The sequence below is a fragment of the Salipiger marinus genome (genome assembly GCF_035481585.1).
Classification (GTDB): domain Bacteria; phylum Pseudomonadota; class Alphaproteobacteria; order Rhodobacterales; family Rhodobacteraceae; genus Salipiger; species Salipiger marinus.
In genome coordinates this window covers 50,502-159,759 of the sequence record NZ_JAYKSL010000011.1, presented here as the reverse complement: position 1 = coordinate 159,759, position 109,258 = coordinate 50,502, and the positions used below count along the sequence as shown (strand labels likewise).

115 protein-coding genes, 3 tRNA genes and 1 other RNA gene (2 of these 119 only partly in view) are annotated in these 109,258 nt (G+C 66.4%); 72 read left to right on the top strand and 47 right to left on the bottom strand.

Annotated elements, in window-relative coordinates; translation table 11 throughout:
* The 3 genes in view from VK682_RS15955 to VK682_RS15945 are tightly spaced (at most 55 nt apart) and all read right to left on the bottom strand, a layout consistent with a single transcriptional unit that may run on beyond the window.
* Positions 1–473: the 5' portion of a phosphoadenylyl-sulfate reductase gene (locus VK682_RS15955; RefSeq protein WP_230794505.1), read on the bottom strand. 319 nt of this gene lie to the left of the window's left edge; the window shows 473 of its 792 coding nt (coding positions 1–473); the start codon lies at positions 471–473; its stop codon lies beyond the left edge, outside the window.
* Positions 474–477: 4 nt separating this feature from the next.
* Positions 478–2,148: a nitrite/sulfite reductase gene (locus VK682_RS15950; RefSeq protein WP_230794506.1), complete on the bottom strand. Its 1,671-nt coding sequence runs from the start codon at positions 2,146–2,148 to the stop codon at positions 478–480.
* 55 nt (positions 2,149–2,203) lie between these two features.
* Positions 2,204–2,503: a DUF2849 domain-containing protein gene (locus tag VK682_RS15945; RefSeq protein ID WP_230794507.1), complete on the bottom strand. Its 300-nt coding sequence runs from the start codon at positions 2,501–2,503 to the stop codon at positions 2,204–2,206.
* Positions 2,504–2,656: 153 nt separating this feature from the next.
* Here VK682_RS15945 and VK682_RS15940 point away from each other — a divergent pair, with 153 nt between their 5' ends.
* The 3 genes from VK682_RS15940 (at position 2,657) to VK682_RS15930 (ending at position 3,917) form a co-directional block, all read left to right on the top strand.
* Complete coding sequence (locus VK682_RS15940) at positions 2,657–3,112, top strand: Lrp/AsnC family transcriptional regulator (protein WP_089847937.1); 456 nt, start codon at positions 2,657–2,659, stop codon at positions 3,110–3,112.
* 10 nt (positions 3,113–3,122) lie between these two features.
* Positions 3,123–3,410 (top strand): Rdx family protein, encoded by a 288-nt coding sequence (locus VK682_RS15935; protein ID WP_230794508.1) that lies wholly within the window; start codon positions 3,123–3,125, stop codon positions 3,408–3,410.
* A gap of 81 nt (positions 3,411–3,491) precedes the next feature.
* Positions 3,492–3,917: an OsmC family protein gene (locus VK682_RS15930; protein WP_230794509.1), complete on the top strand. Its 426-nt coding sequence runs from the start codon at positions 3,492–3,494 to the stop codon at positions 3,915–3,917.
* 120 nt (positions 3,918–4,037) lie between these two features.
* On the opposite strand, the gene VK682_RS15925 is transcribed toward VK682_RS15930, so the two are convergent.
* Entirely contained in the window at positions 4,038–5,519 is a 1,482-nt protein-coding gene (locus VK682_RS15925) for a DEAD/DEAH box helicase (protein WP_230794510.1), read from the bottom strand.
* Between the two features lie 319 nt (positions 5,520–5,838).
* The gene (locus VK682_RS15920) at positions 5,839–6,678 is read right to left on the bottom strand and encodes an AAA family ATPase (protein ID WP_230794511.1); all 840 of its coding nucleotides are present in this window, start codon (positions 6,676–6,678) and stop codon (positions 5,839–5,841) included.
* A 284-nt stretch (positions 6,679–6,962) separates the two neighbouring features.
* Here VK682_RS15920 and dksA point away from each other — a divergent pair, with 284 nt between their 5' ends.
* Both dksA and VK682_RS15910 read left to right on the top strand, forming a co-directional pair.
* A complete protein-coding gene (dksA, locus tag VK682_RS15915; RefSeq protein WP_089847927.1) occupies positions 6,963–7,385 on the top strand; it encodes an RNA polymerase-binding protein DksA in 423 nt (140 codons plus the stop codon).
* 102 nt (positions 7,386–7,487) lie between these two features.
* The gene (locus tag VK682_RS15910) at positions 7,488–8,660 is read left to right on the top strand and encodes an FAD-dependent monooxygenase (RefSeq protein ID WP_230794512.1); all 1,173 of its coding nucleotides are present in this window, start codon (positions 7,488–7,490) and stop codon (positions 8,658–8,660) included.
* 6 nt (positions 8,661–8,666) lie between these two features.
* Here the strand turns inward: VK682_RS15910 and VK682_RS15905 are convergent, their stop codons facing one another.
* Both VK682_RS15905 and VK682_RS15900 read right to left on the bottom strand, forming a co-directional pair.
* A complete protein-coding gene (locus VK682_RS15905) occupies positions 8,667–9,128 on the bottom strand; it encodes a CreA family protein (RefSeq protein WP_230794513.1) in 462 nt (153 codons plus the stop codon).
* Between the two features lie 30 nt (positions 9,129–9,158).
* Positions 9,159–9,629: a pyridoxamine 5'-phosphate oxidase family protein gene (locus VK682_RS15900; protein WP_089847921.1), complete on the bottom strand. Its 471-nt coding sequence runs from the start codon at positions 9,627–9,629 to the stop codon at positions 9,159–9,161.
* 131 nt (positions 9,630–9,760) lie between these two features.
* Here VK682_RS15900 and VK682_RS15895 point away from each other — a divergent pair, with 131 nt between their 5' ends.
* A complete protein-coding gene (locus VK682_RS15895; RefSeq protein WP_324782208.1) occupies positions 9,761–10,924 on the top strand; it encodes an isovaleryl-CoA dehydrogenase in 1,164 nt (387 codons plus the stop codon).
* An 81-nt stretch (positions 10,925–11,005) separates the two neighbouring features.
* On the opposite strand, the gene VK682_RS15890 is transcribed toward VK682_RS15895, so the two are convergent.
* Positions 11,006–11,605, bottom strand: coding sequence for an OmpW/AlkL family protein (locus VK682_RS15890; protein ID WP_230794515.1), 600 nt, complete (start codon positions 11,603–11,605; stop codon positions 11,006–11,008).
* Between the two features lie 118 nt (positions 11,606–11,723).
* On the opposite strand from VK682_RS15890, the gene VK682_RS15885 reads away from it, so the two are divergent.
* From VK682_RS15885 to VK682_RS15740, 30 genes are all read left to right on the top strand, one after another.
* Positions 11,724–12,044 carry a hypothetical protein gene (locus VK682_RS15885; RefSeq protein WP_131821818.1) on the top strand — a complete coding sequence of 107 codons (321 nt, stop codon included), beginning with the start codon at positions 11,724–11,726 and terminating at the stop codon, positions 12,042–12,044.
* Between the two features lie 31 nt (positions 12,045–12,075).
* Positions 12,076–13,680, top strand: a complete 1,605-nt coding sequence (locus VK682_RS15880) for a carboxyl transferase domain-containing protein (protein WP_324782207.1) — start codon at positions 12,076–12,078, stop codon at positions 13,678–13,680.
* Between the two features lie 40 nt (positions 13,681–13,720).
* Positions 13,721–14,146 (top strand): ASCH domain-containing protein, encoded by a 426-nt coding sequence (locus VK682_RS15875; RefSeq protein ID WP_230794517.1) that lies wholly within the window; start codon positions 13,721–13,723, stop codon positions 14,144–14,146.
* 37 nt (positions 14,147–14,183) lie between these two features.
* Positions 14,184–16,124, top strand: coding sequence for an acetyl/propionyl/methylcrotonyl-CoA carboxylase subunit alpha (locus tag VK682_RS15870; protein ID WP_230794518.1), 1,941 nt, complete (start codon positions 14,184–14,186; stop codon positions 16,122–16,124).
* Positions 16,121–16,783, top strand: a complete 663-nt coding sequence (locus VK682_RS15865; protein ID WP_230794519.1) for a glutathione S-transferase family protein — start codon at positions 16,121–16,123, stop codon at positions 16,781–16,783. The genes VK682_RS15870 and VK682_RS15865 overlap by 4 nt, the downstream gene beginning before the upstream one ends.
* Positions 16,780–17,646 carry a hydroxymethylglutaryl-CoA lyase gene (locus VK682_RS15860; RefSeq protein WP_230794520.1) on the top strand — a complete coding sequence of 289 codons (867 nt, stop codon included), beginning with the start codon at positions 16,780–16,782 and terminating at the stop codon, positions 17,644–17,646. The genes VK682_RS15865 and VK682_RS15860 overlap by 4 nt, the downstream gene beginning before the upstream one ends.
* Positions 17,643–18,440, top strand: coding sequence for a crotonase/enoyl-CoA hydratase family protein (locus VK682_RS15855; protein ID WP_230794521.1), 798 nt, complete (start codon positions 17,643–17,645; stop codon positions 18,438–18,440). The genes VK682_RS15860 and VK682_RS15855 overlap by 4 nt, the downstream gene beginning before the upstream one ends.
* 486 nt (positions 18,441–18,926) lie before the next feature.
* Positions 18,927–19,292, top strand: a complete 366-nt coding sequence (locus VK682_RS15850) for an NADH-quinone oxidoreductase subunit A (protein ID WP_089847901.1) — start codon at positions 18,927–18,929, stop codon at positions 19,290–19,292.
* Entirely contained in the window at positions 19,283–19,900 is a 618-nt protein-coding gene (locus VK682_RS15845) for a NuoB/complex I 20 kDa subunit family protein (RefSeq protein ID WP_230794522.1), read from the top strand. Before VK682_RS15850 ends, VK682_RS15845 begins: the two co-directional genes overlap by 10 nt.
* Positions 19,901–19,922: 22 nt before the next feature.
* Positions 19,923–20,528: an NADH-quinone oxidoreductase subunit C gene (locus VK682_RS15840; RefSeq protein ID WP_230794523.1), complete on the top strand. Its 606-nt coding sequence runs from the start codon at positions 19,923–19,925 to the stop codon at positions 20,526–20,528.
* Positions 20,529–20,646: 118 nt separating this feature from the next.
* Positions 20,647–21,867, top strand: a complete 1,221-nt coding sequence (locus VK682_RS15835) for an NADH-quinone oxidoreductase subunit D (RefSeq protein WP_207543630.1) — start codon at positions 20,647–20,649, stop codon at positions 21,865–21,867.
* An 18-nt stretch (positions 21,868–21,885) separates the two neighbouring features.
* The gene (locus VK682_RS15830; protein ID WP_230794524.1) at positions 21,886–22,200 is read left to right on the top strand and encodes a hypothetical protein; all 315 of its coding nucleotides are present in this window, start codon (positions 21,886–21,888) and stop codon (positions 22,198–22,200) included.
* Positions 22,201–22,289: 89 nt separating this feature from the next.
* Complete coding sequence (locus VK682_RS15825) at positions 22,290–23,441, top strand: NADH-quinone oxidoreductase subunit E (protein ID WP_230794525.1); 1,152 nt, start codon at positions 22,290–22,292, stop codon at positions 23,439–23,441.
* Positions 23,442–23,594: 153 nt separating this feature from the next.
* Positions 23,595–23,813, top strand: coding sequence for a DUF5337 domain-containing protein (locus VK682_RS15820; protein ID WP_089847891.1), 219 nt, complete (start codon positions 23,595–23,597; stop codon positions 23,811–23,813).
* A gap of 4 nt (positions 23,814–23,817) precedes the next feature.
* Positions 23,818–25,116 carry an NADH-quinone oxidoreductase subunit NuoF gene (gene nuoF, locus VK682_RS15815; RefSeq protein WP_089847889.1) on the top strand — a complete coding sequence of 433 codons (1,299 nt, stop codon included), beginning with the start codon at positions 23,818–23,820 and terminating at the stop codon, positions 25,114–25,116.
* Complete coding sequence (locus VK682_RS15810; protein ID WP_230794526.1) at positions 25,113–25,460, top strand: hypothetical protein; 348 nt, start codon at positions 25,113–25,115, stop codon at positions 25,458–25,460. The genes nuoF and VK682_RS15810 overlap by 4 nt, the downstream gene beginning before the upstream one ends.
* A 128-nt stretch (positions 25,461–25,588) precedes the next feature.
* Positions 25,589–26,008: a DUF5333 domain-containing protein gene (locus tag VK682_RS15805; RefSeq protein ID WP_089847885.1), complete on the top strand. Its 420-nt coding sequence runs from the start codon at positions 25,589–25,591 to the stop codon at positions 26,006–26,008.
* Positions 26,009–26,096: 88 nt separating this feature from the next.
* On the top strand, positions 26,097–28,085 hold the full coding sequence (gene nuoG / locus VK682_RS15800; RefSeq protein WP_230794527.1) for an NADH-quinone oxidoreductase subunit NuoG: 1,989 nt from the start codon (positions 26,097–26,099) through the stop codon (positions 28,083–28,085).
* A gap of 3 nt (positions 28,086–28,088) precedes the next feature.
* Positions 28,089–28,481 carry a YNQ4 family lipoprotein gene (locus VK682_RS15795; RefSeq protein ID WP_230794528.1) on the top strand — a complete coding sequence of 131 codons (393 nt, stop codon included), beginning with the start codon at positions 28,089–28,091 and terminating at the stop codon, positions 28,479–28,481.
* Between the two features lie 10 nt (positions 28,482–28,491).
* Positions 28,492–29,529, top strand: coding sequence for an NADH-quinone oxidoreductase subunit NuoH (nuoH, locus tag VK682_RS15790; protein WP_089847879.1), 1,038 nt, complete (start codon positions 28,492–28,494; stop codon positions 29,527–29,529).
* 6 nt (positions 29,530–29,535) lie between these two features.
* On the top strand, positions 29,536–30,030 hold the full coding sequence (nuoI, locus tag VK682_RS15785) for an NADH-quinone oxidoreductase subunit NuoI (protein WP_089847877.1): 495 nt from the start codon (positions 29,536–29,538) through the stop codon (positions 30,028–30,030).
* On the top strand, positions 30,027–30,434 hold the full coding sequence (locus VK682_RS15780; protein WP_089847876.1) for a carboxymuconolactone decarboxylase family protein: 408 nt from the start codon (positions 30,027–30,029) through the stop codon (positions 30,432–30,434). The genes nuoI and VK682_RS15780 overlap by 4 nt, the downstream gene beginning before the upstream one ends.
* Positions 30,431–31,033, top strand: coding sequence for an NADH-quinone oxidoreductase subunit J (locus VK682_RS15775; protein WP_230794529.1), 603 nt, complete (start codon positions 30,431–30,433; stop codon positions 31,031–31,033). Before VK682_RS15780 ends, VK682_RS15775 begins: the two co-directional genes overlap by 4 nt.
* 103 nt (positions 31,034–31,136) lie before the next feature.
* On the top strand, positions 31,137–31,442 hold the full coding sequence (gene nuoK, locus VK682_RS15770; RefSeq protein WP_020038696.1) for an NADH-quinone oxidoreductase subunit NuoK: 306 nt from the start codon (positions 31,137–31,139) through the stop codon (positions 31,440–31,442).
* Positions 31,443–31,448: 6 nt separating this feature from the next.
* Complete coding sequence (gene nuoL, locus VK682_RS15765; RefSeq protein ID WP_230794530.1) at positions 31,449–33,563, top strand: NADH-quinone oxidoreductase subunit L; 2,115 nt, start codon at positions 31,449–31,451, stop codon at positions 33,561–33,563.
* Positions 33,563–35,113 carry an NADH-quinone oxidoreductase subunit M gene (locus VK682_RS15760; RefSeq protein WP_230794531.1) on the top strand — a complete coding sequence of 517 codons (1,551 nt, stop codon included), beginning with the start codon at positions 33,563–33,565 and terminating at the stop codon, positions 35,111–35,113. The genes nuoL and VK682_RS15760 overlap by 1 nt, the downstream gene beginning before the upstream one ends.
* A gap of 11 nt (positions 35,114–35,124) precedes the next feature.
* Positions 35,125–36,567: an NADH-quinone oxidoreductase subunit NuoN gene (nuoN, locus tag VK682_RS15755; RefSeq protein WP_089847868.1), complete on the top strand. Its 1,443-nt coding sequence runs from the start codon at positions 35,125–35,127 to the stop codon at positions 36,565–36,567.
* A 122-nt stretch (positions 36,568–36,689) separates the two neighbouring features.
* Positions 36,690–37,433: a biotin--[acetyl-CoA-carboxylase] ligase gene (locus VK682_RS15750; protein WP_324782206.1), complete on the top strand. Its 744-nt coding sequence runs from the start codon at positions 36,690–36,692 to the stop codon at positions 37,431–37,433.
* An 11-nt stretch (positions 37,434–37,444) separates the two neighbouring features.
* Positions 37,445–38,227, top strand: a complete 783-nt coding sequence (locus tag VK682_RS15745) for a type III pantothenate kinase (protein WP_230794533.1) — start codon at positions 37,445–37,447, stop codon at positions 38,225–38,227.
* A complete protein-coding gene (locus VK682_RS15740) occupies positions 38,224–39,891 on the top strand; it encodes a ribonuclease J (RefSeq protein WP_230794534.1) in 1,668 nt (555 codons plus the stop codon). The genes VK682_RS15745 and VK682_RS15740 overlap by 4 nt, the downstream gene beginning before the upstream one ends.
* A gap of 85 nt (positions 39,892–39,976) precedes the next feature.
* On the opposite strand, the gene tpiA is transcribed toward VK682_RS15740, so the two are convergent.
* From tpiA to VK682_RS15720, 4 genes are all read right to left on the bottom strand, one after another.
* A complete protein-coding gene (gene tpiA / locus VK682_RS15735) occupies positions 39,977–40,723 on the bottom strand; it encodes a triose-phosphate isomerase (protein WP_230794535.1) in 747 nt (248 codons plus the stop codon).
* Between the two features lie 84 nt (positions 40,724–40,807).
* The gene (locus VK682_RS15730; RefSeq protein ID WP_089847858.1) at positions 40,808–41,188 is read right to left on the bottom strand and encodes a HesB/IscA family protein; all 381 of its coding nucleotides are present in this window, start codon (positions 41,186–41,188) and stop codon (positions 40,808–40,810) included.
* Between the two features lie 68 nt (positions 41,189–41,256).
* The gene (locus tag VK682_RS15725) at positions 41,257–41,613 is read right to left on the bottom strand and encodes an SUF system Fe-S cluster assembly protein (protein WP_089847856.1); all 357 of its coding nucleotides are present in this window, start codon (positions 41,611–41,613) and stop codon (positions 41,257–41,259) included.
* A gap of 69 nt (positions 41,614–41,682) precedes the next feature.
* Positions 41,683–42,591 carry a LytTR family DNA-binding domain-containing protein gene (locus VK682_RS15720; protein WP_324782205.1) on the bottom strand — a complete coding sequence of 303 codons (909 nt, stop codon included), beginning with the start codon at positions 42,589–42,591 and terminating at the stop codon, positions 41,683–41,685.
* Positions 42,592–43,026: 435 nt separating this feature from the next.
* Between VK682_RS15720 and VK682_RS15715 the strand changes: the two genes are divergently transcribed.
* The 7 genes from VK682_RS15715 (at position 43,027) to VK682_RS15685 (ending at position 47,475) form a co-directional block, all read left to right on the top strand.
* A complete protein-coding gene (locus VK682_RS15715) occupies positions 43,027–43,302 on the top strand; it encodes a DNA primase (protein WP_324782204.1) in 276 nt (91 codons plus the stop codon).
* A gap of 257 nt (positions 43,303–43,559) precedes the next feature.
* Positions 43,560–43,636, top strand: a tRNA-Asp gene (locus VK682_RS15710).
* A 34-nt stretch (positions 43,637–43,670) separates the two neighbouring features.
* Positions 43,671–43,747, top strand: a tRNA-Asp gene (locus tag VK682_RS15705).
* A gap of 34 nt (positions 43,748–43,781) precedes the next feature.
* Positions 43,782–43,858, top strand: a tRNA-Asp gene (locus VK682_RS15700).
* Between the two features lie 168 nt (positions 43,859–44,026).
* A complete protein-coding gene (gene obgE, locus VK682_RS15695) occupies positions 44,027–45,058 on the top strand; it encodes a GTPase ObgE (protein WP_089847850.1) in 1,032 nt (343 codons plus the stop codon).
* Positions 45,046–46,152, top strand: a complete 1,107-nt coding sequence (gene proB, locus VK682_RS15690) for a glutamate 5-kinase (protein ID WP_324782203.1) — start codon at positions 45,046–45,048, stop codon at positions 46,150–46,152. The genes obgE and proB overlap by 13 nt, the downstream gene beginning before the upstream one ends.
* 57 nt (positions 46,153–46,209) lie before the next feature.
* Complete coding sequence (locus tag VK682_RS15685; RefSeq protein ID WP_230794538.1) at positions 46,210–47,475, top strand: glutamate-5-semialdehyde dehydrogenase; 1,266 nt, start codon at positions 46,210–46,212, stop codon at positions 47,473–47,475.
* A 6-nt stretch (positions 47,476–47,481) separates the two neighbouring features.
* On the opposite strand, the gene VK682_RS15680 is transcribed toward VK682_RS15685, so the two are convergent.
* Positions 47,482–48,087 (bottom strand): histidine phosphotransferase family protein, encoded by a 606-nt coding sequence (locus VK682_RS15680; protein WP_230794539.1) that lies wholly within the window; start codon positions 48,085–48,087, stop codon positions 47,482–47,484.
* Positions 48,088–48,120: 33 nt separating this feature from the next.
* On the opposite strand from VK682_RS15680, the gene VK682_RS15675 reads away from it, so the two are divergent.
* The 3 genes from VK682_RS15675 to olsA all read left to right on the top strand — a co-directional run bounded on the left by VK682_RS15675 (position 48,121) and on the right by olsA (position 50,021).
* Positions 48,121–48,303: a DUF3553 domain-containing protein gene (locus tag VK682_RS15675; RefSeq protein ID WP_089847844.1), complete on the top strand. Its 183-nt coding sequence runs from the start codon at positions 48,121–48,123 to the stop codon at positions 48,301–48,303.
* Positions 48,304–48,426: 123 nt separating this feature from the next.
* A complete protein-coding gene (olsB, locus tag VK682_RS15670) occupies positions 48,427–49,185 on the top strand; it encodes an L-ornithine N(alpha)-acyltransferase (protein WP_230794540.1) in 759 nt (252 codons plus the stop codon).
* Positions 49,182–50,021: a lyso-ornithine lipid O-acyltransferase gene (olsA, locus tag VK682_RS15665; RefSeq protein WP_230794541.1), complete on the top strand. Its 840-nt coding sequence runs from the start codon at positions 49,182–49,184 to the stop codon at positions 50,019–50,021. Before olsB ends, olsA begins: the two co-directional genes overlap by 4 nt.
* 36 nt (positions 50,022–50,057) lie before the next feature.
* Here olsA and VK682_RS15660 read toward each other — a convergent pair whose 3' ends face one another.
* Positions 50,058–50,678, bottom strand: a complete 621-nt coding sequence (locus VK682_RS15660; protein ID WP_089851454.1) for a thiamine phosphate synthase — start codon at positions 50,676–50,678, stop codon at positions 50,058–50,060.
* A gap of 205 nt (positions 50,679–50,883) precedes the next feature.
* Between VK682_RS15660 and VK682_RS15655 the strand changes: the two genes are divergently transcribed.
* The 3 genes from VK682_RS15655 to VK682_RS15645 are packed head-to-tail and all read left to right on the top strand — an operon-like array spanning position 50,884 to position 54,296.
* Positions 50,884–51,627 (top strand): RNA methyltransferase, encoded by a 744-nt coding sequence (locus VK682_RS15655; RefSeq protein ID WP_089851451.1) that lies wholly within the window; start codon positions 50,884–50,886, stop codon positions 51,625–51,627.
* 54 nt (positions 51,628–51,681) lie between these two features.
* Positions 51,682–52,827: a heme A synthase gene (ctaA, locus tag VK682_RS15650; protein WP_230794543.1), complete on the top strand. Its 1,146-nt coding sequence runs from the start codon at positions 51,682–51,684 to the stop codon at positions 52,825–52,827.
* Positions 52,824–54,296, top strand: coding sequence for a carboxypeptidase M32 (locus tag VK682_RS15645; RefSeq protein ID WP_230794544.1), 1,473 nt, complete (start codon positions 52,824–52,826; stop codon positions 54,294–54,296). The genes ctaA and VK682_RS15645 overlap by 4 nt, the downstream gene beginning before the upstream one ends.
* A gap of 174 nt (positions 54,297–54,470) precedes the next feature.
* Here VK682_RS15645 and VK682_RS15640 read toward each other — a convergent pair whose 3' ends face one another.
* The 3 genes from VK682_RS15640 to VK682_RS15630 form a co-directional block, all read right to left on the bottom strand.
* Positions 54,471–55,337, bottom strand: a complete 867-nt coding sequence (locus VK682_RS15640) for a LysR family transcriptional regulator (RefSeq protein WP_269061874.1) — start codon at positions 55,335–55,337, stop codon at positions 54,471–54,473.
* Positions 55,338–55,658: 321 nt separating this feature from the next.
* Complete coding sequence (purL, locus tag VK682_RS15635; RefSeq protein WP_230794546.1) at positions 55,659–57,818, bottom strand: phosphoribosylformylglycinamidine synthase subunit PurL; 2,160 nt, start codon at positions 57,816–57,818, stop codon at positions 55,659–55,661.
* A 299-nt stretch (positions 57,819–58,117) separates the two neighbouring features.
* Positions 58,118–59,023, bottom strand: a complete 906-nt coding sequence (locus tag VK682_RS15630) for a LysR family transcriptional regulator (protein WP_089851441.1) — start codon at positions 59,021–59,023, stop codon at positions 58,118–58,120.
* A gap of 165 nt (positions 59,024–59,188) precedes the next feature.
* Between VK682_RS15630 and VK682_RS15625 the strand changes: the two genes are divergently transcribed.
* The 3 genes from VK682_RS15625 to ccmE all read left to right on the top strand — a co-directional run bounded on the left by VK682_RS15625 (position 59,189) and on the right by ccmE (position 64,181).
* Complete coding sequence (locus VK682_RS15625; protein WP_230794547.1) at positions 59,189–62,608, top strand: indolepyruvate ferredoxin oxidoreductase family protein; 3,420 nt, start codon at positions 59,189–59,191, stop codon at positions 62,606–62,608.
* A 110-nt stretch (positions 62,609–62,718) separates the two neighbouring features.
* Entirely contained in the window at positions 62,719–63,531 is an 813-nt protein-coding gene (gene murI, locus VK682_RS15620) for a glutamate racemase (RefSeq protein WP_230794548.1), read from the top strand.
* A 191-nt stretch (positions 63,532–63,722) separates the two neighbouring features.
* A complete protein-coding gene (ccmE, locus tag VK682_RS15615) occupies positions 63,723–64,181 on the top strand; it encodes a cytochrome c maturation protein CcmE (RefSeq protein WP_230794549.1) in 459 nt (152 codons plus the stop codon).
* 4 nt (positions 64,182–64,185) lie between these two features.
* Here the strand turns inward: ccmE and VK682_RS15610 are convergent, their stop codons facing one another.
* The 4 genes from VK682_RS15610 to xth all read right to left on the bottom strand — a co-directional run bounded on the left by VK682_RS15610 (position 64,186) and on the right by xth (position 66,316).
* Positions 64,186–64,572 (bottom strand): GNAT family N-acetyltransferase, encoded by a 387-nt coding sequence (locus VK682_RS15610; RefSeq protein ID WP_230794550.1) that lies wholly within the window; start codon positions 64,570–64,572, stop codon positions 64,186–64,188.
* Positions 64,573–64,682: 110 nt separating this feature from the next.
* Positions 64,683–65,045 (bottom strand): Grx4 family monothiol glutaredoxin, encoded by a 363-nt coding sequence (gene grxD / locus VK682_RS15605; protein WP_089851467.1) that lies wholly within the window; start codon positions 65,043–65,045, stop codon positions 64,683–64,685.
* 142 nt (positions 65,046–65,187) lie between these two features.
* Positions 65,188–65,430 (bottom strand): BolA/IbaG family iron-sulfur metabolism protein, encoded by a 243-nt coding sequence (locus tag VK682_RS15600; protein ID WP_230794551.1) that lies wholly within the window; start codon positions 65,428–65,430, stop codon positions 65,188–65,190.
* A 76-nt stretch (positions 65,431–65,506) separates the two neighbouring features.
* Positions 65,507–66,316, bottom strand: coding sequence for an exodeoxyribonuclease III (gene xth, locus VK682_RS15595; RefSeq protein WP_230794552.1), 810 nt, complete (start codon positions 66,314–66,316; stop codon positions 65,507–65,509).
* Between the two features lie 311 nt (positions 66,317–66,627).
* Here xth and VK682_RS15590 point away from each other — a divergent pair, with 311 nt between their 5' ends.
* From VK682_RS15590 to VK682_RS15560, 7 genes are all read left to right on the top strand, one after another.
* Positions 66,628–67,095, top strand: coding sequence for a hypothetical protein (locus VK682_RS15590; RefSeq protein WP_324782202.1), 468 nt, complete (start codon positions 66,628–66,630; stop codon positions 67,093–67,095).
* Positions 67,096–67,167: 72 nt separating this feature from the next.
* Positions 67,168–68,232, top strand: a complete 1,065-nt coding sequence (locus tag VK682_RS15585) for a DUF6902 family protein (protein ID WP_230794554.1) — start codon at positions 67,168–67,170, stop codon at positions 68,230–68,232.
* Positions 68,229–69,113, top strand: a complete 885-nt coding sequence (locus VK682_RS15580; RefSeq protein WP_230794555.1) for a DMT family transporter — start codon at positions 68,229–68,231, stop codon at positions 69,111–69,113. The genes VK682_RS15585 and VK682_RS15580 overlap by 4 nt, the downstream gene beginning before the upstream one ends.
* A gap of 112 nt (positions 69,114–69,225) precedes the next feature.
* The gene (alaS, locus tag VK682_RS15575) at positions 69,226–71,898 is read left to right on the top strand and encodes an alanine--tRNA ligase (RefSeq protein ID WP_230794556.1); all 2,673 of its coding nucleotides are present in this window, start codon (positions 69,226–69,228) and stop codon (positions 71,896–71,898) included.
* Positions 71,899–71,901: 3 nt separating this feature from the next.
* A complete protein-coding gene (locus tag VK682_RS15570) occupies positions 71,902–72,186 on the top strand; it encodes a DUF1330 domain-containing protein (RefSeq protein ID WP_089851421.1) in 285 nt (94 codons plus the stop codon).
* Positions 72,186–72,473, top strand: coding sequence for a DUF1330 domain-containing protein (locus tag VK682_RS15565; RefSeq protein WP_089851419.1), 288 nt, complete (start codon positions 72,186–72,188; stop codon positions 72,471–72,473). The genes VK682_RS15570 and VK682_RS15565 overlap by 1 nt, the downstream gene beginning before the upstream one ends.
* A 7-nt stretch (positions 72,474–72,480) precedes the next feature.
* Positions 72,481–72,828, top strand: coding sequence for a DMT family protein (locus tag VK682_RS15560; protein WP_089851417.1), 348 nt, complete (start codon positions 72,481–72,483; stop codon positions 72,826–72,828).
* 167 nt (positions 72,829–72,995) lie between these two features.
* On the opposite strand, the gene VK682_RS15555 is transcribed toward VK682_RS15560, so the two are convergent.
* The 3 genes from VK682_RS15555 to VK682_RS15545 form a co-directional block, all read right to left on the bottom strand.
* Complete coding sequence (locus VK682_RS15555; RefSeq protein WP_089851415.1) at positions 72,996–73,346, bottom strand: cupin domain-containing protein; 351 nt, start codon at positions 73,344–73,346, stop codon at positions 72,996–72,998.
* A 42-nt stretch (positions 73,347–73,388) separates the two neighbouring features.
* Positions 73,389–75,206, bottom strand: coding sequence for a translational GTPase TypA (gene typA / locus VK682_RS15550; protein ID WP_230794557.1), 1,818 nt, complete (start codon positions 75,204–75,206; stop codon positions 73,389–73,391).
* Between the two features lie 64 nt (positions 75,207–75,270).
* Positions 75,271–75,600, bottom strand: coding sequence for an SMR family transporter (locus tag VK682_RS15545; RefSeq protein WP_089851411.1), 330 nt, complete (start codon positions 75,598–75,600; stop codon positions 75,271–75,273).
* A gap of 147 nt (positions 75,601–75,747) precedes the next feature.
* Here VK682_RS15545 and VK682_RS15540 point away from each other — a divergent pair, with 147 nt between their 5' ends.
* From VK682_RS15540 to VK682_RS15525, 4 genes are all read left to right on the top strand, one after another.
* Positions 75,748–76,536, top strand: coding sequence for a hypothetical protein (locus tag VK682_RS15540; protein ID WP_230794558.1), 789 nt, complete (start codon positions 75,748–75,750; stop codon positions 76,534–76,536).
* Positions 76,537–76,607: 71 nt separating this feature from the next.
* Entirely contained in the window at positions 76,608–77,171 is a 564-nt protein-coding gene (locus VK682_RS15535) for a hypothetical protein (protein WP_230794559.1), read from the top strand.
* Between the two features lie 19 nt (positions 77,172–77,190).
* The gene (locus VK682_RS15530) at positions 77,191–78,933 is read left to right on the top strand and encodes a methyl-accepting chemotaxis protein (protein WP_230794560.1); all 1,743 of its coding nucleotides are present in this window, start codon (positions 77,191–77,193) and stop codon (positions 78,931–78,933) included.
* 1,896 nt (positions 78,934–80,829) lie between these two features.
* Positions 80,830–81,918 carry an alpha/beta hydrolase gene (locus tag VK682_RS15525; RefSeq protein WP_230794561.1) on the top strand — a complete coding sequence of 363 codons (1,089 nt, stop codon included), beginning with the start codon at positions 80,830–80,832 and terminating at the stop codon, positions 81,916–81,918.
* A 4-nt stretch (positions 81,919–81,922) separates the two neighbouring features.
* Here VK682_RS15525 and VK682_RS15520 read toward each other — a convergent pair whose 3' ends face one another.
* The 3 genes from VK682_RS15520 to VK682_RS15510 form a co-directional block, all read right to left on the bottom strand.
* On the bottom strand, positions 81,923–83,056 hold the full coding sequence (locus VK682_RS15520; protein ID WP_089851403.1) for a mandelate racemase/muconate lactonizing enzyme family protein: 1,134 nt from the start codon (positions 83,054–83,056) through the stop codon (positions 81,923–81,925).
* A complete protein-coding gene (gene kdgD, locus VK682_RS15515; protein WP_089851401.1) occupies positions 83,053–83,961 on the bottom strand; it encodes a 5-dehydro-4-deoxyglucarate dehydratase in 909 nt (302 codons plus the stop codon). Before kdgD ends, VK682_RS15520 begins: the two co-directional genes overlap by 4 nt.
* 78 nt (positions 83,962–84,039) lie before the next feature.
* Positions 84,040–84,756 (bottom strand): FadR/GntR family transcriptional regulator, encoded by a 717-nt coding sequence (locus VK682_RS15510; RefSeq protein ID WP_230794562.1) that lies wholly within the window; start codon positions 84,754–84,756, stop codon positions 84,040–84,042.
* Positions 84,757–84,874: 118 nt separating this feature from the next.
* Here VK682_RS15510 and VK682_RS15505 point away from each other — a divergent pair, with 118 nt between their 5' ends.
* Positions 84,875–85,669 carry an NAD-dependent epimerase/dehydratase family protein gene (locus VK682_RS15505; RefSeq protein WP_230794563.1) on the top strand — a complete coding sequence of 265 codons (795 nt, stop codon included), beginning with the start codon at positions 84,875–84,877 and terminating at the stop codon, positions 85,667–85,669.
* A gap of 3 nt (positions 85,670–85,672) precedes the next feature.
* Here the strand turns inward: VK682_RS15505 and VK682_RS15500 are convergent, their stop codons facing one another.
* The 7 genes from VK682_RS15500 to VK682_RS15470 form a co-directional block, all read right to left on the bottom strand.
* Positions 85,673–86,233, bottom strand: coding sequence for a cysteine hydrolase family protein (locus VK682_RS15500; RefSeq protein ID WP_230794564.1), 561 nt, complete (start codon positions 86,231–86,233; stop codon positions 85,673–85,675).
* A gap of 183 nt (positions 86,234–86,416) precedes the next feature.
* Positions 86,417–86,653 (bottom strand): hypothetical protein, encoded by a 237-nt coding sequence (locus tag VK682_RS15495; RefSeq protein ID WP_230794565.1) that lies wholly within the window; start codon positions 86,651–86,653, stop codon positions 86,417–86,419.
* Positions 86,654–86,757: 104 nt separating this feature from the next.
* Positions 86,758–87,615: an ATPase gene (locus VK682_RS15490; protein ID WP_089851393.1), complete on the bottom strand. Its 858-nt coding sequence runs from the start codon at positions 87,613–87,615 to the stop codon at positions 86,758–86,760.
* Between the two features lie 76 nt (positions 87,616–87,691).
* Positions 87,692–88,594 carry a DMT family transporter gene (locus VK682_RS15485; protein ID WP_089851391.1) on the bottom strand — a complete coding sequence of 301 codons (903 nt, stop codon included), beginning with the start codon at positions 88,592–88,594 and terminating at the stop codon, positions 87,692–87,694.
* 194 nt (positions 88,595–88,788) lie between these two features.
* Positions 88,789–89,280: a hypothetical protein gene (locus tag VK682_RS15480; RefSeq protein WP_230794566.1), complete on the bottom strand. Its 492-nt coding sequence runs from the start codon at positions 89,278–89,280 to the stop codon at positions 88,789–88,791.
* 86 nt (positions 89,281–89,366) lie between these two features.
* Positions 89,367–90,929 carry a glutamine-hydrolyzing GMP synthase gene (guaA, locus tag VK682_RS15475; protein WP_230794567.1) on the bottom strand — a complete coding sequence of 521 codons (1,563 nt, stop codon included), beginning with the start codon at positions 90,927–90,929 and terminating at the stop codon, positions 89,367–89,369.
* 78 nt (positions 90,930–91,007) lie between these two features.
* A complete protein-coding gene (locus VK682_RS15470; RefSeq protein ID WP_230794568.1) occupies positions 91,008–91,865 on the bottom strand; it encodes a delta-class carbonic anhydrase in 858 nt (285 codons plus the stop codon).
* A 222-nt stretch (positions 91,866–92,087) separates the two neighbouring features.
* Between VK682_RS15470 and VK682_RS15465 the strand changes: the two genes are divergently transcribed.
* On the top strand, positions 92,088–93,497 hold the full coding sequence (locus VK682_RS15465; RefSeq protein ID WP_230794569.1) for a trimethylamine methyltransferase family protein: 1,410 nt from the start codon (positions 92,088–92,090) through the stop codon (positions 93,495–93,497).
* A 3-nt stretch (positions 93,498–93,500) separates the two neighbouring features.
* Here VK682_RS15465 and VK682_RS15460 read toward each other — a convergent pair whose 3' ends face one another.
* Positions 93,501–93,800 carry a DUF6477 family protein gene (locus tag VK682_RS15460; protein ID WP_230794570.1) on the bottom strand — a complete coding sequence of 100 codons (300 nt, stop codon included), beginning with the start codon at positions 93,798–93,800 and terminating at the stop codon, positions 93,501–93,503.
* A gap of 200 nt (positions 93,801–94,000) precedes the next feature.
* Between VK682_RS15460 and VK682_RS15455 the strand changes: the two genes are divergently transcribed.
* Complete coding sequence (locus tag VK682_RS15455) at positions 94,001–95,143, top strand: DUF6456 domain-containing protein (RefSeq protein WP_230794571.1); 1,143 nt, start codon at positions 94,001–94,003, stop codon at positions 95,141–95,143.
* A 65-nt stretch (positions 95,144–95,208) separates the two neighbouring features.
* Here the strand turns inward: VK682_RS15455 and VK682_RS15450 are convergent, their stop codons facing one another.
* The gene (locus VK682_RS15450) at positions 95,209–96,723 is read right to left on the bottom strand and encodes a catalase (RefSeq protein WP_230794572.1); all 1,515 of its coding nucleotides are present in this window, start codon (positions 96,721–96,723) and stop codon (positions 95,209–95,211) included.
* A gap of 107 nt (positions 96,724–96,830) precedes the next feature.
* On the opposite strand from VK682_RS15450, the gene VK682_RS15445 reads away from it, so the two are divergent.
* The 3 genes from VK682_RS15445 (at position 96,831) to lipA (ending at position 99,268) form a co-directional block, all read left to right on the top strand.
* Positions 96,831–97,760, top strand: coding sequence for a LysR substrate-binding domain-containing protein (locus VK682_RS15445; RefSeq protein WP_230794573.1), 930 nt, complete (start codon positions 96,831–96,833; stop codon positions 97,758–97,760).
* Between the two features lie 92 nt (positions 97,761–97,852).
* A complete protein-coding gene (locus tag VK682_RS15440) occupies positions 97,853–98,167 on the top strand; it encodes a DMT family transporter (RefSeq protein WP_089851373.1) in 315 nt (104 codons plus the stop codon).
* A 150-nt stretch (positions 98,168–98,317) separates the two neighbouring features.
* Complete coding sequence (gene lipA, locus VK682_RS15435) at positions 98,318–99,268, top strand: lipoyl synthase (protein ID WP_089851371.1); 951 nt, start codon at positions 98,318–98,320, stop codon at positions 99,266–99,268.
* Between the two features lie 24 nt (positions 99,269–99,292).
* On the opposite strand, the gene VK682_RS15430 is transcribed toward lipA, so the two are convergent.
* From VK682_RS15430 to VK682_RS15380, 11 genes are all read right to left on the bottom strand, one after another.
* A complete protein-coding gene (locus VK682_RS15430) occupies positions 99,293–99,517 on the bottom strand; it encodes a ribbon-helix-helix domain-containing protein (RefSeq protein ID WP_230794574.1) in 225 nt (74 codons plus the stop codon).
* The gene (locus tag VK682_RS15425; RefSeq protein WP_089851367.1) at positions 99,514–99,690 is read right to left on the bottom strand and encodes a DUF4169 family protein; all 177 of its coding nucleotides are present in this window, start codon (positions 99,688–99,690) and stop codon (positions 99,514–99,516) included. Before VK682_RS15425 ends, VK682_RS15430 begins: the two co-directional genes overlap by 4 nt.
* A gap of 118 nt (positions 99,691–99,808) precedes the next feature.
* Positions 99,809–101,203 carry a class II fumarate hydratase gene (fumC, locus tag VK682_RS15420; RefSeq protein ID WP_089851365.1) on the bottom strand — a complete coding sequence of 465 codons (1,395 nt, stop codon included), beginning with the start codon at positions 101,201–101,203 and terminating at the stop codon, positions 99,809–99,811.
* A gap of 100 nt (positions 101,204–101,303) precedes the next feature.
* Positions 101,304–101,870, bottom strand: coding sequence for a class I SAM-dependent methyltransferase (locus tag VK682_RS15415; RefSeq protein ID WP_089851363.1), 567 nt, complete (start codon positions 101,868–101,870; stop codon positions 101,304–101,306).
* Positions 101,871–101,956: 86 nt separating this feature from the next.
* Positions 101,957–102,424, bottom strand: a complete 468-nt coding sequence (locus VK682_RS15410; RefSeq protein ID WP_089851361.1) for an SspB family protein — start codon at positions 102,422–102,424, stop codon at positions 101,957–101,959.
* Positions 102,425–102,519: 95 nt separating this feature from the next.
* Positions 102,520–103,785, bottom strand: a complete 1,266-nt coding sequence (chrA, locus tag VK682_RS15405) for a chromate efflux transporter (RefSeq protein ID WP_324782200.1) — start codon at positions 103,783–103,785, stop codon at positions 102,520–102,522.
* 40 nt (positions 103,786–103,825) lie between these two features.
* The gene (locus tag VK682_RS15400) at positions 103,826–104,476 is read right to left on the bottom strand and encodes a DUF1194 domain-containing protein (RefSeq protein ID WP_089851357.1); all 651 of its coding nucleotides are present in this window, start codon (positions 104,474–104,476) and stop codon (positions 103,826–103,828) included.
* A gap of 58 nt (positions 104,477–104,534) precedes the next feature.
* Positions 104,535–104,887: a transfer-messenger RNA gene (ssrA, locus tag VK682_RS15395) on the bottom strand.
* Between the two features lie 13 nt (positions 104,888–104,900).
* Positions 104,901–105,320 carry a hypothetical protein gene (locus VK682_RS15390; RefSeq protein ID WP_324782199.1) on the bottom strand — a complete coding sequence of 140 codons (420 nt, stop codon included), beginning with the start codon at positions 105,318–105,320 and terminating at the stop codon, positions 104,901–104,903.
* Between the two features lie 88 nt (positions 105,321–105,408).
* Positions 105,409–105,828, bottom strand: a complete 420-nt coding sequence (locus VK682_RS15385; RefSeq protein WP_324782198.1) for a hypothetical protein — start codon at positions 105,826–105,828, stop codon at positions 105,409–105,411.
* A gap of 98 nt (positions 105,829–105,926) precedes the next feature.
* The gene (locus VK682_RS15380; protein ID WP_089851351.1) at positions 105,927–107,426 is read right to left on the bottom strand and encodes a CoA-acylating methylmalonate-semialdehyde dehydrogenase; all 1,500 of its coding nucleotides are present in this window, start codon (positions 107,424–107,426) and stop codon (positions 105,927–105,929) included.
* A gap of 100 nt (positions 107,427–107,526) precedes the next feature.
* On the opposite strand from VK682_RS15380, the gene VK682_RS15375 reads away from it, so the two are divergent.
* The 3 genes from VK682_RS15375 to coaD form a co-directional block, all read left to right on the top strand.
* Entirely contained in the window at positions 107,527–108,423 is an 897-nt protein-coding gene (locus VK682_RS15375; RefSeq protein WP_089851349.1) for a LysR family transcriptional regulator, read from the top strand.
* Between the two features lie 58 nt (positions 108,424–108,481).
* On the top strand, positions 108,482–108,916 hold the full coding sequence (locus tag VK682_RS15370; protein WP_089851347.1) for a CBS domain-containing protein: 435 nt from the start codon (positions 108,482–108,484) through the stop codon (positions 108,914–108,916).
* Between the two features lie 88 nt (positions 108,917–109,004).
* Positions 109,005–109,258, top strand: the 5' portion of a protein-coding gene (gene coaD / locus VK682_RS15365) for a pantetheine-phosphate adenylyltransferase (RefSeq protein ID WP_089851346.1). The gene runs 244 nt beyond the window's last position; only the first 254 of its 498 coding nucleotides appear in the window; the start codon lies at positions 109,005–109,007; the stop codon falls past the right edge of the window.

Genomic DNA, 109,258 nt, shown 5'->3' with positions numbered 1-109,258 from the left:
ATCCAGCCGTCGAACCCGTCCAGCGCCTGTTCCAGCGGCAGCGTCTTGCGCAGCGCGCAGCAGGCATCGGTGTCGGAAAAGCGCAGCGCGCCGTAAGGGTCGCGCGCCTGCATGGTGGCGTCATCGGTGCGCAGCACGCGCACGTCCGACAGCCGCAGCCGCTCCGCCACCTCCTGCTGATAGGCCAGCGTTTCGGCAAAAAGCAGCCGCGTGTCGATGAACAGCACCGGCGTGCTGCGGTCGACCATCGCCACCAGATGCAGCAGCGCCACGGATTCCGCGCCAAAGGACGACACCATGGCGATGCTCCCGGCCTCGGGGTCGCTCAGCGCGCCCTGCAGCACCGCCGTGGCGCCGTGATGGCGATAGCGCGCGTTCAGCGCCGCCACCCGCGCCCGGCGGTCCGCCAGAAGCTCGGGGCCCGGGGCAGGGGTGCTGCCATGGGGCGTGTCTGGAGCCAGATGCAGGGTCATCGCCTCAGGCCGCCTCTGACTGTGCGTCGGCGGTGTCGTAAAGGGCGGCCTTGAACGGCGCCATGCCAAGGCGGCGATAGGCCTGCAGGAAGGTCTCCTCGGGGCTTTCGCGCTGCTCCAGATAGGCGCCGACGATGCGTTCGATCGCGGGCACGATGTCTTCGTAGGAAAAGCCGGGGCCGGTGCGGTCGCCAAGCGCCGCATCCTGCGTGGCATCGCCCCCCAGCGTGATCTGGTAGGTTTCCACCCCGCCGCGATCCAGCCCGAGAATGCCGATATGGCCGACATGGTGGTGGCCGCAGGCATTGATGCAGCCCGAGATCTTGATCTTCAGCTCGCCGATATCGGCCTCGGTCTTCAGCTCGTCGAAGCGGGTGGCGATCTTCTGCGCGATGGGGATCGACCGGGCCGTGGCCAGCGCGCAGTAATCCATGCCGGGGCAGGCGATGATGTCGGAGATGCGCCCGATATTGGCGGTGGCAAGCCCGTGCGCCTTGAGGATCTTGTGCATCTTCGGCAGGTCGGACCTGTGCACATGCGGCAGCACCACGTTCTGCTCGTGGCTGATGCGCAGCTCGTCATGGCCGAAGCGTTCGGCAAGATCGGCAAGCACGCGCATCTGTTCGGCGCTGGCATCCCCCGGGGTTTCGCCATGCGCCTTCAGCGAGATCTGCGCGATGGCGTAGCCCGGCACCTTGTGCGCGGTCAGGTTGGTATCGGCCCAGGCGCGGAACACCGGATCGGCGGCATAGGCGGCGTCATAGACGTCATCCGGCGCATTGCGGAAGGCGGGCGGGGCGAACTGTGCGCGGATATGGTCGAAGATCTCCAGATCGGTGCCGTTGAAGGCGGCGCGGGTCTCGGCGAAGCGGTCCTCGACCAGACGACGGATCTCGTCGATGCCATGCTCGTGCACGGTGATCTTGATGCGCGCCTTGTATTTGTTGTCGCGCCGTCCCAGCAGGTTCCAGACGGAGACCACGGCTTCGACATAGGGCAGCAGGTCGGCCTGCGGCACGAAGGCGGCGATTTCCTTGCCGATCATCGGCGTGCGGCCCAGACCGCCGCCCACAAGGATGCGATAGCCGATCTCGTCGCCGCGCCGCACCACTTCGATGCCGATGTCATGCGCCTTGATGACGGCGCGGTCATTGGGCGCGCCGGTGACGGCGATCTTGAACTTGCGCGGCAGGAACTGGAATTCCGGATGGTCGGTGGACCACTGCCGCAGCAGCTCGGCCACCGGGCGCGGATCGGCCACCTCGTCGGCGGCGGCCCCGGCGAAGTGGTCGGCGGTCACGTTGCGGATGGTGTTGCCGCTGGTCTGGATCGCGTGCAGGCCCACTTCGGCCAGCGCATCCAGCATGTCCGGCACATCAGTCAGTTTCGGCCAGTTATACTGGATGTTCTGCCGCGTGGTGAAATGGCCATAACCCTTGTCCCATTTCTCGGCGAGCAGGGCGAGCTGGCGCATCTGCGCCGAGGACAGCGTGCCATAGGGGATGGCCACGCGCAGCATGTAGGCGTGCAGCTGCAGATAAAGCCCGTTCATCAGGCGCAGCGGCTTGAATTCGTCTTCGGTCAGCGCGCCCGAGATGCGGCGTTCCACCTGTGCGCGGAACTGGCGGTTGCGCTCGGCAAGGAACGCGGTGTCAAAGTCGGTGTAGCGATACATGCGGAGTCTCCTGCGGCTGGCTGGCGGGTCGGCGGGCGGACGGGCGAGGGGATGCCTAGCGGCTGGCCTGCTTGCCGTGGTAATAGTTGGACGGGCCGCGGCGGCGGAAATCCTCGCGGAAATGCGTGGGCTGCGGACCTGTCGCCCCGGGCGCCACATCGGCCAGATAGACGCCGACCGCCTCATGGGCGCGGGCGCTGGCCTCCAGCAGACGCACCTGCGCCACCGCCTCGTCGGTCAGGATTTCGGCCTGCGCCAGATCCCGCACCCAGGCATCGTCGGCGGCGAGGTATACGACGTCTCCCTCGATCAGCGCATTGGCGGTCACGACCTTGGGGGCAAAAGGCTTGGGCATCGGGGACGCTCCTGATCTGGTGGCGTTGGTCCCCTCTATATAGAATTTTGTCCTTGCCGCAGGCCAGTAGCTGATGGATATAAGGACATTCGTTTGCAGCACCTGCGCCTCTGCGGTCAGGTGTTCCGCGACGGTGCAGAAGAAGGAACAGTCATGCAGTTCGATGCCATGGACCGGAAAATCCTTCTGGAACTGCAGCAGGATGCGGGCCGTTCGCTGGACGAGATCGCCCGTGCGGTGGGGTCGTCCAAGACCCCGGTCTGGACCCGGATCCGCAAGCTGCGCGAGGCCGGGGTGATCGGGCCGCAGGTGGTGATCGCCGATCCCGAAAAGCTGGGCTTCGAGGCGTGTTTCTTCGTGCTGATCCGCACCTCCGAACACGAGGCCGACTGGCAGCGCCGCTTTCTGTCGGCCCTGCGCGACCGCCCCGAGGTGATGGAGGCGCATCGCCTTGCCGGCGAGATCGACTATATCCTGAAGGTGCGGGTGAAGAATGCCCGCGCCTATGACGTGTTCTATCAGGCGCTGATCTCCGAGGTGAAGGTGCATAACGTCACGGCGCTGCTGTCCATGGAAGAGATCAAGAACACCACCGCGCTGCCGCTCTGAGGATCAGACCATGACCGAGATCGCAAAACCGCAGGTCAGCATCCGCTATTGCACCGGCTGCAACTGGCTGCTGCGCGCAGGCTGGATGGCGCAGGAACTGCTGTCGACCTTTGGCGAGGATCTGGGCGGGGTCACGCTGATCCCCGGCCATGGCGGCATCTACGAGGTGCACGTCGACGGCCATCTGCTGTGGGAGCGCAAGCGCGATGGCGGCTTTCCCGAGGCCCGGGTGCTGAAACAGCGGCTGCGCGACGCCATCGCGCCGGAGCGGGATCTGGGTCATCTGGACCGCAGCTGAACTCTTTGCCCGCTCGCGGCGTTGATCCTTTGGAAGGCCCCGCGCAGGCGGGCGCCGCGACGTGACAGAAGGAGAGACCCGATGATCCGCAAGCGTGGTTCCGCAAACTGGCAAGGTGGCCTCAAGGACGGCACGGGCACCGTGTCGACCCAGTCCGGCGTGCTGGACAAGGCCAATTACGGCTTCAACAAACGTTTTGGCGACGAGCCGGGCACCAATCCCGAAGAGCTGATCGGCGCCGCCCATGCCAGCTGTTTTTCCATGGCTCTCAGCAAGATACTGGGCGAACATGATCTTGTGGCTGAAGACATCAGCACCGAGGCGACCGTGACGCTGGAAGAAAAGGATGGCGGGTTCGCCGTGACCAAAAGCCACCTGAAGCTGGTGGCGCGCATCCCCGGCGCCTCGCAGGAGGTGTTCGACAAGGTCACCAAGATGGCCAAGGATGGCTGCCCGATCTCCAAGCTGCTGAATGCCGAGATCACGCTGGAGGCGACGCTCGCCTGAGGCGCGGCTCGGCCTAGGGCGCCCTGCGCCCAGACCCTGCACACCCGACAGCAGAACGGCGCGCCCTTGCGGGTGCGCCGTTTTTTCATGATCTTTTGGGGGGCGCGGGAGGCGCCGGGATCAGCCGGTGCGGCGTTCGTCAAAGCTCAGTGCGATGAACTCGGGCATGTGATCGCCCATGCCCACCACCACCGAGTCGCGGTCCGACCGGCGGTCGCCGCCACGGCTGCGGTTTGCCGACCGCTCTTCCCGGGCGGGACGCTCCTCGCGCGCCGGCCGCTCTTCCCGTGCAGGACGTTCGTCCCGTGCCGGGCGCTCTGCCCGGGCCACCGGCGCTTCGGCCACTTCGGTCTGTTCCACCTGTTCCACCTTTTCCGGCTTGTCGGACTTGCGGCTGCGCGACCGGCTGGGCCGCTTTTCGGTCCGGTCTTCCTCGACCGCGGGCGTGCCCAGATCGATGGGGCAGTCCACCCGCGGGATCTGTTTCTGGATCAGCGCCTCGACCGCGTCGAGGTTTTTCTCATCCTTGGGCACCACGATGGTGAAGGCGCGGCCATCGCGGCCCGCGCGCCCGGTGCGGCCAATGCGGTGGACATAATCCTCCGGATGGCTGGGCACGTCGAAGTTGAACACATGGCTGACCGAAGGCACGTCCAGCCCGCGCGCCGCCACGTCCGACGCGATCAGCAGCCGGATCGACCCGTCGCGGAACCCGTCCAGCGTGCGGGTGCGCTGGCTCTGGTCCAGATCGCCATGGATCGGCTCGGCATTGTAGCCATGCTGCTTCAGCGACTTGGCGACGATGTCCACATCGACCTTGCGGTTGCAGAAGATGATGGCGTTGGAACAGGCCTCGCCTTCCTTGTCGATCAGCGCCCGCAGCACGGCGCGCTTTTCGCTGGCCTCGCGGTCGCGGCGCGACGGCTTGACCATGACCGCGCCCTGCGTGATCGTTTCCGATGCGCTGGCCTGACGGGCCACTTCGATCCGCGCCGGGGCGGACAGGAAGGTGTTGGTGATCCGCTCGATCTCGGGCGCCATGGTGGCCGAGAAGAACAGCGTCTGACGGGTAAAGGGCGTGAGCGAGAAGATGCGTTCGATATCGGGGATGAACCCCATGTCGAGCATCCGGTCAGCCTCGTCCACCACCATGATCTGCACGCCGGTCAGCAGCAGCTTGCCGCGCTCGAAATGGTCCAGAAGCCGGCCCGGCGTCGCGATCAGGACGTCGACACCCTTGTCGATCAGCTGGTCCTGCTCCTTGAAGCTGACGCCGCCGATCAGCAGCGCCTTGGTCAGCTTCATGTGCTTGGTATAGGTGTCGAAGTTTTCCGCCACCTGCGCCGCCAGTTCGCGGGTCGGGCACAGCACGAGGCTGCGCGGCATGCGCGCCCGGGCGCGGCCCCGGGCAAGCAGGGTGATCATCGGCAGCACGAACCCGGCGGTCTTGCCGGTGCCGGTCTGGGCAATCCCCAGCACGTCGCGGCCTTCGAGCGCGGGCGGAATGGCCCCCGCCTGAATGGGCGTCGGCGTCTGGTATCCCGCATCCTCGATGGCCTGCAGGACTTTGGGATTGAGGTTGAGATCAGAAAATTTGGTCATGAGTGTCCGATTTGGGTGCGGACACTGAAACTCGGCCCGCGCATCTGTGAGGAGGGCCCGGATGGCCCGACAGCCCGCCGGAATGCGGTGCCGTTGCGGGCTTGTAACGGAAACAGGCAGGAAACGTCAACTTGAACAGGAATTTGGACACAAATCAGGCCGATTTTTCCGCGAAATGCCCGCCAATCGGCGCCTTCGGGGGCAGATCCGGCCCCCCAACCGCACGCGCGGGCCGGTGCCGCGACTCACTTGGTCCTTCTTCTGACCGCAAATATCCCGGGGTCCGGGGCAGAGCCCCGGTCCGCCTGTGCCGCCCGCGCTACCGCTGCCGCCGCGCCATGAAGGCCAGCCGTTCAAACAGATGCACGTCCTGTTCGGTCTTGAGCAGCGCGCCATGCAGCCGTGGCAGCAGGCTGGCGCTGTCGCGGCGCAGATCCTCGGGGCCCAGATCCTCGGCCAGCAGCAGCTTCAGCCAGTCCAGCACCTCCGAGGTGGAGGGCTTCTTCTTCAGCCCCGGCTGGTCGCGCAGCTCGTAGAACTGCGTCAGCGCGGCGCTCAGCAGCGCGGGTTTGATGCCGGGATGGTGCACTTCGATGATGCGGGCCAGTACCTCGGGTTCGGGAAAGCGGATGTAATGGAAGAAGCAGCGGCGCAGAAAGGCGTCGGGCAGTTCCTTTTCGTTGTTCGAGGTGATGATGACGATGGGGCGCTGGCGGGCGCGCACCGTCTCGCCGGTCTCGTAGACATGGAACTCCATCCTGTCGAGTTCCTGCAGCAGGTCATTGGGGAATTCGATATCGGCCTTGTCGACCTCGTCGATCAGCAGCACCACCCGGCCCGGCGCGTCAAAAGCCTGCCACAGCTTGCCGCGGCGGATGTAATGGCCGACGTCGCTGACCCGCGGATCGCCCAGCTGGCTGTCGCGCAGGCGGCTGACCGCATCATATTCATAAAGCCCCTGCTGCGCGCGGGTGGTGGATTTGACGCTCCATTCGATCATCGGCAGATCCAGCGCCCGGGCCACCTGCCGGGCCAGCTCGGTCTTGCCGGTGCCGGGTTCGCCCTTGACCAGCAGCGGCCGCTCCAGCGTGATGGCGGCATTGACCGCCATGGTCAGATCGTCGGTGGCGACATAGCTTTCGGTGCCGTCAAAGCGCATGGGACTCTCCGTTCAGGGTCACCTTCCGGGGATAAGCGCGCGCCGCCCCCACTGCAAGCGGCGGGGCAGGGCGCGCGCCCCGGATTGCCGTAGCTGTCACCCCATCGGGCAGGATCTGCGCCCGCGCGCGCGGCGCTGCCGCGACCCTGCCGGGCAAATCCCCGAAAGCCCGCTTATTCAGTAGTGACAACCCCATGGCCTTGGGGTAGACGCAGCCACGCAAGGGGTGCCGGCACCGCAAGGCGCAGCCTGAGGCTCAGGCCGGCTTTGAAGAGGGAGCAGAAATGAAGCCCGAATCCTTTCTGCCAGACGAATATCGTCCGGCCGAAGACGAGCCTTTCATGAATGACCGGCAGCTGGAATATTTCCGCCGCAAGCTGGTTGCCTGGAAAAACGATATTCTTGCCGAAAGCCGCGACACCATCGAGGCATTGCAGGACAGCACCCGCAACATTCCCGACGTGACCGACCGCGCCAGCGAGGAGACCGACCGTGCCATCGAACTGCGCACGCGGGACCGCCAGCGCAAGCTGGTGTCGAAGATCGACTCGGCACTGCGCCGGATCGAGAACGGGGAATACGGCTATTGCGAGGTGACGGGCGAGCCCATCAGCCTCAAACGGCTGGACGCGCGCCCCATCGCCACCATGAGCCTTGAGGCACAGGAACGGCACGAACGCCGCGAGAAGGTGCATCGCGACGACTGATCCGCCGCCGCTGCCGGGGCGCGATCCCGGTATCGGCAGGACAAGACGGGCGCCGGGGCGGCAAGCTCCGGCGTTTGCATTAGGTCTCTGGTGAGGGGTCATATGAGGCTCGAAGGCAGGCGCGTTGTGGTGGTGGGCGGCGGCATCGGCGGTCTGGCCGTGGCCTTGGCCTGTCGCCAGCGCGGCGCCGAGGTGCTGGTGCTGGAGCAGGCGCAGGCCATCGAGGAGGTCGGCGCCGGGATCCAGATCAGCCCCAACGGCCTGCGGGTGCTGGATGCGCTGGGTCTGGGGCAGGGGCTGCGCGACCGGGCCTGCATCGCCAGCGCCGTCAGCCTGCGCGATCACAGCGGCGGCGCCGAGGTGCTGCGGCTGGATCTGTCCCGTCTTGCCGAAGCGGGCACCTATCATTTTGTCCATCGCGCCGATCTGATCGACCTGCTGGTCGAGGCGGTGCGCGCCTCTGGCGCGCAGATCCGGCTGCTGCAGCGCGTGGTGGCGGTGCGGCCCGGCGCGCCCGCGCAGATCGACCTTGCCAATGGCGACAGATGCGGCGGCGATCTGGTGATCGGCGCCGACGGCCTGCATTCGGCGGTGCGCGGCGCGCTCAACGGGGCGGTGGCGCCGGTCTTCACGCGGCAGGTGGCGTGGCGCGCGGTGGTGCCCAACCTTGCGGGCCATCCGCCGGAGGCGCGGGTGCATATGGGGCCGGGGCGCCATCTGGTCAGCTATCCGCTGCGTGGCGGCGCGCAGGTCAATCTGGTGGCGGTGGAAGAACGCTCCGACTGGGTGGCGGAAAGCTGGTCGCATCTGGATGCGCCCGAACCGATGCGCAGCGCGTTTCAGGATTTCGCCCCCGACGTGCAGGCCCTGCTGGGCGCGGTGGAGCGGCCCGGCCTCTGGGGTCTGTTCCGGCATCCGGTGGCGCGGGTCTGGCAGGGGGAGGGCGTGGCGCTCTTGGGGGATGCCGCGCATCCCACGCTGCCCTTCATGGCGCAGGGCGCCAATATGGCGCTGGAGGATGCATGGGCGCTCGCCGCCTGTCTGGAGCGCGATCCCCAGCCGCAGGCGCTGGCGCGCTATCAGCATCTGCGCCGCGACCGCTGCGCGCGGATCGTGGCCACGGCGGATGGCAATGCGTGGAAATATCACCTGAAAAACCCGCTGATCCGCAGCGCCGCCCATCTGGCCATGGGCGTGCTGGGACGGGTGGCGCCCGCACGGATGCTGGCGCAGTTCGACTGGATCTACCGCTACGACGTCACCGCCGAGGCGTGATCCGCCTCAGCGCGCGGCTTCGGTGCCGTAAAGCGGCACGGTGGAAATCGCGAGCTTCGCCGAACCTTCGGTCAGTTCCGCCGCATGGGCCAGATAGATCAGCGTCTGGTTCTTTTCATCGAATATCCGCTTCACCCGCAGCGATTTCAGGATGATGGAGCGCGAGGTGCGGAACACGTCCTCGCCGCCCTCGCTGCGGTCAATGTCGCCGATCACGATGGGCCCGGTCTGGCGGCAGGCGATGGAGGCGTTGGACGGATCCTCGAACCAGTTGCCTTGGCTCAGCCGGTCCAGCAGGCCCCGGTCGAAATAGGCCAGATGGCAGGTCACGCCCTGCACCTCGGGGTCGGCCACGGCTTCGATGATGACATCGTTGCCGACCCAGTCCACGCCCACCTCGCCCACCTGTTCGGCGGCGGTCCAAGTGGGGATCAGGCAAAGCAGCGCAAGGCGGGCGTGGGTCAGCATCTGGCAGGTCTCCGGTCAGCGGTCTGGGGATCAGAACGTGACGTGACCATGCTCGCCCACGTCGGGCGTGTCACCTGTCATGTTGGCCTTGGCGATCTCATACAGGAAGCTGACGCCGCCATCGCCGGACCAGACCTCGGCATCCTTGGGGGTCATGCGGATCAGCTGCACCGCATTGTCGTCGCGCCCGTCCTTGAACCACGCGGCGGCCATCGCGCTCCAGATCTCGTCCAGCTTTGCGGCATCGTCCGAGCGGGTCAGCGTGCCTTCGACCGTGGCGTAAAGATGCGATTTGGCATCGGCGACGTAGAACTGCGCGGGGCCGCTATCCAGTGCGGCGCGGTCGGCGGCGGATCCCTTGGCGGTGATGAACCAGATCGCGTTCTCGTCCTTGTCGGCATGGGGGGCCATCGGCACCGGGCGTTCGTTCGAAGCCCCCAGCAGCCCCGCCCGCACATCGTCCAGTCGGTGCCAGAAATCAGCCTTGAGGTCTTTGGTCATGGGAGTCTCCTTCGTGTCCATTGTGTCTCCAACGCCGGGAGAGGCACGCCCGTTCCTTTGCTGTTGACGGAGCGCGATTTGCGGCGTTAGATATGAACAAGCGTTCATTAATCGTCGGGGAGGACGAGACCATGTTCAGCGCGGCCATGAGCTTTGATCTGGGGGAGGATGTGTCCGCGCTGCGCGACATGGTGCATCGCTGGGCGCAGGAGCGGGTGCGGCCCATGGCCGCCGCCATCGACCGCGACAACGTCTTTCCTGCGGACCTCTGGCCCGAAATGGGCGATCTCGGCCTGCTGGGCATCACCGTGCCCGAAGCCTATGGCGGCGCGGGCATGGGCTATCTGGCGCATGTCGTGGCGGTGGAGGAGATCGCGCGCGCCTCTGCCTCGGTCTCGCTCAGCTACGGCGCGCATTCCAACCTCTGCGTGAACCAGATCAAGCTCAACGGCACCGAGGCGCAGAAACAGCGCTACCTGCCCGGGCTGGTCAGCGGGCGGCAGGTGGGGGCGCTGGCCATGTCCGAGGCGGGCGCGGGATCCGATGTGGTCAGCATGACGCTGCGGGCGGAGAAGAAGAACGACCGCTATGTGCTGAACGGCAGCAAATACTGGATCACCAACGGCCCCGATGCCGATACGCTGGTGGTCTATGCCAAGACCGATCCGGAGGCGGGCAGCCGGGGCATCACCGCCTTTCTGGTGGAAAAGACCATGACGGGGTTCAGCACCTCGCGCCATTTCGACAAGCTGGGGATGCGCGGCTCCAACACCGCCGAACTGGTGTTCGAGGATGTCGAGGTGCCGTTCGACAACGTGCTGGGCGAAGAGGGGCGCGGCGTGCGCGTGCTGATGTCGGGGCTGGATTACGAACGGGTGGTGCTGGCGGGCATCGGCACCGGCATCATGGCGGCCTGTCTGGACGAAATCATGCCCTATATGGTGGAGCGGCGGCAGTTCGGCCAGCCGATCGGCAGCTTTCAACTGATGCAGGGCAAGATCGCGGATATGTATACGGCGCTCAATTCCGCCCGGGCCTATGTCTATGAGGTGGCCCGCGCCTGCGACCGGGGCGATGTCACCCGGCAGGATGCGGCGGCCTGCTGTCTTTATGCCAGCGAACAGGCGATGGTGCAGGCGCATCAGGCGGTGCAGGCCATGGGCGGCGCGGGGTTTCTGGCCGATGCCCCGGTGGCGCGGCTGTTCCGCGATGCCAAGCTGACGGAGATCGGCGCGGGCACTTCGGAGATCCGGCGGATGCTGATCGGGCGCGAACTGACCGCGGCGATGGGCTGAGCCATGGCGGGGGCGCTGCGCGACAGATTTGGGGCAGGGCGATGCCGCCCCGCCCCCGCTCTGGTGCCAGACCTTCTGGCCTCAGAACTTCATGATGTAAGAGATGCCGAACACCATCGGATCGACCTCGGCGGTGCCGATATCGGTGCCGTTCAGTTCGGCGTCCATGTCGATGTCCATCCAGCGCAGATCGGCGCGCAGCGCGCCGCGGTCGCTGATCGCGTAATCCACCCCCAGATGCAGCGCCGCACCCCAGGAGTCGTCAAGCTCCAGATCTCCGAGCGGCGAGTCGACGTCCAGCGCCGTGGTGTAGTTGACCCCGATCCCGGCAAAGGGCGTGAACGCGGTCTTGGTCTGGAAATGGTAATTGATCGACACGGTGGGCGGCAGGTGCTTGACCTCGCCGATATCGGCGCCGCCCAGATCCAGATCATGGGTAAAGGGCGTGGCCGCCAGCACCTCGATGCCCAGATTGTCGGCGATGAAATATTCGAAGGTCAGCGTGACCTGAGTGTTCTTGTCGATCTCCAGCTTGGCGCCCGCGACGGTGCCGTTGTCCTCCTTGGGCGACACCGTGCCAAGCCCGAGGCCCAGCGTCCAGTCACCCTGCGACTGCGCCATGGCACCGGAGGCCGAAGTGGCAAGCAGCGCCGCGGCGCAAAGGGTCGTGATCCTGTTCATTTTTGTCTTGGTCCTTATCCAGATCGCGCGTGGGATCATGTCGCGCCTCTGCGCCGCGCGCGGGTTGATCTGGGTCAAGCGCCGACCGGCATTCGGAAGACTGTTGTAGATTTATCATATGGTTAGTCTGCGTCGCACCTTTGGCCCCCGCGCCTTTATGCTGCTGCCGCTGGCCGTGCTGCTGGCGCTGCTGCTGCTGGCCGGGCTGCGCGCGGGCCAGCACGCGGCGCAGCTTAGCGAAAGCGACGCCATGGCGCCTTATGTGGCGCGCCATGTGCAGGAGGGTGGCGCGCGCACCGATTGCAGCGGGCGTCCGGGGCAGGGTCCGGTCTGGATCGTGCTGCGCTGCGAGGGGGCGGCGGGGGGTGCCGTCTATGACATTGATCGCCGCGGCGGGCTGCTGGCCCGGCAGCAGATCCGGCCAAGGCCGCGCACATGACGCGGTGGTCATCACGACAGGGAGGGCGCGCATGAAACTGCAATCGCAGGTGGTGACCGGATCGGAGAGCTTCCGCGCCAACCGGGAGGCGCATCTGGCAGCGCTGGCCGAGATCCGCGCGGCGGCGGACCGGGCGGCGGCAGGTGGCGGAGAGACGGCGCGCGCCCGCCATGTGGCGCGGGGCAAGATGCTGCCGCGCGACCGGGTGGCGGGGCTGCTGGATCCGGGCTCGGCCTTTCTGGAAATCGGCGCAGTGGCGGCGCATGGGCTTTATGACGGCGCTGCCCCCGGCGCGGGGCTGATCGCGGGCATCGGGCAGGTCATGGGGCATCAGGTCATGGTGCTGGCCAATGACGCGACGGTGAAGGGCGGCACCTATTACCCGATGACGGTGAAAAAGCACCTGCGCGCGCAGGAGATCGCCGAACAGAACCGTCTGCCCTGCGTCTATCTGGTCGACAGCGGCGGCGCCAACCTGCCCAATCAGGACGAGGTCTTTCCCGACCGCGATCATTTCGGGCGCATCTTCTACAATCAGGCACGGATGAGCGCGCAGAACATCGCGCAGATTGCCGTGGTCATGGGCAGCTGCACCGCAGGCGGCGCCTATGTGCCCGCCATGTCCGATGTGGCGATCATCGTGAAAGAGCAGGGCACGATCTTTCTGGCCGGTCCGCCGCTGGTGCGGGCCGCGACAGGCGAGGTGGTGACGGCAGAGGATCTGGGCGGCGGCGACGTCCACACGAGGCTGTCGGGGGTGGCGGATTATCTGGCCGAGGATGATGCCCATGCGCTGGCGCTGGCGCGGCGCGCGGTGGCGGGGCTGAACCTTGTGGCTCCGGCCTTGGGGGCGATGCAGCCGCCCGAGCCGCCCGCCTATGATCCGGAGGAGATTCTGGGCGTGGTGCCCGCCGGGCTGCGCACGCCTTATGACATCCGCGAGGTGATCGCGCGGCTGGTGGACGGCTCGCGGTTTGACGAGTTCAAGGCGCGGTTCGGCGACACGCTGGTGACGGGCTTTGCCCATGTCGAAGGCCTGCCGCTGGGGATCGTCGCCAATAACGGCGTGCTGTTTTCGGAGGCCGCGCAGAAGGGCGCGCATTTCATCGAGCTGTGCGCGCAGCGGCGCATCCCCTTGGTGTTCCTGCAGAACATCACCGGCTTCATGGTGGGCCGCAAATATGAAAACGACGGCATCGCCCGCCATGGCGCCAAGATGGTGACGGCGGTGGCGACCACCGAGGTGCCCAAGATCACGCTGCTCGTGGGCGGCAGTTTCGGCGCGGGCAATTACGGCATGGCGGGCCGCGCCTATGGCCCGCGCTTCCTGTGGAGCTGGCCCAATGCCCGGATCGGGGTGATGGGCGGCGAACAGGCGGCGGGGGTGCTGGCGCAGGTGCGGCGCGAGGGTATCGAACGGGCGGGCGGCGCATGGAGCGCGGAGGAGGAAGAGGCCTTCAAACGCCCCACCATCGAGATGTTCGAAACCCAGTCGCATCCGCTTTATGCCAGCGCGCGGCTGTGGGATGACGGTGTCATCGACCCGCGCAGATCGCGCGACGTGCTGGCCCTGTCGCTGCGCGCCGCGCTGAATGCCCCGGTGGCGGAGACACGCTTTGGCGTGTTCCGCATGTGACCCTCTGCGGATGCCGCATAACCCAACAGGAGCCAGAGCCATGCCGAGCCTGCAGCAGATCATCGACGCGAACCCAGAGGCGGAGACCTTCCGCTTTGGCGACAGCAAGGCGCTGTGCGACCGGATCCTCGCGCTGGTGCGCGCCGGGACCAAGACCGCGACCTGCGAGGCGGCGCGGCATTACGGCCCCGGCGGCGACGCATGGCCCGAGGTGGGGCGCCGCGATGTCGCCTTGGAATGGGACGGGCGCCCGGCGGTGATGATCGAGACGGTGTCGGTCGAGACCCGGCGCTGGTCCGAGATGGACGCGGATCTGGTGGCGGCGCAGGGGGAATTCCGCGATCTTGCGCAGTGGCAGCAGGAGTATCGCGCCTATTTCGAACGCAATGGCGGCTGGTCCGAGGACATGAAGATCATGTGCGAACGGTTCCGCGTCGTCGAGGATTACGCCGGGGGGCGGCGATGACCGGGTTTTCGCGCCTGCGCCATGGACGGGGGGAGCCATGTTCCACACGCTGCTGATCGCCAACCGCGGCGAGATCGCCTGCCGCATCGCGCGCACCGCCCGCGCCTTGGGCTGCCGGGTGGTCGCGGTCTATTCAGAGGCGGATGCCGGGGCGGCGCATGTCGCGCTCGCCGATGTCGCGGTGCCGATCGGCGGCGCCTCCCCCGCTGACAGCTATCTGCGCGGGGACCGCATCATCGCGGCGGCGCAGGCCACGGGCGCGCAGGCGATCCATCCCGGCTATGGCTTTTTGTCCGAGAACCCCGAGTTTGTGGAGGCGGTGACGGCAGCGGGGCTAGTCTTTGTCGGACCTTCGGCTCCGGCGATCCGCGCCATGGGGCTGAAGGATGCGGCCAAGCGGCTGATGGCCGAGGCGGGCGTGCCGGTGGTGCCGGGCTATCACGGCCCCGAACAGGATCCCGCATTTCTTGCAGCACAGGCAGAGGCGCTTGGCTATCCGGTGCTGATCAAGGCGGTGGCGGGTGGTGGCGGCAAGGGCATGCGGCAGGTGGCGCGGGCGGCGGATTTCGCCACGGCGCTGGAAGGCGCGCGGGCCGAGGCACGCGGCGCCTTCGGCAATGACGCGGTGCTGATCGAGAAATTCGTGGCAAGCCCCCGCCATATCGAGGTGCAGGTCTTTGGCGATGGCAGCCGCGCGCTGCATCTGTTCGAGCGGGACTGTTCGCTGCAGCGCCGCCACCAGAAGGTGATCGAAGAAGCACCCGCCCCCGGCATGACCGCCGAGATGCGCGCCGCCATGGGGCAGGCGGCGGTGCGCGCCGCCGAGGCCATCGGCTATAGCGGCGCGGGCACGGTGGAATTCATCGTCGACGGATCGGACGGGCTGCGCCCCGACCGGTTCTGGTTCATGGAAATGAACACGCGGCTGCAGGTGGAACATCCCGTTACCGAACTGGTGACCGGCATCGATCTGGTGGAATGGCAGCTGCGGGTCGCGGCGGACGAACCTTTGCCCTGCGCGCAGGCCGATCTGCGGCTGACCGGCCATGCCTTCGAGGCGCGGCTTTACGCCGAGGACGTGCCTGCAGGTTTTCTGCCCGCCACCGGGCGGATCGGGCATCTGGCCTTTCCTGATGGCGTGCGCGCCGATAGCGGCGTGCGGTCGGGGGATGTGATCTCGCCCCACTACGACCCGATGATCGCCAAGCTGATCGTGCATGGCCCCACCCGCGACATCGCGCGGCTGCGGCTGGTTTCGGCGCTGCGGCAGACGCAGGTGGCGGGCACGGTCACCAATCTGGGGTTTCTTGCGGCGCTGGCCTCGCATGACGGCTTTGCGGCGGGGCAGGTCGATACCGGGCTGATCGCGCGGGATCTGGCGCAGCTTGTGACCCTGCCCGAACCTGCGCCGCAGGTGCTGGCGCAGGCGGCGCTGGCGCTGACCGGGCTCGACAGGCCGGGCGGGCCGCAGCGCGGCTTTACGCTTTGGGCGCCGCTGGAACAGGCGCTGGTGCTGAGGGTGGGACCGGACGAGCTGCCGCTTCGGCTGCGCGTTCTGGGGCCAGACCATGTGACGGTGATCCTGCCCGAGGCCGAGGTTCAGGCCGAACGCAGCGCAGGCCACTGGCGTTTTGACGGCCAGCCCGCCGCCCCGCAGCATCTGGAGGCGGATCGCGTGACGGTCTTTGCCGGGCAGGCGGTGGCGGTGGCGCGGGTCGATCCGCTGGTCCGTGCCGCGGCGCAGGGGGCGGGCTCGGCGCTGGTCGTGGCGCCGATGCCGGGCCGGGTGGTCGCGGTCTTTGCCAAGCCGGGGCGACGCGTGGCGGCGGGCGACCGGCTGGCGCTGCTGGAGGCGATGAAGATGGAGCATACGCTTTGCGCCGCGCGCGACGGGCAGGTGGCGGAGGTGCTGGTCGAGGCAGGCGCGCAGGTCGAGGCGGGTGCCGCCCTGATCCGGCTGGAGGAGGAGGAGACATGATCACGCTGCATCACGCGCCGCAGTCCCGGTCGATGCGGGTGCTCTGGCTGCTGCACGAACTGGGGCTGGAGGTGGAGGTGGTGACCGAAGCCATGGACCGCAGCCTGCGCCGCGCTGACTATCTGGCGCGCTCTCCGGCGGGGCGGGTGCCGGCGCTGCTGATCGACGGGCGGGTGCTGTTCGAATCCGGCGCCATTCTGGAATATCTCTGCGAACGCCACCCCGAGGCGGGGCTGGCGCCGATGCCCGGGCAGCCCGAACGGGCGGATTTCCTGATCTGGCTGCATTTTGCCGAAACCCTGAGCCAGCACAGCGCCGCCCTGACCCAGCAGCATGTCATCCTGCGCGAGGATGCCATGCGCTCGCCCATCGTGATGCGGCTGGAGGCGGCACGGGTCGGCAAATGTTACGACGCGATCGAGGCGCGGCTGGCGCAGAGCGGCGATCATCTGCTGCGCTCGGGGTTTTCCGCAGCCGATGTGGCGGTGGGGCAGGCGGTCTATATGGCGCGGCATTTCCGGCGGCTCGACGGGCTGCCGCATCTGGGCGCATGGATGGACCGGCTGAGCGCGCGCCCCGCCTTTGTCCGCGCGCTGCCGGGGGCCGGGGACCGGCTTTACCCGCAGGAGTTCTATGCGGCATGGGAGGATCCGGCATGACCCGCCCTGTCGAGATCTTCGAGGTTGGCCCCCGCGACGGGCTGCAGAACGAACCGCAGGTGATCCCGCTGGCGGCAAAGCTGGCGCTGGTCGACTGTCTGAGCCGCGCGGGCTTTCGCCGCATCGAATGCGCCAGCTTCGTCAGCCCGCGCTGGGTGCCGCAGATGGCCGACAGCGATCAGGTGCTGGCGGGGATCGCCCGCGCGCCGGGCGTGTCCTATGCCGCGCTGACCCCCAACCTGCGCGGGCTGGAGGCGGCGCGGGCAGCGGGCGCGGATGAGGTGGCGATCTTCGCCTCCGCCTCCGAAGGGTTCTCGCGCGCCAATATCAATGCCAGCATTGCCGAAAGCCTTGAACGGTTCGCTCCCGTGGCGAAGGCCGCGCACGAGGCGGGGCTGCCGCTGCGCGGCTATGTCTCCTGCGCGGTGGAGTGCCCGTTCGAGGGCCCGGTCGCACCCGCAGCGGCGGCACGGGTTGCGGACGCGCTGGCGGATCTGGGCTGCTACGAGATTTCGCTGGCCGACACGATTGGCCGGGCGCGGCCCGAGGCGGTGGCGGCCATGCTGGAGGCGGTGCTGCAGGGCCTGCCCGCAGACCGGCTGGCGGGGCATTTTCACGACACCGCCGGGCAGGCGCTGGCCAATGTCGAGGTGGCGCTGGATCTTGGGCTGCGCGTCTTCGACGCGGCGGCGGGTGGTCTGGGGGGCTGTCCCTATGCGCCGGGGGCTGCGGGCAATCTCGCGACCGAGGCGCTGGCGGCGCGGCTGGCCGATCTGGGCTATGCGACGCGGCTTGATGCCGCCGTGCTGGCGGAGGCGGCGGACATGGCGCGGGCGCTGCGCCTGCGCAGGGAGGCGACATGACGGATCTGGTGCGGATAGAGACGGAGCCGCGCGGCGTGGCCCGGCTGGTGCTGGCGCGGGGGGACAAGCACAACGCGCTGTCGCCCGAGATGCTGACCGAGCTGGAGGCGGCGGCGCGCGACTTGGCGAAGGACGAGGCGGCGCGTGTGGTGGTGCTGCAGGCCGAGGGCGCAAGTTTCTGCGCGGGGGGCGATCTGGCGTGGATGCGCGCGCAGTTCGGCATGGATCCCGCCGCGCGCCACCGGGAATCCCGGCGCATCGCCACGGCGCTTGGCGCGCTGGCGGCCCTGCCGCAGCCGCTGGTCGGGCGGGTGCAGGGCAATGCCTTCGGCGGCGGGCTGGGGCTGATCTCGGTCTGCGACGTGGCGGTTGGCGTGGCGGGCGCGCGGTTCGGGTTCACCGAGACCCGGCTTGGCCTGCTGCCCGCCAATATCGGCCCCTATGTGCTGGCGCGGATGGGGGCGGCGCGGGCGCGGGAGGTGTTCATGAACGCGCGGCTTTTCGACGCGGAGGAGGCGGTGCGGCTTGGCCTTCTGGCGCGTGCCGTGCCGCCAGAACGGCTGGATGCGGCGGTGGAGGCGGAGATCACCCCCTATCTCGCCTGTGCGCCGGGGGCGGTGCGCGCCGCCAAGGCGCTGCTGGCGGATCTGACCGGGCGCGTCACCGAGGCGCAGGTCGATCTGGCGGTGGAGGCGCTGGCCGACCGCTGGGAGACGGAAGAGGCGCAGCAGGGTGTCGCCGCGTTTTTCGACCGCCGCCCGCCGCCATGGCAGGAGGGCGGCGAGCCCGGCTGACCGCGCCGATAAGTGTTCAAGCCTCTGGAGATTAAACGCTTTCTTCGCCGTCGTCGCATGGACCGGTGGGGGCTGGCGGGAGCACGGCCCATCTTGGCCCGCCGTGCGGCTGCCGTGCCCGGCCCGGATGATATGGCAGGGCAGCCCCTGACGGGGCGGGCACGGGCGCTGCAGGCCGCGGGTCAAACCCGCGCCCTTTGGCCCACTTGTCTGCTCTCCCTCGGGAGCCGCTGAGGAGGCAAACTCGCCCTGAGTCTCGGGCTTCGCCTGTCTCCTGCGCAACTGCCGCCGAAAAAAGTGCCGAAAGATCAGGCAGGCGCCGGGCCCGCTCGGCCTATCTCCTTGCGGAGCAAGTGTTTTAACCATCTGTGAATATATCTCGCCCATGTTGACCCCGACACGCCGCGGCGATAAGTGACGGGAGCAAGGCTACAACGCCATGGTCTCCGCGCCGATCAGCGGCGCGCCTCGCAAAGGAGCCACACAGTGGACGAGATGCTGCGGGAATATCTTCCCATCCTCGTTTTTCTTGCCGTTGCCATCGGGCTCGGTCTCGTGCTGATCCTTGCGGCCGTCGTGCTGGCGGTGCGCAATCCGGATCCGGAAAAAGTCTCGGCCTATGAGTGCGGGTTCAACGCCTTTGATGACGCACGCATGAAGTTCGACGTGCGCTTCTATCTGGTGTCGATCCTGTTCATCATCTTCGATCTGGAGATTGCCTTCCTGTTCCCTTGGGCCGTGGCGTTCAAGGATGTGAGCATGGCGGGCTTCTGGTCGATGATGGTGTTCCTTGGCGTGCTGACCATCGGCTTTGCCTATGAATGGAAGAAAGGGGCGCTGGAATGGGAGTGACCGACAAGGACCCGCTGGTGACCCCGGTTCAGGGCGAGGGCCATCAGGCGCCGCGGCTGAAGAGCGGCCCTTCGGCGCTGGCCCCCTACGGGCACACCACGGCGGGCGGCGACCGGGAGGTGGCCACGCAGGCGCTGAACCGCGAACTGTCCGACAAGGGCTTTCTGCTGACGACGGTGGATGATGTCATCAACTGGGCGCGCACCGGCTCGCTGCACTGGATGACCTTTGGTCTGGCCTGCTGCGCGGTCGAGATGATGCAGGCCTCGATGCCGCGCTACGATCTGGAGCGTTTCGGCACCGCACCGCGCGCCAGTCCGCGCCAGTCCGACCTGATGATCGTCGCGGGCACCCTGACCAACAAGATGGCCCCGGCGCTGCGCAAGGTCTATGACCAGATGCCGGAGCCGCGCTACGTCATTTCCATGGGATCCTGCGCCAATGGCGGCGGCTATTACCACTACAGCTATTCGGTGGTGCGCGGCTGTGACCGCATCGTGCCGGTGGATGTCTATGTGCCGGGCTGCCCGCCGACCGCAGAAGCGCTGATGTATGGCCTGATGGCGCTGCAGAAGAAAATCCGCCGCACCGGCACGATCGTGCGCTGAGCCAGAGGCCGGAGAGAAAGCAATGACGCAAGCACTCAAGGAACTGGGCGGCCATATCGAACAGAAGCGCCCCGACTGCGTGATCGGCTGGGACGTGACGCATGGCGAGCTGAACATCGACGTGGCGCCTGCAAATATCGCAGGCTTGGTCGAGTTCCTGAAGACCGACGCCACCTGCCGCTTCACCTCGCTGGTGGACATCACCGCGGTGGATTACCCGGCGCGTCCGAAGCGGTTCGACGTGGTCTATCACTTCCTGTCGATGTACCAGAACCACCGCATCCGCCTGCGCATCGCCGTGCGGGAGCAGGACATGGTGCCGTCGATCACGGGGCTTCACCCCTCGGCCAACTGGTTCGAGCGGGAGGTGTTCGACATGTTCGGCATCCTGTTCTCCGGCCATCCCGACCTGCGCCGCATCCTTACGGATTACGGCTTTCGCGGCCATCCGCTGCGCAAGGATTTTCCGACCACCGGCTATGTCGAAGTGCGCTATGACGAAGAACAGAAGCGCGTCGTCTATGAACCGGTGAGCCTCGTGCAGGAATACCGCCAGTTCGACTTCATGTCCCCGTGGGAAGGGGCGCAATACGTGCTGCCCGGCGACGAAAAGGCGGATGCAAAATGACCCGTTCCGGAATGAGCGAGATTTTTCGTGCGAAAAATCTCGCGGCGCAGGGGGCCCGTATCGAGAATTTCCGGACGGAAATTCTCGGCACTCGAACAGTGAGAGAAGGGGCAGAATGATGGACGGCTCCAAAGGTTTTGATGACGCCCTGACCGGCGAGCAGAAAATCCGCAATTTCAACATCAACTTCGGGCCCCAGCACCCGGCGGCGCATGGCGTGCTGCGGCTGGTACTCGAGCTTGACGGGGAGATCGTCGAGCGCTGCGATCCGCATATCGGGCTGCTGCACCGCGGCACCGAAAAGCTGATGGAAAGCCGCACCTATCTGCAGAACCTGCCCTATTTCGACCGGCTCGATTATGTCGGCACGATGAATCAGGAACATGCCTGGTGTCTGGCGATCGAGCGGCTGTGTCAGGTCGAGGTGCCGCGACGGGCCTCGATCATCCGCGTGCTCTATTGCGAGATCGGGCGCATCCTGAACCATCTGCTGAACGTGACGACGCAGGCCATGGATGTGGGGGCGCTGACGCCGCCGCTCTGGGGCTTCGAGGAACGCGAGAAGCTGATGATCTTCTACGAGCGTGCCTCGGGGGCGCGCCTGCACGCGGCCTATTTCCGTCCCGGCGGCGTGCATCAGGATCTGCCGCCCGCCCTGATCGACGATATCGATGCCTGGGCGCAGGCCTTTCCGGCCGTGCTGCAGGACATCGATGACCTGCTGACCGAGAACCGCATCTTCAAGCAGCGCAATGCCGATATCGGCGTCGTCACCGAAGACGACATTCAGGACTATGGCTTTTCGGGCGTGATGGTGCGCGGCTCTGGCTTTGCCTGGGATCTGCGGCGCGCCCAGCCCTATGAATGTTATGACGAGTTCGATTTCCAGATCCCCGTCGGCAAGAATGGCGACTGCTACGACCGCTATCTGGTCCGCATGGCGGAAATGCGCGAAAGCGTGAAGATCATGCGGCAGGCCTGCGCCATGCTGAAAATGCCGGAAAATCAGGGCGACGTGCTGGCCCGGGGCAAGGTCACGCCGCCGAAGCGGTCGGAGATGAAGACCTCGATGGAGGCGCTCATCCACCACTTCAAGCTTTATACCGAAGGCTTCCGCGTCCCCGAGGGCGAGATTTACGCCGCGGTCGAGGCGCCCAAGGGCGAATTTGGCGTCTATCTGGTGGCGGATGGCACCAACAAGCCGTATCGGGCAAAGCTGCGGGCGCCGGGCTTCCTGCATCTGCAGGCGATGGATTATCTGTGCCGGGGTCACCAGCTGGCCGACGTGGCCGCAATTCTGGGCTCGCTGGACATCGTGTTCGGCGAAGTGGACCGCTGAGGCGGGCAGGGGAAGATGATGGTGAATTACACTCCGATGCTCTGCCTTGCCGCTGCCCTGCTGGCCGGATGCGCAATGCCCCCCGAAGGCACCGAACCTGAGGATCTGGCCGCCTGGGATCAGGCGGTGGCCTCCGTCGGCTGCAGCCTCGAGACCGAATCCGATTACCTGCCGGTGGAATTGCAGACCGGCCAGACACGCGCTCTGGTGCAGGAGATTGCGGCCTACAAGGTCGCCTCCGAAGAGGCCGTGCGGCTTGACAGCGGCGGCGTGCGCCTGATCACCGGCGCCTGCGCCCCCGTCCCGTCCTCCCCGGCGCCCGCTGCCGGGTAAGTTACAGAGCGGCGGGGTGCCAAGCCCCCGTCCGAACGCCGCGGCCCCGCAGGGCCCGGCCCCAGACAGGAACCGAAGGTCCGTTTGACATGCTGCGACGTCTTCATCCCGAACAGCCCGCCAGCTTCGCCTTCACGCCCGCCAACCTGGCCTGGGCGGAGGCGCAGATCACCAAGTATCCCGAGGGACGGCAGGCCAGCGCGATCATTCCGCTGCTGTGGCGGGCTCAGGAACAGGAAGGCTGGCTGACCCGGCCCGCGATCGAGGCCGTGGCCCAGATGCTGGGCATGGCCTATATCCGCGCGCTGGAAGTGGCCACGTTCTACTTCATGTTCCAGCTGCAACCCGTTGGCAGCGTTGCGCATATTCAGGTCTGCGGCACCCTGTCCTGCATGATCTGCGGCGCCGAGGATCTGATTGGCGTCTGCAAGGAAAAGATCGCGCCCAAGGCGCATATGCTCTCCGAGGATGGCCGGTTTTCGTGGGAAGAGGTGGAATGCCTCGGGTCCTGCGCCAACGCGCCCATGGCCCAGATCGGCAAGGATTATTACGAGGATCTGACCGCCGCGCGGCTGGCCGAGATGATCGACGAGATGGCGGCAGGCAAGGTGCCGCTGCCGGGTCCGCAGAATGGCCGCTATGCCTCGGAACCGCTCGGCGGGCTGACCTCGCTGGTGGCGCATGAAGAGGGTCGCGAGCCCCGCAACGCTTCGGTGCAGCTTGCCCATGACATCGGCGACACGCTGAAGCGCATCGATGGCACCGAAGTGCCGCTGCGCACGCCGTGGCATGACCGCTCGCACGAGGTGGGCGATACCGACGCGCCCGATGTGCATGAACCGCAGCTGTCCGCGGGCGCCAGCGCCGATGCAACGGGCATCGACAAGCGCGAGGCGCCGGTGACCGATGATGCGCGCGTGACCACCGATGCGCCCTCCACCGAACCGTCGCAGGACGCGGCGGAGGCGGGGCAGAAGCCTGCCACGCTCGACGCGCCGCGCGAAGGTGGGGCCGATGACCTGAAGCGGATCAAGGGCGTTGGGCCGAAGCTTGAGGTGATGCTCAACGAGATGGGCTTTTTCCATTTCGACCAGATCGCGGGCTGGAGCGAGGCGGAACTGGCATGGGTCGACGAGAACCTGCCGGGCTTCAAGGGCCGCGCCTCGCGCGATGAATGGATCCCGCAGGCCAAGGCTCTGGCTTCGGGTGAGACGGGCGAGAACGGCAACGCCGAGGCGTGAGGGCGGGACGCTGGCGGGGCGATCTGTTATGGTCGCGCCGCGAGGGGTCTGCCGGAGCGGCGTCGTGCCCCCGGGTTGTGGGCAGGCGCTGAGCGCTGCAGGAAAACGACAGGTCGCGCCCTTGGCGCGCCGCAACAAGAGGCCGGACCGGGCATGAACGGGCAGGACAAGCACAACCGGCAGGGGCGCGTCATCGCGCTTGTGATTGCCGGAACCGGCCTGGCCTGGATCGCCGCCACGGCTGCGGGCGAGCTGCTGGGATGGCCCCAGCGCACGAGGGCTTTCTTCGACCTGGCGGCACTGGCCGGGTTCGGGACGGCGATCTGGATGATTTACGGGCTCTGGCGGGCGCGTCAGAAGGACAAGGACTGAAGAGATGCTGAAGGACGAAGATCGGATTTTCACCAATCTCTACGGCATGCACGACCGCTCGCTCGCGGGGGCACGGAAGCGCGGCCATTGGGATGGCACCGCCGGGCTGCTCGCCAAGGGCCGGGACTGGATCATCAACGAGATGAAGGCCTCGGGGCTGCGCGGACGCGGTGGCGCGGGCTTTCCCACCGGGCTCAAATGGTCCTTCATGCCGAAGGAATCCGATGGCCGCCCGTCCTATCTGGTGGTCAATGCGGATGAATCCGAGCCGGGCACCTGCAAGGACCGGGAGATCATGCGCCACGATCCGCATACGCTGATCGAAGGCTGCCTGATCGCCAGCTTCGCGATGCAGGCCCATGCCTGCTACATCTATATCCGCGGCGAATATATCCGCGAGAAGGAAGCGCTGCAGGCCGCCATCGACGAAGCCTATGACGCGGGTCTGCTTGGCCCGAACGCTGCCGGATCGGGCTGGGATTTCGACCTTTACCTGCATCACGGTGCGGGCGCCTATATCTGCGGCGAGGAAACAGCGCTTCTGGAAAGCCTTGAGGGCAAGAAGGGCATGCCGCGGATGAAGCCGCCATTCCCGGCGGGCGCGGGGCTTTACGGCTGCCCGACCACGGTGAACAACGTGGAATCCATCGCGGTGGCACCGACCATCCTGCGCCGGGGCGCCGCATGGTTCGCGGGCTTTGGCCGCCAGAACAACGCGGGCACCAAGCTGTTTGCGATCTCGGGCCATGTCAACCGGCCCTGCGTGGTCGAAGAGGCGATGTCGATCAGCTTTGAAGAGCTGATCGAGACGCATTGCGGCGGCATCCGCGGCGGCTGGGACAACCTGCTGGCGGTGATCCCGGGCGGCTCGTCGGTGCCCTGCGTGCGCGGCGAAAAGATGCGTGACGCGGTGATGGATTTCGATTACCTGCGCGGCGAACTGGGCTCCGGCCTTGGCACGGCGGCGGTGATCGTGATGGACAAGCAGACCGACATCATCAAGGCGATCTGGCGGCTGTCGAAATTCTACAAGCATGAAAGCTGCGGCCAGTGCACGCCCTGCCGCGAAGGCACGGGCTGGATGATGCGTGTCATGGACCGTCTGGTGCGCGGCGAGGCCGAGGTCGAGGAAATCGACATGCTGTTCCAGGTGACCAAGCAGGTCGAGGGCCACACGATCTGCGCGCTTGGCGATGCGGCGGCATGGCCGATCCAGGGCCTGATCCGCAACTTCCGCGAAGAGATCGAGGACCGGATCAAGGCGCAGAAGACCGGGCGCATGGGCGCGATGGCGGCGGAATGACCATGCGCCGCCGCCCCTCCTTTCTGCTCTGCCTGACGGCGCTGGCGGGTCTGACGCTGACCGCCTGCGGCGCCAGCCGTGACGCGCCGGTGTTCAACGGGGTGAAGTTCCGCTCCGATGTCCGGGCCTCGAAAGAGGACCGGGCGAGCTTTGTCGCCACGGTGCGCAATGCCACGCCCGCGCTGGAAGGCGCGGTGCTGGCGGCGGAATACGAAGGCGTGCGCTACTGCATCACCTATATCGGCAATTCCGACATCCAGTGGCAGGTCGGCCCCGACACGCCGCCCGCACAGCTGGTGGCGAGCGATGGCACGCTGAGCCTGCGGGGGCGCTGCGCCGGATGACGGAGTTTGTGCGCATTTCAACGGGTTACGGGGGTGGTTATTGCATGACCATGGCCCCCGTGCCCACATTCCGGCGGAGGGCCTGCCGCGCGCGCGCGGGCGGGCTCATCCATAACCGGAGACATGACATGCGCAGATGGACCCCTATTGCCCTTGCCGCGATGCTGGGTGCGGCGGGCCTGCCCGCCACGACGGAGGCCCAGACCCGGCCGCCGCTGAGCGAGGTGGCGGAGATTCACGACGGGCTGCTGGCCGTGGGGATCGCCGACGAGATCCGCAACAAATGCAGCGGCATCAGCGCGCGGATGATCAGCGCCTTCAGCTATCTGAACCGGCTGAAGGGGCAGGCGCGGGCCTTGGGCTACAGCGACAAGGAGATCGAGTCCTACGTGACCTCGAAATCCGAGAAACGGAAAATGCGCGCCGAAGGCGAGGCATGGCTTCAGGCACGCGGCGCGACGCCGGGCGTGGCCGAGGGCTACTGCCGGGTCGGGCGCGAGGAAATTGCCAGGGGCAGCCGGATCGGGCTGCTGCTGAGGGAAAACTGATGCGGCACGCGACGCGCAAAGCCCCGGACGCCTCTGCGGCGGTGGCGGCGGGGGCGTCGCGTGCAACACCTGTCATGGGAAGATGCCAATGACCAACCTGCGTAAGATCATCATTGACGGCAAGGAAGTGGAAGTGGACGGGGCACTGACCCTGATCCAGGCCTGCGAGCAGGCGGGCATCGAGGTGCCGCGGTTCTGCTATCACGAGCGGCTGTCGATCGCCGGCAACTGCCGCATGTGCCTTGTCGAGGTGGTGGGCGGGCCGCCCAAGCCTGCGGCCTCCTGCGCGATGCAGGTGCGCGACCTGCGGCCCGGGCCCGAAGGCCAGCCGCCGGTGGTCAAGACCAATTCGCCCATGGTCAAGAAGGCGCGCGAGGGGGTGATGGAGTTCCTGCTCATCAACCACCCGCTGGACTGCCCGATCTGCGATCAGGGCGGCGAATGCGACCTGCAGGATCAGGCCATGGCCTATGGCGTTGATTTCTCGCGCTATCGCGAACCCAAGCGCGCGACCGAGGATCTGAACCTCGGGCCGCTGGTCGAAACCCATATGACGCGCTGCATCTCCTGCACGCGCTGCGTGCGCTTTACCACCGAGGTGGCGGGGATCACCCAGATGGGCCAGACCGGGCGTGGCGAGGATGCAGAGATCACCTCCTACCTCAACCAGACGCTGGATTCGAACCTGCAGGGCAACATCATCGACCTGTGCCCGGTGGGCGCGCTGGTCAGCAAGCCCTATGCCTTCACTGCGCGTCCGTGGGAACTGACCAAGACCGAATCCGTCGACGTGATGGATGCGCTGGGGTCGAACATCCGGGTGGACACCAAGGGCCGCGAAGTCATGCGCTTTCTGCCGCGCAACCATGATGGCGTGAACGAGGAATGGATTTCCGACAAGACGCGCTTTGTCTGGGACGGGCTGCGGCGGCAGCGGCTGGACCGGCCCTATATCCGCGTGGACGGCAAGCTGCGCCCGGCCACATGGCCCGAGGCGCTGGCCGCCGCCGCCGGTGCGATCAAGGGCGCCAAGAAGCTGGCCGGTCTGGTCGGCGATCTGGCCCCGGTCGAGGCCGCCTATGCGCTGAAGGCGCTGGTCGAGGGGCAGGGCGGATCGGTGGAATGCCGCACCGATGGCGCGCGCCTGCCTGCGGGCAACCGCTCCGCCTATGTCGGCAACGTGACGATCGAAGACATCGACACCGCCTCCGAGATCATTCTGGTCGGCACCAACCCGCGCGACGAGGCGCCGGTGCTGAACGCGCGCATCCGCAAGGCGTGGATCAATGGCGCCGAAGTCAGCCTTGTCGGGCAGATGGCGGACCTGACCTATGACGCGACCCATCTGGGCACCGACCGCGCGGCACTCTCCAAGGCCAAGGTGGGCGAGGGCGCAATTGTCATCGTGGGGCAGGGCGCGCTGAACGAGGCCGATGGCGCCGCCGTGCTGGCCGCCTGCATGGCGCTGTCGGGCCGGGTTCTGGTGCTGCACACCGCCGCCTCGCGCGTGGGGGCGCTGGATGTGGGCGCCGTGACCGAAGGCGGGCTTGCCGCCGCGGTCGAGGGCGCCGACGTGATCTACAACCTTGGCGCCGACGAGATCGACATCGCGCCCGGGGCCTTCGTGATCTATCAGGGCAGCCATGGCGACCGGGGCGCGCATCGTGCCGACGTGATCCTGCCGGGGGCCGCCTATACCGAGGAAAACGGCCTCTTCGTGAACACCGAAGGCCGTCCGCAGCTGGCGCTGCGCGCGGGCTATGCGCCGGGGGAGGCCAAGGAAAACTGGGCCATCCTGCGCGCGCTCTCGGCGGAGATCGGGGCGACCCAGCCTTGGGACAGCCTTGCGCAGCTACGCCAGAAGCTGGTGGCGGATGTGCCGCATCTGGCCGCCATCGACGTGGTGCCGGAAAACGACTGGCAGCCGCTGGAGACGGACAAGCTGGGCGATGCCGCCTTCCGCCCTGCGGTCAAGGACTTCTGGCTGAGCAACCCCATCGCCCGCGCCTCGGTGCTGATGGCAGAGCTTTCCGCCAATGCGAAGGCCCGCCGCAGCGCGCCGCTGGCTGCCGAGTAAGCCATGTGGCGCAGCGCCTGTCCCCTGATCGCGCTGATCGCGCTGTCCGCCTGCGAGGAAAGCTCCCCGCAGGCGGAGGCGCCGTTTGCGCCGCAGTATCAGGGGGTGGAAACGCGGCTGCTGGATGGCGATCTGGTCAGCTTTCTTGTGTCGATGCGTGGCGCGCGCGACACGGGCGATCTGGAAAATTACGCAGAATGCGCTGCGGCGCAGTATGCGTTGATCCGTGGTTACGGATTCGCGCGTCATCTGCGGACGAATGTGTCGGAAGAGGGTGGCCTCTGGCGCGGAGATGCTGTTTACACCATCTCGGCGGCGCTACCCCGCGGGCTGAAGACGATCGACGCGGAAGTCGTCGCCGCAGCCTGCGCCGAGAACGGAATACCGATGGTGTGAGGGACACTTGATGGCAGACTTCTTCGCAACCCCCTTCGGCATCTTCATCATAGTGCTCGCGCAATCGCTTGCGGTCGTGGCCTTCGTGATGATCTCGCTGTTGTTTCTGGTCTATGGCGACCGCAAGATCTGGGCCGCCGTGCAGATGCGCCGCGGACCCAACGTGGTGGGGGCCTTTGGCATCCTGCAATCCGTGGCCGACGCGCTGAAATACGTCGTCAAGGAAGTGGTGATCCCGGCGGGGTCTGACAAGACCGTCTTCCTGCTGGCGCCGATGATTTCCTTCGTCATGGCCATGATCGCATGGGCGGTGATCCCGTTCTCCGACGGCTGGGTGCTGGCGGATATCAACGTGGCCATCCTTTACGTCTTCGCCATTTCCTCGCTGGAAGTGTATGGCGTGATCATGGGGGGCTGGGCGTCCAACTCCAAATACCCGTTCCTTGGCTCGCTGCGCTCTGCGGCGCAGATGATCTCTTACGAGGTGTCGATCGGGCTCATCATCATCGGCGTGATCATCTCCACCGGGTCGATGAATTTCGGCCATATCGTGGGGGCGCAGGATACCGGCTTCGGCTTCTTCGGCTGGTACTGGCTGCCGCATTTCCCGATGGTCTTCCTGTTCTTCATCTCGGCGCTGGCGGAAACCAACCGCCCGCCCTTCGACCTGCCGGAAGCGGAATCAGAACTGGTGGCGGGCTATCAGGTGGAATATTCCGCCACGCCCTTCCTGCTGTTCATGGCCGGTGAATACATCGCCATCTTCCTGATGTGCGCGCTGACCTCGCTGCTGTTCTTCGGTGGCTGGCTCTCGCCCATCCCGGGCCTGCCGGACGGCGCGCTGTGGATGGTCGGCAAGATGGCCTTCTTCTTCTTCGTCTTCGCGATGGTGAAGGCGATCACCCCCCGCTACCGCTACGACCAGCTGATGCGGCTTGGCTGGAAGGTCTTCCTTCCGTTCAGCCTGGTCTGGGTGGTGTTCGTGGCCTTCGCGGCAAAATTCGGCTGGTTCTGGGGCATCTTCGCCCGCTGGACCACGGGAGCATAAGCAACCATGGCAAGTATCGACTACGGCCGGGCAGCAAAGTATTTCCTGCTGGCGGATTTCATCAAGGGCTTCCAGCTCGGGCTGAAATACTTCTTCGCACCCAAGGCCACGCTCAACTATCCGCATGAGAAGGGACCGCTTAGCCCGCGGTTCCGCGGCGAACACGCGCTGCGCCGGTATCCCAACGGCGAAGAACGCTGCATCGCCTGCAAGCTCTGCGAGGCGATCTGCCCGGCGCAGGCCATCACCATCGACGCCGAGCCGCGCGATGACGGCTCGCGCCGGACCACACGTTACGACATCGACATGACGAAATGCATCTATTGCGGCTTCTGTCAGGAAGCCTGCCCGGTGGATGCCATCGTCGAGGGGCCGAATTTCGAATTCACCACCGAAACCCGCGAAGAGCTGTTCTACGACAAGCAGAAGCTGCTTGCGAATGGCGACCGCTGGGAATCGGAAATCGCGCGCAACCTCGAACTCGACGCGCCCTATCGATGACCGATCCCCGGACCCCTTTCGAGCTGATGATGGCGCAGGCGCAGGAGATGGCGAAGGCCTTCAATCCCGCGCTTGAATCCTTCAACCCGAAGGAATTCGAAAAGCTGTGGCCGACCATGCCCAAGGATTTTATGGAATTCTGGTTCGGTCGTGGCCTTTCGAAGGAGGGTCTGGACAGCAAGACCCGGCTGCTGCTGACGCTGGCCGGGCTGACCATGCAGGGCGCGCAGGCCGACACGGCCGTGCGCATGACGGTGCGCCACCTGATAGAGGCGGGCGCCACCAAGGATGAGATCGCCGAGACCATCGCGCATATGTCGATGTTCGCAGGCCTACCCGCCATGACCCGCGCCATGGAACTTGCGCGCGCGGTGATGGAAGACAACAAGGATGACGCATCATGACCGTGTTCGCCTTTTACCTCTTTTCGCTCAGCGCCATTGCGGGCGGGCTGTTCACGGTGATCGCCCGGAACCCGGTGCATTCGGTGCTGTGGCTCATCCTCGCCTTTCTCAGCTCGGCGGGGCTGTTCGTCCTGCTCGGGGCCGAGTTTGTGGCGATGCTGCTGATCATCGTCTATGTCGGCGCGGTCGCGGTGCTGTTCCTGTTCGTCGTCATGATGCTGGACGTGGATTTTGCCGAACTGCGCGCGGGCATGGCGAAATACATGCCGCTGGCGCTGCTGATCGGCATCGTGCTGCTGATGCAGCTTGCCATGGCTTTCGGCGGCTGGCAGGCGTCCGAACTTGCGTCGACGCAGCTTTCCGCACCCGCACCGGTGGATGTGCAGAACACCGCGGCGCTGGGGCTGGTGCTTTATGACCGTTACTTCCTGCTGTTCCAGCTGGCGGGCCTGATCCTGCTGGTGGCCATGATCGGTGCGATCGTGCTGACGCTGCGCCACCGGGTCGGGGTGAAACGTCAGGACGTGCTGGCCCAGATGTGGCGCGACCCGAAAAAGGCGCTGGAGCTGCGCGACGTGAAGCCCGGGCAGGGGCTCTGAGGATAATGCCGGGACCGGGACCGCGATCGCCGTGGGGGTGATCACGGCGGTCTCGGTCGCTAACGGATATTTAGGCGGGTAAGAAAAGACCCGGAGGGACAGAATGATCGGACTTGAACATTACCTGACGGTGGCGGCGGTGCTGTTCGTCATCGGCATCTTCGGGATCTTCCTGAACCGGAAGAACGTGATCATCCTCTTGATGTCGATCGAACTCATCCTGCTGTCGGTCAACATCAACTTCGTCGCGTTCTCGTCCTTTCTGGGCGATCTCGCGGGGCAGGTCTTCACGCTGTTCGTGCTGACCGTCGCCGCGGCGGAGGCGGCCATCGGGCTTGCGATCCTCGTCTGCTTCTTCCGCAACCGCGGCACCATTGCCGTGGAAGACGTCAACGTGATGAAAGGCTAAGGGCATATGGAGACGATCATTCTCTTCGCCCCGCTCGTGGGTTCGCTGATCGCGGGCTTCGGCTGGAAATTCATCGGCGAGAAAGGCGCGCAATGGGTGTCCACGGGGCTGCTGTTCCTCGCCTGCTTTCTCTCCTGGATCGTGTTCTTCACGCTGGGCGAGGCGGAAAGCATCCCGCTGTTCCGCTTCATTGAATCGGGCACGCTGAGCACGGACTGGGCGATCCGCTCCGACCGGCTGACCGCGATCATGCTGATCGTGATCACCACCGTCTCGGCGCTCGTGCACCTCTACAGCTTCGGCTACATGGCGCATGACGAGAACTTCAAGCATGGCGAAAGCTACCGCCCGCGCTTCTTCGCCTATCTGTCCTTCTTCACCTTCGCCATGCTGGCGCTGGTGACCGCCGACAACCTGCTGCAGATGTTCTTCGGCTGGGAAGGCGTGGGTGTCGCCTCCTATCTGCTGATCGGCTTCTACTACCGCAAGCCCACGGCCAATGCCGCCGCGATGAAGGCCTTTGTGGTCAACCGGGTGGGGGATTTCGGCTTCCTGCTGGGGATCTTCGCGCTTTACTACCTCACGGATTCGATCCGGTTCGACGACATCTTCGCGCAGGTCCCGCAGATCGCGGAAACGCAGCTGACCTTCCTGTGGCGCGACTGGAACGCGGCCAACCTGATCGCCTTCCTGCTGTTCGTGGGCGCAATGGGCAAATCGGCGCAGCTCTTTCTGCACACATGGCTGCCCGACGCGATGGAAGGCCCGACCCCGGTGTCGGCGCTGATCCACGCGGCGACCATGGTCACGGCGGGCGTGTTCCTTGTCTGCCGCATGTCGCCGCTGATGGAATACGCGCCCGAGGCCACGGCCTTCATCACCTTCCTTGGGGCGACCACCGCCTTCTTCGCGGCGACGGTGGGTCTGGTGCAGACCGACATCAAGCGCGTCATCGCCTATTCCACCTGTTCGCAGCTTGGCTACATGTTCGTGGCGGCAGGGGTCGGCGTCTACAGCGTGGCGATGTTCCACCTGTTCACGCACGCCTTCTTCAAGGCGATGCTGTTCCTTGGCGCAGGCTCGGTCATCCATGCCATGCATCACGAGCAGGACATGCGGAATTATGGCGGGCTGCGGAAGAAAATCCCCTATACCTTCTGGGCGATGATGATCGGCACGCTGGCGATCACCGGCGTCGGCATCCCGCTGACCCATATCGGCTTCGCGGGTTTCCTGTCCAAGGATGCGGTGATCGAAAGCGCATGGGCCGGAACCGGGGGCGGTTATGCCTTCTGGATGCTGGTCATCGCCGCGCTCTTCACCTCGTTCTACTCGTGGCGCCTGATCTTCCTGACCTTCTTCGGGCGTCCGCGCGGCGACAAGCACACGCATGAACACGCGCATGAAAGCCCGATGGTCATGCTGATCCCGCTGGGGGTGCTGTCGCTGGGTGCCGTGTTCTCCGGGATGCTGTGGTATGGCTCGTTCTTTGGCGATCATGACAAGGTGACGCGCTTCTTCGGGATGCCCGCGCATCACGCCGAAGCCTCCGAAGGCGCGCATGCCGAGGCAGCCCCGGCGGCCACGCTGGTTCCCGAAGGCGACGCCGCCGCTGCCGAAGCCGCAGCTGCTGAGGGCGAGGGCGAAGCCCATGCCGCCGCCATGGGGCCGGTTGGGTCCATCTACATGGCCCCCGACAACACGGTGATGGATGACGCGCATCACGCGCCGGCTCTGGTCAAGGCTGCGCCCTTCATCGCCATGGTGATCGGCCTCGCCGTGGCTTACCTGTTCTACATCGTGAACCCGGCGCTGCCGAAGCGGCTGGCCGAAAACCAGCGCCCGCTTTACCTGTTCCTGCTCAACAAGTGGTACTTTGACGAGATCTACAACTTCGTCTTTGTCCAGCCTGCCAAGGCGCTGGGGCGTCTGCTCTGGAAACGGGGCGACGGGTCGGTCATTGACGGGTCGATCAACGGGATCGCCATGGGGATCATCCCCTTCTTCACCAAACTCGCGGGCCGTGCACAGTCCGGCTACATCTTCACCTATGCCTTCGCCATGGTGATCGGCATTGCCGTTCTGGTCACCTGGATGTCGATCCTCGGAGGGGCGCAGTAATGGCCAGCCTTCTTTCCATCGTCACCTTCCTGCCTGCGCTCGCCGCGCTGATCCTCGCGCTGTTCCTGCGCGGGGGGGATGCAGCCGGTGACCGCAACGCCAAGGTCTTTGCGCTGGTGGCCACGGGCGCGACCTTCGTGATCTCGCTCTTCATCCTGTTCCAGTTCAATCCCGCCGATACCGGCTTCCAGATGGTCGAGCAGGGCCGCTGGATCATGGGGCTCAACTACAAGATGGGCGTAGACGGCATTTCGGTGCTGTTCGTCATGCTCACCACCTTCATGATGCCGCTCACCATCCTCGCCTCGTGGGACGTGAAGCTGCGGGTGAAGGAATACATGATCGCCTTCCTGCTGCTGGAAACGCTGATGCTTGGCGTGTTCATGGCGCTGGACATGGTGCTGTTCTACCTGTTCTTCGAGGCAGGGCTGATCCCCATGTTCCTGATCATCGGGATCTGGGGTGGCAAGGACCGCATCTACGCGTCCTTCAAGTTCTTCCTCTACACCTTCCTTGGTTCGCTGCTGATGCTGGTGGCCATGGTCGCGATGTATGCCGATGCGGGCACCACCGACATTCCCACGCTGCTGAGCCATCAGTTCGCCTTCGCCGATTTCGAGGTGCTGGGCGTGCATATCGTCGGTGGCATGCAGACGCTGCTGTGGCTTGCCTTCTTTGCCAGCTTCGCGGTCAAGATGCCGATGTGGCCGGTCCACACCTGGCTGCCTGATGCCCACGTGCAGGCCCCGACCGCAGGGTCGGTGGTGCTGGCGGCGATCCTGCTGAAGATGGGCGGCTACGGCTTCCTGCGCTTCTCTCTGCCGATGTTCCCGGTGGGGTCCGAGGTGATGGCACCGCTGGTCTACTGGATGTCGGCCATCGCCATCGTCTATACCAGCCTTGTGGCGCTGGTGCAGGAAGACATGAAGAAGCTCATCGCCTACAGCTCCGTGGCGCATATGGGCTTTGTCACCATGGGCATCTTTGCTGCCAACCAGCAGGGCATCGACGGTGCGATCTTCCAGATGGTCAGCCACGGCTTCGTTTCGGGCGCGCTGTTCCTGTGTGTGGGCGTGATCTATGACCGGATGCACACCCGCGACATCGACGCCTATGGCGGTCTGGTGAACCGGATGCCCGCCTATGCGCTGGTCTTCCTGCTGTTCACCATGGCCAATGTCGGCCTGCCCGGCACCTCGGGCTTTGTGGGCGAATTCCTGACGCTGATGGGCATTTTCCAGGTCAACACCTGGGTGGGCCTGTTCGCCACCAGCGGCGTGATCCTGTCGGCGGGCTATGCGCTGTGGCTCTATCGCCGCGTGGTCATGGGCGACCTCATCAAGGAAAGCCTGAAGACCATTCAGGACATGACCCCGCGCGAGCGCTGGATCTTCGCGCCGCTGATCGTCATGACGCTGTGGCTGGGGGTCTACCCCGCAGCGGCGCTGGACATCATCGGCCCGTCGGTCGAGGCGCTTGTCTCCAACCATGAAACGGCCGTGGCCGCTGCCGATCTTGGCGGCGCCACCGTGGCCCAATCGAACCACTGAGGGGGCGGGACATGATCTCGGCTGATCTGAACATCATCCTTCCGGAGATCCTGCTGGCGGTCTATGCCATGCTGGCGCTGGTCGGCGCGGTCTACACGGGCAAGGACAAACTCGCCTCGCCGCTGGTCTGGGCCACCGCCGCAGTCATGCTGATCATGGCGCTGTGGATCGGCACCACCGGCAGCGGCACCCGTGTCGGGTTCTTCGGCATGTTCAATGACGACGCCTTCTCGCGCTTCGCCAAGGTGGTCATCCTGATCGCCGCCGCCTGCGTGCTGATCATGGGCGAGGCCTTCATGAAGCGGCACAACCTGCTGCGCTTCGAATACCCGGTGCTGGTGGTGCTGTCGGTGATCGGCATGATGGTCATGGTCTCTGCCGGAGACCTGATGACCCTCTATATGGGGCTGGAACTGCAGTCGCTGGCGCTTTACGTCGTGGCCTCGCTGCGGCGCGACAGCGAGATGTCGACCGAGGCGGGCCTGAAATATTTCGTGCTGGGCGCGCTCAGCTCCGGCCTGCTGCTTTACGGCGCCTCGCTGGTCTATGGCTTTGCCGGAACCACGCTGTTTTCGGGCATCATCGCGGCGGCGGGGACCGGGCAGCTGTCCATCGGCCTGCTGATCGGTCTGGTCCTGATGATCTCGGGCCTTGCCTTCAAGGTGTCGGCGGTGCCGTTCCACATGTGGACGCCCGATGTCTATCAGGGCGCGCCGACCCCGGTCACCGCGTTTTTCGCCACCGCGCCCAAGATGGCGGCGATGGGCCTTTTCGCGCGGCTGCTGCATGACGCCTTCGGCGCCGCCGTCTCCGACTGGAGCCAGGTCGTGGCGCTGATCGCGGTGCTGTCGATGTTCCTTGGCTCCATCGCGGCCATCGGACAGCGCAACATCAAGCGGCTGATGGCCTATTCGTCGATTGCCCATATGGGTTACGCGCTGATCGGGCTGGCGGCGGGCACGCAGGCCGGGGTGCAGGCGATGCTGGTCTATATGGCCGTCTATGTGACGATGAATGTCGGCACCTTCGCCTTCATCCTGTCGATGCAGAAGGACGGCCAGCCGGTGACCGAGGTCGACTCGCTGGGCATGTATGCCAAACGCGAGCCGGGCCGGGCGCTGGCGGTGCTGGTGCTGCTGTTCAGCCTTGCCGGTGTGCCGCCGCTTCTGGGCTTCTTCGCCAAGCTCGGCGTGTGGCAGGCGGCGATCGCGTCGGACATGTACTGGCTGGTCGTGGCCTCTGCCGTCGCATCGGCCATCGGCGCCTATTACTACCTGCGCATCGTCTATCTGATGTATTTCGGAGAAGACCGCGAAGATGCGCTGGATGCGGGCGGTTCGCCGGTGCTCTGGGGCTTTCTGGCGGCTTCGGCCTTCGTGATGGTGGCGGGGGTGGTGAACCTCTTCGGCATCGAAGGCGCTGCAGCCGCGGCGGCAGCCACGCTTGTCAACTGATCCCGGCTCCGCCTGTCTGGCAAACGGTGACGCGCCTCTGGCGCGTCGCTTTTTTTCTTGGCAGTCCTGCGGACTGCGGGCCTCCGGCGGGAGTTTTCCGGGCAAGATGAAGGAGCAGCGGCATGTGGCCTGAAGGATACGGGCGGCGCGTTCTGGCCGAGACCGACAGCACCAATGCCGAAGCCGCGCGGCGGGCCGGGCAGGGCGCGGGGTCCGAATGGATCCTTGCGCTGCGGCAGTCGGCGGCGCGCGGGCGGCGCGGGCGGCCATGGTCCATGCCTGCCGGGAATTTTGCCGCGACGCTGCTGCTGCCGGTCAGCGAGCCGCCGCAGGTGGTGGCGCTGCGCAGCTTCGTGGCCGCTCTGGCGCTGCACGGGGCGTTCTGCGCCGTCACCGGACGGGCGGAGGGGCTGGCGCTGAAATGGCCCAATGACGTGCTGCTCAACGGTGGCAAGGTGGCGGGCATCCTGCTCGAGAATCTCGGGCCACGGGGCGGCACTGGCTGGCTCGCCATCGGTATTGGCGTCAATCTGGCCACGGCGCCAGAGGTCAGCGAGGTGGAGCCCGGCGCGCTGCGCCCGGTGAGCCTGCTGTCAGAGACCGACGTGGCGGTCACGCCCGAAGAGTTCCTGACCGTGCTGGCGCGCTGCTATGCCGAAGAGGAAGCGCGCTTTGCCACGCTGGGATTTGCCGCGATCCGCGCCGCATGGCTGTCGCGCGCGGCCCGTCTGGGCGAGGTGATCACCGCGCGCACCGGGCAGGTCGAGATGACCGGCACGTTCGAGACGGTGGACGATGCGGGCAATCTTGTCCTAATCACGGCGGGTGGACGTCAGGCGATCGCCGCGGCGGACGTGTTTTTCTGAGGAGGGCGGCCATGCTTCTGGCCATCGACTGCGGCAATACCAACACCGTGTTCTCGATCTGGGACGGCACGCGGTTTCTGGCGACGTGGCGCACCTCGACCGAGCACCAGCGCACGGCGGACCAGTATTACGTTTGGCTGTCGACGCTGATGGACTTTCTGGGCATCAAGGCCGAGATCACCGATGTGATCGTGTCCTCCACCGTGCCGCGCGTGGTGTTCAACCTGCGGGTGCTGGCGGACCGCTATTTCAACACCCGCGCCATGGTGGTGGGCAAGCCGGACTGCGAACTGCCCGTGGATGTGCGGGTGGATCTGGGCACCAATGTGGGCCCCGACCGGCTGGTCAATACCGTGGCGGGGTTCGACCTTTATGGCGGCGACCTGATCGTGGTGGATTTCGGCACGGCGACCACCTTTGACGTGGTGGCGGCGGATGGCGCCTATGAGGGCGGCGTGATCGCCCCGGGCGTGAATCTCAGCCTTGAGGCGCTACATCAGGCGGCTGCCGCCCTGCCGCATGTGGACATCACCAAACCGCAGCGTGTGGTGGGCACCAACACGGTGGCCTGCATGCAATCGGGCATTTTCTGGGGCTATGTCGGGCTGGTCCGCGAGATCTGCGCCCGCATCAAAGCTGAACGCGATCGCCCCATGCGCATCATATCGACCGGCGGGCTGGCGCCGCTTTTCCAGCAAGCTGAAGATCTCTTCGACGACTGGCGGGAGGATTTGACCATGCATGGTCTCACCGTCATTCACAGGTACAATACGCATAAGGACTTCCGACAATGAGCAGCGAGCGCATCATCTATCTTCCCCTAGGGGGCGCCGGCGAGATCGGCATGAACGCCTATGTCTATGGCTATGGCAAACCTGGAAATGAACGGCTGATCCTTGTGGATCTGGGCGTGGCCTTTCCGGATATGGACACCTCGCCGGGGGTCGATCTGATCTTCGCCGATCTGACATGGCTGCGGCAGAACCGCAGCCGGCTGGAGGCGATCTTCATCACCCATGCCCATGAGGACCATGTGGGCGCCATCGGCCATTGCTGGGAAAGCCTTGGCGTGCCGGTCTATGCCCGCGCCTTTACCGCCAACATCGCGCGGGGCAAGCTGGACGAATACGGCTTTTCCGCCGAAACCGTGACCACCTGTTCGCCCTGGCCCGAAACCGTGCAGGCCGGGCCGTTCCGCGTCGGCTTCGTGCCGATCTCGCATTCGATCCCCGAAAGCTCGGGGCTGGTGATCGACACGCCGCAGGGGCGGCTGATCCATACCGGCGATTTCAAGCTGGACCCGGCGCCGCTGGTCGGCGAGGCCTTCGATCCCGAACTCTGGGGGTCGATTTCGGCGGGGGGCGTCCGCGCGCTGATCTGCGATTCCACCAATGTGTTCTCGCAGCATCCGGGCCGGTCGGAATCGACGCTTGGGCCGGAGATCGTGTCGCTGGTGGAACAGGCCCCGAACATGGTGGTGGCGACCAGCTTTGCCTCCAACGTGGCGCGGGTCAAGACGCTGGCAGAGGCGGGCGAACGCGCGGGCCGGTCGATCTGTCTGCTGGGCCGGGCGATGCGCCGCATGATCGAAGCCTCGATCGAGACCGGGGTGCTGTCCTCCTTCCCGAAGGTGGTGAGCCCCGAGGAAGCCTCTGACATCCCGCGCGAAAACCTGATGCTGATCGTGACCGGGTCGCAGGGCGAACGCCGCGCCGCCTCGGCGCAGCTGTCGCGGGGCAAGTATAACGGGCTGGAGCTGAAGGAAGGGGACATGTTCCTGTTCTCGTCTAAGACCATCCCGGGCAATGAAAAGGAAGTTGCCCGCATCATGAACGCGCTGTCGGAAAAGGGCGTGGATGTGGTGGATGACAGCAACGGGCGCTATCACGTGTCCGGCCATGCCAACCGCCCCGATCTGGAGCGGCTGCAGGACATCGTCAATCCGCAGATCGTGGTGCCGATGCATGGCGAACACCGCCACCTTCGCGAGCATGTGAAGCTGGCCGAGGCGCGGGGCCGCGCCGGGGTGCTGGCGGTGAACGGCACCATGGTCGATCTGTCGGGCAATATGCCCAAGATTGCGGGCTATGTGGAAACCGGGCGCACCTATCTGGACGGGCGGGTGCAGATCGGCGCGCTGGACGGCATCGTGCGCGACCGCATTCGCATGGCGCTGAACGGGCACGTTCTGGTGACGGTGATCCTTGACGAAGAGGACGAACCGCTGGGCGAACCCTGGTGCGAACTGTCGGGGCTGGCCGAAACCGGGCGGTCCAACGCGCCGCTGGTCGACGTGCTGGAAGCAGATCTGACCCAGTTTCTGGGCCGGGCGGGCGAGGCCACGCTGACCGATGACGACAAGCTGGAAGAGGGCATGCGCCGCATCGTGCGCAACACCACCTCCAACGAGATCGGCAAGAAGCCCGAGGTGACGGTGGTGATCAGCCGCCTGTCCTGAGAGCGACCTGCCGAAACAAAAACCGCGCGCCTGTCCCGAGTTCGGGGCAGGCGCGCGGCGCTTTTGGGGGCAGATTGTCGGGGGATCAGTCGGCGCTGGCGTTCAGCGCCTCGATGATCGGCAGGAAATCACCGGCCCGCAGCGAGGCGCCGCCGACCAGCGCGCCATCCACGTTGGAGACGGCAAAGATCTCTGCCGCATTGCCGGGTTTCACCGAGCCGCCGTAAAGCAGCCGCACCGAGCGGCCCACGCCTTCGCCGAAGCGCTTTTCCAGCCGGGCGCGGATAAAATCATGCACCTCGCCGATCTGGTCGACATCGGGCACCTTGCCGGTGCCGATGGCCCAGACCGGTTCATAGGCGACCACAAGATTATGGCCGGTGGCGCCGTCGGGCAGCGACCCGGCAAGCTGGCCCGCAATGATGTCGAGCGTGTTCTGCGCTTCGCGTTCGGACAGCGTCTCGCCCACGCAGACCACCGCCGCCAGACCAGCGTCCCATGCGGCACGGCATTTTTCGCGCACATGTTCATCATGTTCGTCATGATCGGCGCGACGTTCGGAATGGCCGAGAATCACATAGGTGGCGCCCGCATCCTTCAGCATGGCGGCGGAAATATCGCCGGTATGCGCGCCGGAGTCCTTGGCGTGGCAGTCCTGCCCGCCGATGGCCAGCGGCAGACCCAGCGCTGCGGCCGGGGCCACCAGCGTGGCGGGCGGACAGATCAGCACCTCGGCCTTGCCCTCCGCCGCCGGTCCCATCGCCGCCAGCTCGTCCAGCGCGGCACTGAGCCCGTTCATCTTCCAGTTTCCGGCGGCAAGTTTCCTGCGCATGGTCTCTCCTTTGGTCGCGGGGATGGGGGCCATCATCGCGGCAGGGGGGGCGGCGTCAAGGCTGGTAGCGCCGGACAGCCGGGGCTACTTGCCCGCGCGTTCGGCTTCCAGCTCGTCCAGATCCTTGAACTTGATGGATTCTCCGCAGCCGCAGGCATCCGCCACATTGGGGTTGTTGAAGCGGAAGCCCGATTCCAGCAGCGACGTGTGGTGGTCGATTTCGGTGCCGAACAGGAACATCTGCGCCATGGGCGCAATCAGCACCCGCGCGCCATCCTGCTCCACCACCTCGTCATTGGGGGCGGGGCTGTCCACGAATTCCATGGTATATTCCATGCCCGCGCAGCCGCCCTTCTTCACGCCGATCCGCAGACCGGCGCGGTTGTCACGTTCCATCAGCTTGCGAATCTGCACCACCGCCGAAGGGGTTATGCTGACCGCCTGTTTTCCGGGAATACCGAACATGGCTGTCTCCTTTGTGCTGAATCTAGGAAGTTGCGGCGTCCCTGACAAGCGGGGGTGCCGCGCCTGTCTTACATGAAGCCCAGTTCCAGCCGCGCCTCATCCGACATCATGTCCATGCCCCAGGGCGGATCGAACACCATGTCCACGTCCACATCGCGGACGCCGGGCACGGCGCTGATCGAATCCTGCACCCAGCCGGGCATCTCTCCGGCCACGGGGCAGCCGGGTGCGGTCAGCGTCATGGTGACCTTCACCGCGTTTTCGGAATCGATCAGAACGGTGTAGATCAGCCCCAGATCGTAGATGTTCACCGGAATTTCCGGGTCAAACACCGTCCGGCAGGCTTCGACCACCGAATCGTAAAGCGGATGGTCGGTGCTGGAGGGCGCGATCAGCGGGGCGCCTTCAAGCTGTGCATCGGTCATGGCCGGTCCTTCCCGTGGCGTTTCCTGAGAAAAGATATAGGAAATGCGCCCGCCGGGGTAAAGGGGCGGTCAGCCAAGATAGACATCAAGCCAGCGTTCGACATCCGGCAGCCGCCCGCGCGCCACGGGCACGGTGCTGCCATCGGCAAGGCGCAGAATCGGGCGGGGGCCGTCGCGGTCCAGCGCGCAGACGGCATGGCGCGCCACCCACCAGCTGCGATGCGGCTGCACCCCGTCTTCGGCGCGGGTCTGCGCCACCACATCAGACAGGCGCGCGCGCTGGACAAGCGAGGTGCCGTCCAGATGGGCATGCACGTGATGTTCTCGTGCCTCGACCACCGTCAGGTCGCGCAGCGGCACAGGACGACCGCCGATCACCACGACCCGCTCTTCTTCCTCGGGCGGCTTGGTGTCCGGCTCCGGATCAGAGGGCTCGGGCTCCGGCGCGGTCGCGTCGGGCAGGGGCGGCGCTTCTCCGGCACGCAGGGGGGTGCCGGTCAGGGCTTCGGCGCAGACCATCGGCAACACGAATCGCAGGAAGATCATCTCGAATACCAGAACCGTGACTGCCAGAAAGACCAGCCGCGACATTACCGGAAACTGGATTTCCGGCTCCACCAGCACCAGCACGTCTTTCATGATCACGATGGTCGGACCCAGCGACAGCAGGGTGATCATCGGCCAGTAGATGCGGCTGCTTGGCCGGACCCCGCGCAGGATGGCGCAGCAGGTCAGCACAAGGATCTGACATCCCAGATAAACGCTCTGCCCGGCAAAGGTCGCCAGAACGTAAGCTCCGAAGGGCAGCACGGCGTGCAGGTCGTTCGGATCCGTCGCCACAAAGATGACGCAGACAAGCCCAAGGTAAAGCTGGGTCCGGGGCGAGCGATAAATGTTCAGGAACTGTTCAAGCGTCAGGGAAAGCCTGCCGCCGGTGGTATGGATGAGCCCAAGCTGTTGTTTGACAATGATTTGCAATCGAGACCGTACATGTTGTTTTCGCCAGTCAAGAGTGCCTGTTCCCCGATCCGGTGGCAAGCCGATAGCAGCGTCACCTGACGCGCAAGAGAGGCAGCCCGGGATAAGGCTGAAACAGGGCACAAACACGCGGCCTGCGTGTTCGGAAAACGCTTACCTCACGGGGCGGCTGTGCTAAGCTGAAACGGCCTGTCGCGCTTTGGTCGGGGGACTTGCGCGGCGGCACCGGGTTTGGTGTGTGGTGTTTTTATGGCCGGGTTCCATGCCGCCAATGGCGGGGGTCTGGCCGGTAACTTGTGTTCCAGTTGTCAAAGTTTTTACGCGGAAACACCCCTGACACATCCGATCCGTTCTGTGTGCCGTCCGGAGAAGGACCGCCCGAACGGCGGCTCTCCGGATCTTTGACAGCGATCCGTCACGTCGGGGGGTGCCGGTGTGACGCAACTGGAAGTGGTGAGTATGACGAATGGGGACATGTCGGTCGAAGGCACGGAAGATCTGAACGCGCTTTTGGACCAAGCCCTGCGCATGCAGGGGGGGGCAGCCGAACCGCAATTGCTGCAGGCGGCGTCACGGATTTTGGAACATTGCGCCTATGAACTGGCCCGGTCCGAAATGGGCGGGCAGGTGTCCCGCATCATCCTGATTTCGGATGAACTGGACCGGATGGCAAAGGCACAGGGACGGCTTACCGCCGGGCGCGGCGGCTAGGGGCAGGGACGGCCCAAGGGCGGGCCGCAGGCATCCGGATCGTCCGGACAGGCTGCGGCCCGTGCCGGGCCCGTTGGTGAGCTTTGGCCCGCAAGGGCCTGAACCCCCGCAACAATCCTTGTTTTTAAGGGCGCAAGCGGGGCAGCCCTGAGCCCAGAGAAAAAATCTGCACTCCGGGCTCAGAAAAGCGCTTGACGGGGTCCGGTCCCCCGCCTAGAACCCCCAACACGTTCGGGGCACGCTCCAGACGGCAGCGAGCGGTTGTAGCTCAGTTGGTTAGAGTACCGGCCTGTCACGCCGGGGGTCGCGGGTTCGAGCCCCGTCAACCGCGCCATCGCTGCCTATGTTGTATGTCCCGCGGAAATTGCGCGGTTGTAGCTCAGTTGGTTAGAGTACCGGCCTGTCACGCCGGGGGTCGCGGGTTCGAGCCCCGTCAACCGCGCCATCGCTGCCTATGTTGTATGTCCCGCGGAAATTGCGCGGTTGTAGCTCAGTTGGTTAGAGTACCGGCCTGTCACGCCGGGGGTCGCGGGTTCGAGCCCCGTCAACCGCGCCACTTTCTTCCGGAACGCTTCACACGCCTCGTGGTCCTTGGGCCGCGTGGCGTTTGCGTTTTGGGGGTGGGGCGGTCTCGCCCCGACACCAGAACTTGAGCCGCGCGAGATCTCGCGCTACACCGCGCCGGATCATCTCCTGCGTCCCGCCCTGATCCGAAAGACGGCCCATGAAATTTCTCGATCTGTGCAAGGTCTACATCCGCTCCGGGGCGGGCGGAAACGGCTCCATCTCCTTCCGCCGCGAGAAGTTCATCGAATTCGGCGGCCCCGATGGCGGCGATGGCGGGCGCGGCGGCGATGTCTGGGCCGAAGCGGTGGACGGGCTGAACACGCTCATCGATTTCCGTTACCAGCAGCATTTCTTCGCCAATAACGGCCAGGGCGGTGGCGGACGCCAGCGCACCGGGGCCGATGGCGACGACATCGTGCTGCGCGTGCCGGTCGGCACCGAGATTCTGGACGAAGACGAAGAAACCGTGGTCGCCGACATGACCGAACTGGGCCAGCGCGTGCTGCTGGCGCGGGGCGGCAATGGCGGCTGGGGCAACCTGCACTTCAAGACCTCCAGCAATCAGGCGCCGCGTCGGGCCAATCCGGGCCAGCCTGCCATCGAACGCACGCTGTGGCTGCGGCTGAAGCTGATCGCCGATGTGGGCCTGCTGGGCCTGCCCAATGCGGGCAAATCGACCTTTCTTGCCGCCACCTCCAACGCGCGGCCCAAGATCGCGGATTATCCCTTTACCACGCTGCACCCGAATCTGGGCGTGGTCGGGGTCGATGGCCGCGAATTTGTCGTGGCCGACATTCCCGGCCTCATCGAGGGCGCGCATGAGGGCCGGGGGCTGGGCGACCTGTTTCTGGGCCATGTGGAACGCTGCGCGGTGCTGCTGCATCTGGTGGACGGCACCTCCGGCTCGCTGCTGGAAGACTGGCAGACCATCATCAACGAGATCGAAGCCTATGGCGGCGGGCTGGCCGACAAGCCGCGCGTCACCGTGCTCAACAAGATCGACACGATGGATGACGAGGAGCGCGCCTTCCTGCAGGACGAACTGGAGGCGAAGGTCGGCGGCCCGGTGCTGCTGATGTCGGGCGCCAGCGGCGAAAACACCACAGAGGTGCTGCGCGCCCTGCGCGCCCATATCGACGAAAACCGCCTGCGCGACGCGCCCGAGGATGACGAGACATGGCGACCCTAAGCGCGGCCCGCCGCCTTGTGGTAAAAATCGGCTCGGCGCTGCTGGTGGACAAGACCACCGGCGCGCTGCGCCGCGACTGGCTGGCGTCGATTGCCGCCGATGTGGCGCGGATCAAGGCGCGCGGCACCGATGTGGTGCTGGTGTCGTCGGGCTCCATCGCGCTGGGGCGCGGCGTGCTGCGCCTGCCGCCGGTGACCCTGCCGCTGGAGCAGAGTCAGGCCGCCGCCGCCGTGGGCCAGATCCGGCTGGCCCGCGCGTGGGAAGAGGTGCTGGCGCCGCATGGCATCACCACCGCGCAGGTGCTGGTCACGCTGGAAGATTCCGCCGACCGCCGCCGCTATCTCAATTCCCGGGCCACGATGGAAACCCTGCTGGGCTTCGGCGTGGTGCCGATCGTCAACGAGAATGACACCGTGGCCACGGATGAAATCCGCTATGGCGACAATGACCGGCTGGCGGCGCAGGTCGCGGTGACGGTGGGGGCGGACCAGCTGATCCTGCTGTCGGATGTGGACGGGCTCTACACCGCCAACCCCGCGCAGGATCCGACCGCCCGCCGCTTCGACGTGATCGACAGCATCACGCCAGAGATCGAGGCGATGGCGGGCGATGCCGGGTCGGGCCTGTCCAAGGGCGGGATGAAGACCAAGCTGATGGCCGCCAAGACCGCAACGCTGGCAGGCTGCGCCATGGCCATTACCGAAGGTTCGGCGCTGTTTCCGCTGACCGCGCTGGAAGACGGCGCCAATGCCACATGGTTCACCCCGCAGCTCGATCCGCAGGCGGCGCGCAAGCGCTGGATCGCCGCGATGAAACCCTGCGGCACGCTGACCGTGGATGCGGGGGCGGCGGCGGCGCTGGCACAGGGCCGGTCGCTGCTGCCGGTGGGCGTGACGCGCAGCGACGGCGCCTTTGGCCGGGGCGATCCGGTGGTGATCCGCGACGCGCAGGGCCGCACGCTGGGACAGGGGCTGAGCCGCTACACCGCAGAAGAGGCGCAGGCGATCCTTGGCCACCACTCTTCGGAGATCGAGGCGGTGCTGGGCTATCCCGGTCGCGCCGTGCTGATCCATCGCGACGACATGGCCCTGTAATCCGCGCGCCCGAGGGGGTATAGGGGGGATCCCGAAACCCTGACCATGGGCAAAGCGATGAAAGACCTGACAGACATTCCCGCCATCATGACCGATCTGGGCACCCGCGCCCGCGCGGCTGCGGCTGTTCTGGCCTTTGCCCCGCCAGAGGCGAAGGCCGCGGCGCTGGAGGCGGCGGCAGAGGCCGTCTGGACCCGCCGCGCCGAAATTCTGGACGCCAATGCCAAGGATCTGGAGTTTGGCCGCGACAAGGGTCTGAGCGACGCGATGATGGACCGCCTGCTGCTGACCGAGGACCGGCTGCGGGGCGTGGCCGAGGGCCTGCGCGCCATCGCCGCCCAGCCCGATCCGGTGGGCGAGGTGCTGGCCGAATGGGACCGGCCCAACGGGCTGCATATCCGCCGCGTGCGCACGCCGCTGGGGGTGGTGGGGGTGATCTACGAATCGCGCCCCAACGTCACCGCCGATGCGGGCGCGCTGTGCCTGAAATCCGGCAATGCGGTGATTCTGCGCGGCGGATCGGAAAGCCATCACAGCTCCACCGCGCTGCATGCCTGTCTGGTCGACGGGCTACGCGCCGCCGGTCTGCCCGAAGACGCGATCCAGCTGGTGCCGACGCGCGACCGCGCGGCGGTGTCCGAACTGCTGAGCATGACCGACTACGTCGACGTGATCGTGCCGCGCGGCGGCAAGGGGCTGGTGGGGCTGGTGCAGCGCGAGGCGCGGGTGCCGGTCTTTGCCCATCTCGAAGGCATCGTGCATGTCTATATCGACAAGGACGCCGATCCGGTCACCGCGCTCAAGGTGGTCAAGAACGCCAAGACCCGGCGCACCGGCATCTGCGGCGCCGCCGAATGCCTGCTGATCCATGCCGAGGTGGTGGACACCATCGGACAGGGCGTGATTCGCGCGCTGCTGGAAGCCGGGGTGGAGGTGCGGGCCGATGCGGCGCTGCAGGCCATCCCGGGCACCGTGCCCGCCACGCCCGAGGACTGGGGCCGCGAATATCTGGACAGCATCATCGCGGCGCGGGTGGTGGCGGACGAGGACGAGGCCATCGCCCATATCCGCCGCTACGGCTCGCAGCATACCGACTGCATCCTGTCGCAGGACGAGGCGGCGATCGACCGCTTTGTCGAGCGGGTGGACAGCGCCATCGTGATGATCAACTCCTCCACCCAGTTCGCCGATGGCGGCGAATTCGGCATGGGGGCGGAGATCGGCATCGCCACCGGCAAGATGCATGCGCGCGGCCCGGTGGGCGCCGAACAGCTGACCAGCTTCAAATATGTGGTGCGCTCTGACGGGGCGACCCGCGCCTGACCGGGTTCAGCGGATCAGCAGGGTGACCGCGCCCGGCTGGTCCGCCACCTCCAGCTGTCGTCCCGCCACGGCGGCAAGCATGGACAGGCAGGCGAACTGCACCCGCGCGGGGGTGATGACCTGCGCCAGCGCGGTGGTCGACAGCTGCGCCCAGACATCCGGCTCAAGCTGCAGGCGCGGACCTGCGGCGCTCAGCCGCCATGTCGTGCCGTCGGTGCTGACGGTGATGGTGCCGCCCTGCGGCAGCGCGCTTTCGCAGCAGAGCCAGCCCAGAAGCACCAGCTGCACGGTCGGGCGCGGCGTGTCGGCGGTGGGCTGCCAGTCCGGCATGATGCGCCCGCCCCGGCAGTATTCCGCCAGAAGCTTGGTGATCTCGCGCCGCCCGATCATCTGTTCCCCCTTGGCGCTGCCGAAGGCGATGCGGAAAAAGGCGATCCGCGCCGCCGCAGAGGCGCAGCTGTCCTCGATCAGGGTCATTTCCTCGGATCCGCCGCCCGCGCCGGACAGCGCCACCAGTTCCAGCCCGTTGCGGATGGCACCAATCGGGCTGACCAGATCATGGCACAGGCGCGACCCTACCAGAGTGGCCAGCTTGGCACTATCATCGAACATCTCCGCTTTCCTCTTACAGATCGGGACGCCGCTATGGACGAACTCAACGCATTTCTTGAACCCGGCATGCTGGTCCAGCATCCGGACCAGCCGGAGTGGGGGGTGGGGCAGGTGCAATCCAATATCTCAGGCCGTATCACCGTCAACTTCCGCGAACAGGGCAAGGTGGTGCTGGATGGCCGCCGTGTCGCGCTGGTGCCGATTTTTGAAGCCTAGCCTGCGGCGCAATGCTTTACGAATGATTAATCCCGGCCCCGCACCCGACATCTGCCGGACCGAAAGCGGTTTTCCTTTGCGCCGTGCCGGATTAGAACCGCGTCGAGCGTGAAGGGGAGCGCGATGGCTCTGGACGACCGGGAACTGACTGTGCGGCTGGCCCGCGACGCGGAGGACATCGCCGCAGCGCAGCGCCTGCGCTACGAGGTCTTTGTCGAGGAACTGGGCGGCGGCGGCACGCTGGTCGATCACGAAAACCGGCTGGAATGCGACCGCTTCGATCCGTTCTTCGATCACCTGATCCTGACCGATGGCCGCCGCGACAATGCCGTGGTGGGGGTCTACCGGCTGCTGCGCGACGATCAGGCCGCCGAGGCCGGGCAGTTCTATTCCGAGGATGAATACGATCTGGCGCCGCTGCGCGCCACCGGGCGGCGCCTGCTGGAACTGGGCCGGTCCTGCCTGCATCCCGATTACCGCGGCGGCTCCGGCGTGATGCGGCTGTGGCAGGGGCTGGCGGGCTATGTCGCCGAGCACAAGATCGAGATCCTGTTCGGCACCGCGTCGTTTCACGGCACCGATGTGCAGGCGCTGGCGCATCCGCTGTCGCTGCTGCGCGCCCGCCATCTGGCGCCCGAGGATCTGCGTGTGCGCTCGCGCGCCTATCAGCCGATGGATCTGCTGCCCGAGGCCGAGATCGACCGCCGCCGCGCCATGCTGGAGACGCCCGCGCTGATCAAGGGCTATCTGCGGCTGGGGGGCGTGGTGGGTGATGGCGCCTTTGTCGACCATGCCTTCAACACCACCGATGTCTGTCTGCTGATGGATACTGCGCGGCTGAATTCACAGGTCGCGGGGCTGTATACACGGGGCCGGGGATGAGCAGTCCGACATGGTTCGGACCGGATCCCGCGCCGGATCCCGTACCCCTGCGGGCGGCGGGCTGGATCCGGGCGGGGCTGCGCGGCACGCTGCTGCTGCTGGTGCTGCTGGCGGGGATTCTGGTGAAGCTGCCGCTGCGCGGGCTGGAATGGCTGATCTGGCGGCGCCGCAGGCCCTTTTCGCCAAGGGTGTCGCAGGCGATCTGCCGCATGGGGCTGAGGGCGCTGGGGATCAGGCTGCAGATGCGCGGACGCCCGCTGCGCGGGCCGGGGGCGATGGTGGCCAATCACGGCTCGTGGCTGGACATCCTTGCGCTGAACGCAAGATGCAGCGTGTGTTTTGTCGCCAAATCCGAGGTGCGCGACTGGCCCGGCATCGGCGCGCTGGCGCGGCTGGCGGGCACGCTGTTCATCGCGCGCGACCGTCGGGCGGCCCCGGATCAGGCGCGGATCTTTGGCGAAAGGCTGGCGCTGGGGCATCGGCTGCTGTTCTTTCCCGAAGGCACCTCCAGCGACGGGCTGCGGGTGCTGCCGTTCAAGACCTCGCTTTTTGCCGCCTTTCTGGCCGAGGGCGTGCCCGCCGACATGCGCCTGCAGGCGATCACCGTGACATGGCACGCGCCGCGCGGCGCCGATCCGCGTTTTTATGCATGGTGGGGCGACATGGCGCTGGGGCCGCATCTGCTGCAGGTGCTGTCGGCGCGGCGTCAGGGCCGGGTGGAGGTCACCTATCACCGCCCGGTGCTGGCCAGCGCCTTTTCCGACCGCAAGGCGCTGGCGGCGTTTCTGGAGGCGCAGGTGCGCGACGGCCATGCGCCGCTGCGCGGCCGCAGGTAGGGGATCAGCGCCGCGAGACGGCAGCGCGGATCGCGGTCAGCGCAGGGGGGCGGTCAGCAGGGCGAGGGCGGCCACCGGATCCTCGGCGGACCAGATCTCTTCGCCGATGCCGAAGAAATCGGTGACCGGGGCCAGCTGGGTGACAAGCTCGGGCGTCAGCCCGCCTTCGGCCACCACCGGCAGTTCGATCACCTGCGACCACCATTCGAACACGTCGAACTCCACCTTGCTGCCATCGCCAAGTGCGACGGAGCCGACGGGGCCAAGCGCCACGTAATCCGCGCCCGCCTCGCCCGCGACCATGCCGTCATGGCGCGAGGTGCCGCAGAAGGCGCCGACGATGGCATCCGGGCCCAGTTCCTTGCGCGCGACCCGCACCGAGCGCGAGCCGTCGGTCAGGTGCACGCCGTCAAGCCCGAGCCGTTGCGCCAGCACCACATGGGTGTCGATCACCAGCGCCACGTCAAAGCGATGCGCCACCTCGCGCACCGCATCGGCGGCACGCAGCAGGCGGTCTTCGTCGCGGGTGGCCAGCGACAGGCGCAGGCAGGCGAAGTCGGTGCTGTCCAGCACCCGCGCCAGCTGCTCGGGATAGCTGCCAAGATCGAAATCGGGCGGGGTGATGAGATAGAGCTGAGGCTGGTCTGTGTCGGCCATGGCGCGGCTCCTGATCAAGATGTCCGGCCCCTATATCCCGGGGCATGGGGACAAGCCAAGGGGGGCCACAGCATTTCCTGCCCGGCGGGGCGCCGGCGGCGAGGCCGGAGCCTCCGGCGGGGATATTTGGAGCCAATGGAAGCCCTGATCCTTGCTCCTGCCCGCAGGCGGGACTATCCGGGGCGCGACAATCAAGGGAGACGGCATGGCAGGCGATGTCAGGCAACCGGCCTTTGTGCTGGTGCGGCCCCAGATGGGCGAGAATATCGGCGCTGCGGCGCGGGCGATGTGGAATTTCGGGCTGGATCACATGCGGCTGGTCAGCCCGCGCGACGGCTGGCCCAATCCGCAGGCGGTGGCCATGGCTTCTGGCGCGGGGCGGCTGCTGGACGAGGCCTGGCTGGTGGAGAGCGCCGCCGAGGCGGTGGCCGACTGCGATCTGGTGCTGGCCACCACGGCGCGGGTGCGCGGGCTGACCAAGCCGGTCTATTCGCCCGAACGCGCCATGACCGAGGCGCAGGCGCGCATCGCGGCGGGGGGCCGGGTGGCGGTGCTGTTCGGGCCGGAACGCGCGGGGCTGGAGAATACCGATGTGGCGCTGGCCAATGCGCTGATCTCGGTACCGGTGAACCCGGAATTCCCCTCGCTCAATCTGGCGCAATGCGTGCTGCTTTGTGCCTATGAATGGCGTAGGGCCAGCGCCGAGGTGGACGGGCTGCGGATGGAGATGGCCGGGGCCGACTGGGCCAGCGCCATCGAGGTCGAGAAGCTGGCCGAGCATTACGAGGGGCGTCTGGAGGAGGCGGGGTTCTTTTTCCCCGAGCACAAGGCGGCCAGCATGAAGCTGACGCTGCGCAACCTGTGGAGCCGGATGCCCCTGACCAGCGAGGACGTGAAGACGCTGCACGGGGTGCTGCGGCAGATGGTCCGCTGGAAGGAACGCGGTTGAAGGGGGCGGGGGCGCGGCCTATCGTCCTGACCGCGAACAGGTAAGGAGACGGGCATGGCCCAGAAGCGCAAGCTTTTCGAAGAGGTTGGCGAGGGCGCCGCGCGGGCGGAGCCGTCGGGCGGCATGATCGACCGGGGCCGGGGCGGCGCGCGCGGCGCGATCCGGCTGTGGCTGATGCTGATCTTTGCGCTGGTCATGGCCATGATCGTGGTGGGCGGGCTGACCCGGCTGACCGATAGCGGCCTGTCCATCACCGAATGGAAGCCGCTGCATGGGGCCATCCCGCCGCTGAGCGTGGCGGAATGGGAGGAAGAGTTCGCGCTTTACCGCCAGATCCCGCAATACGAGCTGCTGAACAAGGGCATGACCCTGCAGGAGTTCAAGAGCATCTACTGGTGGGAATGGGGCCATCGCCAGCTGGGCCGGGTGATCGGGCTGGTCTGGGCCCTGGGCTTTGTCGGCTTTCTGGTGGCGCGGCAGATCCCCACAGGCTGGACCAAGCGGCTGCTGCTGCTGGGGGGTCTGGGCGGGGTGCAGGGCGCCGTGGGCTGGTGGATGGTGGCCTCCGGCCTGACGGGCGACATGATCGCCGTGGCCTCTTACCGGCTGGCGACGCATCTGGGGCTGGCCTTTGTCATCCTTGGCTTTGTCGCGTGGTATGTGTTTCTGCTGGGGCGCGAGGAGCGGGCCTTGATGCAGGCGCGGCGGCTGCGCGAGCCGAAGCTCTTTTCCATGTCCACCGGCCTTTTGCATTTCGCCTTCCTGCAGATCCTGCTGGGCGCGCTGGTGGCGGGGATCGATGCCGGGCGCAGCTATACCGACTGGCCGCTGATGGCGGGCGGGTTCTTTCCGCCAGAACCCTTTGCGCTGCAGCCGGTCTGGCGCAATTTCTTCGAGGATCCGGGTCTGGTGCAGTTCCTGCACCGCATGGCGGGCTATCTGCTGTTCGTCTTCGGCATCGTGGTCTGGCTGCGCGGGCGCCGGTCGCCCAATGCTGACACCCGCTTCCGCTTCAACGCCGTGATGGCGGTGATGGTGCTGCAGGTGGTGCTGGGCATTGCCACCGTGCTCTACGTAGCGCCGTGGCATATCGCCATCACCCATCAGCTGGGCGCTGTGGTGCTGTGGGTGCTGATCCTGCGCGCGCGCTTTGGCGCCCAATATCCTGTTCCGCAATCCATCCGGGGATCCCGCACATGACCGCCTTTGATGACCTGATGCGCTTTGAGCGTGACACCGGCGCGCTGGCGCAGATCGCGGGCCGTCTGGGCTGGGATCAGGAAACCATGATGCCGGGCGGCGCCGGGGAGCAGCGGTCCGAGGAGATGGCGGCGCTGGAGGGGGTGCTGCATGCGCGGCGCACCGATCCGCGCGTCGGCGACTGGCTGGCCGCCATCGACCCCGCCACGCTGGACGAGGAGGGGCGCGCGCAGATCCGCCACATCCGCCGCAGCTTCGAGCGGGCCTCGCGGGTGCCGGGCGCGCTTGCCGCCGATCTGGCGCGGCTGACCAGCCGGGCGCATCGCATCTGGGCCGAGGCGCGGGCGGATGACAATTTTGCCGCTTTCGCCCCGGTGCTGGCCGAGGTGGTGGCGCTGAAGCGCGCGGAGGGGCAGGCGCTGGCGCAGGGCGGCACCGCCTATGACGCGCTGCTCGACGATTACGAGCCGGGCACCACGGCGGCGGATCTGGCCCAGATGTTCGGCGCGCTGCGTCCGCGTCTGGTGGCGCTGCGGCAGGCGATCCTTGACCGGCCCGCGCCGCGCCCGCTGGAGGGCACCTTCGATGAGGCGGCGCAGCTGCGGCTGTCGCAGCTGCTGGCCGAAACCTTCGGCTATGACATGACGCGCGGGCGCATCGACAAGGCGGTGCATCCGTTCAGCTCCGGCTCGGGCGATGACGTGCGCATCACCACGCGCACCAGCCCGCTTGATCCGTTCAACTGCGCCTATTCCACCATCCATGAGGTGGGCCATGCCGCCTATGAACAGGCGATCCGGCCCGGCTACCGCTTCACGCCGCTGGGACAGGGCGTGTCCATGGGCGTGCATGAAAGCCAGAGCCGGATCTATGAAAACCAGCTTGGCCGCAGCCGTGCCTTCTGTGGCTGGCTGCATGGCCGCATGACCGAAGGCTTCGGCGATCTGGGGCTGGATGCGGAGGCGTTTTATGCTGCCGTCAACCGGGTGCAGAACAACTACATCCGCACCGAATCCGACGAGGTGCAGTATAACCTGCATGTGCTGCTGCGCTTCGATCTGGAACAGGCGCTGATCGCGGGCGATCTGGATGTCGTCGATCTGGAAGAGGCATGGAACGCCCGCTTTGCCGCCGATTTCGGCTTTGCCGTCGACCGGCCCTCGAACGGGGTGCTGCAGGACGTGCACTGGTCGGCGGGGCTCTTCGGCTATTTCCCGACCTACACGCTGGGCAATGTCTATGCAGGCTGTCTGCTGCAGGCGCTGCGGCAGGCGGTGCCGGATCTGGAGGCGCAGCTGGCGCAGGGCGATCTGCGCGCCGCCACCGGCTGGCTGCGCGAGGCGGTGCAGCAGCATGGCGGGCTTTATACCCCGCGCGAGGTCATCACCCGCGCCTGCGGAACGGCCCCGACCGAAGCGCCGCTGCTGGACTATCTGGAAGAAAAGTTCGGGCGGCTTTACGGTCTGTGACCGTCCGCGCTCCGTGCGACAAGGCGGCCTCTGCGGGGGCCGTCTTTTGCCACATAGACGGGCAGGGTTTCAGGCGCCAAGCGCCTGCCGCTGCCTTGGCCCCGCGACAGCTGCGAGGCCATTCAAGGAAATCATCAGGAAAATAACCTAACCACCGCGCGGCTGCAGGCCCTGTCAGGCGTGCACGCGCCCGATCTTTGGCATGACATCCATGCCAAATTCCTCGAAACAGTGAATCACCCAGTCCACGGCGCGGCGCATGCCCGGATCGCTGCGGCGGCTTTCATGGTAGAACAGCCAGCATTCCACCACAAAGGGATTGGCCTCGGGCTGCACGGGCACCAGATCGGGATCGCGCCGGGCCAGAAGATCGGGCAGCGGGCCGGGCAGGCGGGTCACCTGCATCAGACCGTGCAGGGCGACAAAATTGTCGACCTTCAGCTTGGGTTCGCAGTCAAACCACGTGCGGGCCTGCGCCATGAAGGGGCTGGAATTGGGGGCGTCGTTGAGCCCAGCCCAATCGCCGGACGTGTCACCGTCACAGAACCGATAAAGCCGGAAGCTCATCTGCCCGGCGCGGCGCGCGACGATCCGGCCCTGTTCGGGGCGCCCGAACTGCACCACCAGATCGTTTTCGCCCAGACCTTCGCGGCCCAGCCGGTCGCTGATGGTCAGCTTGATGCCGCGCAGCATGTTGGCGTGATGGGTGAGGCCCGGAAACAGGATCAGCGCTATCACCACCGGCACGCAGCCGAGGTTCAGCGAAACCTGCTCCGCCTCCATCTCGTCGCTCTGGCGGTTGAGGGTGGATTGCAGCTGTCCGTCGAAATTCTGCGCCACATGGATCAGATCGCGTACCGCATCAGAGGGGCGCCAGCCCTCTGAGGTCTTGATGAAAGCCGGCCGACCCAGTGCCTCGGACAGCCGATCGATGCGGCGTGAAACCGTGGCGGTATTCGTGCCAAGCAGCTTTGCTGCGGCCGTCATGGTCCCCGTCTTTGATAGCGCGACGAGGAAACGCAGATCGTCCCAGTTATTCATATCTTCCGTTTCGTGAAATAGGAAAAAGTCACAAACCCCGCAGCCTCAGGAACATGGTTACCCGTTAAAGTTGTAGAACGGAAACAGCCGTACTCAATGGCTGAGCACGTCAGGAACGCAAAAATTCCGCCTCTCCGTGTCAGGCCGAACCAGAGCGTCCCGTAAAGCTGTTCGTGTCAGAAGGATATGACACTTCACGACGAAAATCCGCAGTCTCACATGACAGGTCTATGACCGATCCGTGAAACTGCGGGTCAATTGCCTCAGATTCAAGCGAAGGGCAATGTCCGGAATAGTGTCATCGCCCGCATTAGGCGAATCTTAGCCGAATATTTCACCAAAGCGGCCGCGATACAGCGCGGACAATTCGGCAAGGCTTGCCTCGGTCTGGCCCATGCGGATCGTGTCGCCGCTGAATTTTCCGACGCTGGACAGCGTCACCCCGGCCTGCGAGGCGGCGGACATCAGCGCTTCGGCGGCGTCGAAGTTGCAGGCGATCAGATAGCGGCCCTGATCCTCGCCAAAGAGTTCGGCGGTATCGCCGCTGTCCAGCTGCACGCCCACGCCCGAAGCCTCGGCCATCTCGAACGCGGCCAGCGCCAGCCCGCCATCGCTGAGATCGGTGCAGCATTTGATCCAGTCGCGGTTGGCGCGGATGAAGCTGCCATTGCGCTTTTCCTCGGCCAGATCGACCGCGGGCGCGTCGCCTTCTTCGCGGTTGAACACCTCCGCCAGCAGCGCGGACTGGCCCAGATGGCTGCCGCTGCGTCCCAGCAGCAGCGCCACATGGCCGTCGCGGGCAAAGCCAAGGATCGGCTCTTCGCCTGCGGCAATCAGGCCCACGGCGCCGATGGTGGGGGTGGGCAGGATGCCCACGCCGTCGGTTTCGTTGTAAAGCGACACGTTGCCCGACACGATGGGCATATCAAGCGCAAGGCAGGCCTCGCCGATGCCCTGCAGCGCGCCCACAAGCTGGCCCATGATCTCGGGCTTTTCGGGATTGCCGAAATTCAGGTTGTCGGTGGTGGCCAAGGGCAGGGCGCCCACGGCGCTGAGGTTGCGATAGGCCTCGGCCACCGCCTGCTTGCCGCCTTCGACCGGGTTGGCCTTGACGTAGCGCGGCGTCACGTCCGAGGTGAAGGCCAGCTTCTTGTCGGTGCCATGCACCCGGATCACGCCCGCGCCAAAGCCGGGGATGCGCACGGTATCGGCCATGACCTGACTGTCATACTGCTGCCAGACCCATTCGCGGGAGCAGTAGTTGGGCGAGGCGACCAGCGCCCGCAGCCCGTCCACGGCATCAATGCCCGGCACATCGTCCAGCGGCGCGGCGGGGGGGGTCGGCTGCCACGGGCGGTCATATTCCGGGGCATTGCCCGACAGCGCCTTCAGCGGCAGATCTGCCTTGCACTCGCCATTGAGCATGATGAGGAAGCGGTCTTCGGGGATCGTCTCGCCGATGATGGCGAAATCCAGATCCCATTTGTCGAACACCGCCTTGGCCTCGGCCTCCTTGGCGGGGTCGAGCACCATCAGCATGCGTTCCTGCGATTCCGACAGCATCATCTCGTAGGCGGTCATGTGGCGTTCGCGGACAGGCACCTTTTCCAGATCCAGCCGCACGCCCAGATTGCCCTTGTCGCCCATCTCCACGGCGGAACAGGTCAGGCCCGCAGCCCCCATGTCCTGAATGGAGATCACGGCGCCGGTCATCATCAGCTCCAGACAGGCTTCCATCAGGCGCTTTTCGGTGAAGGGATCGCCCACCTGCACGGTGGGGCGCTTTTCCTCGATGCTCTCGTCGAATTCGGCGCTGGCCATGGTGGCGCCGCCCACGCCGTCACGCCCGGTCTTGGCGCCCAGATAGACCACCGGACGCCCGACACCCGACGCGGCGGAGTAGAAAATCTTGTCGGCATCGGCGAGCCCCGCCGCAAAGGCGTTGACCAGACAGTTGCCGTTATAGGCGGAATGGAACCGCACCTCGCCGCCCACGGTGGGCACGCCAAAGGCATTGCCATAGCCGCCCACGCCTTCGACGACGCCATGAACCAGACGCCGGGTCTTGGGGTGGTCCTTGTCGCCGAAGCTCAGCGCGTTCATCGCGGCGATGGGGCGCGCGCCCATGGTGAACACGTCGCGCAGAATGCCGCCCACCCCGGTGGCCGCGCCCTGATAGGGCTCGATATACGAGGGGTGGTTGTGGCTTTCCATCTTGAAGACCACGGCCTGCCCGTCACCGATATCGACCACACCGGCATTTTCGCCGGGGCCGCAGATCACCTGCGGACCGCTGGTCGGCAGGTTGCGCAGATGGATTTTCGACGACTTGTAAGAGCAGTGTTCGTTCCACATCGCCGAAAAGATGCCAAGCTCGGTAAAGGTCGGCTCTCGGTTCAGGATCTGCAGGATACGCGCGTATTCGTCGGGCTTGATGCCATGTGCGGCGATAAGCTCTTCGGTGATGGCCGGTTCCTGCATGCTGAATCCCCTTTGTCGGCGTTGCGGCCCGCTTTACGGCAATGCAGCCGCGGGGGGAAGTCCCGACCGCCCGCCACGGCGCAGCACCCGGGCGACGGCCAAAAAAAAGGCCGAGCACAAGGCTCGGCCGAAGTCCAACAGGGAGGTATGAAGATGATGCGCCAGAGGGCGCTTCAGCCTTCATCTGCCTAATATGTCGTCGGTTGTGAGTCGATCAACCCGCAACTCACTGACAGTTTGGCATTGCCGCTATGCAGTTAATGCATGGCCCGCTTTGTTTGCAGGCAAACGGAAAACTGTCAGCCCGCGCCCATGGCCTTCAGCTGGCGGCGATGGGCAAAGATCTCTTCCTGCACGAAGTCGCGGAAAGCGCTGACCCGCTTGGAATGGCGCAGCTCCTCCGGATAGGCGAGGAAGACCGGCACCTCGTTGGATTCCACCTCTGGCAGGACGCGGACCACGTTCGGGAAATCCTCGATGATGTAATCGGGCAGCACCCCGATGCCGAGATTGGAAATCACCGCCTGCAGCACGCCGAAATAGTTGTTCACCGTCAGCGAGGTCTGGATGTCATAGGCCAGCAGATCCTGGATCATCGTCTTGCCCGCCGTCACCTGCGCAGAGCTGGTGTTCTGGCAGATCAGCCGGTGGTGCGACAGATCCTCCAGCGACTCCGGCACGCCGCGCGCCTCCAGATAGGCGGGGGAGGCATACATGCGCATCCGGATCGACATCAGCCGCTTGCGGATCAGATCGGCCTGACTGGGCTCTTTCATGCGGATCGCCACATCGGCCTCGCGCATGGGCAGATCCAGCACCCGCTCCTCCAGCATCAGGTCGATGCGCAGATCGGGGTATTTTTCGTAGAGCTTGGTCAGACGCGGCGCCAGCCACAGCACGCCGAAGCCATGGGTGGTGGTGACCTTCAGTTCGCCGAACACCTCCTCCTCGCTGTCGCGGATGCGGGCGGTGGCGGAATCGATGCGTTTGGCCATCGCAGCGGTGGCATCAAACAGCAGTTCCCCCTGTTCGGTGAGAATCAGCCCGCGCGCATGGCGGTGGAAAAGCGTCGTGTTCAACGACTCCTCCAGCGCGCGAATCTGACGTGACACCGCCGATTGCGACAGGTGCAGCGCGTCGCCCGCGTGCGTCAGGCTGCCGGCATCGGCAACCGCGTGAAATATTCTTAGCTTGTCCCAGTCCATTCCGACAACTTTTCCGCTTTTGGCACCCCATACAGAAGAGATGGGCACAAGGAAACGCTCTGCGACCCTACCACGGAAATGTCACCAGAAATTTCCTATGATGGTCAGCATTTTTGACCTATTATGGCGGAATACTGCACGAGCAATGAGCGAAGGGAGGCGCGCATGGCCAAAGAGCAGATCAGTCTGCAGGACCGTTTCGATCTGGAAAGATCGCCGGTGCTGCTCAACGGCACGCAGGCGCTGGTGCGTCTGATGCTGATGCAGAAGGCGCGCGACCGCGCCGCCGGGCTCAACACCGCAGGCTATGTCACCGGCTATCGCGGCTCGCCGCTTGGCGCGGTGGACCTGCAGATGGCCCGCGCGGGCAAGCTGCTGGCGCAGGGCGACATCACCTTTCAGGAAGGGCTGAACGAGGATCTGGCGGCCACGGCGCTCTGGGGCAGCCAGCAGGCGGAACTGCGCGGCGAAGGGCGTTTCGATGGCGTCTTTGGCCTGTGGTATGGCAAAGGGCCGGGGGTGGACCGGTCGGGCGACGTGATGCGCCATGCCAACATGGCCGGAACCTCGCGCCATGGCGGCGTGCTGATGGCGATGGGTGACGATCATACCGGCGAAAGCTCCACCGTGCTGCACCAGTCGGAATGGGCGCTGGTGGATGCCTATATGCCGGTGGTGTCGCCCGCAGGCGTGCAGGAGGTGCTGGATTACGGCATCTATGGCTGGGCGCTGTCGCGCTTTGCCGGGGTCTGGGTCGGGCTCAAGACCATGAAGGACACGGTGGAGGCGACGGCGGTGGTGGATGGCCGCCCCGACCGCATGTCGCTGGTCCTGCCGGAGTTCGACATGCCCGAAGGCGGGCTGAACATCCGGCTGGTGGACACGCCCCACGCGCAGGAAGCGCGGATGATCGACCACAAGCGGTTCGCCGCCGAGGCATTTTCCCATGCCAACCGCATGGACCGGCGGGTCTGGGGCAAGCCCGGCGCGCGCATCGGGCTGGTGGCGGCGGGCAAGAACTGGCTCGATCTGGTCCATGCCCTGTCCCTGCTGGGCATCACCGAGGCCGAGGCCGACCGGCTGGGCCTCACCACCTACAAGGTGGGCCAGACATGGCCGATGGACATGAAGGGCTTTCACGACTGGGCCGAAGGGCTGGATCTGATCGTGATCGTCGAGGAAAAGCGCAAGCTGATCGAGGTGCAGGTCAAGGAGGCGATCTTTGACGACCGGCGCGGGCGGCGGGTCTATGGCTGGTACAAAGGCGGCGCGGGCGGCATGCACCGCGAGGAGCTGTTTCTGACGCGCGGCGCGCTGGATCCGGTCTGGATCGCGGGCAAGCTGGGCGAGATCCTCATCGAGGAAGGCCGGGGCACGGACCGGGTGAGGGCGGGCCTGCAAGCGCTTGAAGAGGCGCGAAAATCCGACAATGCGCAGGATTTGGCGGCGCGGCTGCCCTATTTCTGCTCGGGCTGTCCGCACAACACCTCCACCCGGCTGCCCGAAGGCGCGCGCGCCTATGCCGGGATCGGCTGTCACTACATGGTGCAGTGGATGGACCGCGACACGGTCGGGTTCACGCATATGGGCGGCGAAGGGGCGAACTGGATCGGCGAGGCGCCGTTTTCGACGCGCACCCATGTGTTCCAGAACCTTGGCGACGGCACCTACAACCATTCCGGGGTGCAGGCGATCCGGGCGGCGCTCTCGGCGGGCACCACCATCACCTACAAAATCCTGTTCAACGACGCCGTGGCCATGACCGGCGGCCAGAAGAACGAAGGCGGGCTGACCGCAGGCCGCATCGCGCAGGAACTGCGTGCGATGGGGGTGCAGCATCTGGCGGTGGTGCATGACGAGAAAGAGGCGCCGGTTCTCAAGGACTTCCCGCAGGGTATTGAGGTTCACGAACGGTCCGATCTTGACGCCGTGCAGCGGCGTTTTGCGCAGATCGCGGGCGTGTCGGTCATTCTGTATGTCCAGACCTGTGCCGCCGAAAAGCGCCGCCGCCGCAAGCGCGGCCAGTTCCCCGACCCCGATACCCGCGTCTTCATCAACACCGATGTCTGCGAGGGCTGCGGCGATTGCGGGGTGCAGTCCAACTGCGTGTCGCTGGTGCCGGTGGAGACGGAACTGGGCCGCAAGCGCGCCATCGACCAGTCGAGCTGCAACAAGGATTATTCCTGTCTGCGCGGCTTCTGCCCCAGCTTCGTGACGCTGAACGGCGCGCGGCGGCGCAAGGGCGGTGGCCGGGCGCTGGATCTGCCCGATCTGCCCGATCCGGTGCTGCCGGAGATCCACGGCACGCATAACGTGGTCATCACCGGCGTCGGCGGCACTGGCGTGGTGACGCTTGGCGCGGTGCTGGCGCAGGCGGCGCAGATCGCGGGGCTGGGGGCGGGCATGATGGAAATGGCCGGGCTCGCGCAGAAAGGCGGCGCGGTGCATATCCACCTGCGGCTGGCCAAGCGCCCCGAGGACATCTCTGCCGTTCGCGTGGCCCTTGGTGAGGCGCATGCGCTGATCGGCGGCGATCTGGTGGTCAGCGCCGGGGCCAAGACGCTGGGCCTGACCCGGCGCGGCGTCACCGGGGCCGTGGTGAACAGCCACGAGATCATCACCGGCGATTTCACCCGCAACACCGAATTTGCCATTCCGTCTGACCAGTTGCGCCTGTCTCTTGAAGCGCGGCTCAAGGATCGGCTGGCGCTGTTCGATGCGACGGATCTGGCGCAGGCCAGCATGGGGGATTCGATCTATTCCAATATGATGATCCTTGGCGCGGCATGGCAGCGCGGGCTGCTGCCCTTGCCGATGGACGCCATCGCCGAGGCGCTGCGGCTGAACGGCGCCGCGGTCGATCAGAACCTGCACGCCTTTGCCATCGGTCGCTGGGCCGTGATGGCGCCTGCAGAGGCGGCAGCGCTTAGCGCGCCCAAGGTGGTAACGCTGCCGCGCACGCTGGAGGAGCGGATCAGCTTTCGCGCCGATCATCTGGTGGCCTATCAGGGCGCCGCACTGGCGCGGCGCTATCGCACCCGGCTGGAAGGGATCACGGATGCCCGCCTGCGGGAAGCGGTGGCGCTGGGATATCACAAGCTGCTGGCGCCCAAGGATGAATACGAGGTGGCGCGGCTGCATCTCGACACAAGGCGCAAGGCCGAGGCCACATTCGAGCCCGGGTTCGACATGGCCTTTCATCTGGCGCCGCCGCTGCTGGCGCGGCAGGGATCGGACGGGCGTCCGGTCAAGCGGCGCTTTGGCGGCTGGATGCTGCGCGGTTTTGCCCTGCTGGCGCGGCTGCGGGTTCTGCGCGGCACGCCGTTCGATCCCTTCGGTTACAGCGCTGACCGGCGGCTGGAGCGCGCGCTCAGGACACAATACGAGGCCGATCTGGACGAGGTGCTGCCCCGGCTGACACCCGCCACCCGCGATGCCATCGTGGCGCTGGCGGAACTGCCGCTTCAGATCCGGGGCTTTGGCCCGGTGAAGGAGGCCAATGCGGAAAAGGCGGCGCTGCGGCGCGAGGAGCTGCTGGCGGTGATCCGGGCCGGCGGGGCGCCGCTGTCGCAGGCGGCGGAATGACACCGCGCCCGCAACCGGCGATGGAAATTGGATCCGAAGCGCCGTAAGACCGGGCTTCGGATCCCCGCACGCGAGTCGGCGGGGGCGGAAAATTGCGGGCGGAGGGGCAGATGGCGGTTGGCGTGTTCGATTCCGGGCTGGGCGGTCTTACGGTGCTGGAGGCGGTGACCAAGCGCCTGCCCGAGATGCCGTTTGTCTATTTCGCCGACAGCAAACATGCGCCTTATGGCGTGCGGGATGCCGATGACATCTACAACCTGACCTGTGCCGCCACCGAACGGCTGTGGGATGCGGGCTGCGATCTGGTGATCCTTGCCTGCAACACCGCCTCGGCGGCGGCGCTGCGGCGGATGCAGGAAAGCTGGATCCCGCGCGACAAGCGGGTTCTGGGCGTGTTCGTGCCGCTGATCGAGGCGCTGACCGAACGGCAATGGGGCGACAATTCCCCGCCGCGCGAAGTGGCGGTGCAGCATGTGGCGCTGTTTGCCACCCCGGCCACGGTGCGCAGCCGGGCCTTCCAGCGCGAACTCGCGTTCCGCGCCATCGGCGTGGATGTGGAGGCACAGGCCTGCGGCGGGCTCGTCGATGCCATCGAGGAGGGCGACATGATCCTTGCCGAGGCGCTGGTGCGCAGCCATGTCGACGCGCTGAAGCGCAAGATGCCGCAGCCACAGGCGGCGATTCTGGGCTGCACCCATTATCCGCTGCTGCTGGAGGTGTTTCAGGACGCGCTGGGGCCGGAGGTCACGGTCTATTCGCAGGCCAATCTGGTGGCCGCCTCGCTGGAGGATTACCTGCGCCGCCATCCCGGCATGTCCGGCTCCGGCCAGCAGAGCCGGTTTCTGACCACCGGCGATCCGCGCCGCGTCTCCGGCCATGCCACGCAGTTCCTGCGCCGCTCCATCAGCTTCGAAGCGGCCTGAGCCGGGATCCCCGGCGCCTCTGGCGCCGGCGGGGGGCGCTGCCCCCCGACCCCCGGGATATTTGGGGCCGAAGGAAGGGGCGGGCCTGGCCTGAGGGGGTTGCGGCGCACTGACGCGATCTGGCCGGTCCCGCTTTCAACATCTGCAGAATCTGCCATATAATGCAGGACTGACATTCGGGGAGGCATGGCATGGCGCTTAGATCGCTGAAGAAACAGCGCAGGATTCAGGTGGTGGCTCTGGCGGCGGTGGCGCTGGTCGTGTCCACGGCGCTGATCGGCTATGCCATGCGCGACGGCATCAATTTCTTCCGCTCGCCCTCTCAGGTGATGGAGGCGCCGCCCGCGCCCACCGAGACCTTCCGCATCGGCGGTCTGGTCGAGGAGGGCTCGCTGGTGCGCGGACAGGGTCAGGAGATCCGCTTCAGCGTCACCGATGGCGGCGCGTCGGTTCCGGTGGTCTTTGGCGGGGTGCTGCCCGATCTCTTTGGCGAGAACGAGGGGATGGTCGGCACCGGGCGGTATGTGGAGGGGGTGTTTCAGGCCTCTGAGATCCTTGCCAAACATGACGAGACCTACATGCCCAAGGAAGTCATCGACGCGCTGAAGGAACAGGGCGTCTATCGCGAGGACGGCACGCCGGAAAGCTGAGGCCTCAGGGCGCGCGCTGGTAAAAGCAGAGCCGGCCTTCGGCGATGGCAGGCAGCGGCGCATAGGGGCCGCAGGCGGTGAAGCCCAGCCGATCATAGAGTCTGCGCGCGGCGGTCAGCGTGGTGAAGGTGTCGAGCCGCAGCAGCGGCGCGCCCGTCGCGCGGGCATGTTCCGCCAGCCGGTCGACCATCGCGGCGGCGATGCCATGGCCGCGGGCTTCGGGGCGGGTATAGAGACGCTTCAGTTCCAGACTGCCATCGGGCAGGGTCTGCGCCATGCCGCAGCCCGCGGGCCAGCCATCAAGCCGCGCCAGCAGCACAAGGGCATGCCCCTGCGGCAGCGCGTCGCGCAGGGCAGTCCAGACAGGCAGGGGATAAAGGGCTGCGACCACGGGCGGCGCCGCAGGGTCATGCGCCAGAAGCTCGGCGCGGTAGTCATCGCACAGGGTGCGGACGGCGGCCAGATCCGCAGGACTGGCCGCCGCGTCAAGCCTCAGCCCGGTCAGGCGTTGGCTTCGCGGATCTTTTCCGCCGCGTCCTTGTCATAGGACACGCCATTCTGTTCGAAAAGCTGGTCCAGTTCGCCCGACAGGGTCATCTCGGTGATGATGTCGCAGCCGCCGACAAACTCGCCCTTGACGTAAAGCTGCGGGATGGTGGGCCAGTCGGAATAGTCCTTGATGCCCTGACGCAGCGCGTCATCGGCAAGCACGTTCACATCCAGATAGTCGATGCCCATGTAATTCAGCACCCCGGCCACGCGGCTGGAGAAGCCGCATTGCGGCATGGTCTTGGTGCCCTTCATGAACAGCACCACGGCATTGGCCTTGACCGTCTCGGCGATGCGGTCCTTGGCGTCGGTGATCTTTGCGTCGGTCATTTCTTTCTCCTCTCAGCGCGCGGGGACAGGGCGCGCCGGATCCGCCAGCAGCGGGATCCATGTCTTGCGAAGCCTGCCGGATCATCGCACCACGCCGCCGTGGCTGCAAGCTCCGGCAAAGCGGCGGTTACTCAGGCGCCTTGGTGGTCAGCGCCAGCGCGTGCAGGTCGCCATGGCTGCCCGCCATCTTGTCCTTCAGCGCGGCATAGACGGCGCGCTGCTGCTGGACGCGGTTCTGGCCGCGGAAGCTTTCGTCGATCACCTCGGCCGCGTAATGATTTCCGTCTCCGGCCAGATCCGTGATGGTGACCTTTGCCTGAGGAAAGGCGGTGCGGATCAGCTTTTCGATCTCCGCAGCTTCGATGGCCATGTGGCGAACTCCGCATTCTGTCGTGATGGTCCAGATGTAAGGCCCCGGTCCGGCGGACGCAAGCGGGGGCCGGGGATCAGAGCGCGAGCTCTGCCCAGACCGGCACGTGATCGGAGGGCTTGTCGCGGCCCCGGATGTCGCGGTCGATGCCCACATCGGTCATCAGGTCGGCGCAGGCCGGGGTCATCAGCAGATGGTCGATGCGGATGCCGTTGTTGCGGTCCCACGCGCCCGCCTGATAATCCCAGAAGCTGTAATGCCCCGGCCCCGTCACGCGGGCGCGGAACGCCTCGGTGAAGCCAAGATTGAGGATGCGGCGGAAGGCGTCGCGGCTTTGCGGCAGGAACAGCGCGTCCTTTTCCCAAGCGGCGGGGCGGGCAGCATCCTCGGCCTGCGGGATGATGTTGTAATCGCCCGCCATCAGCGCGGGCATCTCTGCGGCCATCAGCGCCTGCGCGCGGGCCTGCAGCCGGTCCATCCAGTCAAGCTTGTAGCCGTATTTGCCGGAGCGGAGCGGCGCGCCTTCGGCATCAAACTCCACCGGGTTGCCATTGGGCAGATAGAGCCCGCAGATCCGCAGCGCGTGATGGTCGCCCACCACCGTCGCCTCGATCCAGCGCGCCTGTTCGTCGCTGTCGTCGCCGGGCAGGCCGCGGGTCACATCCTCCAGCGGCAGCTTCGACAGGATGGCGACGCCGTTGAATCCCTTCTGGCCGTGGGTTTCGACATTGTAGCCGCGATCCTCCAGCAGCTCGCGCGGGAAGGCCTCGTCGACCGACTTGATCTCCTGCAGCAGCGCCACATCGGGCTGCGCCTCGTCCAGCCAGTCGGTCAGGGCGGTGATCCGCGCCTTGATGCCGTTGATGTTGAATGTCGCAATCTTCATGCCAAACCCCCGCGCCGGTCTGCAGACGCTATCGCCCGGACGAGGCGCCAAGGCAAGAGCGGCCAGCCAAAGCGGGTGTGATTCGCATGATTTTGCGGCAAGTTCAAGACCTTCACAAAGATACCCACAGAAATTTTGGCTCTGTGGAGAAACCTAAAGTGGCAATTTTATGACAATTCTATTTTGACCAATTGATGTGGACAAAGCTTTCATTAATCAACCGTTAATAGAAATGTTGTTGGCAAAATCCCGCTTTGAGAGAAAGGCTGAACTGGCCAATCCGGCTTTTACTCAACCAAATGGGGTTCCCGATGACCGCTCAACTCAAGCACGCTTTTTCTGAAGATTTCATTGCTGCGTCCGAAGTCGATCTGTTTGGGGGCGAGGGCTGCGCGCTGTTTACCTCTGGCGCGGCACCGGCCCTGCACGGCGATCTGCTGCAGGGGGACGCGGTGGAAATGTTCACCTCTGGCGCGGCGCCGGTCCGCAGCGCGCTTTCCGCAGGCGATGTGGTGGGGATGTTCACCTCGGGCGCAGCCCCGATGCGCAGCGAGATGACCGACGGCGATGTGGTGGGGATGTTCACCTCGGGCGCAGCCCCGGTGCGCAGCGCAATGACCGGCGGCGATGCGGTGGAGATGTTCACTTCCGGCGCGGCACCGGTGCGCAGCGATCTGACCAAGGGCGACGCGGTGGGGATGTTCACCTCGGGTGCCGCGCCTCAGCGCGGGCAGATCGCCTCGGGGGCGGCCACCGGGCTTTTCACCTCCGGCGCCTGACCGCCTGACCGCGCGGGGGCCGCAGCGCCAGCGGCCTCCGCGCGCCTCGCCTTTTCCTTGGGAGCACGGATCATGTCCAACATCGTCACCCTTCGTCCCGTCCCGCGTCTTGCCCCGATGCCGTCCCGCGCCATGGCGCTGCTGGACTGCGTGGCCCGGCACCGACGCCGCGAGGAGGATGTGTTCTGGCTGAAGGAAAACGCCGAGCTTCTGAACATCCTCGAATGCACCGGCGCGCGGCTGGACCCCGAGGCGCTGGAGGCGCATCAGGCCTTCTATGACAGTGCGGCAGAGCGGCTGGCCTTCTTTCCGCAATATTACCGCTTCCTGCTGTCGATCACGCTGGATCTGGAGGATCTGGGGCTGCCCGGCGATCAGGGGGTGCGGCTGGCCGAGGCTGCGGCGCGCTCCGATCTTGCCGGGGCGGAACTGTCGGATCTGCAGCGGATGGAGGCCTGCCGCCTGCTGGCCCGCCGGGGCGTCGCGCCAAAGCTCGCCGATCCGGGGCTGGCCGACCGGCTGCGCGACTTCTGTGCCCGGGCCCAGACCTTTGCGCTGCCCAACAAGAAGGCCGCCTATGAGCTGACCCATATCGTCTTTTACCTCAGCGAATACGGGCGCCATGATCCGCGCCTTGCACCAGAGGCGGTCACCAGCCTGCATTTTGCTGGCAACCTCGCCTTTCTGGAGCAGAATTCCGACCTGCTGTCCGAGATCTGCATCGCGCTGCGCTATGCCGGGCAGACGCCCCCCGTGCTCTGGACCGCGTGGCTGCGCCGCGAGGCGCATCTGTTCGAGGTCGAGACCGGGCCGGGCCTGTCGGTGCTGGATGACTATCACGATTACCTTGTCAGCAACTGGCATCTGGCCGTGATCGGAGAGGAGCCGTTCCGCCAGCCGCTGGCGCCCGTGCGGATGCGGTTTGGCCGCGCCGTGCAGCAGGGGACGGCGCTGCGCGAGCTTAGTCAGGCGTTGTTCGATCTGGGCGGCGGACGCACCGCCGACTGGTCGGTGATGCGGGGGCGGATCGGCGCGGCGCTGTCGCCGCAGGCGCTGGATCTGCTCGACACGCTGGCGCGGGAATCGGCGCATTTTGACGCCTTCTTCGAAGGTTTCGCCCGGGTGGCGCGCGCATGACCCCCGCACGGCACGCCACCGTCACCGGCGCGGCGCTGGTGGCGCTTTACACCGCGATGATCTCTGCCGCCGATGGCATCACCAAGCTGATCGCCGGGGGCTATGCGGCACCGCAGCTTTTTGCGCTGTCCTCGGCGCTGGTGGTGGGCATGGCGCTATGGGCGGCGCGGCGCACGGGGCAGGGGCTGGCAGTGCGCGCCCGCCGCAGCATGGCGCTGCGCGCGGGCCTGACCGTGGTGGCGGCGCTGGCCTTCTTTCAGGCCTTCCGCCTGCTGCCCTTTGCCGATGTGTTCCTGTTCATCGGGCTGATGCCGCTGCTGGCCGCAGCGCTCTCTGGCCCCCTGCTGGGCGAGCCGCTGCGCCCCATAGGCTGGCTGGCGCTGAGCCTTGGCGCGGGCGGCATCCTGTGCCTGATGCCCGGCGGGCAGGTGGGGCTTGATGCCGGGCATGGCTGGGCGCTGCTGGCCGCCACCTCCGGCACCGGATCCATGCTCGCCGCCCGGCACATCGCCCGCGCCGAACGCAAGCCGCTGGCGCAGGTGTTCTGGCCCAATCTTGCGCTGATGCTGGTGATGGGGGTGGCGCTGCCCTTTGTCTGGCAGCCGATGGCGCTGGCGGATCTGGCATGGATCGCCGCCTATGCGCTCTGCCTTTTCGGCGCGCGCTATGTCTGTGCCGAGGCGCTGCGGCTGCTGCCCGCATTCGTCGCCACACCGCTGATGAACCTGCAGTTCGTCTGGATGGTGGGCATCGGGCTTGCGGGCTTTGGCGAGCTGCCCGCGCCGGGCACGCTGCTGGGGGTGGCGCTGGTCATCGGCTCGGGCCTGTGGCTGGTGGCCGACGAGGCGCTGGCGCCCGCGCGCGACAGCCTGCGGGCCTGACTGCGGGCATGACTGCGGAATCATCGGGCAGCTTATGGACAGCCACGGGGCAGAGCGATACACCTGCGCGGACCGCTTGAGGACTGCTTGAGACTAGGCGCAAGGAAGACGCATGCCCACGCTGAACGATATCCGCTCCACCTTTCTCGATTACTTCGCCCGGCAGGGCCACGAGGTGGTGCCCTCCAGCCCGCTGGTGCCGCGCAACGACCCCACGCTGATGTTCGCCAATTCCGGCATGGTTCAGTTCAAGAACCTGTTCACCGGCGTCGAACACCGCGATTACAAGCGCGCGACCACCGCGCAGAAATGCGTGCGGGCGGGCGGCAAGCATAACGATCTGGACAATGTGGGCTACACCGCCCGGCACCACACCTTTTTCGAGATGCTGGGCAACTTCTCCTTCGGGGATTACTTCAAATCCGAAGCCATCCCCTTCGCCTGGGAACTGATCACCCGCGAGCTCGACATCCCCAAGGACCGGCTGCTGGTCACCGTCTATCACACCGATGACGAGGCGGCGGATATCTGGAAAAAGGTGGCGGGGCTCTCGGATGACCGGATCATCCGCATTCCCACCAATGACAACTTCTGGATGATGGGCCCGACCGGTCCCTGCGGCCCCTGCACCGAGATCTTCTTTGACCACGGCGACAAATACTGGGGTGGCCCTCCGGGATCGCCCGAGGAGGATGGCGACCGCTTCGTCGAGATCTGGAACCTCGTTTTCATGCAGAACGAGCAGTTCGAAGATGGCTCGATGCGCGCGCTGGACATGCAGTCCATCGACACCGGCATGGGCATCGAACGGGTGGCGGCGCTGCTGCAGGGCACCAATGACAACTATGCCACCGACCTGATCCGCGCGCTGATCGAGGCTTCGGCCAACGCCACCTCCACCGATCCGGACGGGCCGGGCAAGACCCATCACCGCGTCATCGCCGACCATCTGCGGTCGACCTCCTTCCTGATCGCGGACGGGGTGATGCCCAGCAATGACGGGCGCGGCTATGTGCTGCGCCGGATCATGCGCCGCGCCATGCGCCATGCCCATATGCTTGGGGCCAAGGATCCGGTGATGCACCAGCTGGTGCCGTCGCTGGTCCGGCAGATGGGCGCGGCCTATCCCGAACTGGTCCGCGCGCAGCCGCTGATCGAAGAAACGCTGCGGCTGGAGGAAACCCGCTTCAAGCAGACGCTGGACCGCGGGCTGAAGCTGCTGGATGACGAACTGTCGACCCTGCCCGAAGCGGCCCGGCTGCCCGGCGAGGCGGCGTTCAAGCTTTACGACACTTACGGTTTCCCGCTCGATCTGACCCAGGACGCGCTGCGCGAGCGCGGCCGCGAGGTCGATACCGCCGGCTTCGACAGCGCCATGGCCGAACAGAAGGCCAAGGCCCGCGCGGCATGGTCCGGCACCGGCGAATCCGCCGATCTGGCGATCTGGTTCGATCTGGCCGAAACCCATGGCGGCACCGATTTTCTGGGCTATGACACCGAAACCGCCGAAGGCCAGATGCTGGCACTGGTCAGGGACGGCGCCGTGGTCGACACGCTGACGGCGGGCGAAACCGGCTGGATCGTGCTGAACCAGACCCCGTTTTATGGCGAGTCGGGCGGTCAGGTCGGCGATACCGGCTGGCTGCGCCGCCTTGACGACGAGGACGATCAGGCCGAGGTCACCGACACGCAGAAGATGGCCGGGGGCCGCATCACCGCGCATCAGGTTACGGTGCGTTCCGGCACCTTCCGCCGCTCCGAGGCCGTGGCGCTGGAGGTGGATCATGCCCGCCGCGCCCGCATCCGCGCCAACCACTCCGCCACCCACCTGCTGCACGAGGCGCTGCGCCGCGCCTTGGGCCCGCATGTGGCACAGCGCGGCTCGCTCAACGCGCCCGACCGGCTGCGCTTCGATTTCTCGCATTCGAAGGCGCTGACGGCTGCGGAGATCACGCAGGTCGAAAGCGAGGTGAACGCCTTCATCCGCCAGAACAGCGCCGTCACCACCCGCATCATGACCCCCGACGATGCCCGCGCCATCGGCGCGCAGGCGCTCTTTGGCGAAAAATACGGCGACGAGGTGCGTGTGGTGTCCATGGGCCGTCTCACCGGCTCGGGCAAGGGCAGCGATGGCGCCACCTATTCGCTGGAACTCTGCGGCGGCACCCATGTCACCCAGACCGGCGAGATCGGGACATTTGCCCTGACCTCCGAATCCGCCTCCGCCTCCGGGGTCCGCCGGATCGAGGCGCTGACCGGCGAGGCCGCCATGGCCCTGCTGCGCAGCCGCGACGCGGCGCTGGCCGAGATCGAGGCGCTGGTGAAGGTGACCGGCCCCGACACGGTGGCCCGCGTCAGCACGCTGCTTGACGACCGGCGCCGTCTGGAAAACGAGATCGCGCAGCTGCGCCGCGATCTGGCCATGTCGGGTGGTGCGCAGGGCGGGGCCGAGACGCGCGACGTCGCGGGCATCACCTTCCTGCCGCAGGTCATCTCGGGGGTGCAGGGCAAGGATCTGCCGCCGCTCATCGACGAGATGAAGGCGCGGCTCGGATCCGGCGTGGTGCTGCTGATCGCCGATACCGGCGGCAAGGCCGCCGTGGCCGCAGGCGTCACCGCCGATCTGACCGACCGCATCTCCGCCGTCGATCTGGTGAAAGCCGCGGTCGAGGCGCTTGGCGGCAAGGGCGGCGGCGGTCGCCCGGATCTGGCGCAGGGCGGTGCCAAGGATACTGAGAACGCCGAGGCCGCGATTGCCGCCGCCGAAGCCCTGATCGGAGCCTGAGCCATGACCGTCTACATCATCGCCCGCATCGAAGTGACCGATCCGGAAGAATACTCGATCTATGCCGGTCAGACCATGGCGCTGGCCGAACGCTGGGGCGGGCGCTTTCTGGTGAAGGGCGGCCCGCAGACCGTGCTGGAGGGCCACGCGCCCTCCCGCCATGTCGTCATCGAATTTCCGTCGCGCCCGGCGGCGGAGCAATGGTTCAACTCGCCGGAATACCAGCGCATCCTGCCGATCGCGCAGCGCTCGTCAAACCGCGACCTCGTGATTGTGGAGGGGATCTGATGCCCGCGCTCTGGATTGCTCATGTGACCGTCAGCGATGACGAGGCCTATGGCCGCTACGCCAAGCTGGCCGGTCCCGCCATCGCCGCGCATGGCGGCGTGTTCCTTGCGCGCGGCGGCCGCTTCGTGCAGCTCGAAGGCCGCGAACGTCCGCGCAACGTGGTGGCGCGCTTCCCCAGCGTCGAGGCGGCAGAGACCTGTTACCACTCGCCCGAGTATCAGCAGGCGCTCGAACATGCCCGTGGTGCGTCGGAACGCGAACTGCTCATCGTCGAGATCAGCGACTGACCCCTCCATGACCGCAGCGCATCTGCTGCCGATCCTGCTGCTGATCGGCTCGAACCTGTTCATGACCTTCGCGTGGTACGGGCATCTGAAATACCCCACGGCCCCGCTCTGGGCCGTAGTCTTCATCAGCTGGGGCATCGCGCTGGTGGAATACTGGCTGGCGGTGCCCGCCAACCGGCTTGGTCACCACGTCTACAGCGCCGCCGAACTCAAAACGCTGCAGGAAATCATCACGCTGGTGATTTTTGCGGGCTTCTCGGCGCTCTGGCTGAAGGAACCGCTGACGCTCAATCACGCCGTGGGCTTCGGCTTCATCGCGCTCGGCGCCTTCTTCATCTTCCGCGGCCCGTTCTGACCGGGGGCGAAGCCGCCCCCGACATCAGCACAGCGCACCCACGCCGAGCCGAGCCCGGTTTCCATTGGCCCCAAATATCCCGGGGGAGTCCGCGCCAGCGGACGGGGGCAGAGCCCCCGGTTCTGCCGTCTGCCGCCAATGGACCAGCGCACCTGCCCCCTGCGACCTCACTCCAGATCGATCTGGATCCAGCGCTCCGACAGATGAATGTCGGTGCTCTCGAAGGGCGCCTCCAGCACCTCGAACCGGTGCGGGACTTCGGCGGGACCAAACAGGATGTCGCCTTCGCCCGCCTCGATCACCTCGTCGCCGATGGTGTAGCGGGCGCGGCCCCGGCGGATGATGAACAGCTCGTCATAGGGATGGACATGCAGCTTCGGCCCGCTGCCGGGCTGGTCCAGCGCCACGAACAGCACGGTGACTTCCGTGCCGAAGCGCTGGCCTTCCACGCGACCGGACCACAGCCCGGGCAGGCGGGCCCAGTCTGCAAAGCTCAGGCGTTCGGGGTGGGTGGTCATGAGGGGCTCCCGGACTTGATTCGCCCGGGAGCATAGCGCGGCTCAGGCGCTTCTGGACATGCGCTTGCGCTCATGCGGGTCAAGATACCGCTTGCGCAGACGGATCGCGTTCGGCGTGACCTCGACCAGCTCGTCGTCGTTGATATAGGCGATGGCCTCTTCCAGCGACAGCGTGATCGGGGTGGTCAGGCGCACTGCCTCGTCGGTGCCGGAGGCCCGCACGTTGGTCAGCTTCTTGCCCTTGAGCGGGTTCACTTCCAGATCGTTTTCGCGGCTGTGCTCGCCGATGATCATGCCGGTATAGACCGGCGCCTGCGCGCCAAGGAACATCCGGCCCCGGTCTTCGAGGTTCCACAGCGCATAGGCCACCGCCTCGCCATTCTCCATGGAGATCAGCACGCCTGCGCGGCGTCCCTCGATCGGGCCCTTGTGCTGGGTCCAGCCGTGGAACACCCGGTTCAGCACGCCGGTGCCGCGGGTGTCGGTCAGGAATTCGCCGTGATAGCCGATCAGCCCGCGCGACGGCACATGCGCCACGATCCGGGTCTTGCCAGCGCCTGCAGGCTTCATCTCGACCAGATCGCCCTTGCGCGGTCCGGTGATCTTTTCGATCACGGCGCCGGTGTAATCGTCATCCACGTCGATGGTGACTTCTTCCACCGGCTCCATGCGCTTGCCGTCTTCTTCCTTCATGATCACCTGCGGACGCGAGATCGACAGCTCGAAGCCCTCGCGGCGCATGTTCTCGATCAGCACGCCCATCTGCAGTTCGCCACGGCCCGACACCTCGAAAGCCTCGCCGCCGGGCGTGTCCTTGATCTTGATGGCGACGTTGGATTCCGCCTCCTTCATCAGCCGCTCGCGGATGACGCGGGACTGCACCTTCTTGCCGTCGCGGCCCGCCAGCGGGCTGTCATTGATGCCGAAGGTCACGGTGATGGTGGGCGGGTCGATGGGCTGGGCGTCCAGCGCCTCGTCCACGGCCAGCGCGCAGATGGTATCGGCCACGGTGGCCTTCGACATGCCCGCGAGCGACACGATGTCGCCTGCGCTGCCTTCCTCGATGTCCTGCTGGCCAAGGCCCCGGAAAGCCTGCACGCGGGTCACGCGGAACTGTTCGATCTTCTGGCCGATGCGCGACAGCGCCTGCACGGTCTGGCCGACCTTGACGCGGCCCGTCTCGATCCGGCCGGTCAGCAGGCGGCCCACGAAGGGGTCAGCGCCAAGCGTGGTGGCCAGCATGCGGAAATCGTCGTCCTGACGCTTGATCTGGCGCGGGGCAGGGACGTGATTGACGATCAGCGCAAACAGCGCGTTCAGATCCTTGCGCGGCCCGTCCAGCTCGGCATCGGCCCAGCCGTTGCGGCCCGAGGCATACATGTGCGGGAAATCCAGCTGGTCTTCGTCGGCGCCCAGATTGGCAAAAAGGTCGAAACATTCGTCCAGCGCGCGGTCCGGTTCGGCATCGGGCTTGTCGACCTTGTTCAGCACCACGATGGGCCGCAGGCCAAGCGCCAGCGCCTTGGAGGTCACGAACTTGGTCTGCGGCATCGGGCCTTCGGCGGCATCCACCAGCAGCACCACGCCGTCCACCATGGACAGGATGCGTTCCACCTCGCCGCCGAAATCGGCGTGGCCGGGGGTGTCGACGATGTTGATCCGGGTGCCGCGCCATTCCACCGAGGTGGGTTTGGCGAAGATGGTGATGCCGCGCTCGCGTTCCAGATCATTGCTGTCCATGGCCCGTTCAGCCACGGCCTGGTTTTCACGGAAGGCGCCGGACTGTTTCAGCAGCTCGTCCACAAGCGTCGTCTTGCCGTGGTCGACGTGGGCGATGATCGCAATATTGCGCAGGTCCATGGGAAAGCCTTATCCGGGGGATTTTGCGCGGGGGTTAGCCCTGACGGGCGTAAAAGGCCAGCCCCTAATGCGGCGCGCTGCTGGAAAAGAGCTGGATCACGAGGATTCCGGCAAGGATCAGCCCAATTCCCGCCACCGCAGGCAGATCCAGCCGCTGGCCAAACACCACAAAGCCGATGATCGAGATGAAGACGATGCCCAGCCCCGACCACATCGCATAGGCCAGCCCCACCGGCATCACCTTCAGCACCACCGACAGCAGGTAGAAGGCGGCGGCATAGGCCACGACCACGATCACCGACGGCAGCGGCCGGGTGAACTGCTGGCTGGCCTGCAGCGCGGCGGTGCCGATGGTTTCCGCCAGCACGGCCATCACAAGCGCAAGATAGGGCATCAGGGCCTCCGTCATCCTCTGGCGACAGTGGTGGCCCGCCGCGCCGCCGGGCGCAAGGGCAGAGGGCCGTCGCGGCGGCGATGGCACTGGACAAGGCGGGGGCTTTCTTTCACCCAGCCCCGGATCCCCGACCGTGGAGCAGGACAGATGGCACAACATACCGAAGAACGCATCGCGCATGGGGCACTGGTCTTTGTGGCGCCGCATCCGGTTCTGGCGGAACTGGCGCGGGATCTGGCGCGCGGCATCACCGATCCGGCGGTGATGGCGCTGCCGGTCGACATTCTGGTGGGGCTGCACCGGCTCAGACCCCGTCTGCCCGCGCGCGGACGCCGCCAGCTGGGCATCCAGACCGAACAGATCCGCGATGCCGAAGGCCGCCCCATGTGGAAAAAGGTCCGGCCCGGTCGGCTGCGCAAGCATCTGCTGGCCTGTCACCGGGTGCTGGATCTCTCGGTCTCGAATGCGCCGGTCTATGGGCTGGCAGGGCGGCTGCTGCGTCACCGGCTCGATTTCGGCCCCTATGTCTTTCCCCAGCGGATTCCCGATTTCGTGCCCGGCACGGAGGCGGTGTTCTTTGGCGCGGCCAATGACCGGCGCGCGGATCTGGTGGCCCGGCACGGCATCCGGATGCTGCCCAACGGGGTCTTCGGCGCGGCGCTGGCGGCAGAGCTTGCAGGGGCGGCGGCGGTCGTCAACCTGCATTACACCGAGGGCGTCTATACCGAGGCGCCGCGGCTTCTGGCCGCCTGTCTGGCTGGCAAGCCGGTGATGTCCGAACCGCTGGCGCCGCCGCTGGTCGCAGGCCGTCATTACCTGCCGCTGGGGCCGCTGCCGACACAGACGGATCTTGCCGCGCTGCAGGCCCGCTTTGCCACCGAGATCGCCGCGCGCCACCGCTTTGCCGAGATACTGCTTAAAATGCGTAGGGCTTAAGACAGTCGCAGGATTCTCTCCGTAAAAGGGGGGCAACGGGCCGCAGAGCCCCGCAGCCTTGGAGAGACATCATGCTGAAATACCTGACCGCCGCCCTTCTTCTGTCGACCCCGGTTCACGCGCTGGATGTGGGCGATGCGCTTGGCGTCTATCTTGACCGACAGGTGATGACCTGGGCGCAGGATCCGCTGCTGATGTCGGCGCTCGAGGCGCAGAACATCCGCCATGCCGGGATGGAGGCTGCGGCTTACACCGAACTCGACCAGCGCTGGTCCGCCGAACTGGGCCGCACGCCCGCGCCGCTGGTGGATTCGGTGCTCCAGACCCCGGCGTCGGACTTCCTGCGCGCCCGGATGGAGGAGTCGAAGGGTCTCATCACTGAGGTGTTCATGATGGATGTCCACGGGCTCAACGTCGCCTCTGCCGGGATCACCTCTGACATCTGGCAGGGCGACGAGGCGAAGTTCACCGAAACTTTCGCCAAAGGGACCGGGGCGCGGCACTTCTCTCAGATCGAATTCGACGATTCCCGCGGGGTCTATCAGACCCAGATGTCCTTCACCCTGTCCGATCCGGTCACCGGCGCCCCGATTGGCGCGATGACCGTCGGAATCAACGCCGAAATGATGCAGTAAACCGCTTTTGGGGGTATCCATGGCCAGTCAGATCAAGGCGCCACGCCTGCGCAGCCACTTGGCATCCGTGTTTTTCCGTGTCGCGCTGCTTCTGGCGGCCTCCACGCTGGCAGTCGCCGCCGTCATGGCCTGGCAGTCCTGGCGCATCGCCGATCGGGTGGCGAAGGATGGCGTGGCCGAGACCGCGCAGAAGGCGACCGAGGCCGCCGCGATCTCTCTGGTGCAGCCGCTGCGCTTCATGGATGCCCCCCGGGCGCAGCTTCTGCTGTCCGACGCGCTGCTGAGCGGCGGGGAAAACTCCGTTGCAGGGCTGGTGATCGGCGCTGACGGGGCGCCCGTGGCCGAGGGCGGAGACGTGGATCTGGACCGCGGCGTGCTGCTGGAACTGGCGGCGGCGGCGCTGGCCTCCAACAGCCGGGTGGAAGCGGAGGACGGGCATCTGATCGCGGTTCCGGTGCCGACCGCCGATCCCGCAGTGGCGGGGGGCGCGCTGGTCATGAGCTGGTCGGATGATGCCGTGATTGCCGCGATCTTCAGCCGCAAGATGCAGATGCTGGCGACGGCTGCGGTGACCTTTGCCGTGATGATGGTGCTGACAATGCTGGCCATGCGCCGCTTCGTCACCCAGCCGCTGCGGCAGGTGGATCAGGCCATGAGCCGCATCGCGGCGGGTGATTACGACACCGAGGTTCCGATGCGGACGCGGCGCGACGAATTTGGCGGCCTTGCCCGGCATCTGGCGGATCTGACGGTGGCGCTGGCCGATGGCCGCGCCGCCGCAGAAAGCCGAAGCGCCGCGCATGAGGCGCAGAACCTCGTGGTGCAGCATCTCAGCGACGGGCTGGACCGGCTGGCTGCAGGAGTGCTGAGCCGGGGTATCGACCAGCACTTTCCTGATGAATATGAAGGGCTTCGCGCCAATTACAACCGCGCGGTCAGCAGCCTGCGCGACGCGCTCAGCAATGTGCGCGCTGGCGCGATGAACATCCATTCCAGCGCCGAGGAAATGGCGCGCGCTTCCGACGATCTGTCGCATCGTACCGAAACGCAGGCCGCCACGCTGGAGGAAACCGCTGCCGCGCTGGAACAGATGCTGTCCAGCGTCCGGCAGGCGGCGGGATCCGCGCAGGAGGTGGAAAGCACCGTGCGCACAGCCTCGCAGCTGGCTGACCAGAACGGCTCGGTCATGCGCTCCGCCGTGGAAGCCATGGCCGGAATCGAGAAAAGCTCGGAACAGATCAGCGAAATCATCGGCGTCATCGACGACATCGCCTTCCAGACCAACCTCTTGGCGCTGAATGCCGGGGTCGAGGCCGCACGGGCCGGGGCCTCCGGCAAGGGTTTCGCTGTGGTGGCCTCCGAGGTGCGGGCGCTGGCACAGCGTAGTTCCGATGCGGCCCAGCAGATCAAGGCGCTGATCAGCGGCTCTGCCGAGCAGGTGAAAGACGGCGTGGAGCTTGTGGAACGCGCCGGTCAGGCTCTGTCGCAGGTGGTTGAAAAGGTGGGACAGATCTCGGGTCTGGTCAGCGGGATCGCCAATGTGTCGCAGGAACAGGCGCTGGGGCTGAACGAGATCAACCTTGGCGTCAGCAATCTGGACCGTGTCACCCAGCAGAATGCGGCAATGGTCGAAGAAAGCACCGCCGCGGTGCACATGCTGCGCAGCGATGCTGGCAAGCTCTCCGAACTGACCGAAAGTTTCGAGATCGGGGAGGAACAGGGGCAGTCCGCGCAGGCCTCCGGACTCCACCGCGCCGCCTGAGGCAAGGGCCTACCGTGACGGATGGCCGCTGTTCCGCCGCCGCGCGTTGACAGGCGCGGGGACTGCGGCGAAAACAGCCCGGACGGAACCGGTGGCACGGCTGTGAGGCAAATTCGCCATGCGTAGGATGCTGACATTCGGCATGGTCTTGGACGAAGGCTCCGGCCTTGCGAACAGGTCTTCGTTCCCACGGAACCTGGCTTCTGCCTTGCTACGATGGGAGGGGCGGAAGCTGCGCATTGCGCCCTGTTTCGCACGGCGCCGGTATGGACCGACGTCGCGGATATGGCGGAGGAACGTGGGGCGGCTTTCGCTCTGCCCTCCGCCTGTCGCTGGCCTCTGGTCCCGGAGGGGCCCCTGCGCAGCGATGAACGTCGCGGTCAGCCCGGAGTGCCGCGTGCCAGGGAAGGCGCCGGGGCACAAACCCCAGACGTCCGAAGAAAGCGGTCACCGTTGCGGAAGGGGCGCGCTGGCGAGACAGCGGGGCAGCAGGATCGGACAGCGCTGGAGCGCTTTCATCGGACCCCGCAATGCTGCGCCCGACCAGGCGCTGTCTGACGTGACGACCGGCAGGGGCTTACCCGGTGCCTTCGGGCCTGTGTCTGGGCGGGCGGCTGCGGCAAAGCCTCGACGCCGCGCCGGTCAGCACAGGCCAAGACCGGGCGCCGCCTCGGTCACCTGTTGTGGCCGCCAAAAGCCCGCCGTCTCGGTTCGGGCGGACTACGGGTCTGCAGTCTCCCCCGTCGGGGCAAATGCGGGCAGGCCGATGCTCTTGCGCCATCTCGACAGGGCGGGACTGCGCGACAAAAGACGAGCCTCTGCAAAACTGCGCAGGCTGTTGCAGAACCGCGCCTGCCTGTGCATGGATCGCGCCTTGAATGGGCAAAGGGTCGGATCCGCGGCCAAAGCGGTTGAGGCGGCAACCTGCCGCCGGACGTCTTTTCTGTTCGCAGGCACAGGCCAGATGCCCCCGATTGTGGCTCCAGCTTCCACTGCAGGCCCGTGTCTGCGGCGTAGAGGGCGGGTGAGCGAAACTGCCTGCAGTCGCATATTGCAGGCCCTTACCGCTCGGGCAGAGCCATGGGCGCGGCGGGCAGGCTGCCGGAACATGGCGTCACAGGGGCCGGACCACATCCGCCTGTGCCCGGATCCCCACCCGGGTACCACGCCAATTGCCCGGAAGGTCGGGCATCGCCGCTTGAGCGGGGCTTTCGCCCCCCAGCGCTCGGAACCGCGAATGCCGCATCAGGCATGTGCTGACCCTCAGAAGCGGTCGGCCTGCATGGACCGGAAGCTTGGCGCGAGGACTGTCGAGGCGCGGCGTGTGGCTGGCCCCGTGGCGGGGTCAGGGCAGGCGCCGATGCGGCAAGGCGGTCTGATGCTTGCGGCGGGACGTGGAGGCTGGGCTTGGGCTCCCAGCCCCGTGCGCCCCGCCGCGGCAGCCTGTTCCCACGGAACGGGTCGATGTCGTAGAGGTCACAAAGGGGCGCTGAAGATGCCCGGCAGGTTTGGGGCCTGCTCGACTTTCCAATGCTTTGGCGGCAGTTGCGGCGGGCGACCAGCAACGACCTTGCGCCTTGCCGCAGGCAGCAGGAGTCACGCGCTTGCGGGGGCGCCGTTCAGGAACGGAGGCGCATCGAAACCCGGCAGCGCCGGGCAGGCGGGCTGTTTCGCGCCATGGCGGAGCTGGACGGCCTGTCGATCTATGACAAAGCGACGGACCGACCCGGAAAGCGCGCGCCGCGTCACAGCAGCTTGCGCAGGCAAAGCGCCGGGCCTGTGGCTTGGCCGTCACGTTGCCGGATCTGGCGACCATGGCCTGTCGGCATGCGGAGGGACGGCGCGCGGCGGCGGCGCAGGCGTCCATCGCTGCCCGCAAGACAGCGGGGCGGCACGATGAGGGCCCTGCTGCTGGCGCTGCTCGTGCTGCTTGCCGCCTGCACCCCGCGCCCGGGGCCGGAGACGCTGACCCCGCAGCCCGCGCCCGGGCCGGACCTGCGGGTGGTGCGGGTCTATGTGGCCACCACCCGCGCCCCGACGGCGCCGCCTGCCATCGGCTTCGGCCCGGGGCCGGCCATCGGGATGTCCTATCGCTGGTATGACATCTCTGTGCCGGAGCAGCCCCGGGCGCGCGGCGTTTTCTGGATGACCGACACCCCCGATCCTTCGCAGGATTTCCTTGTGGTCGGGCATGGCGCGCTCGACCGGTCCGGCTTTGCCGCCGAGGTGGCGCAGCGCAACGCGCAGGCTGCGGAGCCGGTGACGGTCTTTGTGCATGGCTATAATTACAGCTTTCCCGAAGCGCTGCTGGAGCTGGCCCGGCTGACGGCGGAAACCGGGCGGGGGGGCGCGCCGGTGCTGTTCAGCTGGCCCTCGCAGGGGAAGGTGCTGGATTATGTCGGCGACCGGCAGGAGGCGCTGGCCTCGCGCGACGCGCTGGCGCGCGTGCTGGCGGATGTGAGCCGCGCCGAAGGCCGCACGCTGCTGGCGGGGCATTCCATGGGCGGCTGGCTGACCATGGAGGCGCTGCGCACGCTGGCGCTGGCAGGGCGGCGCGACGTGACCGATGATCTGGACGTGCTGCTGATCGCACCCGACATCGATCCGCTGGTGTTCCGCCAGCAGTTGGCCCCGCTGCAGCCGCTGCCGCGTCCGCTGACGGTGATGGTGGCGCGGGACGACCGGGCGCTGGCCATGTCCTCGCGCATTTCTACCGGGCGGACCCGGCTGGGGGCGCTGAATGTCGACGATCCCGTGGTGGCGCGGGCCGCACAGAGCGCCGATGTGCAGCTGATCGACATCTCGGGCCTGCCCGCCGTCAACGCGCTGCATCACAACCGCTATACCGAACTGGCGCGGATGGTGGCCGAGCGCGGCAGCGACAGCGGCGATCCGCTGGGGCTTGTGCGCTCGGCCGGGGCCTTCGTGCTGGACACGCTGGGCAGCGGGCTGATCCGTGCGGGCCAGACGATCGGCGGCGGCTAGCTCGTCAGGCGCGCGGCGCAAACTCGCGCAGCGCGTCGCGGTTGATCTCGATCCCCAGCCCCGGCGCATCGGGGATGGTGAAAACGCCCGCCTCCGGCTCCAGCGGGCGGGTCAGCACCGCCTGACGGAACGGGTTGTGGGTGCGGTCATATTCGAGGATCGGCGCCAGCGGCGCGCGGCGTGGCGGATCGGGCAGCAGGGCCGCGACGAACTGCAGCGCTGCGGCGATCTGCACGCCGGTGCCCCAGACATGCGGCACCAGCCGGATGCCGTGCAGCGCGCACATGTCGGCGATGCGCCGGGTTTCGGTAAAGCCGCCGCTGCCGCAGAGATCAGGCTGCGCGATGTCGATCACCCGCCGCGCCAGCGGCTCGGCAAAACCGAAGCGGCCATGCCATGTCTCGCCGCCCGCCACCGGGATGGGCTGGCCCGCGCGCACCTCGGCATAGCCCGACAGATGTTCGGGGATCACCGGCTCTTCGAACCAGTCGATGCCGTAATCCGCCGCCTGCCGCCCCAAGGCGAGCGCTTCGCCCACGGAATAGCCGTGATTGGCGTCGATCATCAGCCGGGCGTCGGGGCCGATGGCCTCGCGCACGGCACGGATCACCGCCAGATCCTCGGCCACGTCAAAGCCGATCTTGATCTTCACCGCATGGAAGCCTTGGGCGACATGACGGGCGCAATCCTCGGCATTGTCCGTCACACGGTCGACACCGTCGCGGCGGAAGCCCCCCGTGGCATAGGCGCGCACGGTTTCGCGCACGCGGCCCCCCAGCAGCACCGAAACCGGCACGCCAAAACGCTTGCCCTTGATGTCCCAGAGCGCGATGTCGATGCCCGACAGCGCCGTCATGGTCAGGCCGCGCTGGCCCTGATCGCGCAGCAGGTTGTACATGTCCTGCCAGATCACCTCGGTCGCAAGCGGATCGCGCCCGATCAGATGCGGCGCGTAGGCGGCCACCACCGCCGCATTGGGCGCAGCGGGGCCCAGACATTCCCCCCAGCCGATGGTGCCATCGTCGCAGATCACCTCCACCAGCACATGCTGGCGGCGGCTGAACCGCATGGAGGCGCTTTCAAACGGCGTCTCCAGCGCGACATCCAGCAGATGGGTGCGGATTTCGGCGATCTTCATGCCTTGCCCGCCGTGGCGATGAGGGCGCGCAGCATCTCTTCTTCCTCGCCGGTCAGATCGCAGAGCGGCGCACGCACCGGACCCGCGTCAAAGCCCGCCAGCCGCACCCCGGCCTTGATCGCGGCCACGGCATAGCCCTTGCGGCGGTTGCGGATCGCCATGAACGGATAGAAGAAATCGCGCAGGATATCCTCGCAGATGTCGCGTTCGCCCGCGCGCAGGGCGCGGTAGAATTCCATGGCAAGCCCCGGCACGAAATTGAACACGGCAGAGCTGTAGGTGGTGAAGCCCGCGCCCAGATAGGCCTCGGCAAAAAGCTCTGCCGTGGGCATCCCGCCCAGATAGGTCAGCCGGTCACCCATGGTCGCGGTGATCTGGCGCACCTGACCGATCTCGCCAGAGCCATCCTTGAACCCGACCAGATTGGGGCAGGCCTCGCAGAGCCGGGCCAGCGTGTCGGGCGCAAGGATGCAGTTGTCGCGGTTATAGACCATGACGCCGATCTGCACGGCATCGCAGACCGCTTTGACATGGGCGTAAAGCCCCTCCTGCGGCGCGTCGATCAGGTAATGCGGCAGCAGCAGCAGACCGTCGGCGCCTGCGGCCTCTGCCGCCTGTGCCATCTCCACCGCCATATGGGTGCCCAGACCGCAGCCCGCGACGATGGGCGTGCCCGCAGCCCCTTCCTTGGCGGTGCGGATGATCGCGGGCATCTCGGCCGGGGTCAGCGAGAAAAATTCGCCCGTGCCCCCGGCGGCAAACAGCACCGAGGCGCCAAAGCCCGACAGCCATTCCAGATGCGCACGATAGGGGGCGGGGGCAAAGGCGCCATCAGCGCCGAAGGGCGTCACCGGAAAGGACAGCAGCCCCGCGCCAAGGGCCGTCTTGAGTTCTTGGGGATCCATGCTCTTCCTCCTCGCTGGATGCCGCAGCGTTATCGCGTTGCGCTGGGGGCTTGTCAACAACTTGTATGATGAGTTGGCTCAGCGCCGCAACATCCGGCGGTAGCGGGCCTGTCCCTGTTCCAGATGATCGCGCATCGCGGCCCGGGCGGCTGCGGCATCGCGGGCGGAAATGGCATGGGCGACGGCGCGGTGTTCGCGCTGGATTTGCGCCAGATACTCCGCCTGCGCCGGGCGCTGGTCGGAGAGGCGGGCACGGGGAATGGCCTCTGGTCCCAGCATGTCCAGAAACTGCGCAAAGCGCGGGTTCTGGGTCGCCTCGGCCACGGCGCGGTGAAAGGCGAAATCTTCGGCGGTGGCGGACCCCTCTGCGGCATGGGCGGCCTCCAGCGCGGCAAGGGCGGCAAAAAGCGCCTCCTCCTGTGCTGCGGCACGGCGCTGTGCGGCAAGGCCCGCTGCCTCGATCTCGACGGCGGCGCGCAGTTCCAGCACGTCAAGGATGGAGGAAATACGTTCAGGATCAATGTCCTGAAAGGGGGAGCCGCCATGCGGGTGAAGCTGCTGCACAAAGACCCCCGCACCTTGGCGCGCGGCCACCAGCCCGTCCGCGCGCAGGGCCGCCACCGCCTCGCGCACCACGGTGCGCGACACGCCATGCGCCGCACTCAGCCGCGATTCCGACGGCAGCCGCCCGCCCACCGGAATGGCGCCCGCCGCAATTTCCGCCCGCAGGCTGTCCGCGAGCTGCTGCACCAGATTGGGGCGCGGGTTTTGTGGGTCGACCTGCCTGTGCCGCATGGCCGGGTTCCTTTCCTGTTGCGCAGCGGGCAGTGTAGCGGGAGAGGGCGAAGCTGCAATATGAATCTTGACACGTTGTCGTATGACTTTAGGCTTCGCGGCAATGACGGAGGGTCTCATGCTGAAGAAACTGCTAATCACGGGCGCGGCTGGCACGCTGGGCCGGATGATCCGCACCGAAATGGGCGGGGTGGCGGAAACGCTGCGCCTGTCGGATCTGGTGCCGATCGAAGATGCCCCCGAAGGCGCCGAGGTGGTGACCTGCGATCTGGCGGATGCCGAAGCGGTGGACCGGCTGGTCGCGGGATGCGACGGGGTGGTGCATCTGGGCGGCATTTCGGTGGAAAAGCCGTTCGGGTCGATCCTGCAGTCCAACATCATCGGGCTGCACAACCTTTACGAGGCGGCGCGGCGCCATGGCCAGCCGCGCATCCTCTTTGCCTCCTCCAACCATGTGGTCGGGTTTCATCCGCAGGACGCATGGCTGGGCACCGATGCCGCGCACAAGCCCGATGGCTGGTATGGCGTGTCCAAAAGTTTCGGCGAGGCAGTGGCGCTGATGTATTTCCACAAGTTCGGGCAGGAAACCGCCATGGTGCGCATCGGCTCGGTCACGCCGGAGCCCATCGACCGCCGGGCGCTGGCCACTTGGTTCGCGCCAGAGGATTTTGTGTCGCTCATCGGCTGCGTGTTCCGGGCGCCCCGGCTGGGCTGCCCGGTGATCTGGGGCGCCTCGGACAATGACACAAGCTGGTGGGACAATTCCGGCGCCCGCTATCTGGGCTGGCGGCCCAAGCGCAATTCGGCGGAATTCGCCGAAAAGATCGCGGCGCTTCCCATGCCTGCCGCCGATGCGCCGGTGTCGAAATGGCAGGGCGGCGTGTTCACCGCGCTGCCGATTCAGGAGGACTGAGGCTCAGACCTCCTCGGCGCAGGCGTGATGCGGCAGATCCGCCATGCGCGCCAGCAGGTCAGGCGTGGGCAGCGCCGCACAGTCAAGCGCTGTGGCCTGCGGGGCGGGGCTGGCCTCCGCAAGGCAGGCGTCGGGAAGCAGCAGCAGCTCGACGCCTGCGGCCACCAGCCCGTTCAGCAGCGACAGCGCCGCGCCGTCGTGGCAGCGGCCCGCCGCGATGATGCGGCGCAGGCCCCGCTCGGCCAGCAGTCGGTGCAGGGCGTCGACACTTCCGCAGACCGTGTCGCCGCGCTGCACCGCATGCGGGGGGCGTTGCTGCTGTGCCGCGTCGGGCCGGGATGCGCTGTTCCGGCTTTCGGTCAGATGCACGACCGGCAGGCCGGTATCGCGGGCAGCGATGCAGATCCGGGCCAGATTGCGCAGCGCGTCGGATTGCGGGGCCGCGTCCGGGTGCACAGGAAGTCCGATCAGCAGCACCGCGGTCCGGTCCGGGTCGATGTCGACAGCCGCAGGGTGCGGCACGGGCTCGCAGGGAAAAGACAGGAAACTGATCGAACAACTCACCTCTATGACCTCTTTTTCTGTGGATCTCCGTCGGGTCCTCGCGGCCCGACAGCGTCGAAGCTTGAGGAGGAAGGGCTGCGGTTTCAATCATGAAAATCATGCTGTCCGGAATCCGGTCAGGTGCCCCGGCAGCAGCCGCTGAGGCCGTGCACAGGTGCACCGAAAAGGGTGTGTCCAGAGCCGTTAGGCGGCGTCGAGCGGGCAGAAATGCCGACAGTAGGACGCCGAGCGGCGCACGCAATGCGCGACCTTCAGACTGTCAGGGCCACAGGTGATGCTCAGGCTTTTGCAGAGCGGTCCCGCGCTCCGCATCGCGGGAAGCGCGGTCTTGACCACAAGCGCCAGCGCCTGCTGGTCATGAGACTGGGCGAAGCTGACGACGCTGCGCAGAAACCCAAGAACATCTTCGCTGTCCTGCACCAAGTCGGCTCCCGCTGCGGCGACATCTTCTCCGTCAATGTCAGCAAATGGTTAATCAAAGGTTAATGAAAAGATGGAGCACAAGGGCACCGGGCCAGCGACCCCTATCCGGGCAGCGCCGCCGCGATCACTTCGGTAAACGCCGCCTCGTCGGTCAGCCCGGCCATCTCCGAGGCATCCACCGTGATGCCCCAGTTGCGCGCCATCGCCTCGTAGCGTGGCTGACGGTGGGCCAGCGCGCGGGCATAGGTCCAGCGGATGAAGGCGTCAGGATCGACCTCGGCTTCGGTGATCTGCTGCTGCTCCAGATAGCTCTGCCACGCGGCGCTCAGGAACTGCGGCTGATAGGCCATCGGTTTCGGCGCGCGGTCGAAGCGGCGGATCAGCTCTTCGGTATGCGCCTCGCTGCCGCGGACCCAGACCAGCAGCGCCACGCGCGAAAGCTCGGTCAGGATCGGATCCTCCGGATCCTCGGGATCGACCCATTCGCAGATCGACCCGCCGGTGTCGCAGACAAAATGCGGATAGCCATACAGATCCTGCGCGCGGTCGATGAAATAGCCGGTATCCAGCAGCGCCTGTTCCTCGGCGCGGCGGAACTGATCCTGACGGGCGCGATAGGTGTCCATGGGCAGCCCGCCGCGATCCGGATTGCCGGGCTTGCCCAGATAGGTCGACACCGGGCTGAGATTCTGGAAGGTCAGGTTGGAGCCGATATAGATGGAATCCGACAGCAGCAGATCGCGCAGGAAGGGCACCTTCATCGCCTCGCGCTTGGCATTGTCGACGATATATTCGCCCATGTAGCGCGTGCCGATGCGGTAATCGATGGAGTAATGAAACCACCGCCCCGAATGCCGCAGCATCGAGGAGACATGGGTCTTGCCCAGCCCCGACATGGCGAAGAGCAGCACCCGTTTTCTGGGGGCGGCACGCCACTCGGCCGCGGTGTCATACAGCATGGTCAGGCTCCCGTTGATCCGCCCGTCTGGTAGAACGGGGCGCAGGCGGCGTCAAATGGCGCGCGGGGGCGCCGGGTCAGGCTTTGCGGGCCCTGCGAGTCTCGCGCAGGATATTGCCGTAATTTGCCGCAAAGATCACCGCAGCCCCCAGCAGCACGAATGGATCGAGCGGTTCGGCATAAAGCAGCATCCCCACCAGCGCGATGACCGGAAGCCGGGCAAAATCGATGGGCATGACCACGGCGGCGGGCGCGAGGCTGAGCGCGGTGGTCAGGCAGAAATGCGCCACCAGACCGGCCACCGCAATCACCCCCACGGCGGGCCATGCGGTCAGGGGCGGCAGCGCGATGTCACCATCGATCCCGGCGCAGATCAGCCCGAACACCGCCTGCATCGCCGTCAGCCAGAACAGGATGTTGAGCGTGCTGACGCTGCGGGTCAGCCTGCGGGTGAACACCGCCGACCCGGCAAAGCCCAAGGCTGCCAGCGCCGCCGCGATCAGCCCCGGCGACAGCGTGTCCGGCGAGGGGCGCGCCACGATGAGGATGCCGACAAAGCCCGCCAGCGCCGCCAGCACCCGCGCGCGGGTCAGCCGCTCTCCCAGCACCAGTGGCGACAGCAGCAGCGCCCAGATCGGTGCGGTGAATTCCAGCGCGAACACCTGCGCCAGCGGGATGGAGGCGATGGCGAAGAACCACAGGTTCTGCCCGGTGAAATGGCTGATGTTGCGGATGATCTGCAGGCCGAAATGCCGGGTCGTGACCTCGGCCCAACGTCCGGTCAGCAGCACCACGGCGGTGATCAGCACCAGCCCGATCAGCGAGCGGTAGAGCATGATTTCGAACGTGTCGAGGTCAAGGCTGACCGTGCGGCCCGCCACCGCCATCGACGAGAAGGACACGATCGCCCCCGTCATCCAGAGCGCGGCGCGCAGGGTCTGCGACGCGGGAGGGGCGGTCACGGTGGTCTCGGCAGTCATCGGCGGGCATTTCCGTTGCGGCGGGGCGGACCCGCGAAAGGGCGAAGCGGGGAAGATCACCGCAGGCAGACCCCGGCCATCCGGCGCTGTCGCGCGCCGTCCGTCAGGTTGTGATGACATGCTGCGTCTCTCCCGGCGCCAGAGTGACCGCAGACGCGCCGGACGGCAAGCCCCGGCGCAGACTTCCGTGCCGGTCAGATCGGTGCAAAATCTCCGGACCGTGAGGGCGCGGCACGCTGCCATGTCTCCGCTTCGCGCTCATGCGCGTCGCGCAACGCGCGCAACGCGCCGATATGATGGCTGAGCAGGGTGACCAGCGCCGCGACGCGCCCCAGCGCAAAGGCCGCGATCCCGGCACCACCCACGGCCAGCGCCACCAGCAGCGGATGGCCAAGCGCCAGCGGGCAGAGCCCCAGCGCCAGCGTCGCCAGCACCGCGAGTTCGCGCCGCTGCTTGAGACGGGCGAGCCGGGCTTCGGCGTGGCGCAGATCTTCGGAGACGGTGGCGCCGCGACGCTCCAGCGCGTCCAGATACCGAGCGACCGCCTCGGGGCAGGTGCGGTCCTGACAGGTTTCGGGCCCGGCCACCTGCAGGTCAGACTGCCATGTCTTATGGCTGGTGCCACGATAGCCGGCAAAGCCTGCGGCCAAAGTTGTCCCCAGAGTCAGGACAAAGGCGATGAGCATGACACGCCGCTCCTTTAAAAACGTACAGAACACTCCGCCAAGCCTAACACAGGGCTTGGCGGTTCACAGGTATGGAAAACGTGAGGTCACTCCCACTCGATCGTGCCCGGCGGTTTCGAGGTGATGTCATAGGTGCACCGGTTGATGCCCTTCACCTCGTTGATGATCCGGGTGGCCGTTTCGCCAAGGAAATCATGGCTGAACGGATAGTAGTCGGCGGTCATGCCGTCCACGCTGGTGACGGCGCGCAGGGCGCAGGCAAAGTCATAGGTCCGCCCGTCGCCCATCACGCCCACGGTGCGCACCGGCAGAATCGCCACGAAGGCCTGCCAGATGTCGTCATAAAGCCCGTGGCGGCGGATCTGGTCGATGAACACCGCATCGGCCTTGCGCAGGATCTCCAGCTTTTCGCGGGTGATCTCGCCGGGGCAGCGGATGGCCAGACCGGGGCCAGGGAAGGGATGGCGGCCAATGAAGCTGTCGGGCAGCCCCAGTTCCCGGCCAAGCGCGCGCACCTCGTCCTTGAAGAGCTCGCGAAGCGGTTCCACCAGCTTCAGGCCCATCTTTTCGGGCAGGCCGCCGACATTGTGGTGGCTCTTGATGGTGACGGAGGGACCGCCGGAGAAGCTGACCGATTCGATCACGTCGGGATAAAGCGTGCCCTGCGCCAGAAACTCGGCACCCTCGATGCCGTCGGCGTATTTCTGGAAGACCTCAATGAAGAGGCGCCCGATGATCTTGCGCTTGGTTTCCGGGTCCGACACGCCTTCCAGCTCGCCGAGGAACAGCTCCTGCTCCTGCGCGTGGATCACATGCAGGTTCATGTGGTCGCGGAACATGCCCACGACCTCTTCCGCCTCGTTGAGCCGCAGCAGGCCATGATCGACAAAGACGCAGGTCAGCTGGTCGCCCACGGCTTCGTGGATCAGCGCGGCGGCGACCGAACTGTCGACCCCGCCGGACAGCGCACAGATCACCTTCTTGTCGCCGATCTGGTCCCGGATGCGCTGCACCGCTTCCTCGCGATAGGCATCCATGGTCCAGTCGCCCTGAAACCCCGCCTCGCGGACGAAGTTCTGATACAGCGTGCGCCCGTTGGGGGTGTGATGCACCTCCGGGTGGAACTGCACCGCATAGAACCGGCGGCTGACATCGGCGGTGATTGCAAAAGGCGCACCGGGGGAGGTGCCGTAGACCTCGAATCCCGGAGCAATTGCAGAGACATGGTCGCCATGGCTCATCCAGACCTGTTCGCGCCCGGTGCCGTCAAGGAACCAGCCCGACAGCAGGTCCAGCCGGCTTTCCGCCGGGGTGACCCAGGCGCGGCCAAATTCCGCAGTGCCGTGCCCGGCTTCGACGCGGCCACCAAGATCCTGCATCATGACCTGCTGGCCATAGCAGATGCCAAGGATCGGCACGCCCATGTCATAGACGCTTTTGGGCGGTCGCGGCGAGCCGTCGCGGGTCACGCTGTCGGGGCCACCGGAAAAGACGATGGCGCGAGGAGCGAAGTCCTGCAGAAAGGCGTCGGTGACGTTCTGATAGGGATGGATTTCGCAGTAGACATTCAGCTCGCGGAGGCGACGCGCGATGAGCTGCGTCACCTGGCTGCCGAAGTCGACGATAAGGAGGCGATCATGCTGGGTCATAGCGCTGCTTTAGGCAGGTTGCCGGGTCCGCGCAAGAGCCCTTGCGCCTGCCTTCGCGCGGGCGCGTGCGGGCGGCGGTTATTCCCCGATGGGGCTGAGCAATTCCGGTGCGGTGACAAGGGGGCGGACGCCGTGGCTGTGGGTTTCCTCGAACACGTTGCCCATCTCGGCCCAGGCGTCCAGAGAGGCGATGTTGAGCCGGGCGCAGCGCGGGCGCACCGACCATGTGACCTGCAGCGGCGAGCAGGTGGCCTGCGAATAGGCAGGCCCGGTGGTGGAGCCGCGGAACAGCACCGGCTGACCGGTGCCCGTGGGCAGGGAGCGGGCCTGATAGCGCCCGCCGCGCAGGGTGCCGTAATAGATGAAGTCGCGGAAATCCAGGGCGTTGGGATCGTTCACCACCAGAAACACCTGCGCCTCCACGCGCAGGTCAGGGTTCTGGCAGGTTGGCGACAGGCAGGAGGCCAGCCCCGGCCCCGGAGCGACCTGACAGGAGGAATAGACCCAGTGCACCTCGATCGTGTCGCCCGGTTCTACCCCGTCGAAGCGGGCATGTCCCGGTTCGGGGCGGGTCAGTTCGGCGGGGCTGAGCGAGGTGCTGCCCGCGCAGCGAAAGCCGCCATGCTCCCCGGAGCCGGCATAGATGGCAAAACCCGGCCCCATATGTTCGGCATTCGAGTGAAGATGGATGTTGCACAGGTTCAGATCCTCGGGCGGCGGGGCCATGGCGTAGCGGGCGGGATTGAGCCCGTGCGGGTTGGAGATGTCGCGCGGGCTTTGCGGGCCAAATCCCTGACAGAGGCCGGTCTGACCGGCAGAGGGAGCCGCACCGCTGGCGGGGTGCGGCTCCGCGCCATGTGCCGCAGACTCGGCATAAACCGGCACCGTCAGGAACAGGGCAAGCAGCACGACAACATGCACAAGAACGGAAACCATCACCGCCGCACCAGATTGGGGTCATTCCGGTGATCCTGACGCAGCAGGCGTGAATATCCGCTTAAGCCGAACCCGAGGCATCCCCGAAAATGCGGCGTATTTCACCTGCAACATGTCGTTTTTGTGCGCGAAGCGCCGCTGCGGGTCGGCGACATGCGCCCTCTGCCGGGCTAGACTGTGACGGCGGCGCCGGGTTTGTGCCGCGTCAGATAAGGAAACCGGATGGCCGATGCGTTGATGACCCGCGATGACACCCCCCATGGCCTGCTGGATGATGGCACGCTGCGCCAGATCGAGGCGGTGGCGGATCGCCTGCTGGCGGAGGTCGGCGTGAACTTCATCAACTCTCCCGACGCGCTGGCCCGCTGGTCGGCTGCCGGGGCGCAGATCGAAGGCGAACGGGTGCGGCTTGCGCCCGAACTGGTCGCCAGCCTGTGCGCCAAGGCGCCCGCCCGTTTTGTCCAGACGGCGCGGACGCCGGATCGCAGTGTCGAGATTGGCGGGAAAACTCCTGTGATGGCACCCGTTTACGGGCCGATCTTCGTGCAGGATGCAGCGCGCGGACGGCGCTTTGCCACGCTGTCGGATTTCCGGAATTTTGTGAAGCTGGCGCAGATGGCTCCGGCGCTGAACCATTCCGGCGGCACCATCTGCGAGCCGACCGACGTGCCGGTGAACAGCCGTCATCTGGACATGCTGCTGGCCCATATGACCCTGTCCGACAAGCCCTTCATGGGGGCGGTGACCGAGCCCGCCCATGTGCGCGACAGTCTGGACATGGCGCGGATCCTGTTCGGCCCGGCGCTGGAGGACGGGCTGACCGTGCTCGCCGCGCTGATTTCCGTGGGATCGCCGCTTTGTTTCGACGAGACCATGACCAAGGCGCTGGAGCTTTATGCCGCGGCCAATCAGGCCTGCATCGTGGCGCCGTTCCTGCTGCCCGGCGCCACGGCGCCCGAAACGGTGGGCGGCACGCTGGCGCAGATGCTGGCAGAGGTGCGGGCGGGCGTCGCCTATGCGCAGCTGATCCGACCGGGCGCGCCGGTGATCTTTGGACCCTTCGTGGCCTCGGTGGATGCGGCGGGAGGCGCGGCGCGGTTCGACACGACAGAGGCGGTGCAGATCACGCGCGGGGCCGGGCAGCTGGCGCGGCGCATGGGGATTCCGTTCCGCTGCGGCGGCGCCCTGACCGGCGCGGCCCTGCCGGACGCGCAGGCGGGATACGAGGCCGCGCGCGGGCTGGCAGAGACGCAGGCGGCGGGCGTGGATTTTATCCTGCATGCCTGCGGCTGGCTCGATGGCGGGCTGGTGGCGGATTTCGAGAAATTTGTGATGGACGCCAACCAGTTGGAAACCGATCTTCAGGTTCCGTCGCACTCCGTGGCCGAGGAGGGCGCGGCGGCGCTGGACCTGATCCGCGATATCGGGCCGGGGGGGCACTTTGTCGGGCGCGGCGCCGCCGCAGAGGATCCGGGCGGCGCGGCGGAGACGGGGGATGCGATGGAACGGGCCTCTGCGCAGGTCCGGCACTGGCTGGACAGCCATAACGTGCCGCCGCTGCCCGAGGATGTCGAGACGGCGCTGCGGGCCTTCGTGGCGCGGCGCAAGGCCGAGATCGGCCCCGAGATCTGAGCCTCAGACCGCTTCCGCGCCCAGACCGGCACGCAGCAGCCGCGCCTCTCCCATGATCGCCGCCAGCACCTCGACGTGGCGGGCGATGGAATAGGCCGTGTCTTCGGCGCGGCGGCGCAGGTCCAGATCCGCCTCCAGATCGACAAGCCGCATCAGCGCGGCACCGCTGCGCGGTAGGGCGGCATAGCCCAGAATCCGCGCCAGATGCGCCTCGCGGCGGTAATCGTCGGCGCCGATGCGCGCGGCACGGATCAGCAGGCGCGGACGGCGCAGGCTGGCAAGCAGGCTCAGGATGTCTTGCATGGTCTTGTCCCTTCGGTCTGGTGACGGGGGCAAGGCTACACAGGCCGGAGCGCTGTTGCCGTGAGGCCGGAGCGCACGTCCGGTCGTTTCAAGATTGTTTATATTTTGGGGATAATTTGACGAAACCAGGATGATTTTAACCGTCGGGTAACACACACACCAATAGGTTGCGTGCTGTTGGGGATAAACTTGTGAACAACATGACCAAGCCACCGGGATCAGGATCATCTGCCGCCGCAGCCGGAGCGGCCCGCTGGGCGGCGCATTTGCCAGCATGGGTGCCGGAAGAGGCCCGGCTTTATCTGGCGCATACCGAAGGCGGCGAGGGCATCCGCAAACTGGCGCGCGAGGCGGGGCGCCATGCCTCCACCGTGCTGCGGCAGGTGCGGCGCATGGAGACGCTGCGCGATGACCCGCTGGTGGACGGGGCGCTGCGCAAGCTTGGCGGGATCGAGGCGGGGGCGATGCAGGCGCGGCCCGGCAAGGAGTGCGGAACGATGGCCGAAGCGCTGAACGACATGACCCCCGACGCGGTGACGCTGGCGCGGGAGGCGCGGCGCGTGCTGCGGCGGCTTTGCGAAAACGGCGCCGTGCTGGCAGTGGCCGCCGAGATGGACAAGGCGGTGGTGGTGCGCGACACCGGGCAGGGCGGGTCGGCCCGCACGGCGGTGGTGGATGCGCCGGTGGCGCAGGCCATGGCGCTGAAGGGCTGGATCGCCTGCGAGGCTCCGGCGCGGATTTCCCGCTATCGCATCACCCCCGGCGGGCGTGCTGCGCTGAGCCATCTGCTGGCGGAACAGGAAAACAAGCTGCGCGGCTTTGCCGAGGCGCAGGCGGGCTTTGACACCGGGCGCGCGGCAGAGGCGGCGCTGGACGCCGAAGAGGCCGATCCCCGGGGCCGCCGCCGCTATGTCATCGCCGAAAGCCCGCTCGCCGTGCTGGCACGACGGCGCGAGAAGGACGGCGCGCCGTTTCTGGCCGAGGATCTGGTGCGGGCGGGCGAAAGACTGCGCGAGGATTTCGAACTGGCGCAGATGGGGCAGCGGGCGGCGCAGAACTGGGACCAGTATCTGACCGAAGGTGTGGTGCCGGGCGCGGGCGAAGGGCATCCGCGCGGGCCCGAAGCGGCGCGGCTGCGGTTTTCGGCGGCGCTGCGCGAGTTGGGGCCCGGGCTGGGCGACGTGGCGCTGCAATGCTGCTGCTATCTGGAGGGGCTGGAGACCACGGAAAAGCGCATGGGATGGGCCGCCCGCTCTGGCAAGATTGTGCTGCGCATCGCGCTGCAGCGGCTGAAACGGCATTACGACCTGACCACCGGACCCGGCGGCGGGCTGATCGGCTGAGCGCTTGCGGGGCGATGGAAAAGGGGGCGGTGCCGTGGCACCGCCCCCTGACGTTTGGCCCTAGATCATTCCGCGACGCGCACCGGCGTATCGCTGGTGACGGGAATGCCGGGATAATCGTCGATAGTGCCTGATTTCAGATCCTCGGCCGCCTTGCGCACGCCCGCCTCATATTCGGGGTGCACGCGGCGCAGCACGGCATACCAGCGCTCTTTCACGCTGTCCGAACAGGGCGACATGGCGCGGGCCATGTTCAGATGCAGCCGCTTGCGCCCGCCGTCGTCGAGCACCTCGGCATAAAGCGCGCGGGGCTGGACGTAATCGGCATCCTTGTCTTCCTGCACATAGCGGTCGGCATCGCCGGAAATGCGCAGCGGCGGCTCCATCACGGAAGGATCGGCCTTGGCGGATTCCTCATACTGGTTGGGCTCGTAATAGGCATCCGGATGGCCGGTGACCTGCGGGAAGAACCGCATGGACCCGTCCTTGTGATAGTGATGCACCGGCGCTTTCGGCGCATTGGCGGGCAGGGCCTCGTAATGGGTGCCAAGCCGGTAACGATGCGCGTCGGCATAGGCAAAGATCCGGCCCTGCAGCATCTTGTCCGGCGAAAACCCGATGCCGGGGATCTTGTTGGACGGCGAATAGGCGGCGTTTTCCACGAACTGCCAGTAATTGTCGGGGTTGCGGTTGAATTCCAGCATGCCCACCGGGATCAGCGGGAACTGGTCATGCGGCCAGACCTTGGTCAGATCGAAGGGGTTGAAGTCCAGCGTTTCCGCCTGCGCCTCGGGCATGACCTGAATGTTCAGCTCCCATTTCGGGAAGCGGCCCTCGTCGATCGCGTTATACAGATCTTCCTGATAGCTTTCGCGGGTCTTGCCGATCAGTTCCTCGGCCTGTTCGTTGGTGTAGTTGCGGATCGGCTGCTGGCAGCGGAAATGGAACTTCACCCAGTGCCGTTCCCCCGCCGCATTCCACATGGAATAGGTGTGCGAGCCATAGCCATGCATGTGCATCGGGTTCACCGGAATGCCGCGATCCGACATCAGGATGGTGACCTGATGCACCGATTCGGGCTGGGCGGCCCAGAAATCGAACATCGCTTCGGGCGACCGCAGGTTGGTCTTGGGGTGGCGCTTCTGGGTGCGGATGAAATCCGGGAATTTATAGGCGTCGCGGATGAAGAAGATGGGGGTGTTGTTGCCGACCACATCCCAGTTGCCCTCTTCGGTGTAGAATTTCACCGAAAAGCCGCGCACGTCGCGTTCGGCATCGGCAGCACCCAGTTCGCCCGCCACGGTGGACCAGCGCGACAGGATCTCGCAGGTGGTGCCCACCTTCGAGAACAGGCTGGCGCAGGTGTAGCGGCTGATGTCATGCGTGACGGTAAAGGTGCCCTGCGCGCCCCAGCCCTTGGCATGCACCACCCGTTCGGGGATGCGTTCGCGGTTCTGATGGGCCAGCTTTTCGATCAGCTGATAATCCTCCAGCAGCACCGGGCCGCGCGGGCCCGCCGTGGCGGAGGTGTTGTTGCTGGGCACCGGCGCGCCGGCGGAGGTGGTCAGTCGCTTGGTCATGGCTTCCTCGATGGAGTGGTGGGGCAGTGGCCCCTTCACCGACAGGATGTAGAAGCCTTTGAATAATTTCCAATTGCAGTTTATTTAAAGATTGATAACATTTTCCTATGAACATGACCCTCCGCCAGCTCGGCTATTTCAAGGCCCTGTCCGAACAGCGCAATTTCCGCCGCGCGGCGGAGGCCTGCCATGTGTCGCAGCCCGCGCTGTCGGTGCAGATCCGCGAACTGGAAACCACCCTGAACGGCCCGCTGGTGGAACGCCATGCGCGCGATGTGGTGCTGACCCCCTTCGGGCGCGAGGTGCTGGAGGTGGCAGACCGCATCCTTGGCGAGGTGGCGGCGCTGGAACAGGCGGCACGGCGGCGCGGCGGGCTGACCGGACGGCTGGCGCTGGGGGTGATTCCCACCATCGCGCCCTATTTCCTGCCCGAAGCGCTGGCAGCGATGCGCGCGGCGGACATCTCGCTTGACGTGTCGGTGACGGAGGCGGTGACCGACCGGCTGCTGGATCAGCTGCTGGATGGCAGGCTGGATGCCGCCGTGATCGCGCTGCCCGCCGAACGCGAGGGCATCGCCGCCGAACCGCTGTTCGAGGACCGCTTCCTGCTGGCGGGCAGCGCCGCACGGCTGGAGCTTTACAACGACGTGCCACATCCCGAAGGACTGGGCGAAAGTCAGCTGCTGCTGCTGGAGGACGGGCACTGCCTGACCGATCAGGCGCTGGCGGTCTGTGGCCGCAGCCGGGGCAATGCGCGCATCAACATGGGGGCATCGTCGCTGGCCACGCTGTCGCGGCTGGTGGCGGCGGGGTTCGGCCTGACCCTGATGCCGGAGATCGCCATTCCGACCGAAGCGCGCGCCGCCGAGGGCATGTGCCTGCGCCGCTTTGCCACTCCGGAGCCGTCGCGCAGCATCGGGCTGGTGCGCCGCGCCAGCACGCCCGCGCAGGGCTGGTTCACCGATCTGGCGCAGCGGCTGCGCGGGGTGGGCGAGGATCTGACCGCGCGGTCGCGGGCAAGCGTTCCTGCCTATTGACCCCCGCGCCAGAGCCGCCATATCTGGCGGCGAAGGACGACCTTCCCCACATCGGGAACCACGCGGGACGGCCCGAAGCAATGGAGCGTGTCATGGCGTGGATCCTTCTGGTGGTCGCCGGTCTTCTTGAAATTGTCTGGGCTTTTGCGATGAAGCAGTCGCATGGCTTCACCCGGATTGTCCCGACGCTGGTGATGGTGGCGGGCATGGCCGGGTCGTTCTGGCTGCTGAGCCTGTCGATGCGCAGCCTGCCCTTGGGCACCGCCTATATGGTCTGGACCGGGATCGGCGCGGTGGGGGCCTTTATCGTCGGCATCCTGTTTCTGGGCGAGGCGCTGACGCTGCAGCGCGGGATCGCGGCGGCGCTGATCGTGGCGGGCATGGTCACCATGAAGCTCTCCTCCTGACCGGGCGGCGGGCTTGGCAATTGCGCTTTCCCCACAAGGGGCGTAGGGATCGGGGAACCGTCGCCCCCGATCGGGCGGACCGGCTCTGGCATGGGGCCGGACGCTGCCCTATCTTGAAGGCGACCTGACCCAGCACGCGGGGAATTTGCCATGCGCGACCTCAAGATCCCGGCACAGCGCCACCCGGAAAAGGCGCACCGTCCTGACAACGCCCAGCCCAAGAAACCGGACTGGATCCGCGTCAAGGCGCCCGGCGGCGAGGGCTATAACGAAACCCGCCGCATCATGCGCGAACACAAGCTGGTCACCGTCTGCGAAGAAGCGGGCTGTCCCAATGTGGGCGAATGCTGGAGCCAGGGCCACGCAACCATGATGATCATGGGCGACATCTGCACGCGCGGCTGCACTTTCTGCAACATCGCCACCGGTCGCCCCGAGACGCTGGACGTTTTCGAGCCGGGCCGGGTCGGGGATTCGGTGGCCAAGCTGGGGCTGAACCATGTGGTCATCACCTCGGTGGACCGCGACGATCTGGATGATGGCGGGGCGGAGCATTTTGCCCAGACCATCCGCGCCGTGCGCCACCGTTCGCCCGGCACCACGATCGAAATCCTGACGCCGGATTTCCTGAAATGCGCGCCCTCTGTGCTGGAAACCGTGGTTGCGGCGCGGCCTGACGTGTTCAACCACAATCTGGAAACCGTGCCCGGGCTTTACCCCGAGGTGCGGCCCGGCGCGCGCTATTTCCATTCCCTGCGCCTGCTGCAGCGGGTCAAGGAGCTTGATCCGCGCATCTTCACCAAGTCGGGCATCATGGTCGGGCTGGGCGAAGACCGCAAACAGGTGGGGCAGGTCATGGATGACATGCGCGCGGCGGATGTCGATTTCCTGACCATCGGGCAGTATCTGCAGCCGACGCCGAAACATCACCGCGTCGACCGGTTCGTGACGCCGGATGAATTCGCGTCCTACGAAAAAACCGCCTATGGCAAGGGCTTCCTGATGGTGTCGGCCACGCCGCTGACCCGGTCGAGCTACCATGCCGGGGATGATTTCGCCCGTCTGCGCGCGGCGCGCGAGGCGCGTCTGGCGAAAGCCTGATCCCGGGACCAAAGGCGCGGCGGCTCAGCCCTGCCGCGCCTTGACCTGCTGCAGCACATAGACGCGGATGGCGGAGGCGAGCCCCGAGTCGAGCCCGCGCGATTCGTCGATCTCCGTGGCCAGCGCGTTCAGGGTCTTGCCCTCGGCTTCGGCAATGACACGGAATTCCCGCCAGAAAATCTCTTCCAGCGATACAGACGTGCGATGCCCGCGCAGCGTCAGCGAGCGTTTGACCGGACGCCCGCTCATTCGTCGAGCTTGTGGCCGTCCAGCGCCGCGTCCGCCTTCTTGGCGCGCGCGGCTTCCAGCATTTTTTCGGCCTTGCTCAGACCGTGTCGGGCGGCATTCTGATCCGCAGCGGCGCGTTTTTCGGCGCGCTGCCGGTCCTTGCGGGCCCGGTTGAGATTGATGACCTTGCTCATGGATTGGACTTTAGCGCGGCGGTGCGCGGCGGCAATGTGTGCAAAATGATAAGGCGCTGCCACATCGGCGGAAAACCGGGGCCCGCGCAGGGCCCCGGAGGACAGGCAGAAGACCGGTTCAGCCCTTGGGGCCGATCATGTCTTCGGGGCGCACGATGCGGTCGAAGGTCTCGGCATCGACAAAGCCAAGCGCGATCGCCTCTTCCTTCAGCGTGGTGCCGTTCTTGTGCGCGGTCTTGGCGACCTTGGTGGCGTTGTCATAGCCGATGGTGGGGGCCAGCGCCGTGACCAGCATCAGCGATTCCTTCATCAGCTTTTCGATCCGCGCCACGTTGGCCTGCGTGCCCACCACCATGTTGTCGGTGAAGGCAGAGGCGCTGTCGCCCAGAAGCTGCATGGACTGCAGCACGTTGTAGCTCATCATCGGGTTGTAGACGTTAAGCTCGAAATGGCCCTGCGATCCGGCAAAGCCCACGGCGGCGTCATTGCCCATCACATGCGCGCAGACCATGGTCAGCGCTTCGGCCTGCGTCGGGTTGACCTTGCCCGGCATGATCGACGAGCCCGGTTCGTTTTCCGGCAGGATCAGTTCGCCCAGACCCGACCGCGGGCCGGACCCCAGCAGACGCATGTCGTTGGCGATCTTGAACAGCGAGGCCGCCACGGTCTTCAGCGCGCCCGAGAACATCACCATGGCGTCATGGGCGGCAAGGGCTTCGAACTTGTTGGGGGCGGTGACGAAGGGCAGGCCGGTGATGTCGGCCATGTTCTTCGCGACCATCTCCGCCCAGCCTTTCTGGGTGTTGAGCCCGGTGCCCACGGCGGTGCCGCCCTGCGCCAGCTCGTAGATGTCGCCCAGACAGGCCTCGACCCGCTCGATGCCCTTTTTCACCTGATGGGTGTAGCCGCCGAATTCCTGCCCCAGCGTCAGCGGTGTCGCATCCTGCGTATGGGTGCGGCCGATCTTGATGATGTCGCGGAATTCCTCGGACTTGGCGGCCAGCGCGTCATGCAGCTTGCGCAGGCCCGGCAGCAGCACGTCACGCGCCTGCATCGCGATGGCGACATGCATCGCGGTCGGGAAGGTGTCGTTGGAGGACTGGCCCATGTTGCAATGGTCGTTCGGGTGGACGGGCTTCTTGGAGCCCATCTCGCCGCCCAGCATCTCGATGGCGCGGTTCGAGATGACCTCGTTCGCGTTCATGTTGGACTGGGTGCCCGACCCGGTCTGCCAGACCACCAGCGGGAAGTTGTCGTCGAACTGGCCCTCGATCACCTCGGAGGCGGCGGCGATGATCGCATCGGCGATCTGCGCCTCCATCGTGCCCAGATCCTTGTTGGCCTGCGCGCAGGCCTTCTTGACCACGCCAAGCGCGCGGATGATCGGCACGGGCTGCTTTTCCCAGCCGATCGGGAAATTCATGATCGACCGCTGGGTCTGGGCGCCCCAGTACTTGTCGGCGGGAACCTCCAGCGGGCCGAAGCTGTCGGTTTCGGTGCGGGTCGTGGCCATCTCTGCCTCCTGAAAGCATACGATTGTGTGCGGTTTAGCGGCAGCTTGGGGCAGGGGCAACGGCGCAGAAGCTGCCCGCGCTGCCGTTAGCGCCCCAATCTCAGGCCGCAGGCCTCCGCAGGCGGTAGATCTGGGCGGGCGGCATGTTGTGCCAGACCCGGCGCCCGCGTTCCGCCACCAGCCCCAGATCGCGCATCAGCGGGCCGGGCACCGGATTGGACGGACCATAGGTGAACTGGATAAGCGGCGCCCCCGGCGGCAGCAGCCGGAACGCCGCCTCCAGAATGGCGCGCTGCAGGTCGCGCGGCAGCGACAGCAGCGGCAGGCCCGACACCACGGCCCGCGCCGTGGGCAGCCCGATGCGGTCCATGTCCTGCGCGCCGCGATGATGCAGATGCACATCCGGGTGCCGCAGCCGCAGGAAGGAGACAAAATCATCATTGATTTCGAGCAGATGCAGATCCGAAGGCGCGATGCCCGCCTCCAGCAGCGCCCGGGTGATCTTGCCCGTGCCCGGCCCCAGCTCCACCACCGGCCCCGTGCCCTCGGGCACTTCCGCCGCCATGGCGCGGGCCAGCCGTTCGGAAGAGGGCATCAGCGCCGAGACCGACTGCGGTCGGCGCAGCATCTGCCCCAGAAACAGGCTCAGATCGCTGGTGTTCCGCATGTGCCCCCGCCCTCCCGCGCCGCGCTCAGCCGTGATGCCGATGCGACGCGGCCCGCCATCGGTGGCAGCGGGTCACGGGCGAATGCTCATTTGCGGAAGGAATCAAGCCGGACCACCTCTGCGTCCTGCTGGCGCGGCTCCACCGCGCGGGGGCGCTTGGGCTTGTCATCCGGCGGGGTCGGATCCTCGTCGTCATCCTCGTCATGGGTCTCGAAGCGCAGACCGAATTCCACCGACGGATCGACAAAGGTCTTGATCGCGTCATAGGGGATATACAGCCGCTCCGGCGCGTCGCCAAAGTTCAGCGTGACCGCGAAACCGTCGTCATTCACCTCCAGATCGTCATACCAGTGCTGCATGACCACGGTCATTTCGCCCGGATAGCGGTCGGACAGCCAGTCGGCCAGTTCCACATCCGGATGCTGGGTGTCGAAGGTGATGAAGAAATGATGCTCGCCCGGCAGACCGGAGGCCTGCACCCCCGCCAGAACGTCATGAATAAGCCCGCGCATGGCGCGATGCATGAGATTGCCGTAGTCGATGCCGCCGGACATGGCCTTGATCCTCGTGCCTTTCGGCCACCATATTCGATTTGGCGCCGAGGAAAAGAGGTGCGGGGAATTTTCCGCAACGGGCGCGGCATGGGGCATCACCCCCAGCCCGCCAGCCGCAGCGCGCCGCCCGCCAGCGCACAAATCAGCAGCGTCAGCAGGATCGACCGCTTCGCGGGCCCCAGCAGCAGCGCGGCAAGTGCTGTCAGCAGCACCGCATCCAGCCGCAGCGTGGCAGGATCGGGCAGGGTAAGGCGCAGCGGCCACGCTTCCAGCACGACGCTTTGCGCAAAGAGCACGTTGATGGCGAACCACAGCGACAGGTTGGCGATGACCCCCAGCACGGCGGCGGTCACCGCCTCCAGCGCTGCCTGCAGGCGCGGACGGGCCAGCAGCCGTTCCAGATGCGGGGCAAAGGCGAAAATCCACAGGAAGCAGGGCAGGAAGGTCATCCACAGCACCAGCGCGCCCGCCGCCAGCGCCATGGGCCAGCCCCCCGCGCCATGGCCCGCCAGCATGCCCACGAACTGCGTGACAAGGATCAGCGGCCCCGGCGTGGTTTCCGCCAGCCCCAGCGCATCGGCCATCTGCGCGGGCGTCAGCCAGCCGCGCAGCGCCACCGCCTCCTGCGCCATCCATGCCAGCACCGCATAGGCGCCGCCAAAGGACAGCACCGCGAGCTTGGCGAAGAACAGGCCCAGATCGACCAGCAGGCCCTGACCGGCCAGCGCCAGAATCGGCAGCGGCAGCAGCCAGAGCGCGGCCCAGACCAGCAGCGCGCGCCAGTTGCCCGCGCCCGCAAGTGGGGGCGGGGGCGCGGCGGGGGCGGGATCCGCCCTTGGGCGCAGGATTCCCACCAGCGCCGCCCCCGCCACCACCAGCGGAAAGGGCAGCTGCAGCGCATATAGCGCCACAAAGGCGGCCAGCGCCAAGGCCAGCGCCAGCGGCCCCCGCAGCACCCGCCGCCCGAGCCGCAGCAGCGCCTGCACCACGATGACGATCACCGTGGCCTTGACCCCCAGCAGCACGGCCTCTGTCTGCGGCAGGTCGCCCCATGCGGCATAGGCCAGCGCCAGCGCCGCGATGACCAGCGCGCCGGGCAGCACGAACAGCCCGCCCGCGATCAGCCCGCCGGGCACGCCGCGCAGCCGCCAGCCCGCCCATGTGGCAAGCTGCATCGCCTCTGGCCCCGGCAGCAGCATGCAGAAGGACAGCGCGCGCAGATACTGGCGTTCGTCCAGCCAGCCGCGTTCGTCGACCAGAACGCGGTGCAGCAGGCCGATCTGCGCGGCGGGGCCGCCAAAGCTCAGCAGGCCGATGCGGCCAAAGGTGCGGGTGAGGTCGGCAAGGGTGGGGGCAGTCATCGCGCCTGTCTGCCCGGCAAGGGTAACGGGATCATGACGCTCAGCCCAGAACCCGGGACAGTTCGCGCAGCATCTTGGCGCGCAGCGTCTCGGCATAGCCGCGGTGGCTGCGCGCCGTCATCACGAATCCGTCGCGGGTGGCAAGGCTGCGGCGGTAGAAATTGGTGACCGGCAGGCCCGCGCCCTGTGCCTCGATCGCGAGCCCGTTGACCGTGACCCCCATGCGTTCGGCCCGCACCCGCGCGGCGGCGGGATTGCTGCCCGCATTGGGCGTGCCGTCGCCGGACATGTCGATGATGCGCCGCTTGCAGTCGGGGGCCGTGGCAAAAGCATCCAGCGCCGCCATCAGCGCGGCCCCCGGCGCGGTGTCCGACAGCAGGAAGGCGCGCGGCATCGTCTCGACCCGCGCGGCCAGCGCGGCAAGTCCTGCGGCATCCCCCGGCTGCAGCCAGCCCAGCGACAGTTCCTGCCGGTCGGGGCCCGACCATTGCAGCACCGCCAGCGCCACGCGGTCGCGCAGCACGATCTCTGCGATGGAGGGATCGCGCAGCGCCAGTGCCAGACCGTCGGTCTGGATCCGGTATTCGGCGGCATCCACGGAATTCGACACGTCCATGGCCAGAAGCAGCGCGGTCTCGCAGGCCCGCGCGGCAGAGGAGAGGACACAAAGACACAGGGCCAGACGCAGCATGCGCCGATGCTGTCAGCCGCCACGGGTCCGGTCAATGCAGAGAATGGGAGGGGGGGAAAGTGCAGGCTTCTGTTGCCAGGTGCCTGCGAACCCCGCCTTACGCTGCTAGGCGCAAGGGCTTAAGAATCGATCTTTCGGACTGCTTACGCAGCCAGAGCGACCGGAGCACGATTGTCGTTGGCAATTATGCTTGATGAACCGATAACGGTGGTATCTCACCGGGACAAAGCCACATCTTTACACGTTCGTCGATCCTGTTTCGGCCCCATGGTCCCCCAACGAAGGGATGTCTGGTGGAGCCGCCGGGTACCGCCCCCGGGTCCGATCCGCTTATTCCATGCGCGTTTATGCCCATAGTCCCGTTGCCGAGACAATTCACATATAGACCCGTGCCGCGCCGGTTTCAACGGTGAAGCGACGCAATCTAGCGCGCTTTGGCGAGAAAGGCGGCAAGCTCCACCTCGGGCTGGCCCAGATGCGCCAGCGCCCGGTCCGCCTCGCGGAAGACGCCGATGCGCATCGGCAGCAGGCCCGCGCAGATCTGCTGGTACATACGCCCGACGCCGAACCCCAGATCCGAGGGGGCGTAGATGGCGAGCGGGGTATCGGGGGGCTGGCCGTCATGCTGCAGCGCCACCTGCTGCACCGCCGCGCGCATCTCGTCAAAATCGCTGCCGAAGCCTTCGAGCGCCGAGAAATCGACGAGCCAGCCCTGAACCTTGCGCCGCAGCGGATGGTCGCGAAGCGTCCTGCTGGTGCCAAGGCACTGCGTGGCCGTCGTCCGGCCCGCATAGTGCAGATAGGCCAGATTGCGCTCTGGAAAGATGGTCAGCTGGCTTGGCATGGCAGGCCCTTCGCAGGCATCTCGGGCGGCAGGCAGCAGGCGGCTTTGATCACAGATAGCGCGGGCCGCGGCTTCTGCCAGCGCGACGTCACACCGCCGTCTGCAGCAGCGCGGCAAAGCTGCGTTCGCGCAGCCCCAGCAGGGTCAGCGCGCCCGCTTCGGTCTGCTGGACCAGCGCCACGATGCTGTCGAGCCCGTCCCAAGACCGCAGCACCATCTTGCTGAGATCGTAGGACAGCGGGGTGGGGGCGTAATAGACGATCATCGTCTGGCCTTCATGGGCGCTGAACAGATCCGCCTTGCGCGACTGCAGCGCCATCAGGCGCACGTAATCCTGTTCCACGCCGGTGATGCCTGCCAGATCGACCAGCTGTTTCTGGCCGGGGCGCTGCTGCGGGTGGCGGGCATAGGCGTCAAAGGCGCGGAAGGTTTCCTCCAGCACCGCGATGCCGTCATACCTGACATAAACAAGCCCACGGTCAGGAAGAATTCGGAATGTGACTGACATCTGTCCCCGTTGCTGCGCCCGGTTCGGGTCGCGGGCACATCGTCCCGCCGAAACGGGCGGGAGGCAACCCCCCTGAACAGGGGGGTCGCCGAGGCCGGTCAGTCCATCGGCTTGAAGTTGAACTCTCCGCCGTCCTTGATCCCGGAGAACCAGCGCGCCGTCACCGTCTTGGTCTTGGTGTAGAAGCGGAAGGCATCGGGGCCATACTGGTTGAGATCGCCGAAGGCCGATTTTTTCCAGCCGCCGAAGGTGTGGTAGCTCAGCGGCACCGGGATCGGGAAGTTGATGCCCACCATGCCCACATTGACCCGGTGCGCAAAATCGCGCGCGGTATCGCCATCGGCGGTGAAGATCGCGGTGCCGTTGCCATAGGGGTTGTCGATGACAAGGTTCAGCGCGTCCTCATAAGTGTCGGCGCGGACCTGCGACAGCACCGGGCCAAAGATCTCTTCCTTGTAGATCTCCATGTCGGGGGTGACGTGGTCGAAATAGGAGGGGCCGACAAAGAAGCCGTTCTCGTAGCCCTGCAGCGAGAAGTTGCGGCCATCCACCAGCAGCTTCGCGCCCTGATCGACGCCCGAGGCCACCAGCCCGTCGATGCGCGCCTTGGCCTGCGCGGTGATGACGGGGCCGTAATCCACATCGGCGCCCCCGGTATAGGGCCCGACCTTCAGCGCCTCGACCCGCGGCACCAGCCGTTCGACCAGCGCGTCGGCGGTGGCCTGACCCACCGGCACGGCCACGGAAATCGCCATGCAGCGTTCGCCGGCCGCGCCGAAGCCCGCGCCCACCAGCGCATCCGCCGCCTTGTCCAGATCGGCATCGGGCATGATGATCATGTGGTTCTTGGCACCGCCGAAGCACTGCGCGCGCTTGCCGTTGGTGGCGGCGCGGCCATAGATATACTGCGCGATCGGGGTCGACCCGACAAAGCCCACGGCCTGCACCGTGTCATTGTCCAGAATGGCGTCCACCACTTCCTTGTCGCCGTTGATGACCTGCAGCACGCCATCGGGCAGCCCGGCCTCTTTCAGCAGTTCCGCCAGCCGCAGCGAGGTGGAGGGGCAGCGTTCCGACGGCTTCAGGATCATCGCGTTGCCGCTGACCAGCGCCGGGCCCATCTTCCACAGCGGAATCATCGCCGGGAAGTTGAAGGGCGTGATGCCTGCCACCACGCCAAGCGGCTGACGCATGGAATAAAGGTCGATGCCCGGCCCGCCATTGTCGGTATATTCCCCCTTGAGCATGTGCGGCGCGCCCATGCAGACCTCGATCACCTCCAGCCCACGCTGCACGTCGCCGCGCCCGTCGGGCAGGGTCTTGCCATGTTCGCGGCTGACCAGTTCGGCAAGCTCGTCCATATGGGTGTTGATCAGCGCGCCAAAGGCCATCATCACGCGGGCCCGGCGCTGCGGATTGGTGGTGGCCCAGGCCTTCTGGGCTTCGGCGGCCTGCGCCACGGCGGCGTTCAGTTCCTCGACGCTGGCCAGCGGCACGCGGCCCTGCACCTCGCCGGTGGCGGGATTCATCACGTCGGAAAAGCGCCCCGAGGTGCCCTTGACGCGCTGGCCGTTGATGAAATGGCAAAGTTCTTCCATGTCTGATCCTCCTGATCGGTCGCGGCCAGCCTAACCTTGCAAAAATGCGGGAAACAGGGGTAATCCGGCAAAAGCGTTTTGCAGAAATTCAGGTGCGGCCATGACGGAAAACTGGGATGACCTGCGGATTTTCCTTGCCGTGGCGCGCGGCGAAAGCCTGTCGGCGGCGGCCCGGCTGCTGCGGATGGATCCCGCCACGGTGGGGCGCCGCGTCGCGCGGCTGGAACAGGGGCTGGGGCATCCGCTATTCGGCAAGTCGCCGCAGGGCTACGCGCTGAGCGAGGCGGGCGCGCGGCTTCTGGCCCATGCCGAGGCGGCGGAGCAGGCGCTGGGGCAGGGGGTGCAGGCGCTGCGCGGGGCCGAAGGCACGCTCTCGGGCCAGATCCGCATCGGCGCCCCGGATGGCTGCGCAAATTTTCTGCTGCCGCAGGTCTGCGCCGCGATTTCCGCCGACAATCCCGATCTCGATCTGCAGATCGTGGCGCTGCCGCGGGTGGTCAACCTGACCCGGCGCGAGGCGGATATGGCGATTGCCGTCTCCGCCCCCAGTGCGGGGCGGCTGCTGGTGCAGAAGCTCAGCGATTACCGCCTGCATCTGGCGGCCTCGCGCGACTATCTGGCGCGGCATCCGCCGATCCGCAGCCGCGCCGATCTGCAGGGGCATCGCATCGTGGGCTACATTCCCGACATGATCTTCGACAAGGAACTGGATTATCTGGCGGATCTGGGGCTGGACCGGGTGCGGCTCGCCTCCAATTCGGTGGCGGTGCAGTTTCACTGGCTGCGGCTGGGGGCGGGGCTGGGCATCGTGCATGACTTTGCGCTGCCCGCAGCCCCGGGGCTGGTGCGGGTGCTGCCCGAGGAAGTGGCGCTGACCCGCAGCTTCTATCTGGTGCGCCATGTGGACGACCGGAGGCTGGACCGGCTCAACCGGTTTGCCGCAGCGCTGGCCGAGGGCGTGCGGCGGGAACTCTCCTCTCTCGAAGGTCTGGCTTGACAGAAGCCCGCTGCGGTCGGACGCTTTCCCGACAGGCGCAAGGCAGGAGGAGGCCCAGATGCAGGTGCAACAGATTCTCAGGGACAAGGGCGGCGATGGCGTGATCACGGTGCCGCCGCAGACCAGCGTGGCCGACGCGGCAAAGCTTCTGGCCGAACGCCGGATCGGGGGCGTGGTGATCTCTCAGGACGGGCAGCATCCTCTGGGCATCCTGTCGGAGCGGGACATCGTGCGCGTGCTCGCCGCGCGCGGCGCCTCGGTGCTGGAGGCGCCGGTGGAGGATCTGATGACCCGCAAGCTGAAGGTCTGCACCCGCGACGAGGATGTGAACGTGGTGCTGGCCCGCATGACCGAAGGCCGCTTCCGCCACATGCCGGTGGTCGAGGATGACGTGCTGGTCGGCATCATCTCCATCGGCGATGTGGTCAAGGCGCAGATCGCCGAACTGGCCATGGAGAAGGACGCGCTGCAGGGCATGATCATGGGCTTCTAGTGCCGTGCGCGTTTCGGGGTTGCAATCACCGGCGCAATATTGTTGCGTGCGCCGAGGTTCAGCCCCCCACGCAGGACAGGAAGACCCCATGCGAATCGGCCTTTATCCCGGCACTTTCGATCCCATCACGCTGGGCCATATGGACATCATCAGCCGCGCCGCCGCTCTGGTCGACCGGCTGGTGATCGGCGTCGCGATCAACCGCGACAAGGGTCCGCTGTTTTCGCTGGACGAGCGGGTGGCGATGATCGAGGGCGAATGCGCCGATCTGTCCGCCCGCACCGGGACAGAGATCGTGGCGCATCCGTTCGAGAACCTGCTGATCGACTGCGCCCGCGACGT

What these genes read in the sequence shown, in the direction of transcription:
- VK682_RS15950 (WP_230794506.1), bottom strand. Translation starts at nt 2,148, where the DNA reads ATGTATCGCTACACCGACTTTGACACCGCGTTCCTTGCCGAGCGCAAC.
- VK682_RS15945 (WP_230794507.1), bottom strand. Translation starts at nt 2,503, where the DNA reads ATGCCCAAGCCTTTTGCCCCCAAGGTCGTGACCGCCAATGCGCTGATC.
- VK682_RS15940 (WP_089847937.1), top strand. Translation starts at nt 2,657, where the DNA reads ATGCAGTTCGATGCCATGGACCGGAAAATCCTTCTGGAACTGCAGCAG.
- VK682_RS15935 (WP_230794508.1), top strand. Translation starts at nt 3,123, where the DNA reads ATGACCGAGATCGCAAAACCGCAGGTCAGCATCCGCTATTGCACCGGC.
- VK682_RS15930 (WP_230794509.1), top strand. Translation starts at nt 3,492, where the DNA reads ATGATCCGCAAGCGTGGTTCCGCAAACTGGCAAGGTGGCCTCAAGGAC.
- VK682_RS15925 (WP_230794510.1), bottom strand. Translation starts at nt 5,519, where the DNA reads ATGACCAAATTTTCTGATCTCAACCTCAATCCCAAAGTCCTGCAGGCC.
- VK682_RS15920 (WP_230794511.1), bottom strand. Translation starts at nt 6,678, where the DNA reads ATGCGCTTTGACGGCACCGAAAGCTATGTCGCCACCGACGATCTGACC.
- dksA (WP_089847927.1), top strand. Translation starts at nt 6,963, where the DNA reads ATGAAGCCCGAATCCTTTCTGCCAGACGAATATCGTCCGGCCGAAGAC.
- VK682_RS15910 (WP_230794512.1), top strand. Translation starts at nt 7,488, where the DNA reads ATGAGGCTCGAAGGCAGGCGCGTTGTGGTGGTGGGCGGCGGCATCGGC.
- VK682_RS15905 (WP_230794513.1), bottom strand. Translation starts at nt 9,128, where the DNA reads ATGCTGACCCACGCCCGCCTTGCGCTGCTTTGCCTGATCCCCACTTGG.
- VK682_RS15900 (WP_089847921.1), bottom strand. Translation starts at nt 9,629, where the DNA reads ATGACCAAAGACCTCAAGGCTGATTTCTGGCACCGACTGGACGATGTG.
- VK682_RS15895 (WP_324782208.1), top strand. Translation starts at nt 9,761, where the DNA reads ATGTTCAGCGCGGCCATGAGCTTTGATCTGGGGGAGGATGTGTCCGCG.
- VK682_RS15890 (WP_230794515.1), bottom strand. Translation starts at nt 11,605, where the DNA reads ATGAACAGGATCACGACCCTTTGCGCCGCGGCGCTGCTTGCCACTTCG.
- VK682_RS15885 (WP_131821818.1), top strand. Translation starts at nt 11,724, where the DNA reads ATGGTTAGTCTGCGTCGCACCTTTGGCCCCCGCGCCTTTATGCTGCTG.
- VK682_RS15880 (WP_324782207.1), top strand. Translation starts at nt 12,076, where the DNA reads ATGAAACTGCAATCGCAGGTGGTGACCGGATCGGAGAGCTTCCGCGCC.
- VK682_RS15875 (WP_230794517.1), top strand. Translation starts at nt 13,721, where the DNA reads ATGCCGAGCCTGCAGCAGATCATCGACGCGAACCCAGAGGCGGAGACC.
- VK682_RS15870 (WP_230794518.1), top strand. Translation starts at nt 14,184, where the DNA reads ATGTTCCACACGCTGCTGATCGCCAACCGCGGCGAGATCGCCTGCCGC.
- VK682_RS15865 (WP_230794519.1), top strand. Translation starts at nt 16,121, where the DNA reads ATGATCACGCTGCATCACGCGCCGCAGTCCCGGTCGATGCGGGTGCTC.
- VK682_RS15860 (WP_230794520.1), top strand. Translation starts at nt 16,780, where the DNA reads ATGACCCGCCCTGTCGAGATCTTCGAGGTTGGCCCCCGCGACGGGCTG.
- VK682_RS15855 (WP_230794521.1), top strand. Translation starts at nt 17,643, where the DNA reads ATGACGGATCTGGTGCGGATAGAGACGGAGCCGCGCGGCGTGGCCCGG.
- VK682_RS15845 (WP_230794522.1), top strand. Translation starts at nt 19,283, where the DNA reads ATGGGAGTGACCGACAAGGACCCGCTGGTGACCCCGGTTCAGGGCGAG.
- VK682_RS15840 (WP_230794523.1), top strand. Translation starts at nt 19,923, where the DNA reads ATGACGCAAGCACTCAAGGAACTGGGCGGCCATATCGAACAGAAGCGC.
- VK682_RS15835 (WP_207543630.1), top strand. Translation starts at nt 20,647, where the DNA reads ATGGACGGCTCCAAAGGTTTTGATGACGCCCTGACCGGCGAGCAGAAA.
- VK682_RS15830 (WP_230794524.1), top strand. Translation starts at nt 21,886, where the DNA reads ATGGTGAATTACACTCCGATGCTCTGCCTTGCCGCTGCCCTGCTGGCC.
- VK682_RS15825 (WP_230794525.1), top strand. Translation starts at nt 22,290, where the DNA reads ATGCTGCGACGTCTTCATCCCGAACAGCCCGCCAGCTTCGCCTTCACG.
- VK682_RS15820 (WP_089847891.1), top strand. Translation starts at nt 23,595, where the DNA reads ATGAACGGGCAGGACAAGCACAACCGGCAGGGGCGCGTCATCGCGCTT.
- nuoF (WP_089847889.1), top strand. Translation starts at nt 23,818, where the DNA reads ATGCTGAAGGACGAAGATCGGATTTTCACCAATCTCTACGGCATGCAC.
- VK682_RS15810 (WP_230794526.1), top strand. Translation starts at nt 25,113, where the DNA reads ATGACCATGCGCCGCCGCCCCTCCTTTCTGCTCTGCCTGACGGCGCTG.
- VK682_RS15805 (WP_089847885.1), top strand. Translation starts at nt 25,589, where the DNA reads ATGCGCAGATGGACCCCTATTGCCCTTGCCGCGATGCTGGGTGCGGCG.
- nuoG (WP_230794527.1), top strand. Translation starts at nt 26,097, where the DNA reads ATGACCAACCTGCGTAAGATCATCATTGACGGCAAGGAAGTGGAAGTG.
- VK682_RS15795 (WP_230794528.1), top strand. Translation starts at nt 28,089, where the DNA reads ATGTGGCGCAGCGCCTGTCCCCTGATCGCGCTGATCGCGCTGTCCGCC.
- nuoH (WP_089847879.1), top strand. Translation starts at nt 28,492, where the DNA reads ATGGCAGACTTCTTCGCAACCCCCTTCGGCATCTTCATCATAGTGCTC.
- nuoI (WP_089847877.1), top strand. Translation starts at nt 29,536, where the DNA reads ATGGCAAGTATCGACTACGGCCGGGCAGCAAAGTATTTCCTGCTGGCG.
- VK682_RS15780 (WP_089847876.1), top strand. Translation starts at nt 30,027, where the DNA reads ATGACCGATCCCCGGACCCCTTTCGAGCTGATGATGGCGCAGGCGCAG.
- VK682_RS15775 (WP_230794529.1), top strand. Translation starts at nt 30,431, where the DNA reads ATGACCGTGTTCGCCTTTTACCTCTTTTCGCTCAGCGCCATTGCGGGC.
- nuoK (WP_020038696.1), top strand. Translation starts at nt 31,137, where the DNA reads ATGATCGGACTTGAACATTACCTGACGGTGGCGGCGGTGCTGTTCGTC.
- nuoL (WP_230794530.1), top strand. Translation starts at nt 31,449, where the DNA reads ATGGAGACGATCATTCTCTTCGCCCCGCTCGTGGGTTCGCTGATCGCG.
- VK682_RS15760 (WP_230794531.1), top strand. Translation starts at nt 33,563, where the DNA reads ATGGCCAGCCTTCTTTCCATCGTCACCTTCCTGCCTGCGCTCGCCGCG.
- nuoN (WP_089847868.1), top strand. Translation starts at nt 35,125, where the DNA reads ATGATCTCGGCTGATCTGAACATCATCCTTCCGGAGATCCTGCTGGCG.
- VK682_RS15750 (WP_324782206.1), top strand. Translation starts at nt 36,690, where the DNA reads ATGTGGCCTGAAGGATACGGGCGGCGCGTTCTGGCCGAGACCGACAGC.
- VK682_RS15745 (WP_230794533.1), top strand. Translation starts at nt 37,445, where the DNA reads ATGCTTCTGGCCATCGACTGCGGCAATACCAACACCGTGTTCTCGATC.
- VK682_RS15740 (WP_230794534.1), top strand. Translation starts at nt 38,224, where the DNA reads ATGAGCAGCGAGCGCATCATCTATCTTCCCCTAGGGGGCGCCGGCGAG.
- tpiA (WP_230794535.1), bottom strand. Translation starts at nt 40,723, where the DNA reads ATGCGCAGGAAACTTGCCGCCGGAAACTGGAAGATGAACGGGCTCAGT.
- VK682_RS15730 (WP_089847858.1), bottom strand. Translation starts at nt 41,188, where the DNA reads ATGTTCGGTATTCCCGGAAAACAGGCGGTCAGCATAACCCCTTCGGCG.
- VK682_RS15725 (WP_089847856.1), bottom strand. Translation starts at nt 41,613, where the DNA reads ATGACCGATGCACAGCTTGAAGGCGCCCCGCTGATCGCGCCCTCCAGC.
- obgE (WP_089847850.1), top strand. Translation starts at nt 44,027, where the DNA reads ATGAAATTTCTCGATCTGTGCAAGGTCTACATCCGCTCCGGGGCGGGC.
- proB (WP_324782203.1), top strand. Translation starts at nt 45,046, where the DNA reads ATGGCGACCCTAAGCGCGGCCCGCCGCCTTGTGGTAAAAATCGGCTCG.
- VK682_RS15685 (WP_230794538.1), top strand. Translation starts at nt 46,210, where the DNA reads ATGAAAGACCTGACAGACATTCCCGCCATCATGACCGATCTGGGCACC.
- VK682_RS15680 (WP_230794539.1), bottom strand. Translation starts at nt 48,087, where the DNA reads ATGTTCGATGATAGTGCCAAGCTGGCCACTCTGGTAGGGTCGCGCCTG.
- VK682_RS15675 (WP_089847844.1), top strand. Translation starts at nt 48,121, where the DNA reads ATGGACGAACTCAACGCATTTCTTGAACCCGGCATGCTGGTCCAGCAT.
- olsB (WP_230794540.1), top strand. Translation starts at nt 48,427, where the DNA reads ATGGCTCTGGACGACCGGGAACTGACTGTGCGGCTGGCCCGCGACGCG.
- olsA (WP_230794541.1), top strand. Translation starts at nt 49,182, where the DNA reads ATGAGCAGTCCGACATGGTTCGGACCGGATCCCGCGCCGGATCCCGTA.
- VK682_RS15660 (WP_089851454.1), bottom strand. Translation starts at nt 50,678, where the DNA reads ATGGCCGACACAGACCAGCCTCAGCTCTATCTCATCACCCCGCCCGAT.
- VK682_RS15655 (WP_089851451.1), top strand. Translation starts at nt 50,884, where the DNA reads ATGGCAGGCGATGTCAGGCAACCGGCCTTTGTGCTGGTGCGGCCCCAG.
- ctaA (WP_230794543.1), top strand. Translation starts at nt 51,682, where the DNA reads ATGGCCCAGAAGCGCAAGCTTTTCGAAGAGGTTGGCGAGGGCGCCGCG.
- VK682_RS15645 (WP_230794544.1), top strand. Translation starts at nt 52,824, where the DNA reads ATGACCGCCTTTGATGACCTGATGCGCTTTGAGCGTGACACCGGCGCG.
- VK682_RS15640 (WP_269061874.1), bottom strand. Translation starts at nt 55,337, where the DNA reads ATGAATAACTGGGACGATCTGCGTTTCCTCGTCGCGCTATCAAAGACG.
- purL (WP_230794546.1), bottom strand. Translation starts at nt 57,818, where the DNA reads ATGCAGGAACCGGCCATCACCGAAGAGCTTATCGCCGCACATGGCATC.
- VK682_RS15630 (WP_089851441.1), bottom strand. Translation starts at nt 59,023, where the DNA reads ATGGACTGGGACAAGCTAAGAATATTTCACGCGGTTGCCGATGCCGGC.
- VK682_RS15625 (WP_230794547.1), top strand. Translation starts at nt 59,189, where the DNA reads ATGGCCAAAGAGCAGATCAGTCTGCAGGACCGTTTCGATCTGGAAAGA.
- murI (WP_230794548.1), top strand. Translation starts at nt 62,719, where the DNA reads ATGGCGGTTGGCGTGTTCGATTCCGGGCTGGGCGGTCTTACGGTGCTG.
- ccmE (WP_230794549.1), top strand. Translation starts at nt 63,723, where the DNA reads ATGGCGCTTAGATCGCTGAAGAAACAGCGCAGGATTCAGGTGGTGGCT.
- VK682_RS15600 (WP_230794551.1), bottom strand. Translation starts at nt 65,430, where the DNA reads ATGGCCATCGAAGCTGCGGAGATCGAAAAGCTGATCCGCACCGCCTTT.
- xth (WP_230794552.1), bottom strand. Translation starts at nt 66,316, where the DNA reads ATGAAGATTGCGACATTCAACATCAACGGCATCAAGGCGCGGATCACC.
- VK682_RS15590 (WP_324782202.1), top strand. Translation starts at nt 66,628, where the DNA reads ATGACCGCTCAACTCAAGCACGCTTTTTCTGAAGATTTCATTGCTGCG.
- VK682_RS15585 (WP_230794554.1), top strand. Translation starts at nt 67,168, where the DNA reads ATGTCCAACATCGTCACCCTTCGTCCCGTCCCGCGTCTTGCCCCGATG.
- VK682_RS15580 (WP_230794555.1), top strand. Translation starts at nt 68,229, where the DNA reads ATGACCCCCGCACGGCACGCCACCGTCACCGGCGCGGCGCTGGTGGCG.
- alaS (WP_230794556.1), top strand. Translation starts at nt 69,226, where the DNA reads ATGCCCACGCTGAACGATATCCGCTCCACCTTTCTCGATTACTTCGCC.
- VK682_RS15570 (WP_089851421.1), top strand. Translation starts at nt 71,902, where the DNA reads ATGACCGTCTACATCATCGCCCGCATCGAAGTGACCGATCCGGAAGAA.
- VK682_RS15565 (WP_089851419.1), top strand. Translation starts at nt 72,186, where the DNA reads ATGCCCGCGCTCTGGATTGCTCATGTGACCGTCAGCGATGACGAGGCC.
- VK682_RS15560 (WP_089851417.1), top strand. Translation starts at nt 72,481, where the DNA reads ATGACCGCAGCGCATCTGCTGCCGATCCTGCTGCTGATCGGCTCGAAC.
- VK682_RS15555 (WP_089851415.1), bottom strand. Translation starts at nt 73,346, where the DNA reads ATGACCACCCACCCCGAACGCCTGAGCTTTGCAGACTGGGCCCGCCTG.
- typA (WP_230794557.1), bottom strand. Translation starts at nt 75,206, where the DNA reads ATGGACCTGCGCAATATTGCGATCATCGCCCACGTCGACCACGGCAAG.
- VK682_RS15545 (WP_089851411.1), bottom strand. Translation starts at nt 75,600, where the DNA reads ATGCCCTATCTTGCGCTTGTGATGGCCGTGCTGGCGGAAACCATCGGC.
- VK682_RS15540 (WP_230794558.1), top strand. Translation starts at nt 75,748, where the DNA reads ATGGCACAACATACCGAAGAACGCATCGCGCATGGGGCACTGGTCTTT.
- VK682_RS15535 (WP_230794559.1), top strand. Translation starts at nt 76,608, where the DNA reads ATGCTGAAATACCTGACCGCCGCCCTTCTTCTGTCGACCCCGGTTCAC.
- VK682_RS15530 (WP_230794560.1), top strand. Translation starts at nt 77,191, where the DNA reads ATGGCCAGTCAGATCAAGGCGCCACGCCTGCGCAGCCACTTGGCATCC.
- VK682_RS15525 (WP_230794561.1), top strand. Translation starts at nt 80,830, where the DNA reads ATGAGGGCCCTGCTGCTGGCGCTGCTCGTGCTGCTTGCCGCCTGCACC.
- VK682_RS15520 (WP_089851403.1), bottom strand. Translation starts at nt 83,056, where the DNA reads ATGAAGATCGCCGAAATCCGCACCCATCTGCTGGATGTCGCGCTGGAG.
- kdgD (WP_089851401.1), bottom strand. Translation starts at nt 83,961, where the DNA reads ATGGATCCCCAAGAACTCAAGACGGCCCTTGGCGCGGGGCTGCTGTCC.
- VK682_RS15510 (WP_230794562.1), bottom strand. Translation starts at nt 84,756, where the DNA reads ATGCGGCACAGGCAGGTCGACCCACAAAACCCGCGCCCCAATCTGGTG.
- VK682_RS15505 (WP_230794563.1), top strand. Translation starts at nt 84,875, where the DNA reads ATGCTGAAGAAACTGCTAATCACGGGCGCGGCTGGCACGCTGGGCCGG.
- VK682_RS15490 (WP_089851393.1), bottom strand. Translation starts at nt 87,615, where the DNA reads ATGCTGTATGACACCGCGGCCGAGTGGCGTGCCGCCCCCAGAAAACGG.
- VK682_RS15485 (WP_089851391.1), bottom strand. Translation starts at nt 88,594, where the DNA reads ATGACTGCCGAGACCACCGTGACCGCCCCTCCCGCGTCGCAGACCCTG.
- VK682_RS15480 (WP_230794566.1), bottom strand. Translation starts at nt 89,280, where the DNA reads ATGCTCATCGCCTTTGTCCTGACTCTGGGGACAACTTTGGCCGCAGGC.
- guaA (WP_230794567.1), bottom strand. Translation starts at nt 90,929, where the DNA reads ATGACCCAGCATGATCGCCTCCTTATCGTCGACTTCGGCAGCCAGGTG.
- VK682_RS15470 (WP_230794568.1), bottom strand. Translation starts at nt 91,865, where the DNA reads ATGGTTTCCGTTCTTGTGCATGTTGTCGTGCTGCTTGCCCTGTTCCTG.
- VK682_RS15465 (WP_230794569.1), top strand. Translation starts at nt 92,088, where the DNA reads ATGGCCGATGCGTTGATGACCCGCGATGACACCCCCCATGGCCTGCTG.
- VK682_RS15460 (WP_230794570.1), bottom strand. Translation starts at nt 93,800, where the DNA reads ATGCAAGACATCCTGAGCCTGCTTGCCAGCCTGCGCCGTCCGCGCCTG.
- VK682_RS15455 (WP_230794571.1), top strand. Translation starts at nt 94,001, where the DNA reads ATGACCAAGCCACCGGGATCAGGATCATCTGCCGCCGCAGCCGGAGCG.
- VK682_RS15450 (WP_230794572.1), bottom strand. Translation starts at nt 96,723, where the DNA reads ATGACCAAGCGACTGACCACCTCCGCCGGCGCGCCGGTGCCCAGCAAC.
- VK682_RS15445 (WP_230794573.1), top strand. Translation starts at nt 96,831, where the DNA reads ATGAACATGACCCTCCGCCAGCTCGGCTATTTCAAGGCCCTGTCCGAA.
- VK682_RS15440 (WP_089851373.1), top strand. Translation starts at nt 97,853, where the DNA reads ATGGCGTGGATCCTTCTGGTGGTCGCCGGTCTTCTTGAAATTGTCTGG.
- lipA (WP_089851371.1), top strand. Translation starts at nt 98,318, where the DNA reads ATGCGCGACCTCAAGATCCCGGCACAGCGCCACCCGGAAAAGGCGCAC.
- VK682_RS15430 (WP_230794574.1), bottom strand. Translation starts at nt 99,517, where the DNA reads ATGAGCGGGCGTCCGGTCAAACGCTCGCTGACGCTGCGCGGGCATCGC.
- VK682_RS15425 (WP_089851367.1), bottom strand. Translation starts at nt 99,690, where the DNA reads ATGAGCAAGGTCATCAATCTCAACCGGGCCCGCAAGGACCGGCAGCGC.
- fumC (WP_089851365.1), bottom strand. Translation starts at nt 101,203, where the DNA reads ATGGCCACGACCCGCACCGAAACCGACAGCTTCGGCCCGCTGGAGGTT.
- VK682_RS15415 (WP_089851363.1), bottom strand. Translation starts at nt 101,870, where the DNA reads ATGCGGAACACCAGCGATCTGAGCCTGTTTCTGGGGCAGATGCTGCGC.
- VK682_RS15410 (WP_089851361.1), bottom strand. Translation starts at nt 102,424, where the DNA reads ATGTCCGGCGGCATCGACTACGGCAATCTCATGCATCGCGCCATGCGC.
- chrA (WP_324782200.1), bottom strand. Translation starts at nt 103,785, where the DNA reads ATGACTGCCCCCACCCTTGCCGACCTCACCCGCACCTTTGGCCGCATC.
- VK682_RS15400 (WP_089851357.1), bottom strand. Translation starts at nt 104,476, where the DNA reads ATGCTGCGTCTGGCCCTGTGTCTTTGTGTCCTCTCCTCTGCCGCGCGG.
- VK682_RS15390 (WP_324782199.1), bottom strand. Translation starts at nt 105,320, where the DNA reads ATGCCAAGCCAGCTGACCATCTTTCCAGAGCGCAATCTGGCCTATCTG.
- VK682_RS15385 (WP_324782198.1), bottom strand. Translation starts at nt 105,828, where the DNA reads ATGTCAGTCACATTCCGAATTCTTCCTGACCGTGGGCTTGTTTATGTC.
- VK682_RS15380 (WP_089851351.1), bottom strand. Translation starts at nt 107,426, where the DNA reads ATGGAAGAACTTTGCCATTTCATCAACGGCCAGCGCGTCAAGGGCACC.
- VK682_RS15375 (WP_089851349.1), top strand. Translation starts at nt 107,527, where the DNA reads ATGACGGAAAACTGGGATGACCTGCGGATTTTCCTTGCCGTGGCGCGC.
- VK682_RS15370 (WP_089851347.1), top strand. Translation starts at nt 108,482, where the DNA reads ATGCAGGTGCAACAGATTCTCAGGGACAAGGGCGGCGATGGCGTGATC.